The 115343-nt window shown below is 60.6% G+C and carries 98 protein-coding genes and 13 pseudogenes (2 of these 111 cut by a window edge); 75 read left to right on the plus strand and 36 right to left on the minus strand.

Features of this window, described 5'->3' with window-relative positions:
* The 4 genes from G7066_RS02215 to G7066_RS16780 all read left to right on the plus strand — a co-directional run.
* Nucleotides 1-973: the 3' portion of an aldehyde dehydrogenase family protein gene (locus G7066_RS02215; RefSeq protein ID WP_341873839.1), read on the plus strand. Its footprint begins 404 nt before the window's first position; 973 of the gene's 1377 nt are visible here — the last part of the coding sequence; its start codon lies beyond the left edge, outside the window; its stop codon occupies nucleotides 971-973.
* A gap of 216 nt (nucleotides 974-1189) precedes the next feature.
* A complete protein-coding gene (locus G7066_RS02220) occupies nucleotides 1190-2635 on the plus strand; it encodes an aspartate aminotransferase family protein (RefSeq protein ID WP_166328704.1) in 1446 nt (481 codons plus the stop codon).
* A gap of 142 nt (nucleotides 2636-2777) precedes the next feature.
* Complete coding sequence (locus G7066_RS16775) at nucleotides 2778-3638, plus strand: purine-cytosine permease family protein (protein WP_280116189.1); 861 nt, start codon at nucleotides 2778-2780, stop codon at nucleotides 3636-3638.
* Nucleotides 3639-3640: 2 nt separating this feature from the next.
* Complete coding sequence (locus G7066_RS16780; RefSeq protein WP_280116190.1) at nucleotides 3641-4231, plus strand: cytosine permease; 591 nt, start codon at nucleotides 3641-3643, stop codon at nucleotides 4229-4231.
* 85 nt (nucleotides 4232-4316) lie between these two features.
* On the opposite strand, the gene G7066_RS02230 is transcribed toward G7066_RS16780, so the two are convergent.
* The gene (locus G7066_RS02230; protein ID WP_166328706.1) at nucleotides 4317-5321 is read right to left on the minus strand and encodes a LacI family DNA-binding transcriptional regulator; all 1005 of its coding nucleotides are present in this window, start codon (nucleotides 5319-5321) and stop codon (nucleotides 4317-4319) included.
* A gap of 255 nt (nucleotides 5322-5576) precedes the next feature.
* Between G7066_RS02230 and G7066_RS02235 the strand changes: the two genes are divergently transcribed.
* From G7066_RS02235 to G7066_RS02260, 6 genes are all read left to right on the plus strand, one after another.
* Nucleotides 5577-6590 (plus strand): asparaginase, encoded by a 1014-nt coding sequence (locus G7066_RS02235; protein WP_166328708.1) that lies wholly within the window; start codon nucleotides 5577-5579, stop codon nucleotides 6588-6590.
* Between the two features lie 67 nt (nucleotides 6591-6657).
* Entirely contained in the window at nucleotides 6658-7542 is an 885-nt protein-coding gene (locus G7066_RS02240; protein ID WP_166328710.1) for a polysaccharide deacetylase family protein, read from the plus strand.
* A 35-nt stretch (nucleotides 7543-7577) separates the two neighbouring features.
* On the plus strand, nucleotides 7578-8921 hold the full coding sequence (locus G7066_RS02245; RefSeq protein WP_166328712.1) for an MFS transporter: 1344 nt from the start codon (nucleotides 7578-7580) through the stop codon (nucleotides 8919-8921).
* Entirely contained in the window at nucleotides 8918-9709 is a 792-nt protein-coding gene (locus G7066_RS02250) for an SDR family NAD(P)-dependent oxidoreductase (RefSeq protein ID WP_166328714.1), read from the plus strand. The genes G7066_RS02245 and G7066_RS02250 overlap by 4 nt, the downstream gene beginning before the upstream one ends.
* Before the next feature lie 13 nt (nucleotides 9710-9722).
* Nucleotides 9723-10481 (plus strand): SDR family NAD(P)-dependent oxidoreductase, encoded by a 759-nt coding sequence (locus G7066_RS02255; RefSeq protein WP_166328716.1) that lies wholly within the window; start codon nucleotides 9723-9725, stop codon nucleotides 10479-10481.
* Between the two features lie 46 nt (nucleotides 10482-10527).
* The gene (locus G7066_RS02260) at nucleotides 10528-10878 is read left to right on the plus strand and encodes a hypothetical protein (RefSeq protein ID WP_166328718.1); all 351 of its coding nucleotides are present in this window, start codon (nucleotides 10528-10530) and stop codon (nucleotides 10876-10878) included.
* Here G7066_RS02260 and G7066_RS15525 read toward each other — a convergent pair.
* Genes G7066_RS15525 through G7066_RS15535 form a run of 3 tightly spaced genes read right to left on the minus strand, consistent with a single transcriptional unit; the run spans nucleotide 10811 to nucleotide 12908 of the window.
* Nucleotides 10811-11242 carry a hypothetical protein gene (locus G7066_RS15525; protein WP_244303197.1) on the minus strand — a complete coding sequence of 144 codons (432 nt, stop codon included), beginning with the start codon at nucleotides 11240-11242 and terminating at the stop codon, nucleotides 10811-10813. The two genes, G7066_RS02260 and G7066_RS15525, sit on opposite strands and share 68 nt — an antisense overlap.
* Entirely contained in the window at nucleotides 11209-11829 is a 621-nt protein-coding gene (locus G7066_RS15530; protein ID WP_244303199.1) for a hypothetical protein, read from the minus strand. The genes G7066_RS15525 and G7066_RS15530 overlap by 34 nt, the downstream gene beginning before the upstream one ends.
* A complete protein-coding gene (locus G7066_RS15535) occupies nucleotides 11769-12908 on the minus strand; it encodes an FAD/NAD(P)-binding protein (protein ID WP_244303201.1) in 1140 nt (379 codons plus the stop codon). Before G7066_RS15535 ends, G7066_RS15530 begins: the two co-directional genes overlap by 61 nt.
* Nucleotides 12909-13114: 206 nt before the next feature.
* Between G7066_RS15535 and G7066_RS02270 the strand changes: the two genes are divergently transcribed.
* The 5 genes and pseudogenes from G7066_RS02270 to G7066_RS02290 all read left to right on the plus strand — a co-directional run bounded on the left by G7066_RS02270 (nucleotide 13115) and on the right by G7066_RS02290 (nucleotide 19822).
* The gene (locus G7066_RS02270) at nucleotides 13115-14746 is read left to right on the plus strand and encodes a TIGR04028 family ABC transporter substrate-binding protein (RefSeq protein WP_166328720.1); all 1632 of its coding nucleotides are present in this window, start codon (nucleotides 13115-13117) and stop codon (nucleotides 14744-14746) included.
* A gap of 10 nt (nucleotides 14747-14756) precedes the next feature.
* A pseudogene (locus G7066_RS02275) lies at nucleotides 14757-15814 on the plus strand (ABC transporter permease).
* A pseudogene (locus G7066_RS02280) lies at nucleotides 15811-16727 on the plus strand (ABC transporter permease). Before G7066_RS02275 ends, G7066_RS02280 begins: the two co-directional pseudogenes overlap by 4 nt.
* Nucleotides 16724-18462 (plus strand): annotated as a pseudogene (locus G7066_RS02285) (dipeptide ABC transporter ATP-binding protein). The pseudogenes G7066_RS02280 and G7066_RS02285 overlap by 4 nt, the downstream one beginning before the upstream one ends.
* Nucleotides 18463-18508: 46 nt before the next feature.
* Nucleotides 18509-19822: a CMD domain protein gene (locus G7066_RS02290; protein ID WP_244303203.1), complete on the plus strand. Its 1314-nt coding sequence runs from the start codon at nucleotides 18509-18511 to the stop codon at nucleotides 19820-19822.
* Between the two features lie 57 nt (nucleotides 19823-19879).
* Here G7066_RS02290 and G7066_RS16785 read toward each other — a convergent pair whose 3' ends face one another.
* From G7066_RS16785 to G7066_RS02315, 6 genes are all read right to left on the minus strand, one after another.
* Nucleotides 19880-20527 (minus strand): FAD-dependent oxidoreductase, encoded by a 648-nt coding sequence (locus G7066_RS16785; protein ID WP_280116191.1) that lies wholly within the window; start codon nucleotides 20525-20527, stop codon nucleotides 19880-19882.
* Nucleotides 20515-20985 carry an FAD-dependent oxidoreductase gene (locus G7066_RS16790; protein WP_280116192.1) on the minus strand — a complete coding sequence of 157 codons (471 nt, stop codon included), beginning with the start codon at nucleotides 20983-20985 and terminating at the stop codon, nucleotides 20515-20517. Before G7066_RS16790 ends, G7066_RS16785 begins: the two co-directional genes overlap by 13 nt.
* Before the next feature lie 133 nt (nucleotides 20986-21118).
* The gene (locus G7066_RS02300) at nucleotides 21119-22498 is read right to left on the minus strand and encodes an RNA polymerase sigma factor (protein WP_166328722.1); all 1380 of its coding nucleotides are present in this window, start codon (nucleotides 22496-22498) and stop codon (nucleotides 21119-21121) included.
* 257 nt (nucleotides 22499-22755) lie between these two features.
* Nucleotides 22756-23640, minus strand: a complete 885-nt coding sequence (locus tag G7066_RS02305; RefSeq protein ID WP_166328724.1) for an SdrD B-like domain-containing protein — start codon at nucleotides 23638-23640, stop codon at nucleotides 22756-22758.
* Nucleotides 23637-26342, minus strand: a complete 2706-nt coding sequence (locus G7066_RS02310; protein WP_166328726.1) for an SdrD B-like domain-containing protein — start codon at nucleotides 26340-26342, stop codon at nucleotides 23637-23639. The genes G7066_RS02305 and G7066_RS02310 overlap by 4 nt, the downstream gene beginning before the upstream one ends.
* 65 nt (nucleotides 26343-26407) lie before the next feature.
* On the minus strand, nucleotides 26408-26785 hold the full coding sequence (locus tag G7066_RS02315) for a hypothetical protein (RefSeq protein ID WP_166328728.1): 378 nt from the start codon (nucleotides 26783-26785) through the stop codon (nucleotides 26408-26410).
* Here G7066_RS02315 and G7066_RS02320 point away from each other — a divergent pair.
* The gene (locus G7066_RS02320) at nucleotides 26784-27014 is read left to right on the plus strand and encodes a hypothetical protein (RefSeq protein ID WP_166328730.1); all 231 of its coding nucleotides are present in this window, start codon (nucleotides 26784-26786) and stop codon (nucleotides 27012-27014) included. The two genes, G7066_RS02315 and G7066_RS02320, sit on opposite strands and share 2 nt — an antisense overlap.
* A 752-nt stretch (nucleotides 27015-27766) precedes the next feature.
* On the opposite strand, the gene G7066_RS02325 is transcribed toward G7066_RS02320, so the two are convergent.
* The gene (locus tag G7066_RS02325) at nucleotides 27767-28564 is read right to left on the minus strand and encodes an AraC family transcriptional regulator (protein WP_166328732.1); all 798 of its coding nucleotides are present in this window, start codon (nucleotides 28562-28564) and stop codon (nucleotides 27767-27769) included.
* 85 nt (nucleotides 28565-28649) lie between these two features.
* Between G7066_RS02325 and G7066_RS02330 the strand changes: the two genes are divergently transcribed.
* Nucleotides 28650-29156: a VOC family protein gene (locus G7066_RS02330; protein ID WP_166328734.1), complete on the plus strand. Its 507-nt coding sequence runs from the start codon at nucleotides 28650-28652 to the stop codon at nucleotides 29154-29156.
* Between the two features lie 3 nt (nucleotides 29157-29159).
* Here the strand turns inward: G7066_RS02330 and G7066_RS02335 are convergent, their stop codons facing one another.
* A complete protein-coding gene (locus tag G7066_RS02335) occupies nucleotides 29160-29759 on the minus strand; it encodes a helix-turn-helix domain-containing protein (protein WP_166328736.1) in 600 nt (199 codons plus the stop codon).
* A gap of 41 nt (nucleotides 29760-29800) precedes the next feature.
* On the opposite strand from G7066_RS02335, the gene G7066_RS02340 reads away from it, so the two are divergent.
* Nucleotides 29801-31390, plus strand: coding sequence for a bifunctional NAD(P)/FAD-dependent oxidoreductase/class I SAM-dependent methyltransferase (locus G7066_RS02340; RefSeq protein ID WP_166328738.1), 1590 nt, complete (start codon nucleotides 29801-29803; stop codon nucleotides 31388-31390).
* Between the two features lie 995 nt (nucleotides 31391-32385).
* Nucleotides 32386-35235, plus strand: coding sequence for a beta strand repeat-containing protein (locus G7066_RS02345; protein WP_205881502.1), 2850 nt, complete (start codon nucleotides 32386-32388; stop codon nucleotides 35233-35235).
* Between the two features lie 296 nt (nucleotides 35236-35531).
* On the opposite strand, the gene aspS is transcribed toward G7066_RS02345, so the two are convergent.
* On the minus strand, nucleotides 35532-36875 hold the full coding sequence (gene aspS / locus G7066_RS02350; RefSeq protein ID WP_166328742.1) for an aspartate--tRNA(Asn) ligase: 1344 nt from the start codon (nucleotides 36873-36875) through the stop codon (nucleotides 35532-35534).
* Between the two features lie 193 nt (nucleotides 36876-37068).
* On the opposite strand from aspS, the pseudogene G7066_RS17695 reads away from it, so the two are divergent.
* The 20 genes and pseudogenes from G7066_RS17695 to G7066_RS02440 form a co-directional block, all read left to right on the plus strand.
* A pseudogene (locus G7066_RS17695) lies at nucleotides 37069-37713 on the plus strand (RNA polymerase sigma factor); the annotation flags it as partial.
* Nucleotides 37714-37838: 125 nt separating this feature from the next.
* Nucleotides 37839-38222, plus strand: a complete 384-nt coding sequence (locus G7066_RS15540) for a hypothetical protein (RefSeq protein WP_244303207.1) — start codon at nucleotides 37839-37841, stop codon at nucleotides 38220-38222.
* Nucleotides 38219-38500 (plus strand): hypothetical protein, encoded by a 282-nt coding sequence (locus G7066_RS02360; protein ID WP_166328066.1) that lies wholly within the window; start codon nucleotides 38219-38221, stop codon nucleotides 38498-38500. Before G7066_RS15540 ends, G7066_RS02360 begins: the two co-directional genes overlap by 4 nt.
* A 243-nt stretch (nucleotides 38501-38743) precedes the next feature.
* On the plus strand, nucleotides 38744-40549 hold the full coding sequence (locus G7066_RS02365; protein WP_166328746.1) for a DUF7507 domain-containing protein: 1806 nt from the start codon (nucleotides 38744-38746) through the stop codon (nucleotides 40547-40549).
* Nucleotides 40525-41985: a DUF7507 domain-containing protein gene (locus tag G7066_RS02370; protein WP_425280748.1), complete on the plus strand. Its 1461-nt coding sequence runs from the start codon at nucleotides 40525-40527 to the stop codon at nucleotides 41983-41985. The genes G7066_RS02365 and G7066_RS02370 overlap by 25 nt, the downstream gene beginning before the upstream one ends.
* A gap of 502 nt (nucleotides 41986-42487) precedes the next feature.
* Nucleotides 42488-43156: a hypothetical protein gene (locus G7066_RS02375; protein WP_166328750.1), complete on the plus strand. Its 669-nt coding sequence runs from the start codon at nucleotides 42488-42490 to the stop codon at nucleotides 43154-43156.
* Between the two features lie 356 nt (nucleotides 43157-43512).
* A complete protein-coding gene (locus tag G7066_RS02380; RefSeq protein WP_166328752.1) occupies nucleotides 43513-47349 on the plus strand; it encodes a DUF7927 domain-containing protein in 3837 nt (1278 codons plus the stop codon).
* Nucleotides 47350-47703: 354 nt separating this feature from the next.
* Nucleotides 47704-48573 (plus strand): transporter substrate-binding domain-containing protein, encoded by an 870-nt coding sequence (locus tag G7066_RS02385; protein ID WP_166328754.1) that lies wholly within the window; start codon nucleotides 47704-47706, stop codon nucleotides 48571-48573.
* Between the two features lie 18 nt (nucleotides 48574-48591).
* Nucleotides 48592-49335 carry an amino acid ABC transporter permease gene (locus G7066_RS02390; RefSeq protein ID WP_166328756.1) on the plus strand — a complete coding sequence of 248 codons (744 nt, stop codon included), beginning with the start codon at nucleotides 48592-48594 and terminating at the stop codon, nucleotides 49333-49335.
* On the plus strand, nucleotides 49332-49652 hold the full coding sequence (locus tag G7066_RS16795; RefSeq protein WP_205881503.1) for an ATP-binding cassette domain-containing protein: 321 nt from the start codon (nucleotides 49332-49334) through the stop codon (nucleotides 49650-49652). Before G7066_RS02390 ends, G7066_RS16795 begins: the two co-directional genes overlap by 4 nt.
* Complete coding sequence (locus G7066_RS15200; RefSeq protein WP_205881504.1) at nucleotides 49649-50092, plus strand: amino acid ABC transporter ATP-binding protein; 444 nt, start codon at nucleotides 49649-49651, stop codon at nucleotides 50090-50092. The genes G7066_RS16795 and G7066_RS15200 overlap by 4 nt, the downstream gene beginning before the upstream one ends.
* 24 nt (nucleotides 50093-50116) lie before the next feature.
* Nucleotides 50117-51178, plus strand: coding sequence for an LLM class flavin-dependent oxidoreductase (locus tag G7066_RS02400; protein WP_166328758.1), 1062 nt, complete (start codon nucleotides 50117-50119; stop codon nucleotides 51176-51178).
* Nucleotides 51175-51690, plus strand: a complete 516-nt coding sequence (locus G7066_RS02405) for a GNAT family N-acetyltransferase (RefSeq protein ID WP_166328760.1) — start codon at nucleotides 51175-51177, stop codon at nucleotides 51688-51690. The genes G7066_RS02400 and G7066_RS02405 overlap by 4 nt, the downstream gene beginning before the upstream one ends.
* Nucleotides 51691-52286: 596 nt before the next feature.
* Nucleotides 52287-53303: a hypothetical protein gene (locus tag G7066_RS02410; RefSeq protein ID WP_166328762.1), complete on the plus strand. Its 1017-nt coding sequence runs from the start codon at nucleotides 52287-52289 to the stop codon at nucleotides 53301-53303.
* Nucleotides 53258-54004: an S-layer homology domain-containing protein gene (locus tag G7066_RS02415; RefSeq protein ID WP_166328764.1), complete on the plus strand. Its 747-nt coding sequence runs from the start codon at nucleotides 53258-53260 to the stop codon at nucleotides 54002-54004. Before G7066_RS02410 ends, G7066_RS02415 begins: the two co-directional genes overlap by 46 nt.
* 446 nt (nucleotides 54005-54450) lie before the next feature.
* Nucleotides 54451-55095: a histidine phosphatase family protein gene (locus tag G7066_RS02420; protein ID WP_166328766.1), complete on the plus strand. Its 645-nt coding sequence runs from the start codon at nucleotides 54451-54453 to the stop codon at nucleotides 55093-55095.
* Nucleotides 55092-55709: a TlpA family protein disulfide reductase gene (locus G7066_RS02425; RefSeq protein WP_166328768.1), complete on the plus strand. Its 618-nt coding sequence runs from the start codon at nucleotides 55092-55094 to the stop codon at nucleotides 55707-55709. The genes G7066_RS02420 and G7066_RS02425 overlap by 4 nt, the downstream gene beginning before the upstream one ends.
* Nucleotides 55710-55748: 39 nt before the next feature.
* Nucleotides 55749-56465 (plus strand): cytochrome c biogenesis CcdA family protein, encoded by a 717-nt coding sequence (locus G7066_RS02430; protein WP_166331867.1) that lies wholly within the window; start codon nucleotides 55749-55751, stop codon nucleotides 56463-56465.
* A 115-nt stretch (nucleotides 56466-56580) separates the two neighbouring features.
* A pseudogene (resB, locus tag G7066_RS02435) lies at nucleotides 56581-58123 on the plus strand (cytochrome c biogenesis protein ResB).
* Between the two features lie 235 nt (nucleotides 58124-58358).
* On the plus strand, nucleotides 58359-58925 hold the full coding sequence (locus tag G7066_RS02440; protein ID WP_166328770.1) for a CDP-archaeol synthase: 567 nt from the start codon (nucleotides 58359-58361) through the stop codon (nucleotides 58923-58925).
* 12 nt (nucleotides 58926-58937) lie between these two features.
* Here the strand turns inward: G7066_RS02440 and G7066_RS02445 are convergent, their stop codons facing one another.
* The 6 genes from G7066_RS02445 to G7066_RS02470 all read right to left on the minus strand — a co-directional run bounded on the left by G7066_RS02445 (nucleotide 58938) and on the right by G7066_RS02470 (nucleotide 65504).
* The gene (locus G7066_RS02445) at nucleotides 58938-59549 is read right to left on the minus strand and encodes a diacylglycerol/polyprenol kinase family protein (RefSeq protein WP_166328772.1); all 612 of its coding nucleotides are present in this window, start codon (nucleotides 59547-59549) and stop codon (nucleotides 58938-58940) included.
* Entirely contained in the window at nucleotides 59546-60058 is a 513-nt protein-coding gene (locus G7066_RS02450; RefSeq protein WP_166328774.1) for a hypothetical protein, read from the minus strand. The genes G7066_RS02445 and G7066_RS02450 overlap by 4 nt, the downstream gene beginning before the upstream one ends.
* Before the next feature lie 61 nt (nucleotides 60059-60119).
* Nucleotides 60120-60779, minus strand: coding sequence for a CDP-alcohol phosphatidyltransferase family protein (locus G7066_RS02455; RefSeq protein WP_166328776.1), 660 nt, complete (start codon nucleotides 60777-60779; stop codon nucleotides 60120-60122).
* Complete coding sequence (locus tag G7066_RS02460; protein WP_166328778.1) at nucleotides 60766-63207, minus strand: PEP/pyruvate-binding domain-containing protein; 2442 nt, start codon at nucleotides 63205-63207, stop codon at nucleotides 60766-60768. Before G7066_RS02460 ends, G7066_RS02455 begins: the two co-directional genes overlap by 14 nt.
* Nucleotides 63204-63857: a hypothetical protein gene (locus G7066_RS02465; RefSeq protein ID WP_166328780.1), complete on the minus strand. Its 654-nt coding sequence runs from the start codon at nucleotides 63855-63857 to the stop codon at nucleotides 63204-63206. The genes G7066_RS02460 and G7066_RS02465 overlap by 4 nt, the downstream gene beginning before the upstream one ends.
* 963 nt (nucleotides 63858-64820) lie before the next feature.
* On the minus strand, nucleotides 64821-65504 hold the full coding sequence (locus G7066_RS02470) for a flavin reductase family protein (protein WP_166328782.1): 684 nt from the start codon (nucleotides 65502-65504) through the stop codon (nucleotides 64821-64823).
* A 136-nt stretch (nucleotides 65505-65640) separates the two neighbouring features.
* On the opposite strand from G7066_RS02470, the gene G7066_RS17700 reads away from it, so the two are divergent.
* The 4 genes and pseudogenes from G7066_RS17700 (at nucleotide 65641) to G7066_RS02490 (ending at nucleotide 69811) form a co-directional block, all read left to right on the plus strand.
* On the plus strand, nucleotides 65641-66144 hold the full coding sequence (locus tag G7066_RS17700; RefSeq protein WP_425280784.1) for an ArsR/SmtB family transcription factor: 504 nt from the start codon (nucleotides 65641-65643) through the stop codon (nucleotides 66142-66144).
* A gap of 203 nt (nucleotides 66145-66347) precedes the next feature.
* Complete coding sequence (gene ubiE, locus G7066_RS02480) at nucleotides 66348-67304, plus strand: bifunctional demethylmenaquinone methyltransferase/2-methoxy-6-polyprenyl-1,4-benzoquinol methylase UbiE (RefSeq protein WP_166328784.1); 957 nt, start codon at nucleotides 66348-66350, stop codon at nucleotides 67302-67304.
* A gap of 41 nt (nucleotides 67305-67345) precedes the next feature.
* Nucleotides 67346-68358: pseudogene (locus G7066_RS02485) on the plus strand (polyprenyl synthetase family protein).
* Nucleotides 68359-68438: 80 nt separating this feature from the next.
* Nucleotides 68439-69811: pseudogene (locus tag G7066_RS02490) on the plus strand (ferredoxin--NADP reductase domain-containing protein).
* Between the two features lie 269 nt (nucleotides 69812-70080).
* Here G7066_RS02490 and G7066_RS16800 read toward each other — a convergent pair.
* From G7066_RS16800 to G7066_RS02510, 4 genes are all read right to left on the minus strand, one after another.
* On the minus strand, nucleotides 70081-70698 hold the full coding sequence (locus tag G7066_RS16800; RefSeq protein WP_341873903.1) for an acyltransferase family protein: 618 nt from the start codon (nucleotides 70696-70698) through the stop codon (nucleotides 70081-70083).
* A complete protein-coding gene (locus G7066_RS16805; protein WP_166328786.1) occupies nucleotides 70587-71072 on the minus strand; it encodes an acyltransferase family protein in 486 nt (161 codons plus the stop codon). The genes G7066_RS16800 and G7066_RS16805 overlap by 112 nt, the downstream gene beginning before the upstream one ends.
* A 102-nt stretch (nucleotides 71073-71174) precedes the next feature.
* Nucleotides 71175-71846, minus strand: a complete 672-nt coding sequence (locus G7066_RS02505; RefSeq protein ID WP_166328788.1) for a response regulator — start codon at nucleotides 71844-71846, stop codon at nucleotides 71175-71177.
* A complete protein-coding gene (locus tag G7066_RS02510) occupies nucleotides 71843-73054 on the minus strand; it encodes a sensor histidine kinase (RefSeq protein WP_166328790.1) in 1212 nt (403 codons plus the stop codon). Before G7066_RS02510 ends, G7066_RS02505 begins: the two co-directional genes overlap by 4 nt.
* Before the next feature lie 422 nt (nucleotides 73055-73476).
* On the opposite strand from G7066_RS02510, the gene G7066_RS02515 reads away from it, so the two are divergent.
* The 3 genes and pseudogenes from G7066_RS02515 to G7066_RS02525 all read left to right on the plus strand — a co-directional run bounded on the left by G7066_RS02515 (nucleotide 73477) and on the right by G7066_RS02525 (nucleotide 78112).
* Complete coding sequence (locus G7066_RS02515) at nucleotides 73477-75291, plus strand: ABC transporter ATP-binding protein (RefSeq protein WP_166328792.1); 1815 nt, start codon at nucleotides 73477-73479, stop codon at nucleotides 75289-75291.
* Nucleotides 75288-77107 (plus strand): annotated as a pseudogene (locus G7066_RS02520) (ABC transporter ATP-binding protein). Before G7066_RS02515 ends, G7066_RS02520 begins: the two are co-directional and overlap by 4 nt.
* A 381-nt stretch (nucleotides 77108-77488) precedes the next feature.
* A complete protein-coding gene (locus tag G7066_RS02525) occupies nucleotides 77489-78112 on the plus strand; it encodes a hypothetical protein (protein ID WP_166328794.1) in 624 nt (207 codons plus the stop codon).
* Between the two features lie 5 nt (nucleotides 78113-78117).
* On the opposite strand, the gene G7066_RS02530 is transcribed toward G7066_RS02525, so the two are convergent.
* From G7066_RS02530 to G7066_RS15555, 3 genes are all read right to left on the minus strand, one after another.
* Complete coding sequence (locus G7066_RS02530) at nucleotides 78118-78933, minus strand: Sir2 family NAD-dependent protein deacetylase (protein ID WP_166328796.1); 816 nt, start codon at nucleotides 78931-78933, stop codon at nucleotides 78118-78120.
* 70 nt (nucleotides 78934-79003) lie between these two features.
* Nucleotides 79004-79876, minus strand: coding sequence for a PucR family transcriptional regulator (locus G7066_RS15550; protein WP_244303209.1), 873 nt, complete (start codon nucleotides 79874-79876; stop codon nucleotides 79004-79006).
* Nucleotides 79840-80601 carry a hypothetical protein gene (locus G7066_RS15555; RefSeq protein WP_244303211.1) on the minus strand — a complete coding sequence of 254 codons (762 nt, stop codon included), beginning with the start codon at nucleotides 80599-80601 and terminating at the stop codon, nucleotides 79840-79842. The genes G7066_RS15550 and G7066_RS15555 overlap by 37 nt, the downstream gene beginning before the upstream one ends.
* 131 nt (nucleotides 80602-80732) lie before the next feature.
* Here G7066_RS15555 and lysA point away from each other — a divergent pair.
* From lysA to G7066_RS02555, 5 genes and pseudogenes are all read left to right on the plus strand, one after another.
* Nucleotides 80733-82057 (plus strand): annotated as a pseudogene (gene lysA, locus G7066_RS17705) (diaminopimelate decarboxylase).
* 38 nt (nucleotides 82058-82095) lie between these two features.
* On the plus strand, nucleotides 82096-82671 hold the full coding sequence (locus G7066_RS17280) for a transporter substrate-binding domain-containing protein (protein ID WP_341873842.1): 576 nt from the start codon (nucleotides 82096-82098) through the stop codon (nucleotides 82669-82671).
* Complete coding sequence (locus G7066_RS17285) at nucleotides 82629-82895, plus strand: hypothetical protein (protein WP_341873843.1); 267 nt, start codon at nucleotides 82629-82631, stop codon at nucleotides 82893-82895. The genes G7066_RS17280 and G7066_RS17285 overlap by 43 nt, the downstream gene beginning before the upstream one ends.
* Before the next feature lie 124 nt (nucleotides 82896-83019).
* The gene (locus G7066_RS02550; protein WP_166328798.1) at nucleotides 83020-84012 is read left to right on the plus strand and encodes an amino acid ABC transporter permease; all 993 of its coding nucleotides are present in this window, start codon (nucleotides 83020-83022) and stop codon (nucleotides 84010-84012) included.
* A pseudogene (locus G7066_RS02555) lies at nucleotides 84009-84820 on the plus strand (amino acid ABC transporter ATP-binding protein). Before G7066_RS02550 ends, G7066_RS02555 begins: the two are co-directional and overlap by 4 nt.
* Before the next feature lie 112 nt (nucleotides 84821-84932).
* On the opposite strand, the gene G7066_RS02560 reads toward G7066_RS02555, so the two are convergent.
* Together G7066_RS02560 and G7066_RS16810 are read right to left on the minus strand one after the other, a co-directional pair.
* On the minus strand, nucleotides 84933-85895 hold the full coding sequence (locus G7066_RS02560; RefSeq protein ID WP_166328800.1) for an alpha/beta hydrolase: 963 nt from the start codon (nucleotides 85893-85895) through the stop codon (nucleotides 84933-84935).
* Between the two features lie 117 nt (nucleotides 85896-86012).
* Nucleotides 86013-86135: a hypothetical protein gene (locus G7066_RS16810; protein WP_280116205.1), complete on the minus strand. Its 123-nt coding sequence runs from the start codon at nucleotides 86133-86135 to the stop codon at nucleotides 86013-86015.
* On the opposite strand from G7066_RS16810, the gene G7066_RS18085 reads away from it, so the two are divergent.
* Nucleotides 86092-86415, plus strand: a complete 324-nt coding sequence (locus G7066_RS18085; RefSeq protein ID WP_482793361.1) for an avidin-fold protein — start codon at nucleotides 86092-86094, stop codon at nucleotides 86413-86415. The genes G7066_RS16810 and G7066_RS18085 overlap by 44 nt on opposite strands.
* Here the strand turns inward: G7066_RS18085 and G7066_RS02565 are convergent.
* Nucleotides 86300-86902, minus strand: a complete 603-nt coding sequence (locus G7066_RS02565; RefSeq protein WP_166328802.1) for an Lrp/AsnC family transcriptional regulator — start codon at nucleotides 86900-86902, stop codon at nucleotides 86300-86302. The two genes, G7066_RS18085 and G7066_RS02565, sit on opposite strands and share 116 nt — an antisense overlap.
* Nucleotides 86903-87071: 169 nt before the next feature.
* On the opposite strand from G7066_RS02565, the gene G7066_RS02570 reads away from it, so the two are divergent.
* The 6 genes from G7066_RS02570 to G7066_RS02595 are packed head-to-tail and all read left to right on the plus strand — an operon-like array spanning nucleotide 87072 to nucleotide 92641.
* Complete coding sequence (locus G7066_RS02570; RefSeq protein ID WP_166328804.1) at nucleotides 87072-88646, plus strand: ABC transporter substrate-binding protein; 1575 nt, start codon at nucleotides 87072-87074, stop codon at nucleotides 88644-88646.
* Nucleotides 88630-89730, plus strand: a complete 1101-nt coding sequence (locus G7066_RS02575) for an ABC transporter permease (RefSeq protein WP_244303213.1) — start codon at nucleotides 88630-88632, stop codon at nucleotides 89728-89730. The genes G7066_RS02570 and G7066_RS02575 overlap by 17 nt, the downstream gene beginning before the upstream one ends.
* A gap of 2 nt (nucleotides 89731-89732) precedes the next feature.
* A complete protein-coding gene (locus G7066_RS02580; RefSeq protein ID WP_166331869.1) occupies nucleotides 89733-90647 on the plus strand; it encodes an ABC transporter permease in 915 nt (304 codons plus the stop codon).
* Nucleotides 90644-91549 (plus strand): ABC transporter ATP-binding protein, encoded by a 906-nt coding sequence (locus tag G7066_RS02585; RefSeq protein ID WP_244303215.1) that lies wholly within the window; start codon nucleotides 90644-90646, stop codon nucleotides 91547-91549. The genes G7066_RS02580 and G7066_RS02585 overlap by 4 nt, the downstream gene beginning before the upstream one ends.
* The gene (locus G7066_RS02590; RefSeq protein ID WP_166328806.1) at nucleotides 91542-92336 is read left to right on the plus strand and encodes an ABC transporter ATP-binding protein; all 795 of its coding nucleotides are present in this window, start codon (nucleotides 91542-91544) and stop codon (nucleotides 92334-92336) included. Before G7066_RS02585 ends, G7066_RS02590 begins: the two co-directional genes overlap by 8 nt.
* A gap of 41 nt (nucleotides 92337-92377) precedes the next feature.
* Nucleotides 92378-92641: a ribbon-helix-helix protein, CopG family gene (locus G7066_RS02595; RefSeq protein ID WP_166328808.1), complete on the plus strand. Its 264-nt coding sequence runs from the start codon at nucleotides 92378-92380 to the stop codon at nucleotides 92639-92641.
* A gap of 266 nt (nucleotides 92642-92907) precedes the next feature.
* Here the strand turns inward: G7066_RS02595 and G7066_RS02600 are convergent, their stop codons facing one another.
* Nucleotides 92908-93276 (minus strand): FCD domain-containing protein, encoded by a 369-nt coding sequence (locus tag G7066_RS02600; RefSeq protein ID WP_166328810.1) that lies wholly within the window; start codon nucleotides 93274-93276, stop codon nucleotides 92908-92910.
* Nucleotides 93237-93653: a GntR family transcriptional regulator gene (locus G7066_RS02605; protein WP_166328812.1), complete on the minus strand. Its 417-nt coding sequence runs from the start codon at nucleotides 93651-93653 to the stop codon at nucleotides 93237-93239. Before G7066_RS02605 ends, G7066_RS02600 begins: the two co-directional genes overlap by 40 nt.
* 73 nt (nucleotides 93654-93726) lie before the next feature.
* Here G7066_RS02605 and G7066_RS02610 point away from each other — a divergent pair, with 73 nt between their 5' ends.
* The 3 genes and pseudogenes from G7066_RS02610 (at nucleotide 93727) to pyrE (ending at nucleotide 96585) form a co-directional block, all read left to right on the plus strand.
* Nucleotides 93727-94650, plus strand: a complete 924-nt coding sequence (locus G7066_RS02610) for a carbon-nitrogen hydrolase family protein (RefSeq protein WP_166328814.1) — start codon at nucleotides 93727-93729, stop codon at nucleotides 94648-94650.
* Nucleotides 94651-94657: 7 nt separating this feature from the next.
* The gene (locus G7066_RS02615) at nucleotides 94658-96010 is read left to right on the plus strand and encodes an APC family permease (protein ID WP_166328816.1); all 1353 of its coding nucleotides are present in this window, start codon (nucleotides 94658-94660) and stop codon (nucleotides 96008-96010) included.
* 21 nt (nucleotides 96011-96031) lie between these two features.
* Nucleotides 96032-96585: pseudogene (pyrE, locus tag G7066_RS02620) on the plus strand (orotate phosphoribosyltransferase).
* Nucleotides 96586-96595: 10 nt separating this feature from the next.
* Here the strand turns inward: pyrE and G7066_RS02625 are convergent.
* From G7066_RS02625 to G7066_RS02635, 3 genes are read right to left on the minus strand one after another with little or no spacing between them, the layout of a single operon-like run.
* Complete coding sequence (locus G7066_RS02625; protein ID WP_166328818.1) at nucleotides 96596-97399, minus strand: amino acid ABC transporter ATP-binding protein; 804 nt, start codon at nucleotides 97397-97399, stop codon at nucleotides 96596-96598.
* Nucleotides 97396-98205, minus strand: coding sequence for an amino acid ABC transporter permease (locus G7066_RS02630; protein ID WP_166328820.1), 810 nt, complete (start codon nucleotides 98203-98205; stop codon nucleotides 97396-97398). The genes G7066_RS02625 and G7066_RS02630 overlap by 4 nt, the downstream gene beginning before the upstream one ends.
* A 29-nt stretch (nucleotides 98206-98234) precedes the next feature.
* Nucleotides 98235-99164 (minus strand): ABC transporter substrate-binding protein, encoded by a 930-nt coding sequence (locus G7066_RS02635; protein WP_166328822.1) that lies wholly within the window; start codon nucleotides 99162-99164, stop codon nucleotides 98235-98237.
* Between the two features lie 162 nt (nucleotides 99165-99326).
* Between G7066_RS02635 and G7066_RS02640 the strand changes: the two genes are divergently transcribed.
* The 3 genes from G7066_RS02640 to G7066_RS02650 are packed head-to-tail and all read left to right on the plus strand — an operon-like array spanning nucleotide 99327 to nucleotide 102424.
* On the plus strand, nucleotides 99327-100049 hold the full coding sequence (locus G7066_RS02640) for a FadR/GntR family transcriptional regulator (protein WP_166328824.1): 723 nt from the start codon (nucleotides 99327-99329) through the stop codon (nucleotides 100047-100049).
* A gap of 5 nt (nucleotides 100050-100054) precedes the next feature.
* The gene (locus G7066_RS02645) at nucleotides 100055-101596 is read left to right on the plus strand and encodes a gamma-glutamyltransferase family protein (protein ID WP_166328826.1); all 1542 of its coding nucleotides are present in this window, start codon (nucleotides 100055-100057) and stop codon (nucleotides 101594-101596) included.
* 48 nt (nucleotides 101597-101644) lie between these two features.
* Complete coding sequence (locus tag G7066_RS02650) at nucleotides 101645-102424, plus strand: sulfite exporter TauE/SafE family protein (protein WP_166328828.1); 780 nt, start codon at nucleotides 101645-101647, stop codon at nucleotides 102422-102424.
* 4 nt (nucleotides 102425-102428) lie between these two features.
* Here the strand turns inward: G7066_RS02650 and G7066_RS02655 are convergent, their stop codons facing one another.
* Nucleotides 102429-103406 carry an Lrp/AsnC ligand binding domain-containing protein gene (locus tag G7066_RS02655; protein ID WP_166328830.1) on the minus strand — a complete coding sequence of 326 codons (978 nt, stop codon included), beginning with the start codon at nucleotides 103404-103406 and terminating at the stop codon, nucleotides 102429-102431.
* Nucleotides 103407-103572: 166 nt separating this feature from the next.
* On the opposite strand from G7066_RS02655, the gene G7066_RS02660 reads away from it, so the two are divergent.
* From G7066_RS02660 to G7066_RS02680, 5 genes are all read left to right on the plus strand, one after another.
* Complete coding sequence (locus G7066_RS02660) at nucleotides 103573-104583, plus strand: ABC transporter substrate-binding protein (protein ID WP_166328832.1); 1011 nt, start codon at nucleotides 103573-103575, stop codon at nucleotides 104581-104583.
* Between the two features lie 33 nt (nucleotides 104584-104616).
* Entirely contained in the window at nucleotides 104617-105408 is a 792-nt protein-coding gene (locus tag G7066_RS02665) for an ABC transporter permease (RefSeq protein WP_244303217.1), read from the plus strand.
* Nucleotide 105409: 1 nt separating this feature from the next.
* On the plus strand, nucleotides 105410-106243 hold the full coding sequence (locus G7066_RS02670) for an ABC transporter permease (RefSeq protein WP_166328834.1): 834 nt from the start codon (nucleotides 105410-105412) through the stop codon (nucleotides 106241-106243).
* A gap of 76 nt (nucleotides 106244-106319) precedes the next feature.
* Nucleotides 106320-107141, plus strand: coding sequence for an ABC transporter ATP-binding protein (locus G7066_RS02675; RefSeq protein WP_166328836.1), 822 nt, complete (start codon nucleotides 106320-106322; stop codon nucleotides 107139-107141).
* A 13-nt stretch (nucleotides 107142-107154) separates the two neighbouring features.
* On the plus strand, nucleotides 107155-108606 hold the full coding sequence (locus G7066_RS02680) for an amidase (RefSeq protein ID WP_166328838.1): 1452 nt from the start codon (nucleotides 107155-107157) through the stop codon (nucleotides 108604-108606).
* On the opposite strand, the gene G7066_RS02685 is transcribed toward G7066_RS02680, so the two are convergent.
* Nucleotides 108607-109611, minus strand: a complete 1005-nt coding sequence (locus G7066_RS02685; protein WP_166328840.1) for an Lrp/AsnC family transcriptional regulator — start codon at nucleotides 109609-109611, stop codon at nucleotides 108607-108609.
* Nucleotides 109612-109855: 244 nt separating this feature from the next.
* Between G7066_RS02685 and G7066_RS15565 the strand changes: the two are divergent.
* The 6 genes and pseudogenes from G7066_RS15565 to G7066_RS02715 form a co-directional block, all read left to right on the plus strand.
* A pseudogene (locus G7066_RS15565) lies at nucleotides 109856-111144 on the plus strand (amidase).
* Between the two features lie 229 nt (nucleotides 111145-111373).
* Entirely contained in the window at nucleotides 111374-112360 is a 987-nt protein-coding gene (locus G7066_RS02695) for an ABC transporter ATP-binding protein (protein ID WP_166331872.1), read from the plus strand.
* Nucleotides 112357-113364: an ABC transporter permease gene (locus G7066_RS02700; protein WP_166328842.1), complete on the plus strand. Its 1008-nt coding sequence runs from the start codon at nucleotides 112357-112359 to the stop codon at nucleotides 113362-113364. The genes G7066_RS02695 and G7066_RS02700 overlap by 4 nt, the downstream gene beginning before the upstream one ends.
* Complete coding sequence (locus tag G7066_RS02705) at nucleotides 113361-114092, plus strand: ABC transporter permease (protein ID WP_205881509.1); 732 nt, start codon at nucleotides 113361-113363, stop codon at nucleotides 114090-114092. The genes G7066_RS02700 and G7066_RS02705 overlap by 4 nt, the downstream gene beginning before the upstream one ends.
* A gap of 64 nt (nucleotides 114093-114156) precedes the next feature.
* Nucleotides 114157-115278 (plus strand): ABC transporter substrate-binding protein, encoded by a 1122-nt coding sequence (locus G7066_RS02710; protein ID WP_166328844.1) that lies wholly within the window; start codon nucleotides 114157-114159, stop codon nucleotides 115276-115278.
* 60 nt (nucleotides 115279-115338) lie between these two features.
* Nucleotides 115339-115343, plus strand: a pseudogene (locus tag G7066_RS02715) (CaiB/BaiF CoA transferase family protein) (it continues 1289 nt past the right edge of the window).

Here is a 115343-nt window from a genome sequence, read left to right on the forward strand (position 1 = left end):
GACATGGAAGCTGGCACCCGCGCTTGCCGCGGGTAACGCGGTTGTGGTGAAGCCGCCGGTCGAGGCCTCGCACTCGACGCTGCTGCTCGCGGAGCTGGCGATCGAAGCGGGCATTCCGGCCGGGATTCTGAACGTGGTGACGGGGCGAGGATCGGTTGTCGGCAAAGCGCTCGCCCTGCACGACGACGTTGACATGCTGGCATTTACCGGATCTACCGAGGTTGCGAAGCAGCTGCAACAGTACGCGGGTCAGTCGAACATGAAGCGCCTCGCGCTTGAAGCAGGCGGCAAGAGTTCCAACCTCATCTTTGCGGACTGCGAGGATCTGCGGCTCGCAGCCGAGAAAGCAGCGTTTGGTAGCTTCTACAACCAGGGGGAGGTATGCTCGGCGAACTCGCGCATTTTTGTTGAGCGGCCCGTGTACGAGGAGTTTTTAGAACTGTACGCAGCGGCAGCGCGGGTGTATAAGCCAGGAGACCCGCTTGATCCTGACTCGGGCATCGGATCACTCGTGTCTGAGGCGCACGCCGAGACAGTGTGGGCAACTATCGAGAATGCCCGCCGGGACGGCCGCATCGTGGCGGGCGGTGCACGCCCAGAGATTGGCGGATCCCGGGCCTTTATCGAGCCGACGATCGTGACGAACGTGCCCGCCGACCACGAGGTGCACACCCGTGAGATCTTTGGGCCGGTCGCCGTGGTAACCCCGTTCGACACTGAAGAGGAGGCGGTCGCGCGCGCGAACGAGACCCCCTACGGGCTGGCGGCCTCACTCTGGACCGGATCGCTCGCTCGCGCCCACCGGGTGTCCGCGAGACTCGTGGCGGGGACGGTCTCGGTGAACACCGTTGACGCACTCGGCTTCACCACTCCGTTTGGTGGCTTCAAGCAATCGGGCTTCGGTCGTGACCTCTCGGTGCACGCGCTCGAAAACTACACCGACTACAAAACGACGTGGATGCAGTGGGGGTGATCCTGCTCCACCCAAATCGAGTGTGGCCATATTGCCGGTTCAGCCTAACTCAACCGGCAATGTGGCTACACCCGATTGGCTTGGTGAAAATGCTCAATCTATGGAGCAGATGCAGGCCAGAAGAATTAACTATTTTACTGATTGATTACGCGCTGACACGATGGGATCCACCGACGGGGATTCCCGAGTCAGAGCCGACTGAGAGGACACACAGCCATGACACTGCAACAGGAACTTGAGGTTGAGTTTGCGGATGCAGCGCAGGATGCCAGCGCCCCGAGCGGCCTCGCTGAGATTGCCAAACGGCACCTCGTGATGAACTTCACCCCCGCGAGCAAGTACCGCGAAGACGATCTCCCGATTTTCGTGCGCGGCGAGCACTGCTCGGTGTTCGATGAGACCGGGCGCCGCTTCTTCGATGGCCTCGCTGGGCTCTTCTGCGTGCAGCTCGGCTACACGCACGGTGCCGAGGTCGGAGACGCGGTGCGGGATCAGCTGGCCGCTCTGCCGTACCAGACCACATGGAGCGTGGCGCACCCTCCCGCGGCCCTCCTCGCGCAGAAGATCGCCCAGCTCGCCCCCGGCGACCTGAACCGCGTGTTCTTTGCCTCGGGTGGTGGCGAGTCGAACGAGGCCGCGATCAAGCTCGCACGGCAGTACCACATCACCCGGGGCGATCACGCCCGCTACAAGTTCGTTGCCAGACGGGTCGCCTACCACGGCACCAGCTTCGGGGCCATGTCGCTCAACGGCATGACCGACGTGCGGAAGATGTTCGAGCCGCTCATGAACGGTGTGCGCCACACGCACAATACCAAGCGCTACCGTCGCCCAGACGGCGAAACTCCGCAGCAGACCACCGAGTTTCTGCTCGGCGAACTCGAGTCCTTGATCGTGCAGGAGGGCGCCGACACCATCGCCGCGATCATCATGGAGCCGCTGCAGAACGCGGGTGGCAGCCTGACCCCTCCCACTCCCGAGTACTTCACCGGCGTGCGGGCCCTCTGCGACAAGTACGGAATCCTGATGATCGCCGATGAGGTCATCACCGGGTACGGGCGCCTCGGATCCTGGTTCGGATCAACCCACTACGGCTTCCAGCCCGACATGATCACCTTCGCGAAGGGCATCGCCTCGGCGTACATGCCACTCGGTGGTGTGATCGCGAGTGATCGGGTCGTTGAAACGGTGCTCGACGGGCCACTCGGCATGTTCAACCACGCCCTCACCTACGGTGGTCACCCGGTGGCGTGCGCTGCGGCGCTCAAGAACCTGGAGATTATGGAGCGCGAGGGTGTGGTCGAGAACGTGGCAGCACTCAGCCCCTACCTTGGCGACAAACTGAGTGCCGTGGCGTTAACACACGCGAAAATTGTGGGGGATCTTCGCGGCGACGGCTTCCACCGCTCGTTCGAACTCGTCACGAATCACGAGGCGAAGCGTTGGGTGCACGAGACCGTCACTGCTTACGACTTTGTGGGCCAGCACCTGAACCCGGCGCTCGCCGAGGTTGGTCTGCTCTGCCGGGTGGCCATCGACGCCGAGGGCAACCCGCTCGTGCAGGTTTCGCCGCCGCTCGTGATGACGCGCGAAGACATTGACGAACTGGCGGAGCTACTCGATCGCGCCTTCGCGGCGGCGACCCAGACGGCGGGGCTCTAACCACCTCGATTCTGCGGCTCGCCGATGGCCGTGGCCCCGCGCGAGCCGCGTTTGATGTTGCTCGGGATCAACGCGCAGTCGAACACTGCGTGACCTTTCGGGTTGGCAAGGTCGCTGATCCCACTAGCAGATGGAGAAAGTCATGAATCACGAACCACCGGTTGTGACCAAGTCGTTTGTGCGGTTCGAGCAACAGCACATCTTGCCGATCCCAGAGACGGAGCGAACCGGGACCAACTGGTCGCTCTTCGCCATCTGGTTCGGGCTAAACCTTATGCCGTTGACTGTGGTGACGGGGGCCGTGGCCAGTGGCTCATACGGGCTCCCCATTGGGTGGAGCATCGCGGCGATCCTTGTCGGCAACGTCATCGGCTCGTTTGGGTCCGCGCTTCACGCCTCGCAGGGTCCACACCTCGGGATCCCTCAGATGCTGCAGGCGCGTGCGCAATTCGGATACCTTGGCGCGAGCTTGTTTGCGGTTATCGCGTTTGTGATGTTTATGGGCTTCTTCGCGAGTATCTTGCTCGTCGCCAAAGACTCGCTGCTTGCGGTGTTCCCTGACCTCAACGCCTCGGTCGCGATCGTCGTCTTTGCGGCGATTGGAACGATACTCTGCGTGTTCGGCTACGACATGCTGCGCAAGATGATGGTGTACATCTCGATCCTTATTGCCCTCGCCGTGCTCGTCAGCATGGTGATGCTCTGGACCCGCCCTGAGGTGACCTCGCAGCGCGCCGACGCGGAGTTCACCTTCGAGGGGTTCTTTGCCATGCTCGCGATCGGCATCGTGTGGCAACTCGCGTATGCCCCCTACGTCTCTGACTACTCCCGCTATCTGCCCAAAGACACCGGCCCAAAGGCTGCCTTCTGGACCACCTATCTGGGACTCGTGGTCAGCTCGGTCTTCGTCATGACACTCGGGGTGTTGCTGGGAGCGGCGAATCCCGAAAACCCACTCGCGGCATTGGGGAGCACCTCGGCTCGATCGGTCTCCTGGTCTTGATTGTGTTTGCCGTGACCTCGGCGCTCATCAATGGCGTAGAGCTCTACTCCGCGGTGATGAACGCGCTGACCGCCATGCAGTCCGGTATGCGCGGCCTGGTGATCACCAGCCGTACACGGGTGTGGACGACCCTGGTGTGTGGAGCGGTTGCTACGCTCATTGCGCTGCTTGGTCAGGGTGACTTTATGACCATGTTCGAGAGTTTCCTCACGCTGCTGCTGTACGTGCTGATCCCGTGGTCGGCAATTAACCTGGCCGATTACTTCATTGTGCGCAAGGGTGACTACGACATTGATGCGCTGTTTGCCCGCAACGGCAAGTATGGGCGCTGGAACGCTGTTGGGCTCGGCAGTTACGGGATCGGCCTGGCGGCCCAGGTGCCGTTCATGGTGACCCCGTTGTTCACGGGGCCGTTCGCCGCGCCGCTGCAGAACATCGACATTGCGTGGCTGGTTGGGTTTGTGGTGACGGCGGTGGTGTACCTGATGCTGGTGCGGTCTGCGCGTAAGCCTGTGGTCGAAGACAGCCAGCGGCGCGAGGGAGAGGCGACTGCGGAGGGTGCCGTCGGATCCGCAGGTCTTCCGCGGCGGTAGATGTTCTCTGAGCGGGTCAATTGGGCACAGTTTCGGTACCAAAGTGCTGTGCCTAATTGACCCGATGAGGTGTGACCGGCTCTCGTTAAGCGGTATCGCGAACGATGAGTTCTGGCTGCAACTGCTCACTTTCGGTTGTGATACCGCCGAGCTGGTCAATGAGCAGGGCGAACCCGCGAGAACCGATCTCGTGCATGGGGGAGCGCACAGTCGTGAGGTTGACCCCAGCGGCGAGGGCGGTGTCGTTGTAGCCGGCGAGTGCGATGTCGTCGGGCACGCGGATCCCGCGGTTGTGCAGCACCCCAAGGGCTCCGATAGCGGCGAAGTCGTTGACCGCGAAGATCGCGTCGGTTGCTGGGTTTTCAGACAGGATTTGTTCGGCAGCCTCGCGGCCGGCTGGGGCGTCAAACCCTCCCGGTGCCAGGGTGACCTGATCCTCGGTGATGCCGAGTTCGGCCAGTGCATCAAGAAATCCGCTGGTGCGTTCGGAAGACGTTGAGGTGCCCGGCTTGCCCGCGATGACCCCGAAGACTCGCCGTCCCCGAGCCACCAGATGCTCCGCAATAAGTTGTCCGCCGCGGTAGTCGTCGCAGGTGACCGAGGTGTGCCCCGCGATCCGCCTACTGACGAGTGTGTGCGGCACGCGACGGTCACGCAACTCATCGAGGTAGCCGCGGTTGGCCTCGGCCGCGTCGCCAAAAATGAGTCCGTCGACCCGGTGATCGAGCAGCCGTTCTGCTTTGTCCCGTTGCCGCTGCGGAACATCGAGCGAGTTCGACACCATCGTGAGGTAATCCTGTGATAGCGCGGCCTCGTCGATTCCCTCGTAAATGGTGGCGAGCACGTAGTCTTGCAAACGCGGCACGATGACCCCGATGAGGTTACTGCGGTTGGTGCGCAGCGAAGCGGCGTAGGGGTTGCGTCGATAGCCTCGTGTTTCGGCGAGGGCAAAAATGCGCTGTGTTGTGTCGGGGGATGCCCACTTGCCGTCTCGGCCGAGCGGATCGCTGAGCACGCGGGAAACCGTCGAAATGTTCAGTCCGAGCTCGGAGGCCAGTTCTTTCAACGTTACGGGTCGTGCGGCCTGCATGCTGAACGGGTTCTCCTTCGAGCGCGCTGCGAAGGTGCAGTGTGCACTTCGGATGGATAGCGTCCCCTCAGTTTAGTGACGTTCTCTCACAGGATGCTTGGGGTGCGGTGTTGCGCTTGTGTCGCCGTTCTAGCGTGACTTGCCAGAGTGCAGTTTCAATGTTTATGATGTAGGCAATCGTTTGCGGCAATCGTTTGCCCTCAACAAAACGCCATTCCAGGCGGCCTCCACAGTTTGAACCCAAGGAAGTGTTACGTGCCCCAGATACGAATTCTCGGCACAGGTGGGACCATCGCGTCTACCCGCAGTGAAGTGGGGGGAGCGGTAGCCGCCGAGTCGGCTGAATCACTCGCGCAGCTGGTGCGTTCCGAGCAACACCTCAGTACCCGAGAGGTGCTCACCACCGGCAGTTATCTCATGGGCCTCGCCGAACTGCGCACCGTGTGTGAAGCGCTGATTGCCGAGACCGCTGATCCGGCAAACTGCGGCCTGGTGGTGACACACGGTACCGACACGATGGAGGAGACGGCGTTTTTGGCATCGCTCGTTGTGCCGCGAGGGATCCCGGTCGTGTTTACCGGGGCACAGTTTACCGCCGACAGCTTGTCACCAGACGGACCCTTGAATCTGCAGGATGCCATTGCTTTCGCGGGAGAACCGGCCCTCGGCAATAGCGGAACGCTCATCGCTTTTGGGGGCCGCGCACGAACCGCGCGCGGGGCTCGCAAGACTCACACAACGGCGAGAGATCCGTTCGCCGGCGGCACCGTCGTGGCACGCAGGCGTGGCAGCGAGGTGATCCAGATTGCCGCACCGACCAGCACCCACGAACCACTTCCGCTCCATGCTGCGTTTGATCACACGCGAGTTGACATCGTCTTCGCATACCCCGGAGCCGAAGTATCGCTGCTGCGCACCGCGGGTGAGAACGCCCGACGCTGGGCAGAGGCCAATAGCGGCGGTGAACCTGATCATGCACCAGCCGCTTTGGTACTCGCGGGGACGGGTGTTGGCAACGCGGGCCCCGGGTTCGCCGAAGAAGTGGCACGGCTGACAGCGCAGGGCACAAGCGTTCTACTTGCGACTCGGGTGCCCTGGGGGCCAGTCGTGCCTATTTATGGCAACGGCGGCGGAACCGATCTGGTTGCGGCGGGCGCGATCCCGACCGGGGACCTCAACCCGTTCCAGGCTCGGATCCTCGCAGCACTGCTGCTCAGCGGTCCGCACCGAGATCGTTTTGCCGAAGCCTTTACCCGCTACGCAGCGTGATGTTGCACGTAGCATTCCTCAGACCAGCAGCAGTGAGCAACACCCACACAAACACAAAGGAGTAGTTATGGCCAAGAAAATTATGGTGAGCATCGGAATCGACGTCGACGCGGTCGGCGGTTGGTTGGGGTCGTACGGCGGGCAGGATTCGCCCGGCGACATCTCCCGCGGTCTGTTCGCGGGTGAGGTGGGTGTGCCTCGCTTGCTCAAACTCGCGCAGGATCGGCAGATCCCGGTCACGTGGTTCTGGCCCGGGCATTCGATTGAGACGTTCCCTGAGCAGTTTGACGCGACAGTTGCCGCCGGGCACGAAGTCGGTGTGCACGGCTACAGTCACGAGAATCCGATCGCGATGACCCGCGAGCAAGAGACCGAGGTGCTCGACCACTGCATCGAGCTCTTCGAGACCCGCACCGGCAAGCGCCCGGTCGGCTACGTCGCGCCGTGGTGGGAGTTCTCGAAGGTGACGAACGAGATCTTGCTCGAGCGCGGCTTTCTCTACGACCACTCGCTGATGCACGACGACCACACCCCGTACTACGTGCGCGTGGGCGACTCGTGGACAAAGATCAACTATGAGGCCGCCAGCGCAAAAGAGTGGATGCACCCGCTCGTGCGAGGTGAAGAGACCGACCTCATCGAGATTCCTGCGAGCTGGTACCTCGATGACCTGCCGCCGATGATGTTCATCAAGGGCAGCCCGAACAGCCACGGCTTTGTGAGCCCGCGCGACGTTGAGCAACTCTGGAAAGACCAGTTTGATTGGGTCTACCGCGAGATGGACTACGCCGTCTTCCCGCTCACGATCCACCCCGACGTGAGCGGCCGCCCCCAGAACCTTCTCATGCTTGAGCGCCTCCTTGACCACATTTCGAGTCACGATGGCGTCGAGTTCATGTTCATGGAAGACGTAGCCCGCGACTTTTCTGCCCGCTTTCCGCGAGCGATCTAACCCTCACTACTCCGTTCAGTTAGGAACCACTGCACATGTCCGTCAACACGCGCCCAACGACGGGTGCCACTCAGGGTGTTGAGCCCTGGAACGTGCCCATTACCAAGGCCACCGTCACCAAGGTGTCCGTAGTCTGCTTCATCGCCTGGGTGGCCTCGGTGTACGACTACACGCTGTTTGGCACCCTGCTTCCGGTGATCGCCGAGGAGTTTGGCTGGTCAACCGCCGAAATGGCCGCCATCAACACCTACGCTACGATCGGCGTCTTTGTTGTGTCACTTGCTGTCGGCACGATTCTGGATCGGCTCGGCCGCAAGCGCGCGCTGATTCTGCTGATGATCGGTGGCGCCGTTGCCTCGGGCTTCACCGGCCTCGCCGCTGGCGCGGCCTCGCTCGTCATTATCCGCGCGTTCTCCGGCTTCTCTATGTCGGAGGAGGTCGTGAACGCTGTCTACCTGAACGAGATCTACCGCAACGTGAAGAGCCGCGGGCTCATGTATGCGCTTGTGCAAGGTGGATGGCCGGTTGGTGCGCTGATTTCTGCCGGCCTGAGCGCGCTGCTGCTGCCGGTGATCGGCTGGCGCTGGAGCTTTGTGGTCGCCGGTGTGCTCTCGCTTGTGGTGGTGCTCATGGCTTCGCGGCTGCCGGAATCACCGACGTTTGCCGCGATCCAAGAGGTGCGGCGACGCCAGGCCGCCGGTGACGTCGTGGGTGCCAAGGCCCTCGCGAAAGAGCACGACCTCGAGGCGGGCAGCGAGCACAAGACCGGACTCATCGACGTGTTCACACCCGCGTTGCGCCGTCACACGACCATGCTCGCGCTCGCCTGGTTCGCCAACTGGGTCGGCATCCAGATCTTCTCGGTGCTCGGTACTACCGTGTTGGTCGAGGCGAAGGGTGTCTCCTTCGATAACGCCCTGCTGATCCTGGTGCTTGCGAACGCGGTTGGCTTCGCTGGTTACATCTTCCACGGTTGGATCGGTGACAAGATCGGGCGCAAAAACACCGTTGTGATCGGCTGGTTCGCGGGTGGCGTGATCAGCCTTATCATGCTGCTCGGGCCGGGCGAGGCGTGGTTCACGATCCCGATGTATGCCCTCACCCTGTTCTTCTTGACCGGGCCGTACGCCGCTCTGCTGTACTACATGGGCGAGTCGTTCCCGGCTCACGTGCGCGGCATGGGCACGAACGTGGCGCACGTGATGGCGCCGATCGGTGGTATCACGGGGTCGGCGCTGCTCGCGATACTGCTCGGCGCTGGCGTTTCGATGGGCACCGCGGCGATACTGACCGGATCCCTGTTCATGATTCTGTCGGCGCTGTTTATGCTCGGCACTCGTAATCCCTCCACCGCGAAGCCCGCGGAGGTGTCAGCATGATCGCGCGCGACGACGAACTGGCGGGCAAGGTCGCCATTATTTCGGGCGGTGCCAGCGGGATCGGCCAGGCGCTTGCCGTAGCGTACGCTCGGGCCGGCGCCCACTCTGTGATCGGAGTGTTTCCGGGTGATCCGCACTCCGCAACCGAAACCGTCGCGCTGGTCGAGGCCGCGGGCGGGCGCTGTGTCGCCGTGCCGATGGACGTGCGTCAGTTTGACGGTGAACACGGCACCGAGGCGCTCGCGCAGGCCGCTATCGACACGTTCGGGCGGCTCGACATCGCGATTGCGGCCGCGGGAATCCTGCGTCGCAATCCCATCGAAACCATGACCGACGATGCCTGGGACGACATGATGGCGGTTGACCTTTCCGGCGTGATGCGTGTGTTCCGCTCTGCGGCCTCACGCATGCCCTCAGGCGGGGCGATGGTGGCGACGTCCTCCATTGCTGGAGGTGTGTACGGCTGGGAAGAGCACGCACACTACGCCGCAGCGAAGTCGGGGCTGCTCGGGTTGTGCCGCTCGCTCGCGGTTGAGCTTGCACCGCGCGGCATTCGTGTCAACACCGTGATCCCGGGCCTGATCGAGAGCCCGCAGTCGCTCGACAGCGTGAACTCGCTCGGCAAGGACGGGCTCGAAGCTGCGGGGTCGATCATTCCATGGGGTCGTGTGGGCAACGTTGACGAGTGCGCGCGGGCGATCCGTTTTCTCTCCTCTGCCGACGCCGGGTACATCACCGGGCAGCAGTTGATCGTGGACGGCGGACTCACCGTTCGCTGGCCGAGTTAGGGAGGACCGCGAGATGAATCAGACTGGACAACTGGCGGGCCGCGTTGCGGTGGTCACTGGTGCGGCGAGTGGCATCGGTGCGGCAATCGCCGCGCTGTATGCCCGTGAAGGAGCTGCGCTCGCATTGCTCGATCGGGATCCGGCGCGGGTTGAAACGGTCGCTGCTGGGTGCCGGGCCGCGGGCGTCGCCGTCACGACGCACGCCGCTGACGTGACCGACGAGGAGGCGATGGTTGCCGCTGTTGACGCTGCGGCCGCCACGCACGGTGGGATCGACATCCTGGTGTCGAGTGCGGGGATCCTCGACGAGACCCCGTTTCTGGAAATGGACCTCGCGACGTGGAACACGACCGTCGCGGTCGACCTGACCGGCGTGTTTCTTGCCGCGCGTGCGGTGGCACCGCACCTCGTTGCGCGCGGTGGCGGCCGGATCATCAACGTCGCCTCTCAACTCGGCATCAAAGGCGGCGTGAACCTTGCCCACTACACCGCCGCGAAAGCGGGCGTGATCGGTCTGGGTAAGGCCCTCGCGCTTGAGCTCGCTCCACACCGCATCCTGGTGAACACGATCGCCCCTGGTCCGATTGAGACGCCGCTGATCGGTGGTCTCTCAGAAGACTGGAAACACGCAAAACGGGCCGAGTTGCCGGTTGGTCGTTTTGGCACGCCCGAGGAGGTCGCTCCCACCGCGCTGCTGCTTGCGGCCTCGCCCTCGGGCGACCTCTACACGGGGCAAACGCTGGGCCCCAACAGCGGCGACGTGATGCCCTAACGGGAGTCGGAGAACTACGATGTGCGGTGCATGCCCGGGCGGTGCGGTGAGCACGAAGCTCACGCAGCTAGTTGGGGTGCTCGGGATCGGCTCCGCGTTCACAGCGCTGGTGGACGCGGAGGCGGGACCGCACACAAACGTCACCCGCTTTGGGGAGGCGTGGAACGTGCGGTCAAGCACCGGTCAGGCCTCGGTCGTGCACAGCGTTGAGGCGCTGTTGGAGGCCGTTGCGCTGCCTGCAACCCCGTGCGAACCGGCTGATCGCGAAGCGGCACGTAACTGTTTGGAGCTTTTGCTGGCTGGACCGCTCGCTGAGCCTGCGGTGCACCCTAGCGCTGCGGAACTGCTGACGGCGCTGCGTGTGGAGCGCTCTGAGAGCCCTGTCTCGCTGCCGTAACCGACACCCCGGCAATTGCGAGCGCGCTGCGGGCCACCCGGTCGGTCTCGCGCAGCATCGGGGGATCGGTGCCCGGCATCGGGCTAATGATGGTGTCGTGCAGGGTGTCATCGACCGGGATCCCCGCCACGTGGAGGGTAGGATCGAGCGTGCCGTCGGCACGAACGAGTCGTCCCGTATCACCATCAACATCAAAGGCCCTGGTTACGGCGGTCTCGCTGCCGTCTCGCTTCGCGACATTGAACGGCCGAGCTCGTTCGGCGTCAAGGAGGCTCTGCGACAGCGGATCCCGCGTCTCTGTGAGGTCGTGGAAGTGCATCCACGCGTCGATCAGCGCGGGAGCCGTGACCCGCGATCCCGCCACAGCCGGTGATGCCGCTGCGAAACCCTGATCCTCGATAGACACCGCAGCCCCGGCCCAATGAACCTCACGAGTCCCTGATCGGCAAGTGCGAGCAACTGTCGGTTGCGGAAGGCTGGCGGGCCCGATCCCACCATGCCGCCAACCGCCTGCAGCAGCGCGAATCCCGAGCGGCGCGATTCGGCGTCGAAACTGCCCAGCGTACCGATCTTGTTTGCTACCGCCCGCGCGGTGCTCACTGACCAGAGTCCTGCCTTCAGTGCGCTGTCTCGGCCCAGCTCCGCCTCGCGCAGGTCGCGTGCGACGCGATCCCGCACCCAGGCATCGAAGTCCGCTGGCTGCGCGAAGACACCGTCGACCGGTTCGATTTCAGCGGCGAGGTCGAAGCGGTCGGCAGGATCCGGCACGAACCTCGCCAGTGACTCACCGATGCGCGCGGGCGCGGCGGTGAGGTGGACGGGCACCTCATTGGCCAGCAGCAAATTGAGTGCTTCGAGAATTGCCGTGTGGATCGTGTCGGGATTCGCGGTCAGCGCCAAAGGCCGCATTCGATGCAGCGTTGCATAGTAGTCGAGATACGCGTCGGCCACGATCCGAGGCCACAGCTGTTGATCGAAGTTGATGGGGCGCGGAGCGGCCTCCCAGTCAACCCGCGCAAGAAACGCTGCGCGGGTTTCGGGGGGAGTGAATGGTAGAGCGATTTCGCCCGGAACGGTACTCCGCGCCGCGACGTCACGTGCAGGATCGGCTCGCGCCCAGACGGCGTGTAGCATAGGCCGCCGGGGGCTGCCGGATCCGGCGCGAACACGCCGCCGCGGCCCACCGTGAGCAGCGCCATTGTGTCGAAAAACCCCATGCCGAGGCCCCGCACAATCGCGTCGGATCCGGGGGCGATGCCGCTGAGATCCTGGTCGACCGGGCTCTCTGGGCGCACCCAGGTGAGCTCGGGTCGCTCTGCGACCGCGGTGGCCAATACTTGCTCTGCCGAAGTCTCGTTGCGAGGCAGCCACCCGGCGGCGATGATCACGGAGTCTGCAGTGACGTTGGTGCCGTCGGCGAGCAGGATGGTTTCGCGCGAGTCGGGGCGATCGGCGCGATTGGCCGCAACCGCGCGACTGCGATGCCGGATCACACGCACACCCTCCGGCAGTTGGGCGACAGCACGGTGATAGCACCAGCTCAGGTACTCGCCGTAGAGCGCACGACTGGGGTGGGACTCGGGCAGGATCCCCGCGAGCTCTTCGCGATACTCGGCGGCAAGGCCGTCGCGCACCGGGTACGAATGGAACGCCTCCGTGTGTGCCGGCGGAATCGTTGGCGACGGCGTCGAGGCTGGGACGTTGCTAGCGTGGCCCTGATCCTGAACCGCACCCGTATCGCGCACCAGCACGCACCACTCGTACTGCGTCGGCCCGGGGAGTACGGGCCCCGCGACCGAGCTTGACTCCTCGGTGAACAGGGTGACCGCGCCGGCAAGTGTGTTCATGCACAGCTCGCGTGTCTGATCGGTGCGCCAGATGCGGCCGGCTCCCGACTGGGCCTCGTCAATCACATGCAGGTCGAGTGCGGTCGGGCCTGTGAGCGAGGCGCCGATCCGCTCGATGAGTGACGTGCCGCGTGGCCCCGCCCCAATGATGGCGATTGAGGCGCGGGAAGGTTTCGAGGTCATGTGACCGTTATACGCGGCGCACCGGGGCGGGCGCAACCGTGTGACCGTATGTGACGGCGGGGCCCCAACATGAAGTTCTGTTACGTCGGAGATATTCAGAAAGTAATGTCACGTATAACAATAGCTTTTGTTGCATCGAACGGTGCCACTGCCCACCAACCGGCGGAACTGCCAACAACGGCCCGCCAGAACTTGAAGGAGACCTCATGAAGAAGCCTCGCATCGCCCTGGTCGGAGCACTAGCTGTAGTCGCCCTCGCGATGACCGGCTGCTCCGCGAGCGCGAGTGGGACGGATTCGGCAGGCGGCAACACGCTGACCTATCTCGAGCCGCAGACCTGGAACACGCTCTACCCACCGGCCGGCGGTTTCTACCCGAACGGTGGTGTGCTCAACCAGGTCACGGACCGGCTGCTCTACCAGGATCCCGAAACGCTCGAACTTGAGCCGTGGATCGCGGCCGAACTGCCAGAGGTCAACGCCGAGGCCACCGAGTACACCTTCAAGCTGCGCGACGGAGTGACCTACTCAGACGGCACACCCCTCGACGCGGAGAACGTCGTAAAGAACCTCGACCTCTTTGGTAAGGGCGACACGAAGCGGGCGCTCTCGGTCTCTGAAGCGATCAACAACTACGATCGCGGCGAAGTGATCGACGAGCTCACGGTCAAGTTCTTCTTCACCGCGCCGTCGCCTGGCTTTGCGCAGGCGGTCTCCACGATCAACTCGGGGCTGCTGTCGAACAAAACTCTCGACCGCACAAGCGAGGAGTTCGGGCCTGGCAACGCAGACAAGATCATCGGCAGCGGTCCGTTTGTGATCGCCGATGAGAAAGTCGGATCGGAGCTGAAGCTCACTACTCGCGGGGATTACGACTGGGCTCCCAAGGCTCGCGACCACCAGGGGGCTGCGCAGATCGATGGCATTGACATTGTGGTGGTCTCGGAAGCGAGCGTGCGTGTTGGCACTGTGGTTTCGGGCCAGGCCGATATCGCGCGGCAGATCCCCGCTCCTGACGAGGCCCAGTTCTTGGCTGACGGCCTTACCCTCGTCGCGGCCTCGACCAACGGTGTGAACAACAGTCTGAGCTTGCGCTTCAATCACCCGCTGCTGAACGATATCAAGGTGCGTCAGGCGATCATCGCGGGTGTTGACCGCGAGAAGATCGTCGACACACTCTTTACAGAGAACTACCCGCTCGCGACCGGCATTCTCGCAAAGACCGCGCTCGGTTACACCGACACCTCGAAGTACTACCAGTACGATCCCGCGAAGGCAGCGAAACTGCTCGACGAGGCCGGCTGGGTTGCCGGATCAGACGGAATCCGCGAGAAGGACGGGCAGAAGCTCAGTATCACCTTCAATGAGGCGCTGCCGCAGCCGCGCTCCAAAGAGGTCGTCACGCTGATCCAAGAGCAGCTGGCAAAGATCGGGGTCGGTGTCGAACTGTTTGCGGGTGACCAGGCCGCACAAGACGAGGCCCGCCTCGACGAAGACAAGATTCAGGTGTATCACTCAATGGTCGGCCGCGCGGACTACGACGTGCTCAAGTCGCAGTTTTACTCGACGAATCGCAATGCACTGCTGAACTTCGACACAAAAACCAAGACCGTGCACGACACAGAGCTCGACAGTCTGCTTGATCAGGTCGCCTCGGTGCCAACGACCGAAGAACGCCAGAAGGCTTCGGCCGCCGCGCAGCAACGCCTCGCCGAACAGGCATATGTGCTGCCCCTCTTCGAAGAACCACAGGTGTTTGGCCTGCGCTCATCGGTGAAGGGCTTCCACACAGAGTCCATCGGCCGGCCTTCCTTCTACGACATCACACTCGGCAAGTAAGTAGACAATAGTGACCAGCACAGCAGTTCTGCGACGCGTGGGCCAGGCCATCCTGGTCCTCGCGCTCGCCTACACCGTAGCCTACGTGCTGCTCGCGGCTCTGCCGGGCGACGCCGTCATGGCCCGCTACGGCAACCCGGATCTCGGCCTAACGCCTGAGCAACTGACCGAGATCCGGGCGTCGTACGGCTTCGATCAACCGCTCATTTTGCGCTACTTCGATTCGATCGGTGCGTTTCTGACCGGCGATCTTGGCTACTCGGTGCAGAGCGGGGCCGCGGTGTCGACACTGCTCGCCGAGGCCCTGCCGGGCACACTCACACTCGCCTCGATCGCGCTCGTGGGGGCCGTGTTTCTCGCTGGGGTAATCGCGTTCACCGCGAGCTACGGCAAGGGTCGATGGCTGCGGCGCGTCTTTCGTAACCTGCCACCACTCTTTGTGTCGCTGCCGGTGTTCTGGATTGGCATCGTGCTCATTCAGATCTTTTCGTTCCAGCTCGGGCTAATCCCCGTGATTGGTGCGAGCGAGGGGCAAGCGCTTGTATTGCCGGCGCTGACCCTCGTGATCCCTATCGCCGCCCCGCTCGCGCAGGTGTTCTTGCGCAGCATTGACGAGGTGCGCGAGCAGCCGTTCGTCACCGTGGTGCGTGCGCGGGGGCCGGCACGTCGTGGTTGCTATGGCGAAACGTCGCTCCCAATGCACTGCTGCCCGCCCTCACCATGGCCGGGTTGCTCTTTGGTGAACTGGTGGGTGGCGCGATTGTCACGGAGACGGTGTTTGGTCGGGTCGGCATCGGCAGCCTCACCGCGCAGGCCGTCGCGAACCGCGATACTCCCGTGTTGCTTGCCGTTGTGGTGATCGCGGCGACCGTGTTTGTCACCATCAACCTCGCCGTCGATCTGCTGTACCCCGTGCTCGACGCGCGGCTTCGGCAGAGTGGGCGCCGGGGTGGCAGGCGTGCACCTGCTCGCGGTTCGGGATCCGGTAGTCCGGGATCAGCGAGCGCTCCGGCACCCCTCGATCGTTCAGAGGTAGAGCTGCCAGTTTCTGCGGGAGGAGTGTCATGACCGTGACTGAGATCGTTGCCGAGACCGCAGAGGGCGCTGTGACCACGCCCGGCGCGGACCCGGACGCCGGACAGAGCACAACCCGCCTGGGCAGGCGCGCCCCGCAGAAAGCCTGGCGCAAGATCCTGACCCCTGGCACCCTGCTGCCGCTGCTCATATTGTTGGTCGCCGTAGCTTGGGCGATTGCCCCGGGTCTCTTCACCTCGGTGAGCCCAACCGAAACTGTCGCCTCTGCGCTGCAGGCACCAAGTGTTGAACACTGGTTCGGCACCGATGCGACCGGTCGCGACCTATTGAGCCGGGTCATTCACGGGGCCAGCCAGTCAATTGGCGCCGCGCTGATTGCGGTCGCCGTCGGGCTCGTGTTCGGCACACTGATCGGCGTGACCGCCGGGGCTCTCGGCAGACACTTTGATGAGGCCCTGATGCGCCTGGTTGACGTGCTGCTGGCGATCCCGACCCTGCTGCTCTCGCTCAGCATCGTGATTCTGCTCGGCTTTGGCACCGCCAACGCGGCGATCGCGGTTGGCGTGACCTCTGTCGCGGTGTTTGCAAGGCTGGCGCGTGCGCAGGTTGTGAGCGTGCGGGCGAGTGAGTACGTCGAGGCCGCGTACGGATCAGGCGGTGGGTTCTTCGGGGTGCTGTGGCGGCACGTGCTGCCGAATTCGCTGACCCCCGTCATCGCGCTCGCGGCGTTGCAATTGGGGTCCGCGATCCTGCAGATTTCTACGCTTGGATTCTTGGGGTACGGAGCCCGCCGCCGACTCCAGAGTGGGGTCTGCTGATTGCCGAGGGTCGCAACTACGTGTCGACCGCGTGGTGGCTGACGGTGTTGCCCGGCCTGGTGGTTGTGGCCGTTGTGATCGCGAGTAACCGGCTGAGCCAGGCCATCAATCGAGGGAGCGGGCGATGAGTCAGACGCTGCTGGGAACCCCAGACGCACACGCAACGCTCGTGGCCGCCGCGCCCCCGACCCCGCTGCTCAGCATTCATGACCTCGTGGTGCAGTACCGCACCGAGCGCGGCCTTGTCGACGCAGTGCGCGGCGTCAGCTTCGACGTCGCTCCTGGCAAGGTGACCGCGGTGGTTGGTGAATCGGGATCGGGCAAAAGCACCGTCGCCCAGTCGGTAATCGGCCTGCTCGCAGCCAATGGACGCATTGCAGGCGGTAGCATCACACTGAACGAGCGGCGCGAGGGGCCGACCGAACTCGTGGGCCTCTCGGAGCGGCGGTGGCGCGGGCTGCGTGGCCGCTGCATCGGGTTAATCCCGCAGGATCCCGGCAACTCCCTCAACCCGGTTGCCACGATCGGGGCGAGTGTGGCCGAGTCGCTGCGCATTCACGGGCAGAAGGATCGGCGGGCCATTCGTGGTCGCGTGCTCGAACTGCTCGACCAGGTAGGGATCGATGATCCCGTGCGGCGCGCAAAGCAGTACCCGCACGAGTTCTCGGGAGGTATGCGCCAGCGGGTGCTCATCGCGACCGCGATTGCGAACGATCCCGAGCTGCTGATCGCCGACGAACCCACGAGTGCGCTCGACGTGACCGTGCAGCGCACGGTGCTCGATCTGCTCGACCGACTGCGGCAGGAGACCGGCACGGGGCTGCTGTTCATTACGCACGATCTCGCTGTTGCCGCCGAGCGCGCCGACAGCGTTGTGGTGATGCGCGGCGGTGCTGTGCAAGAGGCTGGGCCGAGCGAGCGCGTGCTGACGCGGCCTGAATCCGAGTACACGCGCCAGCTGATGGCCGACGCCCCGGCGTTCGGCAACCCCGGGAAACGCGAGCGGATTGTCGTGGTAGACGTTGCGGAGGGGGTGGGATCCGATCCTGAACCCCTAATTTCTGTAGCCGCGCCAGCTTCACCGGTGCTGGAGGTGCGAGAACTGCGACAGGAGTTTCGGGGGCGCGCGGAGCTGCCTCGTTCGTCGCGGTCGATGATGTGTCGTTTACGGTTCCACGTGGAACGACACACGCGTTAGTGGGCGAGTCGGGATCGGGCAAGACCACCACGGGCCGCGCAATCGCGGGCTTTGCTCGACCAACCGCTGGGAGCGTTCGTGTGGGTGAGACCGAGGTGACCGAGCTGCGGGGACGCGGCCTGCGCGAGTTTCGGCGCAGCGTGCAGCTTGTCTACCAGAACCCGTATGGCTCCTTGGATCCGCGGCAGAGCATTGACCAGGTACTTATCGAGCCGCTACGCAACTTCGGTATTGGAACACGTGAGGACCGCGGTGCCAGGGTATCGCGTGCGCTAGAGCTCGTTGCTCTTCCGCCCGAGTTTGCCCATCGCAAACCTCGGGAGCTCTCGGGCGGACAGCGACAGCGTGTGGCGATAGCCCGGGCGCTGATCGTGGAGCCCGAACTGGTAGTGCTCGACGAGGCCGTCTCAGCGCTCGACGTGACGGTGCAAGCGCAGATCCTGCGTTTACTCGCGCGTCTGCAGCAGGAACTCGGACTGAGCTACGTGTTCATCTCGCATGACTTGGCGGTCGTGCGACAGATCGCCGACACCGTTTCTGTGCTGCAGCGCGGACGTCAGATCGAACACGGTCCAACGGAGCAAGTCTTTAGCTCGCCGGAGCACTCCTGCACCCGCCAGTTGCTCGAGGCCATCCCAGGCCGCGGCCCCGGTTGGGTGATCTGATGGCTCCTGACTACCGAACTTCACCCTCTACTGAATGGAACTCCTCATGACCACCACCACCGAAACCCGTATTGAGACCGACATCCTTTCGGCACTGACCGGTATCTCTTCGGGTGACGCGCGCGACCGGGCGCGCGACCGTCGCCCCGAGTCGCGCGAGCACACTCAGGGCAGCTTTGAGGCGCTCTTTATTCCGGTTGATGCCTCGCAGGTATCTCTTGTGGAGCGTGCCGCCGTCGCTCTCTTTGTTGCTAGGCTGCACCGACAGACTGCGGCCGTTGAGTTCTATGGTGCGTTGCTGCGTCACACCGGTGGTGAACGACTCGAAGCCCTGATCGTTGCCGAGGCACGCCATGCCGCGGGTGAGGGCCCCTACGGGGCTTTTCGTGCCGAGAACTCTATCGAGAGCGTGACGGGTCCCGAGTACTCGGTTGACTCGGTCGAGGCTGCCTACGCGCTGGGGGATCGCCTGGCCGCGGCGCTCGAACACGCACACCTTCTGGTGCTGCACCCCCGTGATGCCCAGCGTGCAACTCTGCAGCGCCTGCTCGATGCTGGCTGGAGTACAACCGGCATTGTGACGCTGTCGCAGTTAGTCGCGTTCCTTGCGTTCCAGCTGAGAGTTGCACAGGGGCTCGGTGAACTGCGAGTGGCCGATGGTGGCGAAACTGCCAAAGCGAGCGACCTCACTGAACTCGCTGCCCAAGTGGCCCGCATCGCCGACGAACGACGGCGGGAGGAGGTGTGGGAATCCGCGGCGGCGAATGCGACAGGCCCCGCTCGCGCAGCCGAAACCGCGGAGCAGCTGCCACCCATCCCGAAGGTTGTAGAACCGCCGCGCTTCACCCAGGACGTGCTCGGCTGGAAGCCCTGGCTCGAACCGCTGCCCGTGGCTGAGTTTACCGAGCGCCACTACGAGGCCCTGGTCGAACGTGAGCGGGTCCACATGCCGTATTTTCGCGTGTTGGCGCGTGACCCTGAAGCACTTCTTGAACGCACACTCACCGACCTCGACATCTTCACGAACACCGATGCCGGTTTGCCACGAGCGGATCGGGAGATCGCCGCGGCCGCCGCATCGCGATTCAACGGTTGCGTGTTCTGCGCTTCGGTACACGCCCGGTTCGCGACCGAGCACGGCGCGGATAGCGCGGAGGTGCAACGTCTGCTCGATGAGGGAATTGACACCGAGTTTGCGCCCCGTTGGAATGCGATCATCGGCGCGACCGTGGCGCTGACCGCGACGCCTCCCGTTTCAGCGGGGAGCATATTGCGGCCTTGCGTGGGGCAGGACTCGATGAACTCGAACTACTCGACGTCATTCAAGCTGGCGCCTTCTTCAACTGGGCGAACCGCTTGATGCTCTCCCTGGGGGAACCAACTTTGGTCTGAGTGCCCTCACCAGTCCGTATCTGGGTCACACGGACTGGTGAGCACTGAGCAGGAACGGCGCGGGAATCTGAGCACGACCCAACGCTGCGTCGGCGAGGACGCGTCCGATCGCCGGGGCGAACTTGAAGCCGTGCCCCGAGAATCCCGCACCAACGGTGATCGGCCCCACGGTGTCGAGAACAAAGTCTCCCGAATCGGTGGAGGTGTATGTGCAGCTGACCTCTGAAGCAGTTGCGGGATCGAGGCCAGGGAACCACTCCGAAACATAGTTGCGTAGCTGCGACCGCAGGTGCTCCGATGAACGGAACTCGCGCATATCAGGATCCACCTCGGGACCCACGCAGTGGAACCCGACCTTGATTCCCTCTCCGGGGCTCGGCATGCCGTACACGTCACCGCCGAACTCGGCGAGCAGCTCAGGACCGAGCAAGTGATTAAAGGACGGCCACTCCAGGTCGGTGGATCGGGGCGTAAAATGCGCGGGATGCTCCTCGGTCACGGTGAGTGTGGGCAAATCTATGACTCCGCGCAGCAGCGGTTTCGACCAAGCGCCTGCCGTGACGGTGACGTGGGAGGCGAAGAGGTCTTGGACTGGCCCTTCCACTCCCTTGGCCCCTGAGGGGTGCCTGACAGTTACGTAGGCACCGTCGGCGAGCGGGTCTATCTCAAGCACCAACACCCCCGCTGAATGACCGCCCCCGCGGCTTCTGCCGCGGAGCTGAACGCGTCGAGTGCGCGAGCAGCAAAGATGATGCCGGCCTCACGCCCAATGAGTACGTTTCCCTCAAACTTCATGCCCGCCCACCGTGCCGAAGCTTCGTCGGCGCACACAACCGAAATGTCGGCACCGCGAGCCTGTAGCGCATCGTGGGCGGCGGCGATTCGTTCGGGATCGCCGTGCGATACCAGCCCGTGAAGTCCAAGGAGCGGGGTGCCGGATCCTGCCTCAAGCTCACGCCACAGCGCCGAGGCCTCGTCGAAGAGATCGAGATAGTGGTCCTCGCGGTAGGCGTTGTTGAGGTTGCGGGTAGAGCCGTGCGAAGCACCACGGGTGTGATGCGTCTCGAACCGTTCAAGAAGCAGCACGCGCTTGCCTCGGCTGGCGAGTTGCCAGGTGGTGGCGAGGCCCATGATGCCCCGCCGACAACGATGTGGTCGTACTGCTTGGTCAAGACGCTCTCCTTGTGGATTGTTCCAGATGCACCCGTAGTACCGATGGTAGAAGAGTTAGCGTGAGAGCGCTCCCAACTAAACCAGGCAGTCGCTAACTTTCGAGAAGCTCAGGCAGGAGCCTGAAGGTGAGGGTGCGCGTTGCCGTGAGGTCTGTTTCGAAGGCGAAGGCGTAGGTGTCCGCCCGCTTCACATAGATACGCTGCACGCCATCGCCCATCTGAAAGTCTGAAATCTCAGCGCCGTTTCGTGAGGTTCGTATGTGGCATTCGCCATGTCCTTCCGCTGATTGCTCGAAGTAAGCGTTCTCTTGGCTGTCGCTCGCGGGAACAAACTTCACACCGCAGGAGCCATCACTCACTTTCTCGGTGAACACCTGAATCGGCTTTTCCGGGGAACCCTCGCGGAGAGCCTTCTCAACCGGGAAATCGAGTACCAGCGGCTTCTGACCAGGGTGTTTTGTTTCCGTAGAGCTCAGCTCTGCCGGCACGCGTCCGGTGTCAGAGGCGGCTATCTGCACGACTGTCACTGCAATGATTGATACCGCAACGACCGCTGCGATGGTCAGTATCGACTTTTTTGCGATCAGGGCTGTGCTTTGGGCGAGGCCGCTGCTGAGAGGCGCTGCGCTTGCGGGCTCAGCTGAATTCAGTGCCAGGCCACCAGCCGCAGTCCCTCCGAGGGCAGTCCCGATCAGTGCAAGCGACATGGCACGACCGAACCGATTGGTCACCTCGTGAGCCTCTACCAGGACACCCTTGCAGGCACGGCAATGCTCTAGGTGTTGCTCAAGATCGGGGTGGAGTTTCAGGGGCTTTTCAGTTCGTGACGAATGATGTTTCACGAGTTGTTGGCGTAACCGTGTGCACGATCGGGAAGAATCAGACCGCAAGACAGCTTTAAGATACTCGGCCCGAAACCCTCTGCGGGCTCGGTGGGAGAGAACTCCGACTGCGTTCTCGGCGATCCCGAGCACCTTGGCGGTTTCGCGCTGCGAGTAGCCTTCAACCTCGCGATACCAGATGACAAGCTGCCAGCGCTCAGGGAGTTGCAGAAACGCAGTCGTGACTGTGTCGTCAAGTGTTCTCTCGTTCGGCATCGAAGTCTGGAGATCGATCTGTTCCTGGATTTCATGAGGCTCCAAGGTGATCGCGTCGTACCGAGAGGAGTGGGTGATCGCGACTGATCGAACTGTGGTGAGCAGGTAGCGCCACATCGAGACGGTCGGACCCTTGCCAGAATCGATGGCTCTGATGACCTGAAAGAATGCCTCCGATGCGAAGTCTTCCGCATCCGCTGGGTTCTGCACCAGTCGGTAGGCGCGAGCAACTAGAGCCCGAAAATACCGCTCATGAAGCTTTGCGAGTGCTGACTTATCGCCAGCGCGGTAGTCGCGCAGCAAATCGGCATCACCCACCATGGTGGGTGCCGAAGGCTCGGCACCCACTCGAAGGTCAGACGTTTTAGTCTGCACTTGTAAGTCATCCCCATGACTACTTTTCTCCTAGTTTTTTCTTCGTTCGCGAGTCCGCAATCGAGCGGTCAGTAGAATTCCTGCTCCAACGAGCAGGGTTAATACCGTCAGAACAATGACTCCGCGCAGGTCGTTACCCGTCATTGCCAGTGCCGTTCCCGGTCCATCCGAAGCGGCGTTGTTTGGTTTCTTTCCCGACTTGTCGGTGATTGGATTTTCGCCCGGCCTATCTTCGGGTTTATTTGGCGTTGTAGCTTTTACAAGACCGAACTCATTATTGGCCGAGTCACCGGGGCGAGCTGTACCTCCCAGTTGCTGCCTCCCGTTGTGAGACGGTAAGACTTCGGAGCCTTGAACGAGACCTTGTAGTCACTCGCGGGCAGCTTGAGGAACGCGAATGCTCCGTCGGCCTCTGTAACAACCTTTTCTAGAGGTTTACCGCCGGGGCCCGCCAATGTGATCTCAAGATCACCGAACGGCTTCTCGCCCGCATCTCGGATACCGTTCTCGTTGAGGTCATTGAAGATGAGCCCTGTGATTGAAGCAGGAATCACCGGAACACCAGTGAGTTCGGCCCGGTTGTTTGCCAGGTTTTGCTCCGTATCGGACGGTGTGGATCCCTCAGCGCTGAAAACGAGGGTCTCTGTCGAGGTGACCGTGCCAGAAACGGTGATCTCCACGGCATCGCCCGGGGCGAAAGCCTCGGGGCCCACTGCAGTCCACGTGCCATCATCGTTTTTGGTCACCGTCCAGCCCTTGGGAGCTGAGACGGTGGGTGAAGAAACAGATTCCGGAACGGTGAAAATGATTCGCGGGCTCGTGATGTTGTTGTCTTTACCGGCATTCGAGATGCTGAATACCGCGCTGACCTCTTGCCCAACGGTGCCGACTGTAACCGAGACCCCCTCGACCTGAAGGTCTACCTCTTTGACCAGGCCAAACTCGTGAGTAGCGGTTTCTCCGGGTGCCACTGTCACGGACCATTTCGAGCCACCCGGTGTTGAGATGGTTGACCCGTCTGGTTGATCAAGTTCGACGGTGTAGTCGCCTCCGGGCAGGTTCGGGAATATGAAGGAGCCATCAGAACCGACGACAACCGAGGCCACGACTTCGCCCTTGCTGTCTCGCAACGTCACGGTCACCCTTCAACCGCGCGCTCGGTGTCTTGCCAGACACCGTCCGCGTTGAAATCGCTGAAAACTGACCCTGAGATGGTTGCAGGTTCTGGCGGCGTTGTGCTGAGCGTTGCCTCGTTGTTGTCGAGTTTTGGCTCGAAATCGTTGCTGGCAGTTCCAGTGGCCGTGAACGTGAGTTCTTCAATCACCTTCACAGTTCCAGTAATGTCGAACTCAACCTTCTCGCCCCCGGCGAAGGTATTTGGTCCCGTTGCGGTCCAGGTGCCATCACTATTGTCGACGAGAGTCCAGCCACTGGGCGCGATCACCTTGACATCGCTTAAGGAACTGGGAACGGTGAAGACAACTACGGGCTCATGAATATCGGAGCTGAGCTCGTTTGAGACCTCGAAGGTTGCGCTTGCCTGCTGGCCGATTGTTCCTGAACTTGCCTTCAGGCCTTTGACCTGCAAGTCGACTTGATCGACAAAACCGGCATGAATGTTGCGAACGTCAGTTCCCAGGGGAACTGAAACTGCTGCGGTGGCGGAGTCATCAATCAGAGACCAAACGCTCGAATCGGTGCCTACCTGCTTCTGAGTTGGCATTTTGTGCGACACCGTCTCAAAGTGAACGGTGTACTCACCGGCGAGGATCCACTCAAAGGTGTACTCACCCTTGTCGTTGGTGACAGTGCGCGCCACCTCATTGTCGGCGGCATCCTTCAGCACGGCGGTAACGCCGTCTAGACGGTTCTCATCGTCGGCCATTACGCCGTCATGATCGGCATCTTGCCATGCAACACCGCTCACCGAGGAGGAAACGATGTTGGCCACTGTGACGTTCGAGAGCAGATTTGTGGTGAAACCTCCCGCCCGCCCGCCGGCTGTGTTTGCAAGTACGTCACCTGCTTTGCCCTTGGGCAGTGCGGCAACGATGCGCATCGTAGTAGAGGTGCCCGGTCCCATCTCGCCGCCTACGAATCGCAGGCCAGTAACCTCAGCCATGTTTGACGGGCAGCCGGGGGACTTCGCAAACTCGGTCGCCTCGCACCACACGATGCTCGCCGACATGGCCTCGGGATCGAGGTCGGTTTTCAGATCGATCTTCGACTGATCGTAGGAGGTGTAGAGGATCCGGGTTTGCTGGGCCCCGGCCTCTTGCGACACGCTCGTGAGGTCGAGCTCTCCATTGAATGAAGATTCGGGGGTGCGTCCGTCGCCATCGAAAGGTAACCAGTCGATGAAGTCGGTGGAGGGAACTTCTTTCGTTGACAGGTTGGTGATGCGAACGTCGAAGCTGACGGCTTCACCGGGCTGAACAACGGGAGGCGCTGACCGCTTCGCAACAGCGAAGAGTGCAGAGTTGGTGATCGTTGCTGTGGCTTTGCTCCTTGCCGGCAAAGCGCCGTCCGCGGTTGCGAGCACGTTGTTTTCGACCTGTGTTCCCTGGAACACATCGGGGCTTGTTGTTGTCTCGTACTCGAGTTGACGCGATTCGCCTAACTTCATTTCACCCAGGTTCCAGTGCAGCGTTGTTTTTCCTGCGGAGTCCACACCAATTACAGGGTCGCTAGCTGGCTTACCGTTGATCCTGGAAGAACCTGGATGGTAGGTCAGTTCATCCGGTAGCGTGTCGGTAATCTGCGTGTTGCGAACCGTAACGCTTGGCCCGGTGTTGACCGTGGACACGTTGATCTTCCAGGCAATTTTTTCCTGCGCCTCGTACTGAGTTTTTGCAGTGTTCGACAGCGTTTTGGCGACCCTGAGTGGAATCTCGGTGATCAGAAGTGTTGCTTCTGAGCGGCTCTTGGGTCGTAGCACATCGTCTTCCCAGACTCCCTGGCGGTTGGTCGCTTCAATCCGAACCTGGTCAACGACGGGTCCGTCCAGATTGCTGACCGGTGCGTCGGGGCGTACCTGCAGAGCGACGTCGAGCCCGAGGCCCAACCAACCGGTTGCGAGAAACTCGGGGGTTGGTCCCTCAACTACGGCCCGAATCTTGGTGATCGCACCGGGGCCGCCCTCAGGAGCATTGATGCTGTCGTACCACTTGGTCGAATCATTGTCTCCACAGGTGAATTCGGACTGAGGGCTTGCTGCGCTCCAGCCAGTACCGTCCCCCGTGTCGACTCCCCCATTGCCACCAACGCCGTACTGAATCTTCACGTAGTTTGAGAGCTCCTGAAGCACTTGCTCGGGCTTATGCTCGCTGCTGGTCACTACGCTCACTGCAGCCGCGCGGTCCTGATCCTTCGCCGAGAAGGGAGTTACTGTTGTGTAGCGGTTATCGATCGCCTGGCATAACACAAGCCTGTTGTCGACCTTGCCGAGGGGAATGTAAAGGGCGACGGCACCCCTGCCCACATATTTCGTTCCGGGTAGTGCTTCAGGCAGTGCCTGGGTGAACTGTTTGTCGGAGTAGAAAGGCTTTGCGGTCAAGTCGCCCGTGGTCTCGGGATTCTGACGGAAGTTGAGCAGACGGTCCGTCTTTGCCGGTACGGAGAAGGTGCCTGCTGTAGGCCTCACCAGATCGACCGAGGCGAGGTTCTGCGTGTTGGCGCAGTACAACGGCCCTGCGAGGGTGTTGCACATCGTGGCCTTCATTTGTGTTGCTGTGTTGCCCTGGCCCGGATCCCACTCAGAACTGCGCTCAACTGCCGTGGCTGAGAGGTTACTCACCTCGGCGGTGACGGTTGCCTTGTCGTTGGTGAATAGAGTGTAGGGCACGTGGATCCGGACTCCGGCCGCTGCAATGTACTGCAGAGCGGCGTTGTTCTTGGACGTATCGGCGTTTACTCTTTTGAGTTCGGTTCCCCCAGCTGTGTGAGTTGGAAAGAAATCGGGGTGGTCGCTGTTCCGGTGAGCGTCATGTGCAGGATGGACGGATCAGTTTCGTCACGAGTGTAGCTGCAAGTGCCCGACTCCTGGACTGCATTGACCTTGGTGCCATTCCCACCTCGCTGCCCCGGTGTGGTCGCCATGCCACGGGAGCTGTCGCAGAGGCCAATGATTGTTGTTTCGGGTGACGCAAGCTGTGGAATGCGGACGTCGAAGGTGATTGGACCCTCAACGGACGACGATGCCCGGCCCACATACTTCACGTCAATCGGAAAGTAAACAGAGTAGCCCTCGCGTGTCACCCCGTTTTCCACGATAATTTCGCTTCGCATGTCCCAGGTTCCCACGGGGCGTGAACGGCGACGTCGAGCAGCGAAGGCAGAGCGGTCACCAGCGTCTCTGGGCCTCAAGCTTGGTTTCGGCGGCGATGTCGTCAGCCGTAACCCGAGCGGTGGGAGCGATGTTTGTGCCCTCGGTTACCGTACCGAGAACGCTCAAAACCGGCGTGAAACCATAGGTGCTGCCGCTTTCTCGGTGACCGAGGTCACAGCTCAGCACTGAGGGTTCGGTTCGGCCGTCTCCTGTGAGCGATGAACGGTAGTCTTCACTTGTCAGACAACCGCTTGGAAGCTCCTGCCAGCGGAATCCCAGAGGGAGTGGATCAAACGTAACCGTCAGGTGCTGATACTTGGTTTGAGTACCCTGGCTCCCGGGATTGTTTATCCCTGCCTCGACACTGTAGCCAATGCTGTCTTGAACTCGAACCCTGTCGTTCTCAGGACCCGAGTCTTGCCCGCGGGAGTCGTCGCTGTCGAACGGAGTTGTGCCGGAGTAGACCCGAAGGATGCTACCGGCTGTGGTTTCTGTGGCCTGTGCTGCTGTTGAGGGCGTTACGAAAGCCCCAGTAGCAGCGCAAGTACGGTCGAGAACGCAACGCGCACAGCAAAGTTTCTCTTTGCTCCACCACGCTGGAACAGTCCTCGTTTTTCAGACGCGGACATTCTTCCATCAGAAAACATCAATTACTCCCCATTCGGCGCACCAGTTTGCGCCTTCACGATTTGACCTGTTTGCGACAGACCTAGGGTCTGGTCCCAACTGTCCGCATCCAAAGCGCAGACCCGATAAAGACAGATTGGGATTTGTGTCGTTTCGTTACGCAAGACGAACACATGCAGAAAACTCTCAGATTTTCAGGTGTGTCTTAATGGCCAATTCCCCAAGAGTGGAAGAAGTGAGCTTGCAGCGCAGTCTCTCCAGTACAAGAATAACCCGTCGTTTCCGCTAAACCACTGTGTATATGGCGTGAGGCCTCACAGCTTTGATGTGTGTCTGCGGTAAGCACTCGGAGTCATGCCGGTCACCGCTTTAAAGTCGGTTGAGAAATGAGCGTGGTCGCTGTAACTGAGTTCGTTTGCGAGATCAGCGAGTGAGCAGGCCGGGTTTTTTCTCAGGAGTGCTGCCGCTTCTTGCAATCGCCGCCTACGAATCATGCTGTGCAGTGAGAGCCCAAAGAACCGACTGGCTAGCCGCTGGAGGCTACGCGCTGACATGGGCAGTCGATTTGGAATCTGGTCCGCGCGGGTAATGGTGGGGTCAGCAAGAATCTCTGCAAGCTCGTTGGCGAGCAGCTGTTCTGATCCGGGTGTTGACATGGGTATCCGTTCGCCGATCCAGCCTGAGAAGGTCTCGACTGCGCGACGTCGCGCCACCTGAGGATGCGAGTTGGGCGTATCCATGAGGAGCGAGATGTCTGTGTGAAGTGCCGCCTCTTCTAGGCGGCGACTGCCGTCGCGCAGTCCCTCTGGTTCGGGTACGAGTGAGGGAACCGCATAGGGCAGCAGGAGAGCACCGACAACCCAGCCGCTTCCACGTAGGATCCTCTCCGAGGCACGGGTTGGCGGACCAACGGCCGCTACTCCCTGAGGCTCCACGACAATATTGCACGCCGGGAACGGAAGTAGTTCCTGTCTTGATTCCAACCCCGGTGAGAGTTCCCACCGAGCGATCCAAAACCAACGTACCGCGTGTGTGAGCTTGGGTGGAGGCTGTAGACGATGAAACTCTGGCAAACGATCGGGGAACAGGATCCCGCGTTGATCCTGCTCCACTCTGCCTCCACCGAGTCGACCAATACGCAATGGGATTGGCGTAAATCTGCAAGCGATTCTTTCTGGCCGATCTTACGCTGAAGCCATGAATAATGCATACGAGTTTCGCGCAGCGAATGGCGCGCACACAAACAACGGCTTGCCGCACGGATTTACAACTCTGACCCCGTTCTTAGCGATCTCAAACGCGCGGAGCGCGATTGAGTTTTACCGTGAGGTATTCGGCGCAAGGGTTGTCGACATCACGGAGTTTGGTGGCATTGTTGTGCACGCCGAACTTGATCTTGGAAACGGGCGGCTGCAACTGGGCGAACCGATGCCCGACTATCATCTTGTTGCTCCGCCCGAGGGTGACAGTGACTGCTACTCAATGGGCCTGTATTGCCCCGACGTTGATGATCTCGTCAAACGTGCTGTCTTTGCTGGTGCAACGGTGCGAGAGCCGGTTGTGAACTTCGTGTCGGGTGACCGATTTGCGAGTATTCGCGATCCATTCGGGGTGCGTTGGTCGATCATGACGCGTGTTGAGGATCTATCTGAGGAGCAGAGCGCCCAGCGTGTGCGCGACTGGGCGGCGCAGCAGTCACAGTAGTCGCTATTCCGTCTGCTTGAGTTCAGCCTCCAGAGAGTGCAGGTGCAGGCGCTCGCCGAGTGAATTGAAGATGCTGATAACCTCTGCTGGGCGGGTGCCCTCTGCACTCAGGCCGTGGGGAATCCTCGTTTCGAACTCAGCGGCCTCTCCGCGGGTGAGCACGTGTTCCTGGTCGCCGAGGCGCAGGCGCAGGCGGCCGGAGAGCACGTAGAGCCACTCGTGGCCCTCGTGAGTTTTGAGTTCGCTCGGCATCGGGGCGTCGGGGTGGTAGCTGATTTTGAAAGCGCGCACCTCTGATTCCTCACGCGTCAGCGGAGCGATCGTCATGCCTTTTCGTTGCATGGCCGGGCGGCGCACGCGAGGATCCTGATCCTCGACCGTAAGAAGATCATCTATGCGTACGCCGAGTTGCCTGGTAATGGGGAGCAGGAGTTCGAGGCTGGCTTGGCGTTTGCCTGACTCGAGGCGGGAGAGCGTGCTGACCGACACCTTTGCGCGACCCGCGAGGTCCTCGAGTGTCCAGCCGCGATCCAGGCGCGTTGCTCGAAGTCGGGGCCGAGCTGATCCAGACCATCCACTGCATCCTCCTTGCCAAAACTGCAAATCTAATTGCAAGTATCGCACGGCCTGGTCATTCTGGGGGTATGACTCAAAACATCTGGGATGCAGTGATTGTTGGCGGCGGGCCCGCGGGGCTCAGCGCGGCGCAGACACTTGGACGTTCGCTGCGGCGCGTACTGGTTGTCGACGAGGGTAATCCTCGCAACCGCTTTGCCTCGCACATGCACAACATACTCGGGTTCGATGGGGTGCCACCAACTGAGCTCGCTCAGCGCGGTCGTGCTGAAGTGGAGAAATACGGCGTTGAGTTTCGCGACGACGGGGTGCGGTGGGTCACTGACGCTCAGGAGCACCTTCGCGTCGAACTCGGTGACGGCTACGTTGCGACCCGCGCGCTGATCGTGGCCACCGGTGTGACGGACGAACTCCCCGCGATCCCGGGCCTCGCCGAGCACTGGGGATCAACGGTGCTGCACTGCCCCTACTGCCATGGTTGGGAGGTGCGTGGGCAACGCCTCGCGGTGATCCCGAATCCCGACTTCGGCGTGCACCAGGCCAAGCTTGTGCGGCAGCTGAGTGAGCAGGTTGTGCTCTTCACTGACGTTCTGAGCGGGCTCGACGAGGCAACGACCCGTGCCCTGAAGCGCCGCGGAATTGAGCTTGAGGCTGAACCCATAGCGGAGATTGTGGGTGAAGCCGGGCAAGTGAGCATGGTGCGCACCGCGAGCGGCCGCGAGATCGCAGTGGATGCGATCTTCACGGCGGGAATGCTGAAGCCCCACGACGGTTTTCTCAAGGAACTCGAGCTTGAGCGCGCAGACAGTCCACTGGGCAGCTTCATCGCGGTTGACCAGACAGGTCGCACGAGCCACCCGCGGGTGTGGGCGGCGGGCAATGTGGTGACACCGACAGCGACGGTGCCACTGGCAACCGGCGCGGGTATGCTCACAGGTGCCGCCGTCAACGGAGTGCTTGTTGAAGAGGACTTTGAGCGCGCAGCGCACGGTCACTCGCACGGCTTGTCAGAGAACACCGCAAGCCCAGCCGAGTTCTGGGAGGAACTCTATAGCGGTGACGGTCCCAGATGGTCTGGCCGGGTCAACCAGGCAATTGCCGAGCTCGTGAGCGATTGGCAGCCTGGTCGGTCGTTGGATCTGGGGTGTGGCGAGGGCGGCGACGTGATGTGGCTCGCAGAACGCGGCTGGCAGGCGAGCGGCATCGACCTGTCACAAACCGCGATTGCTCGTGCTCGCGAGGCGGCTGAAGATCGGGGATTGGATCGCGCCAGCTTTGAAGTCGCAGACCTTGCCGATTGGATCGGTGCGCCCCCCGAAAACACCGAGCAGTACGACCTGATCACCGCGAGCTTTCTGCAGTCACCGGTCGAGCTGCCGCGCGCAGACGTGCTGTGCGCGGCCGTGGCGAGACTCGCCGAGGGTGGTCGCCTGGTGATTGTGGCTCATGCCGCCGCGCCCTCGTTCGCACCGGATCACCACTCCCACGCCGAGTTTCCCACCCCGGAGAATGAGGTTGCGATGCTGGGACTGGATCCCGAAGCCTACGCGATTGACGTGGCAGAGGTGCGAACCCGCGTGGGAACAGCACCGGACGGGCAGTCCGCTGAGTTCGAGGATTCTGTCGTTGTGGTGCGGCGGGTGAGCGCCGTTTCGTGAGTGCGTTGGCCCGAACCAGGAGCTTGTTTGTTTTTGTGAGAAGAATTTTTTGTAAATCTCGTCATCACATCTCGGAGAGCTCCCTCTTCATCTAAGTGGGGAGTTTTCTATATCAGAGTTCCCTTGTGTTTCATCGCGGCTGTCGGCACCCCTCAGCTCGTGACAGCCCTACTTTGACGAAAGGAATTGACATGCTCTCTCGCTCTGAGCATTCAGAGTCGAATTGGAAGAGACTGCTTTTCGCAGTGGCCGCTCTCTCTGCTTCTGGCTTCATTCACTGCGACTCCGGCTCATGCTGCAGGCGGCACACTTCTTCTTGATGAGACATTCTCCGGTGCTGTCGTTCCAGATCCCTCGCGATTGGTCTCAATTCTGCTTGCCTCACTGGTGCATCGCTTGGCACAACTCCCCGGTCGGGGCATCAAACCTGAGCGACTGTGAGGGACACACGGATGGCTCACCGACCCCAGGGGTGCAACCGGGATGGTTGCAGTTAACTGACTATGGAAGAGGGCAATCCGGGGAATGGTGTTTAATCGCGCTCTGCCCTCCAGTGCTGGATTGCGGATCGAGTTTGATCAGGTGCAATATGGCGATTCGCCGACTTTGCGGGGTGCCGATGGCATCGGGTTCTTTCTCTCTGACGGATCAAATGTGCTTACGAAAACTGGCGCTTTCGGTGGTTCGCTTGGGTACGCACAAGACGATAACAACCCTGGCGTCGTGGGTGGTTATCTCGGGGTTGGCCTAGACGGGTTCGGCAACTTCATCAACAACACCCAGAATAAGGGCGCAGGCTGCGAGACCCCTTCTCCCTACACTGGCATCGTGCCAAATTCTGTGACGCTTCGAGGACCCGGAAACGGATTCGAAGGGTACTGCTTCCTTGCGTCTACTGCTACCCCGCCTCCGGTGGCAACTACAACGCTACCGGGCTCCCTTCGGGTTCAGGCTCCAGTTAATCCGAAGACGCGAAGCGTAACGTGATTATCAGTGTGAGCCAGGGGCCTTTTCCTACGGTTCAGGTGCAGATTGACTTTACGGGAACCCGAACCAATTACACGACCGTCCTTACTTATGCGATGACTGATGAGGCACCTCCAACATACAAATTTGGTTTCTCCGCGTCTACGGGAGCCTTATACGACACCCACCTCATCCGAAACGTTAGTATTGAGACGCTCGATCAGCTCGGTGCAATCTCGTTGGTGAAGCAGCTCGATAACACGACACCACAGCCAGCAAGCTATACAGTGGGCGACACGGTTCCCTACCAGTTTGTTGTCACGAACACCGATGCTGAAACGGTCACGAACGTCGTTGTTTCTGATCCTCTCATTAGCAACGTCAGTTGCCCCTCAACAACACTGAGCCCTGCTGGAGGACCTGGTTCTTCAATGGTGTGTACCGGTTCGCTAGTGGTAACCTCCGGGCAGGCCGCCAACCCCAGCCTGGTTAATACTGCAACGGTGAACGCGCTTAGTTCAGTCGGTGTGCCTCTAAGCGATGAATCGAGTTTCACAGTAGATCTTGATCCACCGGTGCCGGGTTTGTCGCTTGAAAAGTCTGGCTCGTTGAATGACGCGAATAGTAATGGGCTTGCTGATGTTGGTGAGACGATTGCTTACTCGTTTGTGTTGACGAATACGGGCAATGTGACGTTGACGGGTGTTGGGGTGGATGATCCGAAGGCGGGTGCGGTGACGTGCCCGACGACGACGCTCGCTCCGGGTGAGAACGTGACGTGCACGGCTGATTCCCCGTACACGGTGACCGAGGGTGACGTGCTCGCCGGTGGGGTAGTGAACACCGCAACCGGGCGAGCGACGCCTCCGACTGGTGTTGATCCGATTGTGCCGCCAGAAGATACCGTGACAACACCGACAGTGTCGGCAGTGGGCGGTTTGTCGCTTGAAAAGTCGGGCTCGTTGAATGACGCGAATAGTAATGGGCTTGCTGATGTTGGTGAGACGATTGCTTACTCGTTTGTGTTGACGAATACGGGCAATGTGACGTTGACGGGTGTTGGGGTGGATGATCCGAAGGCGGGTGCGGTGACGTGCCCGACGACGACGCTCGCTCCGGGTGAGAACGTGACGTGCACGGCTGATTCCCCGTACACGGTGACCGAGGGTGACGTGCTCGCCGGTGGGGTAGTGAACACCGCAACCGGGCGAGCGACGCCTCCGACTGGTGTTGATCCGATTGTGCCGCCAGAAGATACCGTGACAACACCGACAGTGTCGGCAGTGGGCGGTTTGTCGCTTGAAAAGTCGGGCTCGTTGAATGACGCGAATAGTAATGGGCTTGCTGATGTTGGTGAGACGATTGCTTACTCGTTTGTGTTGACGAATACGGGCAATGTGACGTTGACGGGTGTTGGGGTGGATGATCCGAAGGCGGGTGCGGTGACGTGCCCGACGACGACGCTCGCACCGGGTGAGAACGTGACGTGCACGGCTGATTCCCCGTATACGGTGACCGAGGGTGACGTGCTCGCCGGTGGAGTCTTTAATACTGCAACGGGCAACGGGACAACGCCAGCCGGGGTGGAGCCAATCGTCCCACCGATCGACACCATTGTCACTCCTGCATCGGTGCCTGGCCCTAGCCTGGCCCTCCAAAAGGTTGGGTCCCTTGGCGACACGAACGGCAACGGTCTTGCCGATGCTGGGGAAACAGTTGTGTACTCGTTCTTGATGGTCAACAACGGCAATGTGACGTTGACGGGTGTTGGGGTGGATGATCCGAAGGCGGGTGCGGTGACGTGCCCGACGACGACGCTTGCACCGGGTGAGAACGTGACGTGCACGGCTGATTCCCCGTACACAGTGACCGAGGGTGACATTATTGCCGGCGGGGTAGTGAACACCGCAACAGGTAACGCGACAACACCTCAAGGTGTTGATCCGATTGTGCCACCGGAAGACACTGTGACAACCCCAACCCCCGCAGTTGCGAGTGGTCTGTCAATTAGTAAAGCAGCAACTCTGAACGACACCAATGGTAATGGTGTTGCGGATGTTGGTGAGACGATTGCTTACTCGTTTGTGTTGACGAATACGGGCAATGTGACGTTGACGGGTGTTGGGGTGGATGATCCGAAGGCGGGTGCGGTGACGTGCCCGACGACGACGCTCGCTCCGGGTGAGAACGTGACGTGCACGGCTGATTCCCCGTACACGGTGACCGAGGGTGACGTGCTCGCCGGTGGGGTAGTGAACACCGCAACCGGGCGAGCGACGCCTCCGACTGGTGTTGATCCGATTGTGCCGCCAGAAGATACCGTGACAACACCGACAGTGTCGGCAGTGGGCGGTTTGTCGCTTGAAAAGTCGGGCTCGTTGAATGACGCGAATAGTAATGGGCTTGCTGATGTTGGTGAGACGATTGCTTACTCGTTTGTGTTGACGAATACGGGCAATGTGACGTTGACGGGTGTTGGGGTGGATGATCCGAAGGCGGGTGCGGTGACGTGCCCGACGACGACGCTCGCTCCGGGTGAGAACGTGACGTGCACGGCTGATTCCCCGTACACGGTGACCGAGGGTGACGTGCTCGCCGGTGGGGTAGTGAACACCGCAACCGGGCGCGCAAAGACGCCGGAAGGCGTTGAGCCGATTGTCTCCCCCTCAGACACTGTCACCACAGCGACGGCACCCGCATCGACTAAAGTGCCGCCGACGCTTCCAGAGAAGCCTGTTTCGGGGACGCAGACCGCCGGTACGCTCTCTCTCACAGGATCGAACATGATTGGCGTCGGTGCGGTGGGTATCCTCTCGCTTGTCTTGGGAACACTCATGGTGATCAGAGTTGTGCAACGAAAGCACTCTTCGCGCGCTTAAGTTGACCCAAAACCCATGCGAGATGGGCGTGTGCTTATTGGTGCACGCCCATCTCGTTTCTGTCGGTCAGTGTGTCTTGCGTGAAAAAGAGCGCGCCAGGGTGGGGTTCATGTTTAGAAGACAGCTCGTTCGTGAAGTGAGTGCACTGTTCGTTCGATTGTTTCCCAATTTTTGACAAGCGCCAAACGTTCGAGACGTGTCATCCTTTGGTTTCCCAGGTGGTATCAGATTTGACCCTTGACCCGATCGTGCCGTTGAGTGTTCAGCACCGTTTGAGCGGCGCCAGAGGCAAGGCCCTACGGCAGCAGGCGCGTCGGCCCGCGGAAGAGGTAGGTGACCTCGCGGATCGATGACTGGCCGAGCATCAACATCAGCACGCGGTTGAGGCCCATGCCGAAGCCGCCGTGTGAGGGCACGCCATAACGGAAGAAGTCGAGGTAGAAGCCAAGTTCGGCCGGGTCCATGCCCTTGTCGCGCGCCTGAGCCTCGAGTACGTCGATGCGGTGCTCGCGCTGCGCGCCCGTCGAGATCTCGGTGCCGTTGTAAATGAGATCGTAGCTCTTGGTGAGCTCGGGGTTCTCCTCGTTGAGCATGTGGTAGAACGGGCGGATCGACGCCGCGTAGTCGGTGAGGAACACGAAGTCGTGCCCGTACTTCTCCTTGACATAGGCCGAGATCTGACGCTCGCCCTCGGGATCCATGTCGGCGTCTGCGCGGGGTACTTCGTAGCCGCGCTCCTTGACGATCTCCTTCGCTTCAGCGAGAGGAATTCGCGGAAACGGACGCTCAGGCACCTGAATCTCGACACCAAAGAGTTTCTGGATCGCCTCGCCGTGCTTCTCCTTGACCGCGGAGAGCCCCGCGACCATCAGTTCCTCGTGCAACTCCATCACGTCTTCGTGGGAGTCGATCCAGCTCATCTCGGTGTCGATCGAGGTGAACTCGGTCGCGTGGCGCGAGGTGAAGGAGTGGTCCGCACGGAAGGCAGGACCAACCTCAAAGATGCCGCCAAAGCCAGCTGCCTGCGCCATCTGCTTAAAGAACTGCGGGCTCTGCGCGAGGAACGCCTTGCCCTCGAAGTACTCGACCTCAAACAGTTCGGCGCGCGACTCCGAGGCGCTCGCCATCAGCTTCGGGGTCTGAATCTCGATGAAGTCGCGCTCGATCCATACCTGGCGCAGCGCGTTGAGGAACGTGGTCTGCACGCGGAACACGAGGTTCTGCTCGGGGCGACGCAGGTCGAGGAAGCGCCAGTCGAGGCGCACGTCGATGTTGGAGTCATCGGCAACGGGATTGTCGGGCAACGCGGCAGCCACGACCTCGATTGTCTCAATCTGTACCTCAACACCGCCAAGCTTGACGCGCTCGTTGTGCTGCAGTTCACCGGTCACAGTAATAAAGGTGCCGTGCGTCAGCTCGGAGATCGTGGTGGTGCGGGGCACCAGAATGTCGGATCGCGGGTTCTCGGGATCCGGCTCGCGCAGCACGCCGCCGTTGACCAGCTGAACCGCTCCGCTCTCGTCGCGCAGCACAACAAATTGCACGTAGCGCTGGTCGCGTACCTTCTCCACCCAACCGGAGACTCGTACGATGCCGTCTTCGTGGGCGGCGAGGTCTTTGATTAACACGCGTTCAGTCACTCAGACAGTCTATCTGGGTTGTTCAGGATCAGAGAGTGGAGAGAGAGTCTCGAAGTCAACAGGCTATATTTTTTTGGGCACCGCCGAAATTTCGTCATACCCGAAGGGATCTACACTCTTTATATAAGTTGGGAAGCTTTTGGGAGCTAAAATCTCATTGCCTTTTGTGTATACGTCGTGGTTCGGGGATCCAGTGGAACGTCAACGTTTAAATGAGGAACAGTTTTGGGAGCTGTACGCAGTTTCCCAACCTCACCTCGTTAGATTTGCTCGTCGACTGTGCTCAGACCGCATGCTTGCGGAGGATGCGGTCGCCGATGCGTTTGTATCGGTACTGAAGACCATCCGCAAAGACGGCGATTCTGGCCCGACTCGAGAGACTTTTATTTCGTATATGCGGGTGTGCGTTCGACATGAAGTTGCGAGGCTCTCTCGACGGTTGAGCGTTGAAGAAACCAACACTGATGTTGAAGCGCAGCTTGAGGGTCAGCAGCTAGTGGAGCATGTCGATGATCGCTTGAACGACGTGGAGGTGTGGGATGGCGATGTAGCAAAGCGTGCCCTCGACGCTCTCTCAGATCGGGACCGTGCATTGCTGTTGTTGACTGAGGTTGAGAAACGCCCTCTGGCTGAGGTTGCTCAGTCACAGGGCATGACGGCTCAGGCGGTTGCCGCTGCAACATACCGTGCGCGCGACGCGCTGCGCACAAATTATCTGATTGAAGCCGTCTCCGAGGAGCCCTCCTGCCCGAAGATGCGCGTTGATTTTCTCGCTGCCTTTGCGCGAGGTAAAGCACCGAGTGTGCGGCGACGCAAAATCGAGGCGCATCTCGATGAGTGCGAGCGTTGCCCAGGTCGACTGAGAAAGATGATCTCGTACCGTGTGCCCGTTGCGGCTGTCGCATTGCTTGCCTCGGTTGGGGGTGTAGTTGCTTCGGGCAACGCGTCTGCCCCGCTTCGGCCGTGGACCCCAGTGAACTCGAAACTGAGGCGACAAAGGTTCTTGGTGCGGCTCGGCTCAGAAGTGCTGCATTCGTTGGTGGCGGAGCTCTATTGCTGTTGCTCGCAGGTTTGGTGGCTTGGGTGCTGCCTGCTTCGCTTTCTGGTTCAGCGGGGCAGACGCCAGGCAGTTCGGGGTCGGGCTTGGTGGGCAAGGGCACCTCTGATGCTGGAAACGCGCCAACAAAGAAAAATCCCGACGCTTCTGACGATACGAGTTCGCCCGGCAATACTTCCAGCGACGGCTCCGACAGTGTTTCCGACGGCAACGGCGACGGAAATGACGAACAAAAGAACAACGAAAAAGACGATGGTCTTCCGCCGGGGTGCGGTCGGCGGCTTGGTTGACCCCACCCTCAAATTACGTCGCGGGCGGTCGAGATGCAAAGCTGCTGTTGGCCGTTGAATTTGACCCAGACACTGAGCCTTCCGACTATGTTGTTGAGGTGCGGGTGCCGAGTGGGGTGCGCGTGACGCGCGCTTCTGCCGGGTGTGCGATTGCCTCGGACACGGTGACGTGCACGCCAACTTCGACGATGTTGAACCTGCGGTTGTTTAACTTTCAGTTCTTTACCGATCTCAGCGCTGACGCGGCGCTGCCGGGGGTGTCGGTGAGGGTGCAGTAGCTGAAGGGTGGGTGTCGCCAGGCTACAAACGTGCATGGTTCGGGCGAGGTGAGACTAAATTTCAAAATTACGTCATGGATCGTATCGCTGTGCCTCTTTACAAGAGGCGAGTACGTGTGTCTCGTGTACGCGCGACTCTAGCTGTCGTTGAACGCACCATTTGGGGGAAGCTTTGCTGCAAAGAGATATCAAGGTATCGACCAGGGGCGGTATCGCCCTTCTTCTTCGACTCGCGTCGGCGCCATGCGTCGGCAACTGCTGGCCGGGTTTGCTGCCGTCGCGATACTTTCAGCATCAGTCGCTGGACTTGGTCAGGCAACACCGGCAGCTGCGGCGGGTGGTTCGCTCCTTCTTGATGAAAGCTTTAGCGGTGCCTCGGTAGCCGATCCTCGTGCAAAGGCTTTGAACGATGCTTGTCTTACCGCGGCAACTGGCCCCGGTCCCGGGGGTTCCTCAAATCTGGCACAGTGTACTCGCACTGTTGGTAGTCCGACCGTTGGTGTATCGCCGGGCTATTTGCAGCTCACCGATGACACGGGGGGCCGAACAGGAGGCATGGTCTTTGACCGCGCTTTGCCTTCTTCTGCCGGTGTTCAGGTCGAATTTGATCAGTACCAGTACGGCACTGATCCAAACGGTGCTGATGGTATTTCTTTCTTTCTTTCCGATGGCTCACGGAACCTGACAGATACCGGTGCGTTCGGCGGTGCGCTCGGGTACGCGCAAGGTCCTGCCGTCGGCGCGGTTGGGGGAACTGCCCCGTCAATTCCGGGCGTTGCCGGAGGGTATCTTGGCGTAGGCCTCGACTACTACGGCAACTTTCTTCGTGACCTTGGCGCAGTCGGGCACGGTTGCCCGACACAGTCCCCTTATCTTGGATCGAAGCGCAACACTGTTACGTTGCGCGGCCCGGGTGATGGCTTTGACGGATACTGCATGTTAGCCACGACTGTTGCTAACGACAATTCGACCCTCCCTGGGTCGCTTGCGGGTACTGATCTTGCCACAGCGACACGCAACGTCCGCGTTTTGGTGAGCCCTGGCGACTTTCCAACCGTGACAGTTGAGATCGATTTTTCGGGAACGCGAACGAACTATCAGACTGTGTTGAGCTACGTGATGACGGACAAAGCTCCCGCAACATACAAGTTCGGGTTTGGTGCGTCCACAGGTGGAAACCGCAACGTTCATCTTGTGCGTAACGTCGCTATTCGGTCGGTTGAAGACCTGGGTGAAATATCGCTGGTGAAGCAGGTGGATAACACAAACCCTCAGCCCGCAAGTTATGCGGAGGGGGACACGATTCCCTATCAGTTTGTGGTGACGAACACTGGTGAGGAACCAATCACAGATGTCGTGGTGTCGGATCCGCTGATCGCAAATGTTGTGTGTCCCGTCACCGTTCTCGGTGCTGCTGGTAGTCCTGATTCCTCTATGGTGTGCACGGGGTCGTTGGTAGTGTCGCCAACACAGGCTTTGTCGCAGTCGTTGGTGAACACTGCGACTGTGACCGCGCTGGACTCGACCGCACAACCGTTGACTGATACTTCGACCGCGACGGTAGATATAGAGCCACCTGCTCCCAGTCTGACGATTGAGAAGTCAGGTGTGGTTGATGATGTCAATGGAAGTGGGGCCGCGGATGCGGGCGAATCGATCGATTATTCGTTTGTGCTGACCAACACGGGGAACATCACCCTCACAGACGTGGGAGTGGATGACCCTAAAGCCGGATCGGTGTCTTGCCCGCAGACAACGCTTGCGCCTGGTACGAGCGTGACCTGTACTGCTGACGCGTCGTACATCGTGACGGAACAAGACGTGATTGATGGCGAGGTTGTAAATACAGCGACAGGTCTTGCTACGGTGCCAGCAGGGGTCGATCCGATTGTGCGGCCGACTGACACGTTGACGACACCTACGGCGAGTGCTGTTGGAAGTCTTGCGATCGATAAAGCTGGGGCCCTGAACGATGGGAACGGCAACGGGCTGGCTGATCTAGGGAGACAATTGATTATTCGTTTGTGCTCACTAACACTGGAAATGTAACTCTTACCGCTGTCGGGGTGAACGATCCCAAAATTGGTTCAGTATCTTGCCCACAGATGACTCTCGCTCCCGGGACGAATGTGACGTGTACTGCGGATGCGCCTTACGTGGTGACAGAAGAGGATGTGCTCGCGCGTGGTGTGATCAACACTGCGACCGGTAACGCGGCAACACCTGCTGGGGTTGAACCGATTGTGCCTCCGACTGACACGATTGTGACGCCGGCTGCGGTGCCGGGCTCGAGTCTGGCTCTGCAGAAGTCCGCGGTTCTTGACGATACGAACAGCAACGCGCTGGCGGATGCAGGGGAGACGATTACATACTCTTTCCGGGTGGTGAACAACGGTAACGTTACGCTCACGGACGTGAGTGTTGACGATCCAAAGGCGGGGTCGGTGACGTGTCCGCAGACAACGTTGCTTCCCGGCGAGTGGACCACTTGCGCAGCAGATAACCCGTACACGGTTACGGAGCAGGACGTCATCGCCGGTGGTGTTGTGAATACTGCGACTGGGAACGCGACATCGCCGGAAGGTGTAGACCCGATTGTTCCTCCCACTGATACGGTGACGACCCCGACCCCGCTTGCGGTGGGAAGCCTGTCGATCACAAAATCTGCGGAATTAGAAGACACGTTGGGCAACGGTGTTGCAGATACCGGCGAGAAGATCAGTTACTCGTTCACTCTCACGAATACGGGGAACGTGGCACTCTCAGATGTGGGGGTGGACGATCCAAAAGCAGGACCCGTGTCGTGCCCGAGAACAAACCTTGCTCCGGGGGAAACGCTCGTCTGCACGGCTGATGCCACGTATGTGGTTACGGAGCAGGATGTGATCGACGGTGGTGTCGTAAATACTGCGACCGCGAACGCGGTCACCCCTGACGGAGTAGATCCGATTGTTCCTCCCACTGATACGGTGACGACGCCGACTGCGGCGGCAGCGGCAGCGATGACGCTTTCAAAACATGCCGTCTTGGACGACACGAATGGGAATGGCGTAGCTGATGTAGGTGAACTCATCGACTACTCGTTCACGCTTGTGAATACCGGGAATGTGACGTTGACCGGCGTGGGAGTTGATGATCCAAAAGCTGGGTCGGTGAGCTGTCCGCAAACGATCCTCGCTCCGGGCGAAACGATCACTTGTGTTGCTGATGCCGCATACAAGGTCACTAAGCAAGATCTGATCGCTGGCGGGGTGTTGAACATCGCGACAGGGCACGCAACCACCCCGGAAGGGGTGGATGCGATCGTGCCACCCACTGATACGGTGACCACAGCGACAGCGCAGTTGGAGCAGAAGCCTGGAGGTGGACTCGCTCATACTGGTACGAATCCGCTGAGCCTGCTGTCTGCCGGATCGGTGATTATCGTGATTGGTGCCGGTGCTGTGTTGTTGGGCAGAAATAGGCGAGCGTCACGTCTCTTCTAGCCACAACTAGATAGTTTTGGGCAGGGGTGTTTGCAGAGCACCCCTGCCCAAAACTGTATTCTGACTGGTGTTGAGCTGGCGCTGTGTTGGCTTCTAAAGGAGTTTGCTCGTCGGCGGGATCTTTTCAGGAGTGTGTTCGAACCCTCAGCCTGCTGATTTCCTCATTTCCAGGTGACTGTTGGGTATTTCACGGAACGTGTGCAGATAGTGCGGCTTTACTTAATGATGTCTATTGCATCTGAGGTCGCTAGTTGGCTTGATTCCGACCCGCGTCCCGCTCGCAAATGGAAAATCTCGTCATAACTCCCGAACCGCCTCCTCTCTATGTTATGGAGGGGTTTGCTGGGGGGCTTTTCACGCTGAGTGTCTTCCCGCGATTTTTTCTCTGACATTGGCCAAGGACGGTGGTTAGACCGAACTGGCCGAGCGGGGCATTGCCCAAGGAATATTCTCCTGCGGGGAAAGTGTAAAAGATTCATGGACGAAGGGTCTAGGAGAACTGTTGTTGAAAGTAAGAGAAAAGGATTCACGGTTGCGTAAATCTAGACGGAGTCTTGCTCTGGGCGTGGCTGTCGGGCTGCTTGCGGGAATGTTTGCTGTTTCCCCTGCGAATGCGGTGCCCGATGGGTTGACGGCCTCGGTTGGTTCCGAAATTGTGGTTCGTAATTCTGATTCGGACGCGGGATTCCCGCTTCAGGTGACGGATAGCAATGACTCGGGTGCATCATTTGATAACTATCTACTCGGAGGGGTTCCTGCTGATTGGGAAGTGAAAAATGGGGCGACTCTGGTTGCGCCCACTTCTCCTGACCCCGTGCTTTACTCTCTTCCCAAGGACGACGTGCTTTCGGGACAGATTTCACTCTTGCCTCCGGTCGGCTACGTCGGAACTGTCTCAGGTCTGTCGCTTTCCAGAGAAACGCGTTCGCCGAACCTGGTGACTGACTTTGATGGTGGCACGTTCGACTACATCGGGACGGCCAAGCCAATCCTCCCGCTCAGCAATACAAACTATCAGTGGGATGATCCAACTGTTGGTGAGCCTGGGATTGTAACCCAGCTGGACAGTATGGTCCCTGCGATGGTCAGTACACGATCTGGCCATCCGCGGCAATTAATGGCCCGAGAGAAGGCCACTACAACAACCTTTGGGCGGATTTGCGCAGCGTGAGCAATCCCATGCCACTCGCGCCGGTCACTTCATCTTCGTTGTGTGATGCGCCTTGGAACACAGGGATTGCTGAGAGTGATTCAGCTCCGGCCGGGAAAATCATGATCGTTAACGGTTCCTCGAGCATGCCGGTTCCCAATGATCTGCTCACGACAACAATCACGGGTCTTCAACCTAATACGTACTACTCATTCTCTGGATATATCGCGAATGTTAGCTACAACAAGAGCGGAAACGTTGCGCCTGTTCGCAGTGCCTTCTTTGCAGGAGGAAGCCTCATCGGGTCGAGCCAGCCGTCGCCGGTTCAGTCTTCCTGTGCCAATTCAGGTACAGCCTGGGTTCATTCAACTTCACTCGTGAATACTGGTGCTTCGACGTCCCTGACACTCGGCGTGAGGAACTACGGATCCGGAAGCTTCGGTAATGACCTTGCTATTGACAACATCAGCCTGTTCCCAATGGCATCCGTTTCATTTGACGCCACTGTTAACGCGGACCCGGTTCCGGGCCTGAAGGTGTCGAAGTCTGCTGACCCAGCTACCGGTACGACGGTGAAGCGTGGCGACACGGTGACGTATTCGGTGGTGGCTGAGAACACGGGCGAGACTGCGCTTGAGAACGTGAAGGTCACTGATGACCTCTCAGACGTGTTCGATGATGCTGATCTGGTTGCGGGTTCGTTGACTGCTTCTGCGGGTGCGGCACCGTCGGTGTCGGGCAACACGCTGAGCTGGAGTGGTGATCTTGCCCAGGGGCAGAAGGTGACTCTCACGTACCAGGTGAAGGTGAAGACGGATTCGATTGCTGCGGCAACTCTGCTGAACCATGTGGTTGGTGCGGGTGAGGTTCCTGGTGGTCCTGAGGTGCCGTCGAACTGTGTTGATGGTACGGAGCCTGGTTGCACGACGACGCATCCGGTTGATCCGTTGACTCCTGGGTTGAAGGTGTCGAAGTCTGCTGACCCGGTGTCGGGTACCGCGGTGAAGCGTGGTGACACGGTCACGTATTCGGTGGTGGCTGAGAACACGGGCGAGACTGCGCTTGAGAACGTGAAGGTCACTGATGACCTCTCAGACGTGTTCGATGATGCTGATATCGTGTCGGGTTCGTTGACTGCTTCTGCGGGTGCGGCACCGTCGGTGTCGGGGAATACGCTGTTGTGGAGTGGTGATCTTGCTCAGGGTGCGAAGGTGACTCTCACGTACCAGGTGAAGGTGAAGACGGATTCGATTGCTGCGGCAACTCTGCTGAACCATGTGGTTGGTGCGGGTGAGGTTCCTGGTGGTCCTGAGGTGCCGTCGAACTGTGTTGATGGTACGGAGCCTGGTTGCACGACGACGCATCCGGTTGATCCGTTGACGCCGGGCCTGAAGGTGTCGAAGTCTGCTGACCCAGCTACCGGTACGACGGTGAAGCGTGGCGACACGGTGACGTATTCGGTGGTGGCTGAGAACACCGGTGATGCGGCGCTGACGGGTGTTCAGGTCACGGATGATCTCGCAGACGTGTTCGATGATGCTGATCTGGTTGCGGGTTCGTTGACTGCTTCTACGGGTGCGGCACCGACGGTATCGGGGAACACGCTGACCTGGAACGGTGATCTCGCGGTAGGTGCGAAGGTGACTCTCACGTATCAGGTGAAGGTGCATGACAACGCTGCTGGTGGTGCGACGCTGCTCAATAAGGTGATTGGTGCGGGTGAAGGCCCTGGTGGTGTTGAGGTGCCGTCGAATTGTGTTGATGGTACGGAGCCTGAGTGCACGACGACGCATCCTTTGACGCCGACATCGGTGAAGATTGAGAAGACTGACGGTAAGACCGTGGTTGGTGCCGGTGAAGCGCTCACGTATGACGTGAAGGTGACGAACACGGGTGCGGATCGTGTGACCGGGGTTACGGCTACTGATGTGTTGCCTGCGGGCGTGGCGTTTGTGTCGGCGTCTGATGGTGGTGTGTACGATCCTGTGTTGCGTCGTGTGGTTTGGAACATTGGGTCGCTTGATGCGGGTGCTTCCAAGACTGTGCGGGTCGCGGTGATGGTGGATGCTGATGTTGCGCCGGGTCAGGAGATCCGGAACGTTGCCGTGGTGGATACGGAGCAGGGTTGTGTTGATGATCCTGCAACGAGCGAGAACGAGTGTGAATCAATCGACATCGACCACACGCCCGCCATCCAGATTGTGAAGGATGACGGTAAAGAGACCGTGGTTCCAGGTGAAGCACTCACCTACACGATGACTGTGACGAACTCCGGCAAGGTCGCAGCTGAAGACATCACGGTGTCTGACGTTTTGCCTGCCGAGCTTGAATTTGTGTCTGCTGGTCAGGGTGGCACATACGATTCCGCGAACAGAGAACTGTCTTGGACGATCTCGTCGCTTGCGGCTGGTGCCTCTACGACAGTTACTGTGACAGTAAATGTTGCTGATTCGGTGGTTCCGGGAACTGATCTGAAGAACATTGCGACAGTAGATCTGCCGCAGGGTTGCATTGATGATCCGGCAACGAACGAGAATGAGTGTGAGTCGACTGATATCGATCACACGCCTGCGATCTCGATCGTGAAGGATGACAAGAAGACTGTGGTCAAGCCGGGTGAAGAGCTCGCGTATGACCTGCTGGTGAAGAACTCGTCGAAGTATGAGGCGAAAGAGGTGACCGTTTCGGACGTGTTGCCTGCGAACCTTGTGTTTGTGTCGGCAACTGATGGCGGCGTGTATGACTCGGCTACTCACTCTGTGGCGTGGGATCTGGGTGCAATGGATGCCGACAGCGAGCGGACAATTCAGGTCGTGACCACGGTTGCGGCTACGGTGCTCGGCAACGAGACGGTGAGTAACACAGCTCGAGTGTTCACTGAGCAGTTGTGCGTTGATGATCCTGAAACCGAGGTCAATGAGTGTGAGAGCACTGATATTGACCGGGTGCCTGCGGTATCCATCACGAAGGATGACGGGAAGACCGTTGTTCGTTCAGGTGAGACGCTCGATTACGTATTGACGGCGAAGAACATCGGTGATGTTGATGCTCCTGACGTTGTCGTGACCGATGTGCTGCCGAAGAACGTTGACTTCGTGAAGTCCTCGATCCCTGGCACTCAGTCAGTTGACGACGCGTCAGCGTTTGAATGGAACCTTGGCACGCTTGCGCCGGGTGAGTCTCGTGAGATCGTTGTGACGGTGAAGGTGCACGAGAAACTTGCTCCCGATACTGACATTGTGAACACTGCGACAATCACCACGAACGGGGTCTGCATTGATGATCCTGCAACCGAGGCGAACGAGTGTGAAGCAACAGACATTGACGTGACACCGTCTGATGTATGGATCTTGAAGGACGACCACAAAACCGAGGTCGCTGCCGGTGAGGAACTCACCTATGACCTCACGGTTGGCAACAACTCGAAGTCGAAGACGATCACTGACGCGGTAGTAACTGACACGCTGCCTGAGAATGCGGTGTTTGTGTCTGCGACTGACGGTGGTGCGGTGTCGGCTGACAACAAGAGCGTGACGTGGAAGCTTGCTGAGCTTGCGCCGGGCGCGACGGTCACCGTGAAAGTGACGGTGAAAGTTGCGGCCTCTGCGAAGGCGGGCGACGAGGTGATCAACACGGCGAGTGTCGATATTCCTGGTGGCTGTATTCAGGAGGATGCCTGCAAGACAACTGATCGTGATGTGTTGCCGAAGCTTGAGATTGTGAAGACGGATCACCAGGAGACCACGAAGCCTGGCGAGAAGTTGACGTATGACGTGACGGTTACGAACAAGACCAATGTTGATGCGTCTGAAGTGATCATTACTGACACGCTTCCAGCAAATGTTGCGTATGTGTCGTCATCTGACAATGGCAGCTACGACGAGGCAACGCACTCGGTGACGTGGTCGCTGGGAACACTTGCCGGGAACGCTGTGAAGACCGTGAAGGTGACTGTTACGGTGAACGCGGATGCGACTGTTGGTGTTACGAATGTCGCGTCGGTGAAGTCTGAGAAGGCGTGTACCGAAAACGGTGAGTGTGAGGCGACTGATGAGACGCTGATTGACCCGCCGTTGGAACTGTCGCCGTTTGCTCCGCTCGCGGTGACTGGTGGTGAGGCGCTTGGGATCTGGTCTGGTCTCGCTGTACTGCTGATGTTGCTGGGCGGTGCTGGTGTGACGGTTGCGCAGCAGCGCAAGCGCGCAAGAGCCTAGGTGCTGATGCGTCGCTCATGTTTGTGTGAGTAGCGCGACAAAAGAAGGGCCTCAGGGACATGAATCCATGTCTCTGGGGCCCTTCTTGCATGCCCCCAGAAAAGTTCGATCATGCTGTTGTGATAACACGAACCGATGGCCTCCATCGACGGCAGTGCCCCCGCAGCCGATTCCATTTTGGGCTCCCCTCTTGCGTGTCATATTTCGCCTGACTTCGCTGAGTTGCGGTACGGTCTAGCCGGGATGTCGATACATTAGTGGTAATAATAGTACACATAACTTGATGTGAAGTGTTGGTGTTTCTAAGCTGACCGAGAAGCGCGGCACCCGGTCGCCTCCTCGAAAGGACTCACCATGAAACGCACTGCTCGCACACCCGCCATATTCGGCATCCTCGCCGTCACTGCAATGGGCCTTACCGCGTGCGCAAGCACTGCTGACGCCGCGGATTCCGCTGGTGAGACCGGCTCGAAAGGTGGTGTACAGACCGTGCTCGTTGCGACCGGCGCCTCCCCGAAGCCGTACACATTTCTCGACAAAAACGATGAACTCACCGGCTACGACATCGAGATTCTCAAGCAGATCGACAAAAAGCTGCCCGACATCGAGTTTAAGTACGAGGTCGCAGATTTCCCGGCACTGTTTGCGGGCCTCGACTCGGGCCGCTTTAACGTCGTCGCCAATAACCTGTCGGCCACCGATGAGCGCCGCGAAAAGTACGACTTCAGCGATCCGTACACAGAGGCGCAGTTTGGCGTGATTTTGAAAGACGGCGCGAAGGGAACCGACTCGCTCGACGAGCTCGCCGGAAAGCGCACCTATGGCGAACCCGGCCTGAACTTCACGCGTGTACTCGAGGCCTACAATGAGCAGCACCCGGACAAGACGATCAATATCGAATACACCGAACTCGATCTGCAGTCGCAGTACAACAACCTGGCGGCGGGTGGGGTCGACTTCCTCTTTAACGAACGTGTGGTCTACAACGGTTACGGTGGCAAGGCCAACCTGGGTCTTGAGTTCTACCCGCTTGACGGCAAATACCTGACGGAGAACTTCGGCACGAATCTCTTCTCGGCCTACGCCTTCTCGAAGCAGAGGCCCAAAGTCGCCGATGTGGTGAAGCAGGTCAACGGCGCACTCGCGGAGCTTAAAGAAAGCGGTAGCCTCAAGAAACTGAGCGAGAAGTTTTTCGACGGCGTCGACGTCACTCCCAAGAACTAAGAGCGGGTCGGCTCGCACGTGAACATTATCGATTTCGGGGCAATCGGCGAGTACACACTCGACCTGATCCCCTACATTCCGATCACGCTGGCGCTCAGTGTTGCAGCAACCGTGTTGGGCACGGCGCTGGGACTCGTGATGGCCCTCATCAAGCTGTCGCGAGTGCCGGTGCTGAGCCAACTCAATGCCCTCCTGGTGTCGTATCTGCGGGGCACACCACCCATCGTTCAGCTGCTGCTCAACGTCAATGCGGTGCCGATCGCGATCCTCTACATCAACCACCAGTTCGGCACGAAGTGGGACGCGATGGGGCTCTCACCCTTTATTGTGGCGGCCTTTACCTTCGCGCTAACCGAGGCGGCGTACAGCTCGGAGACAATCCGAGCCGCGCTGCTATCCGTAGATCGGAGAGAGATCGAGGCTGCGCACGCCCTCGGCATGACGCCGTGGCAAACGCTGCGTCGGGTCACGATCCCGAACGCCGCAGTTGTCGCGTTCCCGACGCTCGTGAACCACTTCATCGGCATGCTAAAACAATCGTCGCTCGCTTTTGTGGTGTCCGTCATCGAGATCACCGCCTACGCGAAGATCCTCGGCGGCCGCGACTACCGCTTCTTCGAGGCCTACCTTGCCACCGCAATTGTGTACTGGGCACTGACGGTGGTTATTGAGCAGGTCGCACGGGTTGTCGAGCGGAAGATGCAGAAGCCGCCGCTATCGGGTCGTTCGCGAGCGCTAGAGATAGAGGAGGCGAGAGTGTGATTGCCTTAGAACACCTGAGTAAGTCGTTCGGATCGCGCAAGATCCTCGACGATCTGTCGCTTGAACTGGCGGAGGGGCAGGTGACGGCGATTGTCGGACCCTCGGGTGCCGGTAAATCGACGCTGCTGCGCTCCATTGACTTTCTTGAGCGACCCGATGCGGGCCGTGTGGTGATCTATGACCTTGCGGTGGACGCACGGACCGCAACGAAGGCCCAGATCCTGAGCTTGCGCCGCAGTACCGCCATGGTGTTTCAGCAGTTTCAACTTTTCTCGCGTAAGACCGCCATCGAAAATGTGGCCGAGGGCTGCGAGTGATCCGGGGCTTGGATCGGCGCACGGCAGAAACCGAGGCAGCAGCCCAACTCGACCGTGTTGGACTCGCGTCTCACGCGCACCACTACCCGGCCCAGCTCTCGGGCGGGCAACAGCAGCGGGTCGGGATCGCACGAGCGCTCGCGATGCAGCCGCGTGTATTGCTGCTCGATGAGCCGACGAGCGCGCTGGATCCGGAGCTTGTGGGGGAGGTGCTCGCTACGATCCGCAGTATTGCGGCCGATGGCCAGACCATGGCCATTGTGTCGCACGAGATGAACTTTGTGCGCCAGCTCGCGGCTCGCATCGTGTTTCTTGAGGGCGGGCGGATCATCGACGACGCGACCCCCAACGACTTCTTTGGAGCGCACACGAACGAGCGGACTCGCAGCTTTCTGCGCGAGTACCACCTCGCTCTCGGCACACCCGAATACCAAATTTAAGAACAGAACATTAAGGAGAGAATCATGACTCAATCGACCGCCAATAGTAGCCGTCCGCTCAAGCATCTTGGCTTCATTCACCTGGTGCCTTTTTCACGGGACAACCCCGCGCAAGGGCTCGCCGACGGCCTCGAACTGTTCCGCTATGCGGAGGAGCTCGGTCTCGATAGCGGCTGGGTGCGTACCCGGCACTTGCAGAACGGGCTCCCCTCGCCGGCCACATTCTTTGCAGCGGCGGCCCAGCACACCGAGCACATCGGGCTCGGCTCGGCCGTGATCCCGGTGGGCTACGAGAACCCCTTCAGACTCGCGGAGGATCTCGGAACCGCCGATGTGCTGTCTGGCGGGCGGGTGCTCGGTGGGCTCAGTGTGCACGGCCCCGGGTATGCCGACGACGCCGTGAACGACACCGTCTACGACACTGGCTGGCGTGAAGAGGACTACGGTTACGGACGCATCGAGCGCCTACGTGGGCTGCTCGCGGGTGACCCCGTTCGTGAGGTGCCGCCGTACAACGGGATCGGAGGTGACATCGATTCCGAGCGCGTTGAGCCACACAGTCCGGGCCTCTCCGAGCGTCTCTGGTACGGTGGCGGTTCGTTGCGTTCGGCAGAGTGGGCGGGGCAGGCCGGTTTCAACTGGCTCGTGAGTAACATCAGCTCGTCGGAGAACGGGATCACTGACTTCTCGATCGCGCAGCGTGCGCAGATTGACACGTTCCGTGCTGCGCATCCTGCCGGGGAGGATGCGCGGGTGAGCGTTGCGCGTGTGATTGTGCCGACGGATGGTGCGACGCCGGAGCAGCAGCAAAAGTACAGCGAATACGCGGAGGGGCGCACACCTCGAACACGAAAGATCCACGGCAAGAACACGATCATTGCACCTGACGTGCTCGGGTCTCTCGACGAGATTGTCGAATTTATTCAGCAGGATGTCGCGTTCCAAGGAGCCGATGACTACCTCTTTGAGTTGCCCTTTGAATTCGAGCTTGAAGACTGGAAGCAGATCCTGCATCAGCTCGCAACGCGGATCGGGCCGGCGCTCGGTTGGCAACCTTCCGCGCAGCGACGTTTGGTGCTGGTGTGAACGAAGAGACCCTCATCCGAACCGCGCACCCCCGTGAGTTCAAAGCAATTGACGCGTTGATTGAGGCTGCCTACGCGCATGATTACGGACCCTCGACCGGCGACAGTGACCTGATTCACCTTGCTGCGGCGAGAGCTAAGCGGTTTGACGTGTGGGTCGCACACGACGCGGCTGGTTTGCTGCTGGGCAGCGTGACCACGCGTCGTGCAGGTGGCCCACCGTTGCACGAGGACGTGCGAGAAGGGGAGCTTGATCTGCGGTTGCTCGGAGTGGCGCTCGAGGCTCGTCGGCGTGGAGTTGCCTCTGAACTCATGAGGTTTGTAGGTGAACACGCGGCAGCTTCCGGGTTCAGTGCTGTGGTGCTGAAAACTGCTCCGAACATGACCGGTGCTCATCGGTTATATGAGGCGATTGGCTTTGCCCGAGACGCCGGGCGCGATGGTTTGTGGATCGATGGTGAATGGCAATTTGATCTCTTGACATACGTCTACGAACCCGTAGATGTCGGATGATCTGAGGATGCTTGCAGGCAGCTGTGGATGGCGCCTGTTTGGGGTGCTGATTTCTGCGCAATTTCGGTGGGCTGACCGGGTGTTTCCTAGCGTTCATAAATCACCTTTGATCTGCGATTTTCCACCAATGAACCAGCCTCTAGAAGGAATGTAGAAAATTCTTTTCATAAATGCGTCATTTTTTGGGGGATAAGCCGTCTTATTATGTGAAGGCAGTTAGGGCCCACCCCCCTATTAGGGTCCTCTAGTCCTTCTCCGGCCGCTCATGAGCCGCCGGATCCTCTAGCGAGGCGGGGGGAGTGCTGTTCCAGAACCCGGCACTCCCCTCATTCCCCTAGCGCCTCATCTTTAAATGTCGTAGACACATTGGCTTTTAGGCCCGGATGCTGACCAGTGTCATGGATTGATTTCAGTGGGAAGGTTGCACTCACTTCATCTATCCTCGGATTGTGGCTGACCCTTTGAGGCGGCTTTGTTCGCAAGGCCGGGTCGCAGTCTCGGCAGATATGCGGGAATCCCCGGGCAATTGGCAGGGGCGAAATCTACCATTAATAGTGCAAGAACAACAAATTGCACCTCACACAATTGGAGATTTTTTGACTGGCGTTCTTTCTCGACGTTCTCGCCTTGTAACAGTTTCAGCTACCGCTGTCGCTTTTGGGGCATCGCTCGCATTTGGTGGAGCAACCGCCGTATTTGCCGAGGAACCACAACCGATCATTGATGTTGTGTATGTTGCAACAAACGTGGATACTTCACAGTTTGATACCGGAACGATCGCGGTGACCTACAGTCCCTCGTACGATGCGACGCACCCGGTGCCCGATCTTTCCCTGTATGGAGGTGTGGGCGAGCCGCAGCCCATGACGATCAACTACACCGTTGCTCCTCAGGCACCGGCCGCTGGCACTACGTCGGTCGTCACCGCTCCGGTATCGGGCTGGCCTGTTGTGAAGACAAGCACAAGCGCTGGCACTACAGGTGGAATTGTTGGTGCCACGGCATCGTATCTGTCGTTTAGCGCCGTTGCCGGTGCTGGTAGCACCAGCAATATACCTGCGGCACAAGCCTCCTGGACGACACACTGGGCGGATGTGTTGTCTGGAAAATATCAACCTACGTCGACCATTGAGGTCAAGCGACAAAGTTCTCCTTTACTCCCAGCCGGATTCGGTGCGATGACCCAGCCTGTCTATGCGATGTCAACGTCAGCTTCGAACGGTGTGTCCGGACCCGCGGGCGCAAATATTCCTGTATTTGCCACCGCATCTGGCATGGACGGTGTGGCCAGGGCCACCTACACAACACCGTTCCCGATCGTTTCAGACACGGACTCGCACACCGTTGATATTCTCCGCGGAGCGGGCGATGGTGACCTCTCAAAGACACAGACGGTGAACCTCAATATGTCGTTTGGGTCGTTTGTGCTGACCACGACTGATGGCACCACACCGGTGGATCCTGATGTTAAGCCCGCGATCACCTCGAAGGCCCCGCGAATGGGCTGGTCGGTGTCGCGTACACTCACCAGCTCGCGAGCACGGGTTCGCCGGCTGCCACGTATCGGGTGTCTGCAGGCAAATTGCCTGACGGGCTCACTCTTGATGGTGTGACGGGAAAGATCACGGGTAAGCCGACCAAGAGTGCTTCGTTCTCGTTTACGGTTGAAGCGAGGAACACGGCTGGAGTTGCGACCGCGAACTACACGCTCAAGGTCACCGCAGCAGGCACAACACCTTCGTGCACGGTTCCGCGTAAGGTGCCTGTGTTTACCGATGTGGCTGTGAAGCAGAAGTTCTATGCAGAGATTGACTGGATGCACTGCATGAAGCTCTCGACTGGTTACGCTGACAAGACGTACCGCCCGAAGACCGAACTGTCGCGTGAGGCGATGGCCGCGTTTATGTACCGTCTCGAGGCCCCCAAGGGTTACAAAGCTCCTGCGAAGTCTCCGTTCTCTGATGTGCCTACGACCCACAAGTTCTACAAGGAGATCGCGTGGATGAAGGAATCGAAGCTGTCGACTGGGTACGCTGATGGCACGTATCGTCCGAAGGATGATCTGTCGCGTGAGGCGATGGCCGCGTTCATCTACCGCCTGGAAGCGAGCGACACGAAGAGTTACCAGGCTCCTGCCAAGGCAGTGTTTGCGGATGTCGCGATGGGGCAGAAGTTCTCCAAGGAGATTGCGTGGATGAAGGAATCGAAGCTGTCGACTGGTTACGCCGATGGCAGCTACCGTCCCAAGGACGACCTGTCGCGTGAGGCGATGGCCGCGTTCATCTACCGACTCGAAACGGCCTACCGCAGCTAGAGGTCAACGCGAGCACCCAATGCGCGGGTGTGGCCCGGAGGATATTTCCTCACGGGCCACACCCGTTTCTATAGATCAGGTGGCATGTTGCAACGGCGAGAGATCGATCATGTAAGACTTGCCGCTGGGAGCGGAACGGCTATGCCGCCCGCTGGGTGTTGGAAGGACGGATCCCTAAAGCTCCGTCAAGGCGGGGAGACCATCAATCTCGCTCTCTATCAATTTTCAAACTGCGTAATATTTTAGAGATTTTAAGCTCTTTATCTATAGAGGCTCCCGCACAGCTCCCCACCCCCAAATATCGCTTTGAGGGAGTCTCCCGGCTGTTCCCAAGACAGCCATCCCCTAGGTGAGGGAACGTTACCTCTGAGCGTGACGTTTCCCTCACGGTGGCTGTCGCGCGAACTCACAGAGTCCCGCTTGACTCCGACCATAGAATGGGCTGCGTGAGCGACAAACTGCTGCATTTGGTGCGCCACGGCGAGGTAGACAACCCCGACCGTGTGCTATACGGACGCCTGCCCGGTTTTTATCTTTCGGAGCGAGGGCAGGGCATGGCTGAGGCCGCGGCTCTCGAACTTGCCGGAAACGACCGCCAGGTCGCCAAGCTATACGCTTCGCCGCTCGAACGCACGCGCCAGTCTGCGCAGCCGATTGCGAGCGCGCTGGGCCTTGAGATTTTACTTGAGGATCGCATTATTGAGCCCACCAACTCGTTTGAGGGCATGGTGAATTCAGGATCAGATGCGGCGTTCAAGAAGCCACGCTACTGGCACCGCTACTGGAACCCGTTTCGGCCGAGCTGGGGCGAGCCCTACCGTCAGATTGCGGATCGCATGCGTCACGCAATGGACGATGCTTGGAACTCGACGCGCGGTGGAGATATTGTGATGGTGTCGCACCAGAATCCCATCTGGGTCACGCACCTTGATGTGGCCGGGAAGCCGCTCTTCCATAACCCCGCGAGTCGCCGCTGCGACCTGTCAAGCATCACGACGTTTGAGCGTCGCGGAGAGCGCTGGTTTGAGGTTGACTACCGCACGCCCGCACAGGGCCTGCTTGAAGACGCCGTAGACGTGGGAGCCGTATGAACCGCCGCACGACCGCCGCACTTGCCGTCGCGCTTCTCACTTCTCTCACACTTGCCGGTTGCAGCAGCGAGGGCAGTGACCTCTCTCAGCAGTGGCAGGAATCGAGCGACAAGGGATACGTCTCTGGTGACGGTAGCTCCGAGAGTTTTCCGAAAAACGAGCGCACCGACCCCGTCGAGTTTTCGGGCGAGACCGATCAGAACAATATCTACGGTTCTGCCGACACCCTCGGCTCCGTCACCGTGGTGAACTTCTGGTACGCGGGCTGCGCACCGTGCCGTGCTGAGGCCCCCGACCTTGAGGCCGCCTACGCCGAGTTTTCCGATAAGGGCGTCAAATTTTTGGGTGTAAACACCCGAGATCAGGTTGCCCAAGCGCAGCAGTTCGCCGAGCAGTTCAAGATCGAGTACCCCTCGATCATGGACAACGCAGGCGGCCGTGCGGTGCAGCGGGCCTTTGCGGGTCAGGTGCCACTGAACGCGGTGCCGACCACGCTGATTCTCGATGCGGAGGGGCGCGTTGCGCACCGCGTCATCGGTCAGCTCGCGGGTGAGTCCCAGCTGCGCACACTGATTGACGAGACGCTCGCCGAGTCGAGCAAGAGCGACTCGTAGCCGAAAGTGGATTTGCAGGGAATTGTCGCTGACGGGCAAATGCTCGTTGCTTCGCTGATTGCGCTTGCGGCCGGACTGGTGTCTTTTTTGTCGCCGTGTGTGCTGCCGCTTGTGCCGGGATACCTGGCCTACGTTGGGGCTAGCGCGGGGTCCGAATCTGGATCAGGTGACAAGCCCGCTCGACGCCGCCTGATCGCCGGGGCAGCCCTGTTTGTGGCCGGGTTTACAGCAGTGCTCGTTGCATTGATGGCTGCTGCCGGAACAGTCGGCGTCTGGCTCGTCGAATGGGAGAGCGTGATCACCCGCATTATGGGTGTCGTTGTGATTCTCATGGGGCTGGTCTTTATCGGTCTCTTCGGCAGAATGCAATACACGAAGAAGTTCGGTATGAAACCGCGGGTGGGCCTAGTCGGGGCTCCCCTGCTCGGCATCGTGTTTGCGGTCGGCTGGACCCCGTGCCTCGGGCCAACACTCGCTACGATCATGACCTTGAGCGTGCAGCAAGCATCCGTTGGCCGTTCGGTGATACTCGCACTCGCGTTCTGTCTGGGGCTCGGGATCCCCTTCGTGTTGGCAGCGTTCGGCTTCGGCTGGATGACGCAAACCATGACATTCTTTAAACGGCATATACGCACCGTCAACCTGATCGGCGGCGGTCTGCTGATCCTTATCGGTCTGCTGATGGTGACCGGAGTTTGGAGCCAAATGATGTATGAACTGCAGGCGGTGATTGGCGGATATGTCACGCCCCTCTGACGTCGGCGGCAGGCCGCGCGACTACGATGACGGCAGCGGGGCCGCTGCGCGCGTAGATTCGCCCGATCTTGGCTTCCGCGGCTGGCTGCGCTGGTTCTGGCGTCAACTCACGAGCATGCGAGTCGCACTGATTCTGTTGCTGCTTTTGGCGGTTGCAGCGATCCCTGGGTCGCTCGTGCCGCAGCGCAGCGCCGACCCGAACGGTGTGCTGCAATATCAGCAGGAGCACCCGAAGCTCTTTCCGATCCTTGACGCTTTCCCGATCCAGGCCTTCGACGTCTACGGCTCCGTGTGGTTTTCTGCCATCTATCTGTTGCTGTTTATCTCGCTGATCGGCTGTGTGATCCCGCGCATCACACACCACTGGCGTGCGTGGCGTGGGCAGCCGCCGAAGACTCCCGCTCGGCTGCAGCGTATGGCGGGCTACTCCGAGGTACGAGTTTCGAACCCCGACGCGAGTGATGAAGAACGCGCGGCTTTCGCTGAGCAGGCGATTGCCGAGGCCGCTGCGATTCTGAAAAAGCAGCGCTACCGAGTAAAAGTTCAGCAGGTAGTTAGGCGCGGAGTGCCTGAGGTGTCGGTGTCTGCTGAACGCGGCTATCTGCGCGAGACCGGCAACCTGCTGTTCCACTCGGCCCTGGTTGGTGTACTGATCAGTGTTGGTATCGGCGGCCTCTTCACTTTCAACGGTCAGAAGGTTGTGGTCGAGGGGAGACCATGATCAACCAGCTCATCGACTACGACACGGTTAATTCAGGGCGTGCCTTCGACACCTCAAGCCTGGAGCCGTTTGGCCTTCGCTTGGATTCCCTTGACGTGACATATGTCACGCCCGACGACGGCAATGTTGACGCGATCGGTCAGGTACGCGATTACACGGCAAACGTGAAGCTCATCGACGCGGACGGATCCGAATCGAAGAAGACTATTCGTGTGAATCACCCACTGCGCGTGCACGGATCGCCGATCTACCTGATCGCCAACGGTTACGCGCCGACGATCACTGTGAAGGACGCGAAAGGGAAGGTGCGGTATCACGAGTCTGTGCCCTTTATTCCCCAGGATATGAACCTCACCTCGCTCGGCGTGATCAAGGTGCCATACGGCCTGACTGACAGCAAAGGCAAGGAGACCCAGCTGGGTCTTCGCGGATTCTTCTATCCCACGAAGGCCGAATTGGAATCGGGTGCCTTCACCTCGAACTACCCCGACCTCGAGAACCCCGTGCTGACACTCGATGTGTTTATGGGCGATTTGGGCTTGATAACGGTGTACCGCAGTCCGTCTATGCTCTTGACACGACAAAGATGCAACAGATTGCGGGTCGCAATCTCGACACGAAGTCGCTTCAGCTCGCTCCGGGCAAGACTGTGGAGTTGCCAAACGGGCTCGGCACAGTCACGCTCGATGCTGTGCCGCGCTACGCTTCGTTCGACGTGATGCGCAATCCCGCGCAGGAGTGGGTGCTTGTGTTTGCGCTGCTCTCATTAGGTGGCCTAATGTGGTCGCTGTTTGTGCCGCGCCGACGCATGTGGGTGAAAGCGTTGCCCGACGAGGATGGGGTGGTGCTGCAGTACGCCGCACTTGCCCGCGGTGACGATCCGACGCTTGAACGCGCCGTGAACGACCTGCGTGATCGCCACCGCGAGCGGCTCTAGGGTCTCTTAGTGGAGGGTGGTCGCTGAACGCTGTCGAGTGCCGTCGACTAACCAGATTGCAGATGAGTGCCCAGATTGCCGACGAACGACCAGGTTAAGTACGTGCGGGAACGCTGGACGCTCGTCGGTAAGCTTGACGCTCGCGGTGCGAGGAGCCCGCGGGTCCATTTGTAAGGTCCACGGCTATCCTCCAACGTTGCGCTACGCGCATTAGCTTTTCGGATAAGGGTTTCATTTGATCTTCACTCAATCACTGACGATACTGTCGACGATCCTGATCCCCGGTCTGTTATTCATTCTTATGCTCAAACGCGGCTGGCTGCCAGCGCTACGAACTCCGATCGACAGGGGAACCCTGCTCGGTGGCAAGGCAGTCTTCGGGCCAACGAAGACCTGGCTCGGGGTGGTGGTCTACACACTGGGAGCCGGCATTGTGGGTGCACTGTGGGGAATCTTGTTTGCGGCAGGATGGTCCGGCTGGAGTGGTGGCCTGGCCCCCGTGTTTGAATCACCTCTTGCTGTTCTCAACGGCGCAACCATCGGGCTTTGGTACGCGGCGGCGGAACTGCTCAATAGTTTTGTCAAAAGACGACTAGGAATAGCCCCGAGTGCAGAGACAATCGGGGCTGGGCGGATACTGCAGCGTGCCATCGACCTGGGCGATGGCATTCTGGCCGTGGCGATCCTCTTACTCATTTGGCGGGTCGACCCGGTGCTCATTGCGCTTACAGCTGTACTCGGTTTCGCTGTTCACGCTCTCACCGATGTGCTCATGTACCGGTTGCGCCTCAAACACCGTTGATGCCGCTGCGAATCAGCCCAGCAGCACGAGCAACCCCGCGGTCACAAGGGGGATCGTTAGGTTGTCTGTTCCGCGCGGTGAGTAACGCTCCGTCGCAGCGGCGAGGATCGCGACGACCCCGATCGAAACCGCTCCGAAGCCGCAGGCCGCAACCACCACCGCGGTGACACCTACGAACACCACCGATCCCCACCAGGTCTTGGAACTGGAGCGGAGCAAATCGCCGGTGAGTCCCGCGGCTACGTCACCCAGGCCGAGTGTGAGCGCGGCAGCCACGAAGATCTCAAATCGATCGCCAGCGATACAGGCTCCGATAGCTAGGCCCAGCGGCAAATAGACATCGCCGAGCGACCGACGACGCACCTTATGAATCGAGGTGAATACCTGAAAATGCCGAGACAAAAGCATCAGCGCAGAGAAGCCGAGAGCCAGCGTCACGAACAACCACACGGGCATCAGCTGGTGCACTGCCACGGCGAACAGACAGGCTGCGACGTGAGCGACTCTGCGGGTTAACTCGGTCGGCGCACCGCGCTTGCGCACGAGGTACTCGAGCACCACGAAGGCCGTGAGGAGCACCAGCGTTGCTCCAAGAAAAACGGCTACCTCGGAAGCGGGGATCACGAGCGCCCCTCGTGCACGAGATACAGCGGTCGTGCTTTCGAAGTGTGTGCTCGAACAGCTCTGATACGCGCCGGCATCATACGTCTGGCCAGAAAAGCTCCACGGGTGAGCCAGATCACCTCTGCGAGGCTCGATTCTCGGAAACCAAACGTCCGCTGCGCCCACAGAGCGAATCCCGGCTGAAACGTCACCGCGACCGCGGGTAGGTCGTCGGTGAGCAATAGATCGAGCATGCTGCGAAACAACTCTCCGTTGCGGTGCTCACGCACGACAAAGAGGAAGCCGAGCTCTGGCACGCCAGACGCCCGACCCTCTGCCAAGAACCAGCCGACGACCCGGTCGTCGTCGAGAGCTACGACGAGGCGACCTTTCGCGAGTGACCTCCGCAGTTGCCGATCTGATCTCGGCGATATCGACGGTTCAGTCTTCACCAGGGCTTGGATCTGTTCGATGATCCCATCCCGGGCGCCCTCAACGACGTCAGTCGTCACATGAATAGTCTCGGTCACCCCCACAACCCACTATCAAAGGAGCGATCCTCGCTCAGAATCAACTCGTTCAGCAAACGGTTCATGCCAGAAACAGGATCGCGCCGGCAGCAAGGGGAACCACCAGGGCCGCCCAAAGCGCTTGGCGGCCGGTCTTGCGAATCTTGATGAGTGTGAGCTGCAGAATCGAGAGAACAATCAACACAACCGAGCCGAGAATAGCCACCCACAGTGCGCCCTGAAAGATCTGATCGAAGAGCAGAAACACAATAGCGGCGAGCGAGAGGTGGCACACCACAATGCCGCGGTAGTACTTGATGGGCTCATCGTCGGTGAAGCCCTCAATGTTGAACCTGATCAATCGGAGAATACCGGTCGCCACAATCACAAATCCGACCGACCATCCCAAGATTCCGGGTGCAATGTAGAAGCTGCTCAAAACAGCGGCGTACACCGAGTAGTTGATCACGTCGATGAAGCTATCGAGCTGCCGCCCAAACTCGCTCGAAACGCCAAGGCGCCTCGCCACAAACCCATCGAGCATGTCGAGCAGAAACGCTCCGAGCGCACACAGCACACTCGCGCGAAGGCTGCCGACGACGGCAAGGCCGATGGCGGTCCAGGCGACCAGAAGACTCAGGAGTGAGACGGCCCCTGCCGGGCCGATGGCCTGGATCCAGTATTGGATCCCGGTGGTCGCCGGTGCTTCGCGTCGCTCTGCGGTGTTCTCAGGCCGCTTCATCGATGTCTCCCGTTGTTCCGTTGATGGTGATGATCTGTCCGGTACGAAGCACTTCCGTTGCTCCCATGGCGGCGACGACGGCTGGCATCCCTAGTTCCCGAGAGATGATTGAGACGTGGGAGAGCGCGTTCCCTCGCTCGGTCACAACCCCGGCCGCTTGAACAAAGAGCAGGGTCCAGCCCGGGTCGATATGGCTCGTCACGAGGATCTTTCCTCGAACATCGATGGTCGGATCGAACTCACCAACCACGATGACCTCCGCAGTGAGTACGCCGGGAGAAACCCCCATGCCCTTTGCCATGCCGTCTCCGGAACGCTGGTCATCCGCGAGTAAAGAGCGCGGTGCTATCAGGCCAAAACCGACCATCCGCCTGGCGAGGGTCGCCGACTCGTACTCAGCAAATTCTGCTTTCCGCCTGGCGACCACGCCCCTCAAGTCTCGATCCCAGCCGTGCCCGTACACCGTTTGGTCGAGTTCGTCTTCTGTCACCCAGAACACATCGCTGGCGGTATCGAGCACGTTTGCCTGCACCAGGCGCTCTCCCAACGCGGAATAAGCCGTTCTCGCGAGTCCATACACCTGCGCCCGGTTGAACCGGAACCGCTCACGCCAATCGATTGCCTGCCTGGTGTGTTTGCCGGTCCAGGCCGTGCCGAATCTTCCTCTGGCCACGCGAGGCCCGGCATCCCGAGCGGGCTTTCCAGCCGGATCAGTGCCCAGCGCCAGCGAAACGATCACGCTGTAGTCGTCACCGAGCCTCGGGTTCTCGAGCTGGAGTTCGTCGGGTGCTCTGCCGCCGAAACGGTCGAGGTACTCGTCTACCAACCCCTTAAGCTGTGGCCATTTCGGAGAGTCGAGTACTTCTTGCACAGAGACAGTGGGCCGGGTGAGGGATCTCAACTCGTTACCCAGCTGACCTAGAGCGCTGAGCGGTGCGATACTGGCTCGATCACTCAACCCGTGTAGATAGCCGAGATAGTCGGCGTGCTGCTCGGGTGTGAAACAGTACGTCTTGAGCAGGCCGTGAAAGATCATCACCCGCAGATCATTGAACACCGGCACAGCCCACATGGTGAGTAGCTCGGAACGCATCCGCTCAATCTCGACCAAAATCGCATCAGCTTGGAGCCTCGTCCAATCGAGAGCCTCGTAGCGACGCAGCTTCAATCCGAATTGGCGTTTGAACCGTTCCGACATCGAATTCGATCGCAGCAGGAGCCAGCCCATTCTCGCGATCAGCGGAGCCATCGCTAACCCGCCCGCGAAGCCAAGCTTCTTTTGAGTCTCGACCCCCGGCGTACGCGACGGTTGCAGCATCGCCTGGAAAAAATCTTGATTACGGTTCGGCCCCGGGAGCAGCTTGATCATCTCGTACCAGTTGTCGATCTGGTAGTAGACTCGCCCGCCGAGATAGCCGAGTGTGTTTCGAAAGACGCTTTGTTTTTCTTCGAGAGCGGCCCTCGACACACCGATCAGGCGGAAGAAAGCAGGGTAGACCCGCGAGTAGAGACCACGAATGAACGAGTAGGTGAGCGGAAGTGTGATGCCGGGGTAGTTCTCCGCAATATTGCTGCAGTCCCAGGCGAGATCGTAGTCGAGCTGAAGGGTCGTCTGCGGCCGTACCTGCAATAGGGCGAGAGTGTTTCCCTTTGCGGCCCACTCAATATCTACCGGGTGACCAAGCCATCGTTCGCAGTCGAGTGCAATGTCAAGCAGCGCTGCTGGGGCGGGCAGCCGTCGCGGCCACTCCGTCAACTTCGATACCAGCAGGTGCTGCGCATTCTCACCATCGACGGTTGTGTTGCGCGATCCCTCGGACCAAGCGAGCGTGATCTCGCCTCGGCCGCTCTCGCTGAGGAGAACTCCGGTTCTTGAACCGTGAAACATTCGCTGGACAACGATGGAGCCGCCAACTTCCAGGGACGTAAGGCCCCTGGACTTCGCGTAGCTCACGATTCCGATCGAGGTGAGTTCACCCAGGCAGGCACGAATCTCGGCCTCGATCCGATCGGGATCGGCGGGGCAGTTAAGTGCTGTTCGGTACTGACCGGCAAAACTGCTGTCGGCTCCGTCTTCGGCAAGTGCGGAGGTGCGAACGCTCACGCTGCCCCACTCACTCGCCCCTGCGCGGTCAAGCATTTTGGCTATCACTGTGGAATCAGTTTGCACTGCAGCCTTGTTGTTATCAGACCACTGTTCGAATTCAGCTGTGCTCGATTCGCCGGAGAGGTACGTAGTGATCGCGGCCTCTGCCCGCGCGCGGTGAGTCGACCAGTCGATCACGATCTCTGAAATCGGCAGGATGATGAACTCGGGGACGAGACCTGGATATCGCTGGGCGAGTTCACGGAGCCCGTCGGCTTTGTTGCCGACGCCGCCGACTAACTCTGACGGGGCAACGGTTTGACCGAGGGGTGTGTTGGTCACAGAAATACCACCAATGCGAGAAGAGGGAGATGGATGGCCGCAATCACGGTCACCCAGGAGTCGCTGGCTCGTCGCACAAGCGCGAGCAGAACTAGCGCGGCAGAGACCCCGGGGGCGATTGGCGACGCGCCGGCAACGAAAGCGAGCGCCCCTGAGGCAATCATCAATAACAGCAAAATTGTGAGGGTGATCGGCCGCCCCCACACCGCGCTGTAGGTGTCAGGCACCACTGCGCCAGAGGGGTCGAATCGCGGACTGAACTTGCGGGTCAACTCGATTGACACGAACAGCAATGCGAGTGAGACTACACCGGCTACGGTCGCACCAGAAAATGGAGCGCCGAGCACAATCGCGACCCAGGTGAAGAACGGCAGGTAAAGAAACTCATGGATCAGGAACGATGCGGTGAAATGCCTGGCCATCCAGTCCCTCGAAAAGAATTCCACCGCGGTGAGTAGGGAGTATAGAACGATTGGAATGTACAGCACGAACCCCAGCCAGCCGCCGAGAAGACCAACACAGGTGAACTCCACGACAGTTGCACCCAGCCCGAGCATTGCCAGAGAGAATGGGGTAACCGCACCCCTCTGCACAGGGCGGTCGGGGTACACGGCTGAGTCGTGAGCGAAGTCTTTCCACTCATCGGTCACCCGATATCTCAGCAACAGAGCCAGGTACAGAAGAAACAGCCACAGGAGCAATAGGGGGATGGGCCAGTTGTGGGCAGCAGCCTGCCAATGATCGGCGGGCGCCCGTCCATTGAAACCCACTCGGAATAGGCCAACTGAGCCGAGCGCGAAAGCCGCCGAGAGCAAAGCGACTAGCGGAAGGGGAACCGTTCCCGCAGATAAAGCGCGAGGCCTCTCACCTCGCGTTCACGATGCTGTTTGTCTCGATCATTGCTCTTTTATCCTGATGTGTTGGGGTCAGTACCGCGATGCAGCCACCGGCAAGTGAGGCTCGCATTCGAGGGCGAACAAGAGCCTTTCCTTGGTTTTGTGTTGCACTTTTGGAAACATTGTTCTTGAAGTTCTCTATTGTATCCGTTTAAGAAGGCGCGAAATTAATTGTTCAGGTGTGCTGTTTGTGAGTGGGATTGCCTAGCTCGTGGTGATGATCTGGCGCTTGAGCGCGCCGTTACTGATCTGCGTGACCACCACCGCGAATGCCTGTAGGAATTAGACGCAGGCCTCTTCTCCGACCGGATCCGCGACGATGTTGTCGGAGGCCGCGGGGAAGTTTTCGATCTCACTACGCATACAGACCTGGCGGTATTCAAGAGTTCGTGTGAGCTCACATTTCTTTCCGTGTCAACAACCGCGTCGATGGTTGTTGCTCTGAGCGCCCCTGCGCCACCTGCGCGAATTGTTACCGATACTTTGAGTCCCGGCACAAAGTAAGGGTTTGGGCGCATGAACCCCGATTCCAAGAATGCACTGATCATGCCCAGGCCCGAGAAAGTAGCGTCGATACTGGCCTGGCCTGCGGCTGGATTGGGGCCCGCCGAACATGCACCCGTTTATGCCCAATGCGCCAGTTGTCCCCCTTCGAGAGAGACGCTTGGTAGTAAAAGGGGTGCAACCACGGAGGAGAAGCTTCGTTTTGCCTAGTGGCTAACGAACCTCGGCGTGACTCGCGAGGCCCAGACGATTCCCGAGCCCGAAGTAGTGCCTGAAATTGTAGATCAGCGGACGCCAGAGCCCTGGGTTGATGTGGGAGGTTCGATCGATCGTTAGCTCGTCAGCTGCATGGACCTGGGTGCAGCGAGCATGCACAACCGAGAGGCCACCAGCTTCGTCGTGGATTGACGTGACTTTGGCTTCCAAATGCACGGGTAGCTCCACAACCCGGTGCGGAGTGACCGTGTCGGCTTGAATCGGATGCCACCCGACCACTTCAAATTTATCGGCGACGAAGTGGGTGCCCTTTCGTTTGGAGGGTGGAACCGGATCAGCCCCGGTTGTGTCGCCGAGTTGTTCCATTTTCTGCCAGCTCGTTTCATCGGCAAGATTCAAGACGAGTTCGGGGTGGAGCTTCAGATTGGCAAGGGTGTGGCTGTCGGAGCCGAGCCCGAGAACGAGAAGGTTATCGAGGGCCCAATAGGAGGATATGGGGGCAAGGTTCGTGGTGCCATCAGTGTTCATTGAGGAGACCACGGCCACCGGGGTGCCAAAGTAAAGGACGGACGGCTTGATCGGTCGATGCGTGCTGTGAGGAATTGAGTTCTGGGCAGGCACGGTTTGCTGTAGTTCTTCGGTGCTGCCGCGAACAGGTGTGAAAATCGATGATTTGTTCATGCAACTATCCTCTGACGAACTTACTTCGGTCGTCGTCGAACTGTGCGTGCGAGAGAATCGAAGGATGGATGATCGTGCAGACGGTGCAGCCCTGGCGAAAGTAGCGAGCGTCATCGCTGACACTAGTCGGGCGACGATGTTGATTGGATTGCTCGACGGTAGAGCATGGACTGCAACAGAGTTGGCAAGGTATGCCGGAGTAGCGAACTCAACTGCCTCGGAGCATCTTCATGTGCTTGTGGGTAGTGGGCTCTTGGAAGAGCGGCGTGCCGGTCGACATCGTTACTTGCGTCTGAAAGATCCGAGTGTCTCTGAGCTGCTCGAGAAGTTATCGCTCCTGACTGTGCCAACAGCACCAAGATCTTCGTTGAGCGCCGTATCAAGAAATCACGAAATGCGTGCAGCAAGAACTTGTTATGATCACTTGGCCGGGGAACTCGGTGTGTTGCTTTTGGCTGCTTTGAGAGCACGTCGATTTCTCACTGCGGAGTTCCTCACTCGGGAAGGGGCTGAATGGTGTGCGTCAATAGGTGTTGACGTCGAGGCGGTTCGCGGCTCTCGTCGCCCGATTGTTCGCTACTGTCTCGACTGGACAGAAAGACTGGACCACCTTGCCGGTGGGTTGGGGCCGTGCTACTGAAACGGTTCCTCACGCTTGACTGGTTAGTAGAGGGAAGTTCTCCCCGTGTGCTTCGAGTAACAGAGCTTGGTTACAGAGAGCTGGAAAAACAACTGGGCATACACGCACCGGGAAAGTGAGTTACGCGTGTCATCGGTCGGACACGGCGTGCCAAGGGTGAAGACCCAAGGATGCTCGGAGGCTGGACGGGCTAGCATATAGGGGTGACTCGTCCCGACACTGAAACCAAACGTGCAGCCGAAGTTTCGGCGATGTTCGATGAGGTTTCCCCTCGCTATGACCTCATTAACGATGTGCTCACGGTTGGCAGTGACCGGCTCTGGCGCATCGCCGCGACGAAGGCTATCGGACCGCGCAAGGGAATGCGGATCCTTGACCTGGCCGCGGGCACTGGAACCTCGTCGGCCGCGCTTGCCGCACACGGTGCAGAGGTCGTGGCCGCAGATTTCTCCGAGGGTATGCTCGCAGAGGGGCGCAAGCGTCACGCTGGCAATCCACTGATTGAGTTTGTGTGGGCTGACGCAACTGATCTTCCCTTCGAGGACGACAGCTTCGATGCCGTCACAATTTCGTATGGGCTGCGCAACGTCAATGACCCAAAGAAGGCGCTTGCCGAGATGTACCGTGTGGTGAAGCCGGGCGGTCGTGTTGTGGTCGCGGAGTTTTCGACGCCGCCGTCATCGCTGATCCGCGCTCCCTACGGTGTCTACTCACGCCACGTTCTTCCCAGGATCGCGGGAGCCATTAACAAGAATGCTGCTGAAGCGTATCGCTACCTCAACGAGTCGATCGAAGCTTGGCCCGCTCAAGAAGAGCTTGCGGCATGGCTGCGCGATGCGGGATTCGAGCGTGTCGCCTATCGCAACCTGACCTTTGGTGTGGTCGCATTGCACCGTGGATTTGTGCCGCGTGAGGCACCGAAGCCTGTTGCGGCTGCGCCGGCTGCGAAACCAAAAACTGCCTCGAAGCCTAAGGCGGCGTCCGCGAAACCAAAGGCCGCAACCACAAAGCCCAAGTCCACCGCCGCAAAGCCAAAAGCAGCCACTGCGAAACCTGCTGCGGCAAAGCCCAAGACCACGAAACCAGATGCTGCAGCCAAGCCAGCCGCGCCCAAAGCAAAACCAGCACCCACGAAGCCGAGTGATGGAGAGAAGAAGTGAACCGTCACATCGCTGAGGACACCGCAACTCAGGCGCTCCCCATGAATCTTTTCAGAGGGGTGCAGGATCGTCGCCATGCGAAGGCGCTGCAGGCCGAACTTGAACTTGTTGAAGCTGGGCTGCTCGAAAACCTCACGTTTGCCTCGCCCGTTGCCGATGTTCCGGCGCGCTACCTGCTGAACGCCGGTGGCAAGCGCATCCGACCGATGCTGACACTTCTCGCGAGTGAGCTGGGTAATGGCCCGAACGAACTGGTGCGCCGCGCTGCGCAGGCCGTTGAAATTACCCACCTTGCTTCGCTGTACCACGACGACGTGATGGATGACGCGAAGCTGCGTCGTGGAGTCCCGGCCGCGCAGACCGTGTGGTCGAACTCGATCGCGATCCTCGCCGGAGATCTGCTGTTTGCTCGCGCCTCGACACTTGTCTCGGGCATGGGTGAAGAAGCCATCCTGCTGCAGGCGCGCACCTTTGAGCGGCTCTGTCTCGGGCAGCTGCACGAAACGGTTGGACCGCAGCCGGGTGATGAGCCGATCCCGCACTACCTGCAGGTGCTGGCTGACAAGACCGGTGCGTTGATCGCGTGCGCGGCGCGTATGGGGTCATGTTTGGTGAGGCACCAATCGAATATGCCGATCCTGTTATGGAATACGGCGAGCGGATCGGCGTGGCCTTCCAGCTCATTGACGATGTGATTGATCTTTCGCCTAAGAAGGAACAGACTGGCAAGCGGGCAGGCACCGATCTGCGTGCGGGCGTTGCCACCCTGCCGCTCTTGCTGCTTCGCGACAGCGCGGCCGCGGGCAACGGAGCGGATGCCGAGTTACTGGCGAGCATCGACGCGGGAGTCGACGCGATTGCCGCCGGCGCAGACCCTGCTTTGCTGGACCCCGAGGTGACAGCGCTGCGGGAGCACGATGTTACACGTGAAACTGAGGCGGCTGCTCGCCGCTGGGCTGAGGAAGCGGTTGGTGCGCTTGACGTGCTGCCAAAGTCATCCGTGAAGCGCGCGCTCGAGCGGATGGCAGAGTCCATAGTGACTCGCGAGGGCTAGCGTACACCGCTCAAGAATACGCAGAAATCAGTGACACTTCCCCACGGAGAATACCGCTTGTGGGAACGGAAGGAACAGTAATGAGCAAGATGCGACTCGCAATTGTAGGCGCGGGCCCGGCCGGTATCTACGCGGCTGATCTGCTGCTGAAGGCGGAGCGTGACTTTGAGGTTGAAATCGACCTGTTCGAGCAGCTTCCTGCCCCTACGGTCTCGTGCGCTATGGGGTTTCTCCTGACCACCCGCGCATCAAGGGCATCATCACCGCACTGCGCGACGTATTAGACAGTGGCCAGATTCGCTACTTCGGAAACGTGCGCTACGGCCAAGACATTACGCTCGCAGACCTGAAGACCCACTACCACGCGGTGATCTTTTCGACCGGTGCGATTCGTGATGCTGCGCTCACAATCCCCGGTATTGAAGCGGACGGATCCTACGGTGCCGCCGATTTCGTGAGCTGGTTCGACGGTCACCCTGACGTGCCGCGCACCTGGCCTCTCGAAGCGGCCGAGGTCGGCGTGATCGGCAACGGCAACGTTGCGCTCGACATCTCGCGCATGCTCATCAAACACGCCGACGATCTTCTGCCCACTGAGATCCCCGACAACGTCTACCAGGGTCTGAAAGCGAACCCGATCCAGGATCTGCACCTCTTCGGTCGCCGCGGCCCGAAGTACGTGAAGTTCACACCGCTCGAGCTGCGCGAGCTCGGCGAGGTGCGCGACGTCGACATGGTGCTCGACGAGCGCGACTTCGCCCACGACGACGCCTACGCCGACGAGACTCTTGCCAAGAACAAGCAGGTGCTGGTCATGACGCGGGTCATGGACAAGTGGCTGCAGGATCAGCGCGAGCGCGAGGAAAGTGGCAAGCACGCTTCGCGCCGTCTGCACATGCACTTCTGGTCGAAACCAATCGAGGTTGTGGTCGAAGACGGCCGAGTTGCCGGGCTCAAGATCGAGCGCACCGCGCCCGACGGCGACGGCGGTGTGATCGACACCGGTGAGTTCGAGGTTATTCCTATGCAGGCGCTTTACCGCGCGATCGGATACTTTGGATCACCGCTCGACGAGATCCCGTTTGATGAGACGGCGGGCGTGATCCCGAACAGTCAAGGTCGCGTGCTCGACCTTGAGGGTCATCAGATTCCAGGCGTGTACGCGACCGGCTGGATCAAGCGTGGCCCGGTTGGCCTGATTGGCCATACGAAGTCGGACGCGATGGAGACCCTCGAGTGCCTGCTTGAAGACCGTGCGCAGTGGTGGGAACCTGAAGCGACTGAGACCGATGCGATGCCCGCGCTGTTGCGCTCGCGCGAGGTGCCTTACACGACGATTGAGGGCTGGCATCGCCTTGACGCGCACGAGCTTGGTCTTGGCGAGGCTGAGGGGCGCACCCGCATTAAGGTGGTTCCGCGAGACGACATGACGAGGATCGCGCGCGGCGAGTAACCCGCAGGCCATCAACGCGGCGCCGCCGGCCCAGGCCCAGAGTGAGCCGGTGGTGGCGAGGATCAGTAGTACCCCGCCGGCTCCGGCCACGACACTGAGTGTTGCACGCTTGACGGAAATCGTGGTCGACGCGGCACCGGGTGCGGTCGGTCGACTCGCCTGAGTCGCCTGACTGCGCGAGGGCTTCTTCGGCCCGTGCTCGATCCTGCCCGCAACCGCGACGACCGCGGCAACCGCAACCCCGGACGCAATGAGCCACACGGGCCTGCTCAGCCACCACTCCGAGCTGAGCGGGATCGGCAGCGCCTCTCCAGCCACAAGTAGCACCCCGCGAGCAGCACAACGACCGGCATGTGCCAGGAGTAGATGGTCATCGCGTGGCCGTTCAGGGCATCTGAGAGGCGACGCACAGCGGGCTGTTCGGCCCATCCCGCAAGCTTCGGGCGCAGTGCCGCAAACAGTGCGAACTGCACGACTCCGAGCAGCGCGAGCGCCGCCGTGGGCGGGTTGAGCGCCTCGAACAGGTTTGCGGGGGAAGCTCCAAAAGCAATCAGGGCAATGATGCCCGCGACTGCGAGCCAGGTGGTGCGGCGGCTCGGGGTGCGACCGTCGGCCAGCCAGAACCCAAGCTGCTGAACCGCGAGCCACACGAACAACAGGTTTGCAAAACCGATGGCGTCGATGCCTGTTGCGAGGCGCAGGGCGTCAACGCTCGCGATCCCGAACCCCAGACCCAGGAGCGTGAGGCGCGGTGCCCGCTCGTGCAGCTTGACCATCAGTGGCACGAACGCCGAGCAGAGAATGTAGACGCCAAGGAACCAGAGGGGTTGGCTGATCCGCCACCCCGCCGTCGCGACGATGTCACCACCCGCCCCCGAGAGCGCCAGCCCAGACAATGCCAGCACGGTGGCCCGGCCGCAGCGAGTGGCGCCGGCAGTAGGCGGCACAGTCGAGTGGCCACGTACGCCGAGGGGGTGACGCCGCGTGCCCGAACCCGTCGATAGTGCGTGGCAGAGGCGAAGCCGCCGAGGATGAAGAACAGCGGCATCATCTGGGCGAACCACGAAAACTCCGTGAAACCAGACCATGATTCGAGGGCGTTCTCTAGCACCGGGATGCCACCCTGAACGCTCACCCCAACCATGAGCGCGTGCACCCCAACCACCGCGAGCAGGCAGGCCGCGCGCACGAGGTCGACGGAGCGCTCGCGGGTCGTGGTGCTGCGTGAAGCCGGAACAGAAACGGGGGCTGCGAGAGTCATGCGGGGGTCCTTCCATCAAGCATGGAAGAACCATCTCGCGCTGCAACACCTGTGCGCTTCACTCTGCGGAGCCAAATGCACCCCCTACTGGGGTGCTACCCGCTACTGTTCGGGCTTTACCAGCCCGGCGTCGTAGGCGAGAATGACAGCCTGCACCCGATCCCGTAGCTGCAGTTTCGAGAAGATGCGAGTGATGTGCGTCTTCACTGTCTGCTCGGCAATAAACAGCTCCGCGGCGATCTCTGCGTTCGACAGGCCACGACCAATTCCCACAAGAATCTCGTGTTCGCGCTCGGTGAGGTCGGCGAGCCGCAGCCGATGCCGGTCACTCGGTGGGCGGTGCGCGGCGAAGCGATCCAGCAGTCGACGGGTCACACTTGGCGCAAGCAGCGCTTCGCCCGCGGCAACAACGCGCACCGCCTGCACGAGATCCGCTGGAGGCGCATCCTTGAGCAGGAAGCCACTGGCACCTGCTGCGAGGGCGTCGTGCACATACTCATCAATATCGAAGGTCGTCAAGATGATGACCCGCGGGCGGTACTCGTAGCGCGGGGGAGGATCCATCAACTGTTTTGTTGCCTCAAGGCCGTTCATTTCGGGCATACGCACGTCCATCAGCACGATGTCGGGGCGCAGCTTGCGCGACAGCTCAACGGCGACCGCACCATCTTCCGCCTGCGCGACAACTTCAAAATCGGGCTGGGCGTCGAGGATCGCGGCGAAGCCCGCCCGCACCATCCCCTGGTCGTCGGCGATGAGGATCGAAACGGTCATGCTGTGGTTGCCTCCAGATTGAGAGGGATGATTGCGAGCACGGCAAAACCGCCGTCGGCGGTGGGTGCGGTGCTGAGTGCGCCGCCGAGGGCCGCCACTCGCTCTTGCATGCCGCGGATGCCGTGGCCGCTCGTGTCGATCTCGTGTGTGGTGACCTCTGAGGGTTTTGAGTTGCGAATCCCGATGAGTAGGCGACCACTCTGCCCCGGTGCGCTCTCGTAGTTGATCTCAACCTCAGCTTCGGTGCCGGGGGCGTGGCGCACGATGTTGCTGAGGGACTCCTGCACCACTCGGTAAATGGTGAGACCCATCACGGGGCTCATGCGCTGTCGTACGTCCTCGGGAAGATTATCGATCAGCACGGAGTCAAGCAGCGTCGAGCGCGCCCCCGCCACTAGATCAGGCAACTCGGCGAGCCCCGGCTGAGGTGCCTGTTCGGCGTCATCGTCTGCGCGAAGCACCCCGAGCAGCGCGCGCATTTCTGCGAGTGCGGTGCGTGCGGTCGCCGCGAGCTCGTCAAACTCGGCGGCCACCTCGATGCCGATATCGGGGTAGCGATAGGGTGCGCTCGCCGCCTGCACCTGAATCACCGACATGCCGTGCGCGACCACGTCGTGCATCTCGCGTGCGATGCGCGTGCGTTCTTCAACAATCTCGCGGCGCGCGAGCGCAACTTCAGACACCTCACGGGCTTCGCGTAGCTCACCGCGGGTCAGGATCGCGGTGCGCAGCACTACGCCGCCCAGCACCGCCGCGGCAGCGAGTGACAGGAACACTGTAATGTTCGCGACGATTGGGCCTGGCGGCATTGTGGCACCAACGTCTGTAGCCACGCTCGTTGATGCGATCGCAACGACCGCGCCCGCCACCGTTGCGGTGAGCCATCGGCCACGAGTGGTGCCGATCCCGAGGGTTACTACCATCGCGATGACGGACGTGACCGGGATCGGCCAGGGAGCCTCCGGTGGGATTGTGCTGCTGAGGGCGACCATGAGGGTGGTGGCCACCGTGGCGGTCAGGATACCCCAACGAGGATAGCGGTTGACCAGTACAATTCCAGCGACCTGCAAAGCCGAGAGTCCAAGGCTGTGGGCAACTGGAGAACTGTATACGGTGGCACCGAGCGTGGAGCTGACCGCAAACAGGGTGATGGCGACCGCCGACACCGCTACCCAGACCCACGGCACTTGCCGCAACTGCACCTTCATGCGGCAAGGGTATCGCGCGTGGCGTGTGTCTGCCCTGCTCCGCTCCCTCCCCCTCCGCCAGAACGTCCCAATTGCAGCAAACTCCATCGATTTATAGATGCGGCTGGGGGATTCTGGTTATTGACGGAGTTCTGGCACGGGGGCGCGAGATCGGGGCGAAACCGATCCTCGAAAACTCAAGCTTGCGCATCAGGGAAGCGTATAGATATGCTTACCCAGGTATCCCAACAGCCGGAAAGGAGTGGATCATGGCATCAATTAACTTGCCTCTACCAATCGCATTCACTCTTCCGGGCAGTGTCCTGCTCGGCAGCATTTAGGTACACAGCGACTATCTGTCGCTTCCTTCTGCCGAACTCTCGCGCTTAGTCGCCACCACACATCGACACTCGCGCCCGCGTGCGCACGCTCTATCAGGGATCATGACTTCTTCACACCTGGCCTCCGCGGCCCACAAAAATTCCAAACGCCAGCTGACCCTTAAGGCTCTCGCAAGGCTACTTCCGTTCGCCAAGCCCGCCCTGCCCCGTCTCATCGGCGGCCTGATTGTTGGCCTCGGCGCGGCCTTGGCAAGCCTCGCCATCCCACTCGTGCTGCAGTGGGTCATTGACGGCCCACTCAGCAGTGGCGACCGCTCACTCATCGTGTGGGCGACGCTCGCCGTGCTCGGCCTTGGCATCGCAGAGGCCGCGCTCGTCTACTTCAGGCGGGTGCTTGTACTCGCACCGGCGACCGAGGTCGAGTACGCGGTGCGTCAGAGCTTTACCGAGCGTCTGTTGCGCCTGCCCGTCGCGTTCCACGACCGCTGGCAGTCGGGCCAGCTGCTGAGCCGCATGATGCAAGACATCAGCATGATCCGGCGCTGGCTCGCGTTTGGTTCAATCTTGCTGCTCATCAACCTGGCCACGATTGTTGTTGGTACGGCGCTGCTGTTCCGCTGGCACTGGTCGCTCGGTGTGGTGTTTGTGGTGTGCTCGATCCCGATTTGGGTGGTGGGGTTCCGGTTCGAACAGCGCTACGGCACGCTGTCGCGCAGCAGCCAGGATCAGGCCGGCGACCTCGCTACCTCCGTTGAAGAGAGTGTGCACGGCATCAGGGTGTTGAAAGCATTCGGTCGTGGCAGCCACGCGCTCAATAAGTTCGTGAAGCAGGCCGAAACCCTGCGCGACACCGAACTCAAAAAGGGCTACGAGGTTGGCTTGCTGTGGTTCTGGTACGACCTGGTTCCGGTGCTCGCGCTGGGGCTGAGCCTGATCACCGGCATCTGGTTGGTGAGCCACAGCGAACTCACCGTGGGTGAGCTGTTTGCGTTTTTTGCGATGGCGACGGCACTGCGCTGGCCGATGGGGTCGCTCGGCTTCCTGTTCTCCTTCCTGATCGACACGCGCACGGCGACGGACCGTGTGTTTGAGGTGTTCGATTCACGGGTGGTCATTCGGGATCCCGCCGACCCCAAGACGATCGAAGACCCGAGTGGGGAACTCGCGTTTCGGGACGTGCACTTCCACTACCCGGACGCGCGTGACGGCGACACCGACATCATCAATGGTTTTGACCTTGTGGTGCGCCCGGGAGAGACGATGGCTCTGGTCGGTGTGACTGGCTCTGGCAAAACAACGCTGACGACACTTCCGACGCGGCTCTACGACGTCACCGCCGGCGCCGTCGAGATCGATGGAGTCGACGTGCGTCAGCTGCGCCTAGAGGAACTGCGCAGCCTCATCGGTGTCGCGTTCGAGGAGCCGGTGCTGTTTTCGTCGACCGTGCGCGAAAACGTGCTGCTCGGGCGCGACGACTTCGAACTGCACAGCGCCGAAGCGGACACGGTTCTGCGAGAGGCACTCGAAGTTGCCCAGGCGAGTTTTGTGTTTGACTTGCCCGACGGTCTCGATACCGCGGTTGGTGAGGAAGGGCTGAGCCTCTCCGGTGGACAACGGCAGCGCCTCGCCCTCGCGCGAGTGGTGGCGGCGAAACCCGCGATCCTCGTGCTTGATGATCCGCTTTCAGCGCTCGACGTCGACACGGAAGCTCTCGTCGAGGTGGCCCTAAGGCGGGTGCTCGCTAATACGACGGCGCTGATCGTTGCACACCGGCCCTCAACCGTCGCCCTGGCCGACCGCGTTGCGGTCATGCGTGAGGGTCGCATTGAAGCCGTCGGAACCCACGCGGAGTTGCTGCGCACGAGCGCGCACTACCGCCACCTGACCGTCAGTATTGCAACGGAGGACCGGCCATGAGCCCGGAAAGCGTGCGCGGCACGAGCGGCGAAGACCGCGAACACTACACGAAAGCGGAGAGTCGGGCGATCCGGCGCCGCTCACTGCACCTGCTTGGCTCGATCCTGAAGCCGCTGCGTAAGCTGATCCTGCTGACGGCCTTTGTGGTGGTGGCGTCGACCGGATTGCGAGTGATCGGACCGATGCTGATCGCGACGGGCATTGACGACGCGCTTCCGCGCGCAATCAACCAGGGCGATTGGGTACCAGCTGTTGGTATCACACTCGCGTTTCTGCTGTCGGGTGTCGTCGCAGCGGGCCTCGTCGGCTGGTACGTGGTGCTGATCGCCCGCCTCACCCAGGCAGTGATGCTCGAGATGCGCATGCGTATTTTTCGCCACACGCAGCGGCTCAGCCTCGAATTTCACGAGGGCTACACCTCTGGGCGTATCATCTCGCGCCAGACCAGCGACCTCGAGTCGATTCAGGAGCTGCTTGATGGCAGCCTGAACGAGCTGATCGACGCGGTGCTGATTGGCACCTTCACGGTGATCGCGCTCTGCCTGCTTGACTGGCAGAGTGGGCTGCTGCTGATCTGCATGGGAATCCCGCTCGCTATTTTGATGCGCTGGTTTGTGATCGAGTCGCAGAAGGGGTTTCGCGGTACCCGGGTCGCGAGCGCGCGCTTGATTGTGCAGTTTGTCGAGATGATGACCGGGATTCGCGCCGTGCAGGCATTCCGCACCGAACGACGCAATGCAAAAGCGTTTGCCGAGGTCTCTGACGAGTATCGTCGCACGAACCTGCGTGTGATTCGTTTGTACGGGGTGCTTGATCCTGGCCTGATTTTGCTTGCGAACGTAACGATCGCGGTTGTGCTTCTGTGGGGCGCCCTGCGCGTCAGCTCGGGCACTCTGGCGCTCGGGGTGCTACTGGCGGCTGTGCTGTACGTGCGCAACTTCTTTGGGCCGCTCGAAGAGGTCGCCATGTTTTTGAACTCGTATCAGTCGGCCGCCGCGGCACTCGAAAAAGTGTCGGGTGTGCTGGAGGAGGAACCGACGGTTCCGGATCCCGCGCAGCCCGTTGCGCTACCGCGCGCCCGGGGTTCGCTCGTGTTTGATCGTGTTGAGTTCGGCTACGGCGGCGGGCGCACGGTGCTGTCGGAGTGCTCGCTCGAATTGCCAGCCGGGCAGACGGTGGCGCTCGTTGGCACAACCGGTGCGGGCAAGTCGACGCTCGCGAAGCTGGTGGCGCGGTTCTACGATCCGACCTCGGGTGAGGTGCGGCTTGACGGTGTTGACCTGCGCTCGCTCGCCACCGAGGATCTGCGCCGGGCCATCGTGATGGTGACCCAGGAGGCGTACCTGTTCAGCGGCACCGTGGCGGAGAACATTGCGCTCGGAAAGCCCATCGCGACGGCTGCCGAGATTCGTGCGGCGGCCCGCACCGTTGGCGCCGAGGCGTTTATCGACGCGCTGCCAGACGGCTTCGACACCGACGTGAACAAGCGCGGGGGCAGAGTGTCGGCGGGGCAGCGCCAGCTGATCTCGTTTGCCAGGGCGTTTCTCGCGGATCCGGCCGTGCTGATCCTCGACGAGGCGACCGCTTCGCTCGACCTGCCCAGTGAGCGCCTGGTGCAGGAGGCGCTGCAGCGGCTGCTCGCTGATCGCACGGCGATTATCATCGCGCATCGCCTGTCGACGGTGGCGATCGCCGACCGCGTTCTCGTGATGGAGCACGGCCGTGTGATCGAGGATGGCACCCCGAGGCTCTGGTGGCGAGTGGCGGCCGTTTCGCGAAGCTGCACGCCGAGTGGCAGAGCACCCTGGCGGGTTAGTTCGTCGAGCCCTTGGTCATCTCGATCCGGGTCAGTTTGACATCGTGTATTTGGCTAAATACCGTCAGCCAAACTGACCCTGAGCGGTTGGCCCATCGCTATTGTTGTGTGCATGAGTGGCTGGCGTGAGGTGTACCTATGACCGACAGCTTTCGAGCTAACTTCGTACGGAAAATCGTCCGTGCCAATTATCGGGCTAACGACCCGCTTTACGGTGGAATCAATGACACAAACACGAGCGATGAAAGCGCAAAAAGCTACTTAAGGGCCAGCGCTGAGGGGCGAAGCAGATACATCTCTCGAAGAGTGACCTCCCTCATTTGGACTGGCCAGGGGGCACTCGTCCTGAGCCTTCTTACTTTCGCCGGGACAATGATGATCGTGGAGGGGAATCAGATCACGGGCGGCGTGGTGGGAGATCTCATCTTTACTCTCATTTGCGCTCTGGTTGGGTTCGGATTCTTTTGGTCCGTGCTGAAGACGCAATCCCAGCTTCGGTGGATGGTGCGCAACTGGAACGCGGCAACGCTTGAGACAGCGAAAACAGGGTGGTTGAAGGAAAAGCGTCGACGACTCGGGAAGTTGGCTTCCGATTGGGAAGCACCCGATGTTGAAACAGCGAGGGCCGACGCTTTCGTCCTATTTGATATCGCCCGAGTGTGGTTCTGGAGTCAGTTCGTTCGTGTATACATCAAGGCCGACTACCGGATAGGTGACAGCCTTATCGTCGGGCAGAGCGTGGGAGGAATCATCAAGTGGCATCCCGCAGAGTACGTCACCATTGGCAAGGCGGGCCGGATCATGATGATCGTCTCAACTCTCATGCCCCTGGGTCTAGGGCTTGCACTGCTCAACGTTTCTCGCGTGACAAAGCTCTCGGGTGTCATGGAAGACCCCGTGGGCTTTTACGCGTGGGCCGTGATGACTATTCTCAGCGGATGGTTCGTCCTCGGCTCGCAGGCATTTCTCCGATGGATGCTCCGTAACTGGAACACGAAAATGTAAGACGGCTAGCGGAGCCGGGCCACCAACTCCGTCAAAATCTCGGTAGTGCCGCCCTCTAGGCGCACGTCGGCGCGGGTATCGGCGGCGGTCGGGCCTCGGTTGATGACGGCGACCGGGATCCCGCGCCGCTCAGCACGGTGCACGAGTCGCACGCCGGTGTTCACAGCGAGAGAGGTACCGACGAGGATCAGCGCGCTGGCCCCATTGAGGAGTACCTCGGCGGCGGCGAAAACCTTCGTTGGCACGGTCTCGCCGAAGTAGACGACGTCGGGTCGCAGCATCCCGCCGCACACCGGGCAGACTGGCACCTCGACCGAGTCGATCTCGTCGACCGCCGCGTCACCGTCGGGAGCGATCTGCGCCCCCGCGTGCCGCTCGGCGTAGCCCGGGTTGAGGGCGTCGAACCAGCCCAGCACCTCGTCGCGGTTACCCCGGAAATCGCAGTTCGTGCAGCGAATCGTGCCGCCACTGCCGTGCAGTTCGACAACGGTGCGGGATCCTGCGCGCCGGTGCAGGCCATCCACATTTTGGGTGATGACCCCGTTGCTGCGCCCCGCTGCTTCGAGGTGCGCGAGGGCGATGTGCCCTGCGTTGGGCTTGACGCTTGAAAACCGGGAAGACCCAACGCGCGCCCCCGCCCAGAAGCGGCGGCGGTACTGCGGATCCATTGTGAACTGCGAGATGCTCATGGGGTTGCGGGGTGGGGATCCCTCACCTCGATAGTCCGGGATACCGGAGTCGGTGCTGATCCCTGCGCCCGTGAGTACCGCGACAGGGCCGGCCTCGAACAGTGAGGCGAGTTCAGTGATGCTGTGGCCCATTGTGTGGTCTCCTCTTTAGCTGCACATGATGCAACGTTAGACGACGAAATAGCTTCCCGAGCCGAGCCAATTATCGAGAAGCCCGCAACTGCAACCATGTTGCGAGCAAAAAGTCGGGGTCGGTGAGGTCAACCCCGTACTTTTCTCTTGCGCGACGAAGGCGATACCGCGCAGTATTTTCGTGGATGCCGAGCGCGCGAGCCGTTTGCGCGATATTGCCGAAGCTGCCGCACCAGACGCGCAGGGTTTCGGCTAGCTGGGGTTCTTCGTTGAGCATGCGGTCGAGCTCCCGCGAGCGCAGTTCGGGGCTTTCAGCAAACACTGCTGCGGCCCGCTCAAACACGAGCAAGGGCCGCAGGGACTCGACGGTGAGTATCCGGTCCGCGATCCCGGTACTAAGCATGGCACCTCGTGCAGCCGTGTCGAACAGCCGGTCAGCCAGGTCGCGAAGCGGCGCAACCTCGGCGGATCGATGCGCAACACCGGGAGCCGTCACCAGCACCCCCGGGCCAATGAGCCGGTCAAGAATGGGGATGAGTGGTTCTGCAAGCGACGTTGCGACGGTGGTGGGGTCGTTGGCAACGAGCGCATACACTCGCCCGCCGCGCACGACCGACACGGCCTCAGGACGGTACAGCTCAAGGTGGCGCTGCACGGTCGACCGCAGCTGCGCTGGCACCGTGGGTAATTCGGCCTGCGGGTGCGAAAAAGCGAGCAGCGTGGCCCCGCGCTCCTCGGTCATGCCGAGCTCGGCGAGCTCCGATCCCATCACGTTGGTGCCGTCGAGCAGTGTGCGGAGGCGATCCTCGCGCGGGATCTGCGTCGCCTTTCGCACCCGAAAGTCATCGAGCATGTGCGACGCGGCTACCACCGCCGCGGCTCTGATGCGCCGCGCTTGTTCGTCCGTCAGAGGAGCGTCGCCCGAGGCGTCGATCGCCCACACGGTGCCGAGTGGCAGCGCCCCGCGCGGATGGCGATGGTGACGCGGGGTTCCTCGTCGTCGATGCGGGGGTACTTGATGGGGTCATCTGAGCGCAACACGGTGCGGTACTGGTCGTCGTTGAGCGGTGAATCGGGCACGCGCCGCGTCAGGATCCCCTGAGTGCGGTGCGTATCGATGAGTTGGCCGGGCACTGACGAGTAGGCGATGATCCTGCGCCCCAGATCCTCAATGGTGACGGACCCGCCAAAAAACTCGGCGAGCTCGTTAGTGAGCGCAAAGAGCGGCTCTGCTCCGCGATCCCTGTGGGTGTCTTCGCTGTGGTGCTGCTCACCCAACAGCTGGGCAATGTAGGCGTCGAACAGACGCCAGCTGAGACGCTCGCTCACTCGCAGGATCGGCACACCACTCGACTCGGCAATCGCAGCATAGGTGGTGGCGTCGCTCTCGTGGCACTTCACCGCGATGGCTGAGTAGCGCAGCTTGGCGGCTTGCTCCGCAAGAGTCGCGATGTGCGCGGACGGCATCTCGGCGGCAGAGGGGGCGAGCAGCAGGGTATCGGGATCCTCGCGAAGCTCTTCGACGGCATCGTAGAAATCGGTGCCGCGCACTGTGAGCTTTGTGTCGCCGCGTCCCAGCAGTGTGACCGTGTCGGGGCCGAGCGCGAGCAGCAACTCACCGAGTGTGACATTCTCAGCTGGCTCAACTAGAGAAATAGCTGCACTCATGGAGCAAATATATCTAAAAAATACAAAAAACTTCGACCGAAAGGCTCGTAGGGTTATCTCGCGACGGTGCAAATAGCGCTTCCGCGCGTGCTCATTGCGATCGCGCCGCCCACCCGCGAACGGAGAACATGATGTCGACATCGGCCCAGGTAAATCAGCCCAGCCTCGAGGGCACGAGGCTCGGCGAACTGTGGAGCATCTTGCCAGAGGAAGCAGGCTGCGACGCAGCGGGCAGCTTGACCGTCGGCGGCGTCTCCGTGACCGAGCTCGCTGAGCGCTACGGCACCCCGCTGCACATCATCGACGAGACGGGGCTGCGCCGCCAGGCCCGCCGCTTCGTAGAGGGGATGCGTGAACGCTGGCCAAACTCAGAGGTGCTGTTTGCCTCGAAATCCCTGCCGGTCGTCGGCATGTACCGGCTGGCGCAGGAGGAGGGTCTCTCCGTTGATGTCGCTGGCGGCGGCGAACTGAAGCTCGCGCTCGCCGCGGGAGTTGACCCCAAGCGCCTGCACTTTCACGGCAATGCTAAGACCGACGCCGAACTGCAGGACGCGCTTGACGCACGCATTGGCGCGATCATTGTCGACAACGAAGACGAGATCGATCGTCTCGAGCGGCTGCTCACGAGGCCCAGCGTCTCCTGCTGCGCGTGATCCCCGGCGTGGACGCCGTGACGCACGCTTCGCAGGCGACCGGTGGCGACAACTCGAAGTTCGGGTTGCCAATGGATCAGGCGCTGCGCGCGATCGAGCGCATGCGGGCGCACCCGCTGATGGATTTCGAGGGTGTGCACCTGCACATCGGTTCGCAGATTCTCGGCACCGAGCAGTTCGCCGAGGCCGTCGAAAAGCTTTCCACAGCGGGGCACTTCAACACCTACGACGTTGGCGGTGGCCTCGGTGTGAAGTACACCTACGAGGAGCAGGCTCCCTCGGTTGAGGAGTATCTTGATGCGATAGTGGAAGCGGCAAAGAAGCACCTGCCCGCTGACGCTAAGCTGATGATCGAGCCCGGCCGATCCCTCGTTGCGCGCTCCGGGGTGACGCTGTACCGGGTCGTCACCGTGAAACACACGGGTCGTGTGTTCGTCGCGGTTGACGGCGGCATGGCTGACCAACTCGACATCGCCCTGACCGGGCAGCGTTACGAGGCGGTGCTCGCGAACCGGCTGACGGAGCCGTGGACGGAGACCGTACAGCTGGTCGGGCGGCAGTGCGAATCGGGGGACCTGCTGATTGATGGGGCTCCGTTGCCCGCGGCGAAACCCGACGACCTCGTTGCTATGCCGGTCACCGGCGCCTACGCCTACACCCTCGCAAACAACTACAACGGTGCCCTGCGGCCCGCGATCGTCTTCGTCGCCGACGGCGAGTCGAGGCTTGTTGCACGCCGCGAAACCTACGAAGACCTCTTGGCCCTGCACGAGCCGGTATTTGCCGCCGAGCTCGCTCGCTAGCGGCGCTCGATCCTCAACCCAACACTGAAGGACACACAATGAAACTGTCAAAGAAGACATCGTTCGCGCTGGTTGCAGCGGGGGCCGCACTCGCCCTCCTGCTGAGCGGTTGTTCAGGATCAGGCGGCGGCGATACGGCTAAAGCCGCCGGGGCTAACCTGCCGACCGGCGACGAAATCAGCACCACCGCTGACCCCGCGCTCACCAAGCTTCTCCCCGAGAACATCGTGAAGGCGGGCAAAATCAACATCGCGGTCGACATTCCATTCCCGCCCATGGCGATGTACGACGACAACAACCGCGAGATTGGGTTTGACCCCGAGCTTGGTCGCTTGATCGGGCAGAAACTCGGGATCGACGTTTCGCTCAACAAACAGGCCTTCGACTCGGTGATCCCGTCACTACAGGCCAAGAAAAATGACATCATCATGAGCGGCATGAACGATACGCCGGAGCGGCAGGCGACACTCTCCTTTGTTGATTACACCCACGGTGGGTTTGCCATCGCGGTGAAAAAGGGCAACCCGAGAAGGTCAAGACGCAGAAGGACCTGTGCGGCAAGACCGTTTCGGTGCAGAAGGCGACCGTGCAGGGCGACCTGCTGCGCGCCATGAACTGTGACATCAACGTGATGGAACTGCCAAACGACCTCGACGCGCAGACCGCCCTGCGGGCAGGCAAGAGCCAGGCCTACGCCGCCGACGCGGTGGTTACCGAGTACGTGGTTTCCACGACCGACAACGGCAACGCGTTTGAGATCGTGCGTGATCCCGAAAACCCCGCGGGCTTCAACCCGTCTACAGCGGCATCGGCATACTCAAGGATGAGACCAAACTGATCGAAGCAGTGCGCCAGGCTATGCAAGCCCTCATCGACGAGGGCACCTACCAGAAGGTGCTTGAGCGCAACAATATCGAGGCTTACGCGGTTGACTCGGCCGAGGTCAACCAGGGTAAGGAATCATGAGTGGGCAGGCAGGATCAGCCCTCGCTGTGAGCGCTGCGCCGATCCCGAACTTAACAACCGACGACGACGTTGACGCGATACCGCTGCGGCGACCGTGGCGCTGGGTGAGTGCCGTGGCGGTACTCGCGCTGGTTGTGAGCTTTGTGATTGTGATTGCAACCAACCCGAACCTTGACTTCGACACTGTCGGTGAGTTTCTGTTCGACCCGCGCATTCTTGAGGGTGTGTGGCTCACGATCCTGATCACCGTGATCTCGATGGTGGTGTCGACTCTGCTGGCAATTGTGATTGCGGCGATGCGACTCGCGTCAAACCCCGTGCTGACGACCGTCGCGTGGTTCTATGTGTGGGCATTTCGCGGCACGCCAGTGCTCGTGCAGATCGTGCTGTGGGGCTACCTTGGGTTGCTGTTTGATCGGGTGACGCTCGGGGTTCCGCTGACCGACGTGGTGTTCTGGCAGATGGACACGAACGCTCTGGTGACGCCGTTTGTTGCCGGTCTTTTGGCGCTAACCTTGAACCAGGCGGCGTACTCTTCGGAGATTGTGCGCGCTGGCATGATGTCGGTTGATGAGGGACAGCGCGAGGCCGCCTACTCGCTCGGCATGTCGCCGCTCTACACATTCCGGCGCGTGCTGCTGCCGCAGGCGATGCGCGTCATCATTCCACCAATGGGCAACGAGCTGATCTCGATGCTGAAGAACACCTCGCTGCTCTCGGTCATCGCCGTGCTGGAGCTGTACACACAGGCCTCGATGATCTCGTCATCGAACCTCAAACAGGTTGAGCTGCTGATCGTTGTCAGCCTGTGGTACCTGTTTATGACGAGTGTGCTGTCGGTGCCGCAGTATTACCTGGAGCGTCGTTTCGGTCGTGGCAGTAGCCGCAACCTTCCGCCCACGCCGCTGCAGCGCGTGCGAGCTGCACTTGCGCGTCGGCAACCCGGACCAGAGCCCGCACCCGAAACGCAGATTGTGAGTGTGCCATGAGTGCTGTAGATATTGTTGGCCCTGTCGACGCTGGTGTCGTGCCGGTCGGCCAGTCGCTGGTTGAAATTCGGCGGGTTCGCAAGAGCTTCGGGCCCACCAGGTGCTGCGTGACGTGTCGCTCGCTGTGCTCTCGGGAACGGTGACGGTGCTGCTCGGGCCTTCGGGATCAGGCAAGTCAACACTGCTTCGGTGTATTAACCACCTGGAGAGTATTGATGGGGGCCGGATCATTGTCGACGGTGAGCTGATCGGATACCGCCAGGCCGGCGCGAAGATCCACGAGATGACACCCCGCCAGATCGCGAAGCAGCGGCAGGGGATCGGCATGGTGTTTCAACGCTTCAACCTTTTCCCGCACATGACCGCTCTCGAAAACGTGTGTGAGGCACCGGTTGGTGTTGTGCGGCGGAGTCGCTCGGCTGCTCGTGCGCAGGGCCTCGCTTTGCTGGATCGAGTGGGGCTGGCCGACTTCGCCGGACACTACCCGGCGCAACTCTCGGGCGGGCAGCAGCAGCGCGTGGCGATTGCGCGGGCGCTCGCGATGGAGCCCAAGCTCATGCTGTTCGACGAGCCGACCTCGGCGCTTGACCCAGAACTCGTCGGAGACGTGCTCGACGTGATGCGCGAACTCGCCCGCGACGGGATGACGATGATCGTGGTCACCCACGAGATCGGTTTCGCTCGCGGGGTTGCCGATCAGGTGGTGTTTATGGACGGAGGGGTCGTTGTTGAAGCCGGGCCACCCGAGGAGGTGCTCGATAATCCGCAGCGTCAGCGGACGCAGAACTTTCTGGAGAGTGTGAAATAGGGGAGCCGTCAATCCTGTTTGGGGTCGGTCATCTGGTAGTGCTGCCGGGCTTAGGAACAGTGTTTTTCAAAATTACTGCTCCTAAGCGGCCCGGCGAGTTAGCTCTACTTACTCAGCGAGCCGACGAATCGGACGGAGGCGTCTGAGATTTGTTTGCGGGCGTAGTCGTTGCTGATGGTGGGGGTGTTATCGCCGCGCTGGGGACCGTAGCTGCCGAACTGAGCGTGGGAGGCCCATTGATCGTTGTGAAGACAGTGTCCGTGGAGAGGTTGGCCTTCGAAGCCCTGACTTTCTTCGGAGTTGCGAGTCCGTCGCGGGTGCCCGAAATGGACTCGACTGGAACTGCCACTGTGCCGCTGATGTCATTTGCTGGGTAGGAAGCATAGAACAGGACGCCAGCAACAGGGGGGCTCTTCTCGGTGGACTCCAAAGCCGCGACTGTTCCGCCGAGCGAGTGGCCCGCCACGACCCAGCGAGAGACTTCAGGGTTTGAGGCCCTCGCATTGTCAAAGGCGGGCAAGGCCAGGAATGCAATCCCCAGAGGCTGCTTTGCAATGATGACCGTGTGGCCGCTCTCGGCGAGCGGTCGCAGCACCGCGGCGTAAGCGCGGGCGTCGACCAAGGCACCAGGTTGGAAGAAAACGCCGGTGGTGTCGACCGAATTGGTGGGTCGTAGTTTGATGTCGGTGGGTGATTCCGTGACGGTCACTGCGGAGTCGGACTGCATCGCCGCCAGGGCGGGTTCGACCGCGACGTATGGCCTTAGCCAGACAAGGAGCGCGATCCAAATCACCCCTAGCAAGATGAGGAGAATGCGCCAGATAACTCCCCAGACACCGATGCGTTTGGAATTGTGGCCCGCGCGAATGTGGCGGATCTTGCGCTGAGAGAACCAGCCAAGAAGCATCGCACCGAGCGCTGATACAGAGAGAACAATCACGTAAGCCGGATGACCGTGAAGCACGGCACCCCAGGCGGTCAGACAGGCCCAGATCACCACCGCGAGGCCCGCGATTGCCAGCAATAGACGTGCCCAGGTAAGCCAAACAATAGAGCGGGAAAATCGTGCCGTCACACCCTCAATGTACAGGAGCCATCTCGCGGTGGCGCCGGAAGGATAGCTGTGCGGTGTCAAAGCGATAGGGTCGAACCCGGCACAGCGCCGCAAACACCAGCAAAGGAGCCCCGTGATTCAGGCCAGCATTCCCGTAGATCCGTCCGCAGTCGATGGTGAGCGCGTCGACGCCTCGCTCGATGGAGTGTGCTTCGAGATGCTGTCGTCGACCACCAGCAGCGTCGACGCAGTCAGCCCCACGCGTTTCAATTATCACGAGGCCGATGGTGTGTTGTGGGGCGAATACACAGGAGACACGGTCGTTGAAGGAAGATTCGCGGGAGTAAGAGAGGGCGACACCGTTCGGCTGTCGTACAACCACCGCTCAGTTAACGGCAACCTCGTGCACGGCAATGCCGTGACCATCATTTCGCGGGTGCCTGGCGAGGGGCTCCGCCTGACGGAGTTCTACGCCTCGAGCGACGGATCACCAGCCCTGAGCTTCTGCCGCGAGGTCGAACAGGTCGGCAGTCAAGCCTGATCCTGCTCGAAGGGCCGCCGAGCAACCCGTCCGGCAAGCCCCGCCCGAGGCTGACACGGTCCCACTGCTCGTCCATGAGAAAGATAGTTTCGGTGTCTTTGATGCACGGCCACTGCGCGAGGGTCGATGTTACTAGCTCGTGAATCGCGGCGACATCGGCGGCCCGCACGAGCAACATGCCGTCGTGGGGGCCCGCGGTGACGGCGAAGTACTCCAATTCGGGTACCGAGGGCAGCAATTCGCGGAACTCAGCCCAGCGCTGTTGCTCGATTGACACAAAGACCAGTGCCGCCACCCCGAAGCCCGCCGCGTGAAAATCGAGGGTCGCGGTAAAACCCGTAATGACCCCTGATTCGATGAGCCAGTCGTAACGCTGGTAGGCGTTGGATCTTGAGATGTCGAGTTTCTCCGCAAGTGCGGCAATCGACAGACGTCCGTTCTCACGGAGCAGGTCGATCATGCGGATGTGCGTGTCGTCGAGTTGCATTCTGTCTCCGTTGATCGAGTTTTGCTCGTAAATTTAGGACAAATCGTTTGCATGCGCTGAAACAAATGGACATAAAGTGCGTATTTCGGGAAGAGTTGACACAATAATTGCGGATAACGTAGTTTCTGTAAAGAGTTATCCAACGACGGCTGACGCCGAGGAGTCCCCAATGAAGATTTCGACGAAACGCTTTTCTGCCTTCGCCGCTCTGGCCACGGCGTCCGTGCTTCTGCTTTCTGGCTGTTCAAACGCGCCTCAGAACGGTGGCGGGGGAGGCGCGGCATCCTCAATCGTCGTAGACGCATCCTTCGACCTGAAGACCGCCGACCCAAACCGCGAGTACGAGACGACGGGGTCGATCCTGGCCCACGCGCTCTACCAGACGCTCCTCACCTTTGACGGTAGCGATGTGACCAAGCCCGTTGACGGGCTGGCCAGCTACAAGATGAACGACGACAACACCGTTCTCACTCTCACGATGAAACCGGGTGCGAAGTTCTCCGATGGGTCCGACCTGACCGTTGACGACGCTGTCTTCTCGCTGAAGCGCGTGCAGGGCATCAAGGGCAACCCCTCGTTCTTGCTCGACGGAGTGACTATCGAGAAGACCGGTGACGACACCCTCACCTTGACCTCGGTTGAAGCGAACCCTGCATTGCCCTTCATTCTGCCGAACCCAGCCTTGAGTGTCGTGAACCAAAAGGTTGTCGAAGCAAACGGCGGCTCGGCCGACGACAAAGATGCTGCCGAATCTTTTCTCAACAAAACCTCGGCGGGATCCGGCCCCTACACGCTCGAGTCGTTTGACGCTGCGGCGCAGGTCGTGCTGAAGGCCAACCCTGAGTACACAGGCGAGAAGCCCGCGCACGACCGTATTGTGCTGCGCAACGTTGAGGGCCCCACCCAGAAGCTGAACGTTGAGAAGGGCGAGTCGCAGGTTGCGCTCGACCTGAACCCCGACCAAGTCGCAGAACTCGCAAACGCAGACGTCACGGTGACTAACAACCCCTCGCGCTACATGATCTTCCTGCTGCTGAACCAGAGCCCCGAAGTCAGTGAAATCACCAGCAACGCCGAATTCGACAAGGCCGTCAAGCTAGGGCTCGACTACGACAAGATCGTTGACCTGGCTGGCAAGGGATCCGTGCGCCCCGGTGGCCCGATCCCCTCGATCTTTGTTGGTGCGCTCGACGCAGCGCAGGGCAACCAGCGAGACGTCGCGGCAGCGAAGAAAGCGCTCTCAGCCTCAGGGTACTCCGGCGAGAAGGTCACGCTGAGCTACCCAAACGACATTACTGTGCAGGGGCTCTCGCTGCAGAACGTCGCTGAGGCTGTGCAGGCGCAGCTCAATGAGGTCGGGATCACCGTCACCCTCGCACCAGCGCCCGTTGCCACGGAGCTCGACTCGTACCGCAACGGCAAAGAAGAAATGGGCCTGTGGTACTGGGGCCCCGATTTTCCGGACCCCTCCAACTACCTCGTGTTTACCCCGGGTGAGCTTGTGGGCCTTCGCGCTGGCTGGGCGGCCGGTGCCGACCCGAAGGTCACCGAGCTAGCTGGCGCGGCCAAGGCCGCAACCGGTGACGGACGCGCGGCAGCCTACGAGGCCCTGCAGAAGCAGCTCAACGCGAGTGGTCCGTTCGTACCGCTGCTGCAGCCTGCCCAGAACGTCGTGACGTCGCCGCAGATCAAGTCCGTGGTGACGAACCCCGTGTGGACAGTGGATCTTGCCCTCATCAAGTAGCGGCACCGCAATAGATAGCACTGTCGCGGTTCGGACGGCTGAGCGCAGCGAACGGCGGGGGATCCCGCCGTTCGCTCGCTACGTCGGCATCCGGCTCGCGCTCACGGTGCTGCTGATGTTCGGGGTGACGCTCGTCACCTTCACGCTGACCAACCTCGTGCCGGCAGATCCCGTACAGGCCGCGCTTGGCGAGCAGGCGGCGGCGGATCCCGAAATCGTTGCGAAGTTCCGCGCCGAAAACGGCCTCGACCAGCCGCTCGTGGCGCAGTACTTCACCTATCTCGGCAATGTGCTGCAGGGGGATCTTGGCGTCTCAACGCAGACCCGCGCTCCCGTTGCTGATGAACTCGCCGCTGCCTTCCCGGCAACGATCGAGTTGGCGCTCTCGGCGATCCTATTCTCTGCCCTGATCGGAATCGGGCTCGGGCTCTGGGCAGCCCTCAAACGCCGCACCCTGGTCGACCAGATCATTCGAGTTGTCAGCCTGATCGGTCTGTCGTGGCCAACGTTCTGGCTGGCGCTCGTGGTGTACTACGTGTTTTTCTTTCAGCTCGGGATATTCCCCGGCTCCGGCAGGCTCTCGCCCACTGCGGTGGCGCCGCCGCACGTGACGGGCCTCTACACGGTCGACTCGCTGCTCTCGGGGCAGTTCGCCACCTTCTGGGACGCGATCTATCACCTCGTGCTTCCCGCCTCGGTGCTCGCGCTGTTTACGATCGGCTTGCTGACACGCTTTGCGCGCTCGGCGGTGCTTGAGGTGCTCGACATGGACTATGTGAAGGCCGCGACCGCGAAAGGGCTACCCCGACGCACCGTCGTGTTCGGCTACGTGCTACGCGCCGCGATGGTGCCCATCATCACTGTTCTCGGGCTTGCGTTTGGCTCGCTGTTGTCGGGGACTGTTTTGGTGGAAAAGGTGTACTCGTGGCACGGTCTTGGTGAGTACTCGTTTGCCGCCGCGACCAAACTCGACCTTCCCGCGATCATGGGTGTTGGCCTGATTGTTGGCGTCGTCTACATCGGACTCAACTTTCTCGTTGACGTGCTGTACGGGGTTATCGACCCGAGAGTGAGGGCCGCGTGAGCATGACAGCAAAACTTGAAACGCGCGCACCAGAGGGTGCCGACATCCTGCGCACCCAAGCGAAGAGGTGTCGCTGGTTGCGTGTCTCGCCAGCGTTCAAGACCCCGCTCGCCATTACAGGGCTCGGGATCGCGCTTGTGTGGATGCTCATCGCGGTTTTTGCGGGTGTGATCGCTCCGTTTGACCCGCTTGAGCAGGCCTTCGACCGGCTGCAGCCGCCGAGTTCCGAGCACCTGTTTGGTACGGACCAGGTGGGTCGCGACGTGCTCTCCCGAGTGGTCTTTGGTGCGCAGATTTCCCTGCCTCTGGCGCTCGCGCTCGTGGTGGCCTCGATGATTGTGGGCGGCACGCTTGGCGCGATCGCTGGGTACTTTGGCAAGGCCGTTGATGAGGTCATCATGCGTGTCGCCGACCTCGTGTTCGCGTTTCCGACCATCATTCTCGCAATGGTCATTACCGCCGCGCTTGGCCCGAGCCTCACCAACGCCGTTATCGCGATGCTGATCGTGTCGTGGCCAGCGTACGCCCGAGTGACCCGCTCGCTGGTGCTCTCCGCGCGCGGCCAGGAGTACGTGATCGCGGGTCGCCTGCTCGGCAACAGCCCGTTCACCTCACTGCGCAGAGACATTCTGCCGAACGTGCTCTCGCCGGTGTTTGTGCTCGCGATGCTCGATGTCGGCACCGCGATCCTGCTGCTCGCGGGCCTCAGCTTTCTCGGCCTGGGTGCGACGCCACCCACTCCCGACTGGGGCGCGATGGTGTCTGACGGTGTGCAGCAGTTCTCGGCGTGGTGGATCGCCGCGTTCCCAGGGCTCGCGATTTTCACCGTGGTGATGGCCTTCAACTTTATTGGTGATTCGCTGCGCGACTCCCTCGATCCGCGCGCTCAGGACGCCGTGCAGGGGAGGGCAATGTGACGCACTCGGAAACCACCCCGTTTGACGGTGCAAAGACGGTGTCAGCCGAAGAGGGTCTCGCGATCCGGAATCTCACCGTGCGCATTGGCGAGCGCAAGATTTTGCACGGTATCGACCTCGACCTCATTCCGGGGCAGATCGCCGGTCTCGCTGGTGAGTCGGGCTCGGGCAAGTCGATTACGGGTCTTGCAATGCTGGGGCTACTGCCCAAAAACGCCCGCACCGACGGTGAAATTCACTTTCGAGAGCGCAACTTGCTGACCCTCACCGAGGGCGAACTGGGCAAGATTCGCGGCCTGCAGGTTGGCATGGTCTTTCAGGATCCGACGGCGAGTCTGCACCCGATGCTGACCATTGAGCGGCAGCTGACCGACCACCTGCGTGCGCACACCGGCGTTTCCAAGAGGGTCGCTCGGGATCGCGCGCTCGAGGCTCTGCGTAAAGTGCAGGTGCCACAGCCCGAGACGGCACTGAAGAAGTACCCCCATCAATTCTCGGGAGGGCAGCTGCAGCGCATCGCCATTGCGATCGCCATCATCTGCGAGCCGAGTATTCTGATCGCCGACGAGCCGACCACCGCGCTCGACGTGACGGTGCAGGCCGGGGTGCTGCGGCTGCTGCGGCAGCTCTGTGACGAACTCGGGCTTGCCGTGCTGCTGATTACCCACGACCTCGGGGTTATGTCGAGTCTCGCCGACCGCATTTCGGTGCTGCGTCAGGGAGAGATTGTGGAAGAGGGCACGCGTTATGACGTGCTGCGCGATCCTCAGCACGAATACACGCGTGCACTGATCGACGCGCTGCCCAGTCATGAGGGTGCCTGGCACGGGCCGGAATCGCACGGGCTCAATTCGCACGGCCCCGATGCGCAAACTGGCGAGAAGGAGGCCAGCGATGACTGAGACGCTGCTGCAACTTAAAGACTTGACCGTCAAGTACCGGCTGCCGGGCAAGGGCACCCTGACCGCGGTGAACGAGGTGAGTCTCAACCTGGAATCGAGCCAGGTGCTGGGCCTCGTGGGGGAGTCAGGCTGCGGAAAGTCGACGCTCGCCCGGGCCATCTGCGGTCTGGAAGCGATTCACTCGGGCTCGATCCTGTTTGAGGGTGCCCCTGTGCGTCGGCTTGGGATGCGCACCCGCCCGCGCGACCTGCTGCGCATTCAGATGGTGTTTCAGAACCCGTATGCTTCGCTGAACCCGCGGCGCACGGTGGGCGCCCAGATTGCTGACGGGCTGCGAATCAACCCGCAGTCCACAAGCTGGTCGGTGGCCGGGCTGCTCGAAGAGGTTGAGCTGTCCTCCGACGTCGCGAATCGTTTTCCGCACCAGTTTTCTGGTGGGCAGCGGCAGCGGATCGCGATCGCTCGGGCGATCGCCACGGGACCGTCACTGCTGATCGGCGACGAGCCGATCGCTTCGCTCGATGCGAGCCTGCAAGCGAAGGTGGCGGGGCTCATGCGGCGTCTCGCGCTCGAGTCGGGTGCGTCGATGCTTTTCATTACGCACGACCTCGCGGTTGTGCGCACGATCGCCGATGAGGTCGCGGTGATGAACCGTGGTGAGATCGTTGAGCGCGGCCCGGTCGAGCGGGTCTGGGGTCAGCCCGAGAATCCCTATACCCAGCGTTTGCTGGCCGCGATCCCCGCGGTTGATGGACTGGGGAAGCTGCCGGGGCTGGTTGACGCGTAGATAAGGTTCACAAACCAACATTTTCGTATTGCGATAGTTTCATGAGCCGTAAAATGCAGGGTCGTGAGATATCTGAGGCCGAGGTGGGTGCGTGGGTAGCAGAAGCCGAGGCTGGCTATGACGTTGAAGAACTGCGAAAGCGAACCATTGGGCGTCCCGCAAGAGGTGCCGAGGCGTCACAGGTAGTGCTAGTGCGGCTGACAGCTGATGAGCTGAATGCTCTGATGGAGCGTGCAGTGCGTGAGCACCTCAATCGATCTGAGGCGATACGTGCTGCGCTTGCTGAGTGGTCAAAAGCTGCATGAGGGTACGCGCGTCGGCGCTGAAACGCGGTATCTCTGAACGGGACAGTATCGAAGCTGCCACTCGGCCCGTGCTTGCATTTGGTCTCCATGACGAGAACCCTCAGCGCGTCATGTGACTTGGCTTTGACTCGCACGGCCGTTTGCTCGAGGTGGTCGTGTTGCTTTGGGACGATGGCGCAGAGGAGCTCATTCATTCGATGAAGGCCCGGCCGCAGTATGTCGAGCTTTTGCCTTGAATGTGAGTGACGAGCGTGGGGTGTCTGGCACTAGCGCGGCAGCGCCATAAACATGTCGCGGCGCAGGGAGCCGACGTGGTTGCGGCTAATGGCGGCGGCTCGGGATCCGTCAGCCGCTCGGAGCGCGTCAACTATTGCGCGATGCTCTTGGTGTGAACCGCCCAGGCGGTCGAGCGGGTATGGCAAGAAGTAGCGCGCCAGCATCTCGTAGGTGGTCTGGTAACTCGTCGCCTCCACGAGACCGCTGAGCTCCGCGCAGCGGCGGTGAAAGTGGCGATCTGCGCTGTGAAACTCGGCCCAGGTGGTGGCCCGCTCAGCAGCGTCGACAATCCGCTCAAGCTCGTCGCACTCCGATGCGCTCACCCGCAATGCGGCCGCCGCCACAAGCGCACTCTCCATGAGGCACCTCTGGTCAATGAGCAGCCGGATTGCCGCCTCGTCTGCACGAAACACGTTGACGGCAGAGTCCTGAATCTGCGGAGGAACCTCGGCGACGAAGGTGCCACCCCGCGCCCACGGCGACGAATGAGCACACCGTCTTCGACGAGCGTCTCAAGCGCCCGGCGGGCCGTGATTGGCGCAACGTCGAGTCCCTCAGCGAGAGCCTCAAGCGGTGGCAACTGCTCTCCCGGCGCATACAGCCTGTGCTCGATCGCAAGCAAAATACGCGCCCGAACAGCGTCGATGGCCGAGAGGCGTGTGATCGTTTCGGCCCCGGGGGCAGCGTGCAACGCCTCAGCAATCTCCTCAAGCGCGGGATCACGAAGCGGGCTCATGTTGCGATTCTAGCCCGATATGTTTTATATTGATCAAAATGATCTCTTTAATGCCGAGGAGTTGGCTACGCTCATGAGCGACCTGCGGATTGGTGTGGCCCAGCGGTCACCACTGCCCTGTGATGACCCGGCGGGCGCGCTGCGCGCGTTCCGCGAAGATGTGGCAGCGACCCTGCGCAAGCACCCAGATATTCAAATGCTTGTCTTCCCCGAGATGCACCTCAACGGCACCGAGCACCTGCCCGAGGCGGATCGCCCCGCTACCCTCAAGAGTGCCGCGGTCACCCTCAACTCGGCGTTTGTCAACGCTCTCGGCAGTATCGCGTCCGAGCACGGTATCTGGCTCTGCCCTGGCAGCCTCGGCGAACTCGCCGAGGCAAGTGAGAAACACCCCCAGGGCGATTTCTTCAACACACAGTTGCTGTTTGATCCCGCCGGCACACTGAGGGCGAGCTACCGCAAGATGTTCCCGTGGCGGCCGTTTGAACCGCACACCCCCGGCACCGAGTTTGTGGTCGCCGAGCTCGACGGCACTGGTGTTGCCGGAATGTCGATCTGCTACGACGCTTGGTTCCCTGAGCACAGCCGCCAAACCGCGTGGCTCGGCGCCGACGTGATTCTCAACATCGTCAAGACCACGAGCCCCGACCGCGAGCAAGAACTTGTGCTCGCGCGCGCCAACGCGATCGTCAACCAAGTCACCGTCGTCAGCGTGAACTGCGCGGGTCCGGTCGGTCGAGGCCGCAGCATCGTCGTGGACGCCGAGGGCTTCGTGATGGCGGAGGCTGGTATCGGCGAGGAGACCCTGGTGGTGACCATCGATCCTGACCACACTGCCGAGGTGCGCGGGCGCGGCACCATGTTCACAAACCGCATGTGGAATCAGCTGCAGCCCGGCGACGCCGAAATTCCACTACCCATGTACAACGGCACAATTTCACCGGCCCGCTGGGCCCCAAGACGGACGCAGGCGTCCGACATAACCGAGACGGAGTAACTACCCCATGACCGAAATCACGTTGAAGCGAACCCTGCGACTGCCGTCGCTGGTTATATTTGGGCTCGCCTACCTCACCCCGCTGATTGTGCTGGGCATCTTTGGTGTGATCGCCTCAGAAACCGGCGGTGCTAGCGCGAGCGCCTACCTGATCGCTCTCGTTGCGATGCTGTTCACGGCCAACAGTTACGGTCGCATGGCGCGGGCTTATCCCGTTGCAGGATCGGCCTACACCTACGTTCGCCGCACGATTGACGGCCGCATCGGCTTTCTCGTCGGTTGGGCCACCATGCTCGACTATCTGTTTTTGCCAATGGTGATCTGGTTGATCGGGGGATCCTACTTGCAGGCGCAGTTCCCGGGTGTGCCGATGCCTGTCTGGATCCTCGGCTTCATTCTCATTACGACCACGCTCAATGTGATCGGGATCAAGGTCGCCGACCGCACAAACCTTGTACTTATGAGCTTTCAGATTCTCGTGATTGTCTTCTTTGTGGTGCTGGCTCTGGCGAACGTCGCGAGCACCGACGGTGCCGGTGGGCTCTTTAGCTCAGCTCCGTTTGTGGGCACCGATGCGGGGCTCGCTGGGATCGCGGGTGGCGCGGCCATTGCGGCCTATTCCTTTCTCGGTTTCGACGCGGTGACAACGCTGACCGAAGAAACCATCGAACCGAAGCGCACTGTGCCGAAGGCGATCATGCTCGTCGCGCTCATCGGCGGCGGTATCTTTGTGGTCGTCGCATACGCGGGCCAGTTGGTGCACCCCGGTGGGGTGTTCGACAATGCCGACACTGCCGCGTTTGAGATCGCACACCGCATTGGCGGTGCCTTCTTCGGTGCCGTGTTCCTTGCCGCGCTGGTGATCGCGCAGTTCACTTCGGGCATCGCGGCGCAGGCCGCCGGTAGTCGACTGCTCTACGCGATGGGGCGCGACGGTGTGCTGCCGAAGCGGATCTTCGGGGCGCTCAACGCCCGGTTCCAGACTCCCGTGTTCAGCCTGGTCGCGATCGCGCTTGTTGGCCTGATTGCAATGGTGATGGACGTCGCGACTTCAACCTCGTTCATCAACTTTGGCGCGTTCATCGCCTTCATCATGGTGAACGTCTCGGTGATTGTGTACTGGGCTCGCCAGCGTCGTCTGGGCAACCGCCTGAATGCTCTGCTCTACGTGGTTGCACCGACCATCGGCGTGATCGTCATCGCGATCCTGCTGACCCAGCTCGATGTTCACGCCATCACACTCGGACTGATCTGGCTCGGTGTTGGTGCCGTTATTCTCGGGGTAACGACGCGCGGCTTCCGCCGCCAGCCCCCGGAGCTCGCGGTAGACGAGGTGGAGACAGTCGAGGTGGAGGCTTAACGAGCCAGTAAGATCGAAGCCATGACCAGCGCGCGCGAACAGCTCATCGAACTCATCAAGTCAGACGCCGTGTTTCACGGTGACTTCACTCTCACGAGCGGCAAGAAGGCGAGTTACTACGTCGACATGCGCAAGCTCAGCCTCGACCACCGCGCAGCCCCGCTGATCGGCCAGGTGATGCTTGACCTGATTGACGATATTGACGGCGTTGTTGCGGTTGGCGGGCTGACGATGGGTGCGGACCCGATTGCGTCCGCGATCCTGCACCAGGGTGTTGCACGCGGCAAAACCTACGACGCGTTTGTTGTGCGCAAGGAACCGAAGGATCACGGCCGCGGCCGCCAGGTCGAGGGTCCCGATCTGAACGGCAAGCGCGTGATCGTCGTGGAGGACACCTCGACGACGGGTGGCTCGCCGCTGCAGGCAATCGAGGCACTCAAGAAGGTCGGTGCGATTATCGCGGGCGTTGCCGTGGTTGTGGATCGCCAGGCCCCGCCAAGGCCCGTATCGAGGGCGAGGGCTACGAGTACCGCTACGCGATCGGCCTCGATGATCTCGGGCTCGAGGCGCAGTAACCCCCTTGCGTTAGAGGATCTTCGATAGGAACTGTCTGGTGCGGTCGTGGCTGGGAGCGGTGAACACCAGCTCAGGGTCTCCCTGCTCGATGATGGTTCCGGCGTCCATGACGATCACACGATCAGCGACCTCACGCGTGAACCCCATTTCGTGACTGACGATGATCATGGTCATGCCAGCTCCGGCCAGGTCTTTCATCACCTGAAGAACCTCGCCCACCATTTCGGGGTCCAGTGCGCTCGTCGGCTCGTCGAACAGCATGAGGGCTGGTCGCATGGCGAGCGCGCGGGCGATTGCAACACGCTGCTGCTGACCACCCGAGAGCGAGCGGGGGCGCACATCGGCTTTGTCGGAAAGGCCAACACGATCCAGCAACTCGCGCGCATAGGCCACTGCCTCGCTTTTCTTCTCTCCTTTGACCCTGACCGGTGAGTGCCAGATGTTTTCGAGCACCGTCATGTGCGGGAAGAGGTTGAAATGCTGAAACACAAAGCCAATGTTCGAGCGCTGCCTCGCGAGGCTCTTCTCCGAGATCTCTGAGACCTTGCCGCCTTCGCGCTCTCGTTCGCCGATCCTCTCCCCATTGACATGGATCTCGCCGCTTTCAATCGCCTCTAGCCGGTTAAGTGTTCGGAGGAACGTGGTTTTGCCGGCCCCCGATGGCCCAACCAGCACAACAACCTCTCCGCGTTCAACCTCGATCGACACGTTGGTCAAAATGTGCCTGTCGCCAAACCACTTGTTGACGTCAACCGTGCGAACGATTGGACCGTCCGTAATGGAGATTGGTGTGGTGTATTCGGTGCCGTTCATGCCTGGGCTCCTTCTAACTCAGCAAGGGGATTCTTCGGGGCGATCTGGTCGCGTTTACTGCGCATGCCGAACAGGCGCTTCCAGATTGATTCGGCCTTCGGCAGGCCCGCTTTGGTGTTGAGCCAGTTTTCGATTGAGGTTTGGATCACCGTCCAGATCGTTGTGAGCAGCAGGTAATACAGCGCCACCACAATGTAGATTTCAAAGGCCTTAAACGTGGAGGAGGCCATCGTTCCGCCGATCTGAAACATCTCCGCAACACCAATAATGGAGAGCACCGATGTGCTCTTCATGAGTCCGTTAAACGAGTTGCCGAGTGGTGGCACCATCACCCTGATCGCCTGGGGCACGATGATCCAGCGCATCGCACTCAGAGAGGTCATTCCGAGAGAGAGTGCAGCCTCGGTTTGACCTTTTTCGATAGATTCGAGCCCTCCGCGCACGATCTCCGAGATGTAGGCGCTCTCGTTAAGCATGAGCCCGATAATCGCTGCTTGCACGGCACCCTTTACGAGAAAGCCGATCGAGAAGTCTTCGAATCGAAAAAGGTTTGCCGCGGCGAAGCCGGTGTAAAGAATCACGAGCTGGACGAGTAGCGGAGTGCCGCGAATGATCCAGATGTAGATGCTCGCAATGATGCGAAGCGGGAGGAACCGGCTTCTGCCCATGAGCGCGATAACGAGCCCGAGTATCAGGGCGAGCGCCATCGCGACGACGGAGATTGTGACGGTAAGTGCGAGGCCATTGAGAAAGCTGGAGTTCGGGGTGAGTAGGCTCGCCCAAAAGTAGTCCCAGTCGAATGTCATGAATTGTGTCCTTCTCGTCCTATTCGGGGCTACTCAGCTGATGTAATGTCGTTAGCTTCCATATTCCACTTCTTGAGAATTGAGGCATAGCTTCCGTCGTCAACGGTGGTTGCAAAAGCCTCATCAAGGGCCTTGTTGAGGTCGGTATTCGCCTTGAGTGTCGCGGCGCCGATGCGAATCTTGCCGCTTGGCTCACCGATCATCTTGAATGCGCCCTCAGATTCCTTCTCGTAGAAAGCCATGATTTCGGACGTGTCAACAAACGCGTCCGCTTGGCCAGCGATGACTTGTTGCACGGCGCTTGTGCTCTCGTCGACAAGTGTGATTTCGATGGTCTTTTTGCCCGCTGCCGCGCATCCTTTTGAGAGTTCTTCGGTCGCGGCTCCGCCAGTAGCTCCCGTGATGCCGATGACATTTGTGCCGCAGAGGCTGTCATCGAAGCCGGTGATCTTTTTCGGGTTTGCCTTGCTCACTCCTGCACCGGTTCCTGAATAGAGGTACGGAACAAAGTTCGCGATCTCTTCGCGCTCGGGCTTGATGTAGAGCGATCCCATAATCACGTCACACTGCTTCGCCTGGAGTGCCGGGATAAGGCCGGAGAACGCATACTCTTCGAAGGCCGCTGTGAGGCCGAGTCCCTTTGCGAGCGAGTGTGCGATATCGATTTCAACACCCTGAAGCTCGTTGTTCTCGTCGTAGAAGATGTTGGGTGGGGTATCACCCGTGCAAACGGTGAGTTTGTCGGCTTTGATAACCGTGGGTGGTGTTACCTTGGCGGCCTTGCCGCTTGAATGAGCCTCGGAAGTCTGGGGAGTCTCAGTGCTGCAAGCGGTGAGTGAGACAGCTAGCCCTGCGGTGAAAAGTAGGGCGGCTATGCGTGTACCAGACGAGATGGATGGGGGAAAGCCACGGTGATTTCTCCTTTGTAATCGTGAAAGCTCTTGTCGGCCGCCACACAATCAGGTGTATGATCGATCAACAGTTGGTAGGACCAACTAGGGAACTGAGAGGACAATACCCCGGATCAGGCATCGCCGTCAACACATGCGATTTCTGTGGCAAGGGTCCGGGGTGACGATCCGGCTTCGGCTACTATCGCGATAGGTAAAGAGGAGAATCGAATGGATTGGACCGCAATTGGTCGCGCGACGACGCTGTCACTGCCGGATCGGCTCTCCGTCGATCTGGAACGTTTGATTTTAGAGGGAGAACTCGCTCCTGGTGAAAAACTCCCTGCCGAGCGCGAACTCGCCGAGCACTTGGGTGTCTCACGCGTCTCAATTCGTGAGGCTCTTCGAGAACTGGAAAACCGCGGCCTTATTGACCGCAGGCCAGGCCGGGGCACCATCGTATTGAAGCCCGGTGAGCGCGCGCGCATTTCTGAAGACGTGATCGGCACAATTGAGTCCCTACGACCCGGTCTCGCCGACATTATGGAATTGCGTTCTATTGTGGAGCCGCCAATTGCCCGCATCACCGCCGAACGTGCGACTCCGCGCGATCTGGCTCAGTTAAGTGAGCTAGTTGAGGCAATGGAAGCCGACGTGAGTAAAGAACGCTACGCGGAACTCGACCGCGCCTTCCATCAGGCCATCGCCCAATACGCTCACAACCCCCTGCTTGAACTCATCAATGAGCAGATTGCCACCCAGATTGCGCCGAGCCGGGCTAACAGGTACCAGACCCGCGAGCGCCGCGCCGCTTCGAGTGCCGCGCACCGACGCATCTACGAGGCCATTGCCGAGGGCAATGGTGAATTAGCCGAGCAAGAAGCTCGGGCCCACGTGCTCGACATCAGCAAACAAATCGACCGTGTGGTGAAAAAGGCCGGGAGGACCCCTTGAACTCGATGACCGCAACGCCCACGCCTCGCGGAGCTATCTCCACCTCTCACTATCTCGCGACCGAGGCAGGGGCCGCCGCGATTGAGGCAGGTGGCAACGCCATCGACGCTGCGCTCGCCGCCGCAGCGACACTCTGTGTGGTGTACCCGAACAACGTGGCCCTCGGTGGCGACCTCGTGGCGCTCGTGCGCAGCCCCGACGGGCGGGTGCGGTTTCTCAACGCGACGGGAACCGCGCCGAGCGAGCAGACGCTCGAAGCCCTCAGACAGAAGCACGGCGACAGACTCCCTCTGCGCGGTCTCGACGCCATCACGGTTCCCGGGGGCGTTCGCGGTTGGGAAGCGCTGCACAGCTACGGGGCGACCCGAAGCTGGGCTGACCATCTCGATACCGCGACCAGGCTCGCCGAAGACGGCTTTCCAAACTCACACTCGGTTGCCGTTGCTCTGGTCAAGGCACAAGACTCGCTCGGCAAGGATCCCGGCGCGAGTGCCGTGTTCTATCCGGACGGCAAACCCATCGCAGAGGGTGAGACGTTGCGACAGCCCGCGCTCGCGGCCTCACTGCGCCGCCTGGCTGAGGGTGGAGCCGACGAGTTCTACGAGGGTGAGCTTGCTTCGAAGTGGGTCACCGGTTTAGCGCAGCGCGGATCCCGAATCTCCCTGAAAGACGCGGCGGACTACAGGCCGGTGTGGGCTGATCCTCTCGACGGATCCTTCGCGGGACTGCGTGTGCTCACCAGCCCGCCCAACACCTCCGGGTTTATGCTGTTGCGCGCGCTCAATGCGGTGGCTGCCGGCATCGACGATCCGCTTGGAGATGGTGCGGGCAAGCTCGCTGCGGCCTTCTGCGACAGCAACACGGTGCGGGCCGCAGCTCTCGCCGATCCCGCGTTTGGTGGCGCGTCGGGTGAGGATCTCGTGCGCATGGACGCGCCGGAGCTGGCAGTTGCGGGAGACCCCAAAGCAAACGGAGACACCGTTGGTCTCAGCGCGATCAGCGCGGACGGCTGGGCGGTGTCGCTCATCAACTCGGTGTACTGGGATTTCGGGGCGCACATTCTGGAGCCAGAGACCGGCATCATCTTTCAAAATCGGGGTACCTCGTTCTCGCTTGATCCCGAATCACCGAACGCATTTGCGCCGGGCAAACGCCCGCGCCACACCCTCATGCCGGTGATGGTTCTTGATGGTGAAGAGGTGGCCTGGGTGCCCGCGACCATGGGGGGATCAGCGCAGCCGCAAATTCACGCGCAGCTTCTCCTGCGCTCGCTCGCCGGGGCAACGCCCCACGAGGCGACCCACGCTCCGCGGTGGATCGTGAACGAACCGGAGGCTGACGGCAGCGTCACCGTGACCATTGAGGCCGACGCCCCGCAGGCGGTTCGCGACGCGATCGAGTCCGCAGGGTTTACACTTCACACTGTGCCCTCACGCACCGAAAAACTCGGGCACTCGAACCTGATTCGAGTCGATAACGAGGGATTCTCGGCCGCGAGCGATCCGCGCTCTGATGGTTCTGCCATCGTTGTTGTGGGCACCGCCTGACTACAGCCAACAGCACAGCCTTTCAATCAGCACAGAGAAACGACTTTGATGGATCACACTTCCCGCCCAGCTATTCTTCCGCTCGCCCTGCTCGGTGCGCTCACCGGTATGCTTTCGGGACTCTTCGGCATCGGCGGAGGCGTTATCCTCGTGCCAATGCTTGTGATGTTCCTCGGCTTCCAGCAGAGGCTCGCCGCGGGTACCTCGGTGGCGGCGATCCTGCCGGCTGCGGTGGTCGGCGGTATTGGTTACGCGGTGCAGGGCAACGTGGACTGGATCGCCGCGGTGGCGCTCGCCGCTGGCGTGATCGGTGGCGCGCAGCTCGGCAGTTTTTTGCTGTCGCGAGTACCCACGGGGTTCTTGCGCTGGATGTTTATGGGGTTTCTTGCGGTCGTAGTAGTGAGCCTGTGGTTCGTTGTGCCTCAGCGCGGTGACGAGATCTCGATGTCGGTGCTGAACGCGATCCTGCTTGTTGTTACCGGGTTTATTACCGGTGTGCTCTCCGGGCTGCTCGGCGTGGGTGGCGGAGTTGTGGTTGTGCCAGTGCTCATGTTCTTTTTTGGGGCGAGCGACCTCGTGGCCAAGGGAACCTCGCTCATTATGCTGATTCCAGGATCGATCTCGGGAACGATCGGCAATGCTCGCCGACGTAATGTTGATCTGCGTGCGGCTGCGGTGCTCGGCATCGCGGCAAGCCTGATGTCTCCAATTGGATCGGTCGTAGCGACTCACATCCCACCGTTCTGGTCTAACGTTGCGTTCTCTGCCCTGCTCGCGTTCATCCTGGTGCAGATGCTATTGACGACGCTGCGTAAGCGCGGCAAATAGCCGGCTAGTTATCCAACCGCACCCCACTGCGTTTCAGAGCGTGCAGCACGATCGCGGTGTCGACCTCCACGGCGTCCTCGGTCCAGTCAGCGCGCATCAAGAAATTGGCGAGTGCGGCGTGGTCTGTGCAAGCGATGTCAACGAACAACTGGTGGCGACCCGTGGTAAACGCCAGGTAGCGCACCTCGGGTACCCTGGTGAGGCGTTTTGCCACGGACTCTGTGCGTCCTGGAAACGTGCGGATGCGCAGAATGGCTTCCACTGGGAAGCCGAGAATTGCTGGTTCAACCACCGCGCGGTCGAACATGCGACCACTCTCTTGCAGGTGGGCGAGCCTGCGGCGGGCCGACGCAGGGGAGAGCGCAGTTGCGCGGGCGATCTCCTCGATCGTTGCGCGGCCATCCGCAGCGAGAATTCGTGCAATCTCCTGTTCTTCACGGCGCAGCGGTGCGAGCTCAACCGCACCGGTTGGCTCCCAAGCCTGTTCCTTGTCGCGGAGCGCGGCAACCTGGTCGGGGCTGAGGATGCCGGGGAGCCACTGATGGGTGCCCTTGTATAGCTTGAGGACGGTTGACGTCTCGATACCCACCGCTCCCGGTAGCCCTGGAATCTCGTCAAGGATCACTGACAGAGATCGAGCCCGCTCGTTCATCAACTCAAACACGCAGTCGGCGTCACCCGTCGTGAGGTAGGTGAACACGGAGGTGGGGCGCTCTGCCGCGGCCGTCGCCGTGAGACGATTCATGCCAGAAGCGCAGCGGGCGTGAACAACCGTGCTGTCTAAGACGCCTCCTTGAGGCAGCACCGTGAAGTACGTGGTTCTGACCTGGCGGCTGCGCAGAAGCTCGGCTCCGCGTGAGGCTACCGTCCGTTCGGGGGCGTCGAGCACGGTCGCGATCCGTCGCCAGCCCGCGCGGCCATTTACCTGCAGGGCGGCGACGATTCCACGATCGATTGGCGTGAGTGCGCGAGTGACGTTCATGGCAAGATTATCTGCTGAAATCGCCAACTAGGCAATGGTTCGTTTCTATATTGGTCATTTCAACGTAAGGTTATGGCTGATTCAACCAGTGCCGGTTGTGGTCGCGACCGCGAGGCAATCGGCTTTTGAATCCTCATCCCTCCGTCAAAAGAAAAGGTTGCTATCAATGAAGATTCGCAAACTGGGACTCGTGGGTATTGCAGCCACAAGTGTCATCGTGCTTGCCGCTTGCTCAGCTGGAACACCGTCGGGTGGTACAGATGGCACGTCAGGCGGCGAAGCCATTAAGTTGCGCGTGCAGGCGCACGCGTCGATCGCGGCCGAACCTCTCTACACGGGTATCGAACAGGGCTTCTTTGAAGACGAGGGGCTCGACATTGAGGTCGTGGAGATGCCGGATCTCTCTTCGGCCACCGCGGCGCTGCAGGCGAACAAACTCGATCTTGCCTTCGTGCCGACCATCTCGGCGCTTCAAATGACCCGTAAGAACTTGCCGATTACCCTTGTGGCTCCCTCTGACGGCATCAACCCCGAGGCTGCTGAGGCACCTCGAGAGAAGCAGCGTGATTACACCTCGGTGGGGGTCTACACAAGTAAGGCAAGCGGGATCACGGACCTTAAAGGGCTCGCCGGCGCGACCATCGCGGCTCCCGAGTTGAAGGGGCAACCTGACGGCACAATCACCTCGGTGCTTCAAGAAGCGGGGGTTGCCACAGACGGCGTTGAATGGCTCAGCCTGGGGTTTGTTCCTGCCTTGGAAGCGCTCAAGAACGACCAGGTCGATGCGGCGTTTCTGGTGAGCCCCTTCTCGATTGAAGCGGACGACGCGGGCCTCACGCGCGTCATGAACCCGAGTGTTGAGTTCTTCCCACCCGGCACAGCGACCTCGTCGTGGGCCGCTTCTGCGAACTGGGCAAAGGAGAACACTGAAGCCGTGGCACGGTTCCAGCGCGCCAGCGCGAAGTCGTCTGAGTGGGCAAATAAGAACCTCGAAAAGGTGCAGCAGCACGCGATTGACCGCGCCGGTCTCAAGCTGTCCGTTGCAGACATGCCGAAGTCGTTCTGGCCAGAGACGATCGACGCCAAGAAGTACCAAACGGTCGATCAGAAACTCGTCGATATTGGCTTCTTTGACGACCCAATTGACGTCAAGACAATCCTGTACTCAAAGAACTAACCCCGCCTCACGATTGAAAGGAGCAGGGCGCTCATGCAGGCAAGTGAACTGACGCTGCAAAAGGTTGCGTCTCCCATGCTCTATGGGATCGTTGGTGTTGTACTGCTGCTCGTTGCGTGGCAGTGGGGCTCTGCCGCGGTGGGCTCAGAGACGGCACTGCCGTCGGTGCCGTCCGTCGTGTTGGCTCTCGGGACCCTGGCGCTTGAGACTACTTTCTGGGGCGAGGTGGCAGTAACGTTCGGTATCGCACTGCTCGGCTGGGGTATCGCTGCGATTGTTGGGGTGCTGCTCGGTGTGTTTGTTGGCACCTCGGTGACGGTTCGTGCCGCGACACGGGTGGTGCTCGAGTTCTTGCGGCCGATCCCCGCCATTGTGATTCTGCCGCTGGTGATGCTGATACTCGGACCGACCCCCGAAATGAGCGTGTTTCTGATTGTCTTCGGGGTGACGCTGCCTATCGCGGCGCAGACCGCAGCGGGGGTCGAATCGGTCGACCCCGTAATGCGCAATACCGCACGCTCTTTTGGCATGCGGCCAGCCGAGGTGCTGTGGAGTGTGGTCTTGCCCGGCGCCTCACCCTACATTGGCACGGCCATGCGCGTGGCCGCCCCGATTACCCTGATTCTTACGGTCGTGGCGGGCATGCTGGGTGGTGCTCCCGGCATCGGAAGTTCGCTCTCAATCGCCCAGTTGGCAGGCCGCACCGAAGACATCTTTGCGTACGTGCTGGTGCTGGGCATGATGGGCCTGCTGCTGCAAGCGGCGGCCGTAAGAACCGAGCGCCGACTGCTGCACTGGCACAGCTCCTACCGAAAGGGGGAGTGACATGAGTGCCATCACCACCACAACCGTTATCCGCACCGCTCACAGGGCGCGGAAGGCAAAAAGCCGCAGGCCGTTTCTACTCGCCCTTGAAATAGGCGTACCGATTCTGTTGCTTGTGGCCTGGTGGTTCGGATCTGAGAACTCGACGGACCCCTTCTTTCCACCACTGCGAGAGATTCTGCTTGAGTTTCAGCGTCTGTGGCTCTTTGACCACTTCGCGAGCGACATCCTGCCGAGCATCGGCAACTTTGTTGTGGCCTACTTGATTGCGTGCCTCGTTGGTGTCGTATTGGGGATCCTGCTGGGGCTTGTGAAACCGCTGTTCTGGATACTCGACCCCATCGTGCAACTCGTGCGCTCGATACCGGCGGTGGCGCTGCTGCCGATTTTTGTGGCAACGATGGGCTTCGGCAACGAGGTGCGTGTCTTCGCAATTGCGCTCGCCTCGCTCTTTCCGATTCTCATTTCAACGGTTGACGGTGTGCGGGCGACCGAGCCGCTTCTGCTTGAAACCGCGCGGGTGTATCGACTAAGCAACTGGGAAACACTGAGGAGTGTGTATATTCCGGCTAGCTCGCCGCAGATTTTTTCGGGGGCACTGGTGAGCCTTCAGGTCGCCTTCATCGTCATGATCACGAGTGAGATGCTGGGAGCCGCGCGCGGTATCGGTGCGATGACGATGCTCGCGCAAAAGAGCTTCGACGTGACGGGCATGTGGGCGGGGATCCTGCTGCTCGGCATTCTGGGGTACCTTGCCAATCTCGTTTTCACACTCGTGCGACGACGCGCGCTTGCCTGGTATCTCGGCTCCCAGCGGGCAGCATCGGCGGATTAGCGGTCACCGACCCGACACGGAGCTCGATTGCGGCGGGAGCCAGCTTCCGCCCTGGTTTACACACAAAGGACACATCATGAATCACACTCAGCTCAGCGTTGAGCACCTCGCCAAGTCCTATTCAGTCGGCGGTAAGGAGGTGCAGATTATTGCCGACCTGACGTTCTCGGTGAGTGCGGGCGAAATTGTCGCGATTGTCGGGCCCTCCGGGATTGGGAAAACAACCCTGCTGAAGTGCCTGACGGGACTGCAAAGCATCACCTCGGGTTCCGCCCGCATCGACGGGAAACCAATTGACGGTCCGCCCGAAGAGATGGCCCTGGTGTTTCAGGAGTACACGCGATCCCTGATGCCCTGGCTCACCGTCGAAAAGAACGTGCGGCTTCCGCTGAAGCACCTGCGGCTGCCCAAAAACGAAGCGGATCAGCGGGTGCGCGAGGCGCTGCTGTCTGTGGGGCTGGATCAGGCGCATGAGCGGTACCCCTGGCAGCTCTCGGGCGGCATGCAGCAGCGGGTCGCGATCGCTCGCGCGCTCACGTATCGGCCCGAGGTGCTGGTCATGGACGAGCCCTTTGCCTCGGTTGACGCGCAGACTCGTTTTGAGCTTGAAGACCTCTGCCTGAAGATTCGGGACGAGTTCGGCATGACCATTCTGCTCGTGACGCACGACATAGACGAGGCTGTGTACCTGTCTGACCGGGTGGTTGTGCTGGGACATCGACCCGCGATCGTGACGCGCAGTGTTGACATCGAGCTCCCCTCGCCGCGCGACCAGATCACAACGCGGGCGCGGCAGGAGTTCGCCGAACTGCGCACCGAGATCTTTGAGCTTATTCGCGATGGTGCTGTGACAACACCACCGCAGGCCGCTGCTTTTCCGGCTGCCCGAGCGAGTTAAAGGGATGAACAGCATGCACGATGAAACACTGAGATGGATCTCAGCTACGGAGCAGGCCGCCCTGATTCGCGCGGGTGAGCTTTCGGCTCGCGAGGCACTCCAGGCCCACTGGAGTCGCATCGACGCGTTCAACCCGGCACTGAACGCGGTCATTTTTGAAGACCGTGAGGTTGCCTGGAGTGAAGCGAAGACCGCGGACGCGCGGCAGGCGGCGGGAGAGCCCCTGGGACCCTTGCACGGGGTACCTATGACGAACAAAGACACGAACGAGACCCGGGGAATGCCCAACACCTGGGGATCGCCGCTGCTGTGGCATGTTGTGCCAGAGCAAGACGGACTCATCGTAGGGAGACTACGTGCCGCCGGAGCGATCATGACGGGAAAGAACAATGTGCCGGAGTTCGCGGCGGGCGCGCACACTTTCAACGAGGTGTTTGGAGTGACCTCGAACCCCTACGATCCTTCGCGCAGTGCGGGTGGTTCGAGCGGTGGTGCCGCCGCGGCTATCGCTGCAGGGATGCAGGCCGTGGGTGATGGCTCAGACATGGGTGGGTCGCTGCGCACACCGGCGTCATTCTGTAACATTCTCGGGCTACGCCCGTCGCGCGGGCGGATTCCCCTGCCGAGCGACAACTCCTGGATGTGGCTCGGGCGTACCGGTCCGATGGCGCGGGAGGTGCTGGATCTCGCACTGATGATGAACGTGTTGTCGGGCCCGGATCCTCGTGTGCCCCTCTCGATAAACGAGGCTGGCCTTGACTTTCGCGTTGGGCTCCGAACAGGCATTGATGGCATCCGCATCGGCTGGTCACCCGATGTGGGACTTGGGTTGCCCGTCGAACCCGAGATCGTGCGAGTCTGCGAGCAGGCCCTCGGTGTATTTGCCGAGGCCGGAGCAATTGTAGAAGTGGCCGCCCCAAACATAACCGAGGCGGACATGGTCTTTCGGCAAACCCGGGCCAACGACTTTGAGTCCAGCTGGGGTGAACTGGTGCGTGAGAATTCGGCTCTCGTGAAGCCTGAGGTGCTTGAGAACGTGGCGCTTGGTCAGCGTCAGAGCGCGGCTGACTTGAGGGAGCTTGCGCGCGCACGCACACGACTCGAGGGGCACGTGCGCGATTACTTTGACCGCTACGATTTGTGGATCACGCCAACCGTGCAGACCCTGCCATTCCCAGCAGAACAGCGCTGGCCAGGTATGGTCGCTGGCCAAGTAATGGGTGATTACCTCGATTGGATGCGTTCTGTCTGCGTTGTGTCTGCCATGGACGTGCCCGCGCTCTCGGTGCCCGCTGGATTCTCGGCAGGGGGTCTGCCGATCGGCATGCAGTTTGTGGCTGCCCATGGAAAGGAACACCTACTGTTGCGTGCGGCGCACGCGTTCGAGCAGCGTACGCGCTGGTCGCGAGTGCGCCCCGGTCTCACACCGAGCCTAAGCAAAGGGGTGGAGGTGGTGTCTATGTAATTACGACTCGGCTTGAGCGTCACCGGGTGCTGCGGGCGGCAGCAGAATGTCGCTTCGTTTGTACATGGTCAGCAGGGGTTCAACCGTCACACGCGGATCCTCGTCTGTAAGGTGCATCGCGAGAGTGTTGAGCATTGAGGGTACGTCATCACGATCAGCAAACGCCAGTAACGCGTAGACGGAGCCATCGACCGAGGTCTCGGCAACCCAGCGGCTCCTCCTGTCTGCAGCGAGAAGCGTAGTAACGGCAGCGGAGCCGCCGAAGCGCGGACGAACCGACACAAAAACTTCATACGGATACCCGAGAATCGCCGGATCGAGTACCGCTCGAATGCTCACCCGATCAGACTGTTGCAGCAGCGAAATGTGCTTGCGCACGGTTGCTTTTGCTGTTCCCAGTTTGCTGGATATTGCCTCGATACTCATTCGCCCATCTTGCTCAAGCAGTGACACGATCTGCTGGTCAACAGGGTCGAGCTCAACGGGGTGGTTCGAAGCGGCAGTGAGTGCGGAGGACTCGTCTTCTCCGATGTGGGCGAGCTGTTCCGCATCTAAAATCTCTGGTTGCCAACCTCGCACAGTCCTGCCGTAGTGGTGAATAGGAGCAAACGAGAAATCTTGGATTGGGAGGTCTTTGAGATCCTGTTCGATGAAGCTGGTGCGATTGCCCTGGTGAAGAAAGAATTCGCCGACCACCGCGCTGCTGGTCATGAGCGTGGTGACCCAGAGTGACTCCGGACGATGGGCGAGCCACTGGGCGATCTGAGATAGGTGCTCGGGGCTGCAGGTGATTCGGGCAAGGAAGGCGTCGCCCCGGCCCGCTAAAAACGGGTTTGCGAGCGCCGTGACGCGCACGAGTCCTTGCTCAAAAAGACGGGTCGCGCGGCGGGCTACCGTGCGCTCCTGTAGCCCGGTTGCCTGCGCGATCAGCCGCCAAGAGGCGCGACCGTTGCGCAGCAGTGCAGCACAGATATCGCGGTCGGTTGGGTCGAGTAACTCTGGCATTCACTTCTCCTTCACCGCGACCGTCAAATGCTGACATCGTCTCTGGCCAAGTGTAACTTTCTGGCCAACAGTAACGGTTTGGGTTGACAAAATAGACATTTAGGGTGACTATATCTTCTTAAAAGGCCAACAGGATTGCTTCTGCTTTCTGTTTTTCTCATTCGAGGAGGAATGAGTGATCGAAATCGACATCAAGAGTGACGCTGGCTTGTGCCGGTGGAGCGCAGAGGATCAGCTCGCAGCTATGCGAAGAGGAGAAATTTCAGCGCGCGAACTGCTGCACGAAACCCTCTCTCTCTTCAAGCGTGTGAACGGTGAGATCAATGCGCTCGTCACAACGGACTTTCAGGCTGCCGAGGTGGCCGCGGCTGCGTCGGATGCACGCAGACATGCCGGCGAACCTGAGCGTCTGCTTGAGGGGCTGCCGATCGCGGTGAAAGATCTCGAAGACACGGCGGACATGCGCACCACCTACGGATCCCTGCTGCACGCAGAACACGTGCCGAGCCGCGACACCCTCGTGGTTGAGCGGCTGCGCCGGGCCGGGGCCGTGATCTACGGCAAAACCAACACCCCGAGTTTGGCACCGGATCCCACACCTACAACCGCGTGTTTGGTGAGACACGGAACCCCTACGATTTGGGCAGAAGCGCCGGGGGCTCTAGCGGCGGTGCTGCCGCTGCACTTGCAGCCGGACTTGTCTCTGTGGCAGACGGGTCCGACATGGGAGGTTCGCTGCGCAACCCGGCAGCGTTCTGCAACGTGGTGGGGTTGCGGCCCTCGGTCGGGCGCGTGCCGAACTGGCCCGCGGCAGACCACTGGGAGTCGATCGCCACCTGCGGACCAATGGCGCGCACCGTTGGTGACACCGCGCGGTTGCTTTCGGCTATGTCTGGCGGAGACGCACGATCCCCGCTGGCGTTCCCCGAGCCGTTCACAGCGCAACGAGATGTAGACCTCGGTTCGCTTCGTATTGGGTGGAGTCGAACGCTCGGTGGCCTCGACATTCAGACGGCGGTCACGGAGGTGCTCGATGCGGATGGCCTGCCGACGCTGCGAGGACTGGGCCACAGGGTGCACGACGTGGAACCGCAGCTAGACGAGGCCGATACTGCCTTCCGAACACTTCGTGCCATCAACTACGCGCGCAACTTTGGTGCGCTGCTTGAGACGAACCGTGGTGACCTCGGACCAGAACTTGTTGCCAACACCGAAGCAGGCCTCCGTTTGACTCTGGAGGACTACCTTGCGGCGCGAGAACAGCGAGCCCGCGTGTACGACCGGATGGTCGCGCTCTTCGAAGGAATTGACGTGCTTGCCGCACCCGTAACGGCGGTGGTGCCGTTCTCGAACAAGGAGACCTGGCCGCGCGAGATTAACGGGGTTGCCCAGCACGATTACCTCGAGTGGATGCGGGCAAGCTGGCGGATCTCACTGACCGGGTTCACCGCGATCAGTCTGCCGTGTGGTTTCACCCCGAGGGACTTCCAGTCGGGCTGCAACTCATCGCTCCGCCACGCGGTGAAGCGCTAATCCTCGCCCTCGCCGCGCAGTTCGAGCGAGAGCGGCCGGTGTGGAAACGAAGCCCCGCCGTGCTGTCGGCCACGCCCACCCCCGTCACGTTCTCAGACCCCGCAACGACCAATAGATAAGGAGCCCTCCCTATGAGCATGGAATCCCGCAACGAAGCGAGGCTATCCATCCGCAACCTCACAAAGGAGTTTGTCACCCCGAAGGAACCACGTTCACTGCTCTCGACGGCATCGATCTCGAGATTCTCCCCGCAGAGTTTTTTGTGCTGCTCGGGCCTTCGGGCTGCGGGAAAACCACGCTTCTGCGATCCATCGCGGGTCTTGAGCAACCCACTAACGGCGAAATCTGGCTTGGCGAGCAGCGAATCGACCAGATGCCGCCGTATCGGCGGCGAGTCAACACGGTGTTTCAGGCCTACGCCCTGTTTCCGTACCTCACCGTGCGGCAGAACATTGCCTTTGGCCTCGAGATGGAGGGCAAAAAGCCCCGCTCTCCCGAGGTGACCAGCCGAGTCGATGAGATGCTCGAGCTAGTTGGCCTCACTGACTTTGGATCGCGCAAACCCGGCCAGCTTTCAGGCGGGCAACAGCAGCGTGTCGCGCTCGCACGGGCACTAGCAAAGAACCCCGACGTCCTACTCCTCGACGAACCACTCTCGGCGCTTGACCTCAAGCTGCGGCGAGAGATGCAAACGGAACTCAAGCGGATCCAGGTCGAATCCGGGATCACGTTTGTGTTTGTGACCCACGACCAAGAAGAGGCGATGAGTATGGGGGATCGTATCGCCGTGTTCAATCGGGGCAGGATCGCCCAACTGGGCGAACCGCGTGAGCTCTACGGCTCACCCGCGAATCGATTCGTTGCCGAGTTCATAGGCGAAATGAACTTTTTGACGGTGTCGGCGCAGCCGGGTGGTGTGCGCACGGCCGACGGTGCGCACCTGCACGATGGCCTGCTTTCGGAGCCGGTCACGGGGTCAGCCCCCGTCACAATCGGCATTCGGCCAGAGCACCTTCGGGTGGCAGAGGGAGGCGAGCTCTCGGGTGAGGTCGTCGCGTCACAGTTCATCGGAACCGACCTGCGTCTTTGCGTGAGCATTGGCCCGACCGAGTCCGTCTGGGCGCGAGTTGACGCCGGCTACCACGGACCGAGCGCGGTGGGGAGCGAACTCTCGCTCACCCCCGACCCCGGTAAAGCTCAGGTGGTGCGATCATGACGGCTCCACACCCACCCGCGCCGCGCGCAACGGTACCCCGTGAAATCGTGGCCCACGCAACCGTGCCAGTAGACGTGGTCGCTGCCGAGCAATTTCGCAAGACCCGGTGGCGCCGCCCCGGCACGGCGACCCCGTGGCTCGCGTTGCCCGCCATTCTTATCGGAGTGCTGTTTGTCGGTGTTCCCGTGCTGCTTGTGATCGCCTACTCGTTCATGAGTAAAGCTCCAGGCGGAGTGGGCGTTGCTGGCCCCGTGAACCTCGACAGCTGGCAGCGGCTTCTCTTTGAAGAAGACTTCAGCGGCAACGTCAGCTTTAACCCGCAGTACCTGCTGGTGCTGTGGCGGTCGGTGTGGATGGCCGCGCTCACCACACTGCTGGCAATGGTGATCGCGGTTCCAACGGCGGTTTGGATCGCAACCCGGACGCCTCGGGTCAGAAACCTGCTTGTGCTCGCCGTCACGATCCCATTCTGGACGAACACACTCATTCGCACCTACGCGTGGATGATCCTGCTCAACGACAACGGCCTCGTCAACGCGGGCGTGAAAGCGTTTGGTTTCGACGCACTCCCGCTGTACCCCAGTATGTTCGCCACGGTTGTGGGGCTCGTCTACGTGTTCGTTCCGTTTATGATTCTGCCGATCTACACGAGCGCGGCGAAGTTCAACTTCAGTCTCGCCGAGGCAGCGTACGACCTGGGCGCGACCAGGTGGCGAGTGGTCACTCGTGTGCTTCTGCCGAGCCTGCGTTCGGGAATCTTGGCGGGCAGCATCCTGGTGTTCATCCCGGCGCTCGGTGCCTTCATCCAACCGATGCTGCTCGGTGGCGCAAAACTCGACTTGATCGGCACCATCATTCAGCGCCAGTTTAAAGAGTCGATGAACTGGCCGTTCGGGGCCGCCATTTCGGTCGCTCTGCTGATCCTGACCCTTCTTGCACTTCTTGTTTTTGCCCTCGGGGCAAAACGACTGGCGGCGCAGGGCGAGAAAGCGAGACTGCTATGAAAGCCCGCGCGCTCAAGGCGCTGAACGCATTTCCCGGGTTTGCCGGGGTTGGTGTTGCCCTGCTGCTGTTTTTGTACGTGCCACTGCTCGTCATCATCGCCTACGCGTTTAACGCGAACAACATCGCGATGGTGTGGAGCGGGTTCAGTTTTCACTGGTTTGGTGAGGTGTTGGCCTCTGACCCGATCAGGCAGGCGTTCGTCAACTCCCTCGTCATTGCCTGCTGGTCAACCGTCATTGTGCTGATCGTTGCACTGTTTGGTGCGGTGGGTCTTGTCGGCATGAAACGACGCAACTCGGCGTTTGCGAGCGGGCTGATTGCGGCTCCGCTGATCCTGCCCGAGATTGTGCTCGCAATTGCGTTGCTCAGCCTCTTTGCGCTCTTTAGGGTGCCGCTCGGTGTCCCCGCGATGATTCTGGGGCACGTTGTTGTTGGCCTGCCGTTTGCGGTGCTGCCAATCCGGGCGAGACTTGCTGACGCGGATTGGAGTCAGTTCGAGGCTGCTGCCGATCTCGGTGCCGGTGAGCGGCAGATTTTGAAGCGCATCACCCTGCCCATGCTGGTCCCCGCGCTCATCTCAGGAGGCATGCTCAGCTTCATCGTTTCGATGGACAACTTCATCATGTCGTTCTTCACCGCTGGTCCGGGCTCAACAACCCTTCCCTCTACATCTGGGGGTCGCTGCGAGTTGGCCTCACCCCAGAAATCAACGCACTTTCGACGATGATCCTGCTCGCCTCGATCCTCGTTCTTGTGCTCTCCCAAGTAGTGATCCGAAAGAAAGGCTAATCATGCGAACCACCCCCACAACCGCGCCGATGCGGTTGACACTCACGGCGATCCTCGGATCTGCCCTGCTCTTTGGAGCAGCCGCCTGCAGCGCTGCACCCGGCACCGACAATTCTGCTGAGGGCACGACGGACGCTTTTCCTGAGAAAGGGTCGGGCGTCGTAAACCTCTTCAACTTCACCAACTTCATTAACCCGGAGGCCCTCAAGAAATTCACAAAAGATACGGGCATTGAGGTGAAGGTCGACACGTTCTCGTCCGCCGAAGAGATGGTCGCGAAGGTGAAGACAGGCTCCGCGACCTACGACGTTGTTGCCGTTTCCGACTACGTTGCCGAAGACCTCATCGCGAGTGGGCAGCTGCTGCAGATCGACGCCACCACCTGGCCAAACGGCGGCAACATCGAGGATGAGTTTGCCGACATCTACTTCGACAAGGGGCGAAAGTTCACCACCCCGTACGCTGTGATTTACGACGGCATCGGGGTGAACACCTCCGTGGTGAAAGAACCCATCAAGTCTTGGGCTGACTATTTCGCGGCACCCGCTGATGCCGTCGGCAAGATCGGTCTCCACGACGATCAAACGTTTGTGATTAACGCGGCGCTGTTCGCGACAGGATCTGAGCCGTGTACAACAGACGGCAAAGCCTACGAGAAGGCACTTGACCTTCTGAACGGGTTCAAGCCCAGTGTGAAGATCATCAGCTCTGACGGCACGATTGATCGTCTTGCCGGGGGTGAGACCACCCTCTCCACCATGTGGAACGGGTCGTTCGCCAGGGCGCAGGCGCAGAACAAGGATCTCAAGTACGTGCTTCCCGAGGAGGGGTTCATGATCGGGGGAGACAGCCTCGCGATCCTGAAAAATGCCGCGAACACCGACAACGCGAAGATCTTTATGAACTGGCTCATGGACCCGGCGAACGCGGCGGTCAACGCGAACTGGATCAAGTACTCAGTACCGCTCAAGGGAATCGACGAGGAACTGGCGAAACTCGATAACGGCGGTGCCGCGGTTGTTGTGCCCACCGCTGAGGAGGCAAAGCGAGGAGTTATGAACAAACCCTGCTCTGCCGACGTGAAAGAGCAGTACGACAAACTCTGGACGATGTTCAAGGGCTAAGCCGACGCGGTTCGGGTGGGCCGCGGTGGCCCGCCCGAACCCTCAGACAAAGGAGTCACAGTGAA

Source organism: Leucobacter coleopterorum, from assembly GCF_011382985.1.
Taxonomy (GTDB): Bacteria; Actinomycetota; Actinomycetes; order Actinomycetales; family Microbacteriaceae; genus Leucobacter; species Leucobacter coleopterorum.

What these genes read in the sequence shown, in the direction of transcription:
- G7066_RS02220 (WP_166328704.1), top strand. Translation starts at nt 1,190, where the DNA reads ATGACACTGCAACAGGAACTTGAGGTTGAGTTTGCGGATGCAGCGCAG.
- G7066_RS16775 (WP_280116189.1), top strand. Translation starts at nt 2,778, where the DNA reads ATGAATCACGAACCACCGGTTGTGACCAAGTCGTTTGTGCGGTTCGAG.
- G7066_RS02230 (WP_166328706.1), bottom strand. Translation starts at nt 5,321, where the DNA reads ATGCAGGCCGCACGACCCGTAACGTTGAAAGAACTGGCCTCCGAGCTC.
- G7066_RS02240 (WP_166328710.1), top strand. Translation starts at nt 6,658, where the DNA reads ATGGCCAAGAAAATTATGGTGAGCATCGGAATCGACGTCGACGCGGTC.
- G7066_RS02245 (WP_166328712.1), top strand. Translation starts at nt 7,578, where the DNA reads ATGTCCGTCAACACGCGCCCAACGACGGGTGCCACTCAGGGTGTTGAG.
- G7066_RS02250 (WP_166328714.1), top strand. Translation starts at nt 8,918, where the DNA reads ATGATCGCGCGCGACGACGAACTGGCGGGCAAGGTCGCCATTATTTCG.
- G7066_RS02255 (WP_166328716.1), top strand. Translation starts at nt 9,723, where the DNA reads ATGAATCAGACTGGACAACTGGCGGGCCGCGTTGCGGTGGTCACTGGT.
- G7066_RS15535 (WP_244303201.1), bottom strand. Translation starts at nt 12,908, where the DNA reads ATGACCTCGAAACCTTCCCGCGCCTCAATCGCCATCATTGGGGCGGGG.
- G7066_RS02270 (WP_166328720.1), top strand. Translation starts at nt 13,115, where the DNA reads ATGAAGAAGCCTCGCATCGCCCTGGTCGGAGCACTAGCTGTAGTCGCC.
- G7066_RS02290 (WP_244303203.1), top strand. Translation starts at nt 18,509, where the DNA reads ATGACCACCACCACCGAAACCCGTATTGAGACCGACATCCTTTCGGCA.
- G7066_RS16790 (WP_280116192.1), bottom strand. Translation starts at nt 20,985, where the DNA reads ATGGGCCTCGCCACCACCTGGCAACTCGCCAGCCGAGGCAAGCGCGTG.
- G7066_RS02320 (WP_166328730.1), top strand. Translation starts at nt 26,784, where the DNA reads ATGTCCCAGGTTCCCACGGGGCGTGAACGGCGACGTCGAGCAGCGAAG.
- G7066_RS02315 (WP_166328728.1), bottom strand. Translation starts at nt 26,785, where the DNA reads ATGCGAAGCGAAATTATCGTGGAAAACGGGGTGACACGCGAGGGCTAC.
- G7066_RS02330 (WP_166328734.1), top strand. Translation starts at nt 28,650, where the DNA reads ATGAATAATGCATACGAGTTTCGCGCAGCGAATGGCGCGCACACAAAC.
- G7066_RS02340 (WP_166328738.1), top strand. Translation starts at nt 29,801, where the DNA reads ATGACTCAAAACATCTGGGATGCAGTGATTGTTGGCGGCGGGCCCGCG.
- G7066_RS02365 (WP_166328746.1), top strand. Translation starts at nt 38,744, where the DNA reads ATGCGTCGGCAACTGCTGGCCGGGTTTGCTGCCGTCGCGATACTTTCA.
- G7066_RS02385 (WP_166328754.1), top strand. Translation starts at nt 47,704, where the DNA reads ATGAAACGCACTGCTCGCACACCCGCCATATTCGGCATCCTCGCCGTC.
- G7066_RS02400 (WP_166328758.1), top strand. Translation starts at nt 50,117, where the DNA reads ATGACTCAATCGACCGCCAATAGTAGCCGTCCGCTCAAGCATCTTGGC.
- G7066_RS02425 (WP_166328768.1), top strand. Translation starts at nt 55,092, where the DNA reads ATGAACCGCCGCACGACCGCCGCACTTGCCGTCGCGCTTCTCACTTCT.
- G7066_RS02430 (WP_166331867.1), top strand. Translation starts at nt 55,749, where the DNA reads ATGCTCGTTGCTTCGCTGATTGCGCTTGCGGCCGGACTGGTGTCTTTT.
- G7066_RS02455 (WP_166328776.1), bottom strand. Translation starts at nt 60,779, where the DNA reads ATGAAGCGGCCTGAGAACACCGCAGAGCGACGCGAAGCACCGGCGACC.
- G7066_RS02470 (WP_166328782.1), bottom strand. Translation starts at nt 65,504, where the DNA reads ATGAACAAATCATCGATTTTCACACCTGTTCGCGGCAGCACCGAAGAA.
- G7066_RS17700 (WP_425280784.1), top strand. Translation starts at nt 65,641, where the DNA reads ATGTTGATTGGATTGCTCGACGGTAGAGCATGGACTGCAACAGAGTTG.
- G7066_RS16805 (WP_166328786.1), bottom strand. Translation starts at nt 71,072, where the DNA reads ATGACTCTCGCAGCCCCCGTTTCTGTTCCGGCTTCACGCAGCACCACG.
- G7066_RS02505 (WP_166328788.1), bottom strand. Translation starts at nt 71,846, where the DNA reads ATGACCGTTTCGATCCTCATCGCCGACGACCAGGGGATGGTGCGGGCG.
- G7066_RS02510 (WP_166328790.1), bottom strand. Translation starts at nt 73,054, where the DNA reads ATGAAGGTGCAGTTGCGGCAAGTGCCGTGGGTCTGGGTAGCGGTGTCG.
- G7066_RS02515 (WP_166328792.1), top strand. Translation starts at nt 73,477, where the DNA reads ATGACTTCTTCACACCTGGCCTCCGCGGCCCACAAAAATTCCAAACGC.
- G7066_RS02530 (WP_166328796.1), bottom strand. Translation starts at nt 78,933, where the DNA reads ATGGGCCACAGCATCACTGAACTCGCCTCACTGTTCGAGGCCGGCCCT.
- G7066_RS15555 (WP_244303211.1), bottom strand. Translation starts at nt 80,601, where the DNA reads ATGAGTGCAGCTATTTCTCTAGTTGAGCCAGCTGAGAATGTCACACTC.
- G7066_RS17280 (WP_341873842.1), top strand. Translation starts at nt 82,096, where the DNA reads ATGAAACTGTCAAAGAAGACATCGTTCGCGCTGGTTGCAGCGGGGGCC.
- G7066_RS02550 (WP_166328798.1), top strand. Translation starts at nt 83,020, where the DNA reads ATGAGTGGGCAGGCAGGATCAGCCCTCGCTGTGAGCGCTGCGCCGATC.
- G7066_RS18085 (WP_482793361.1), top strand. Translation starts at nt 86,092, where the DNA reads ATGCTGTCGTCGACCACCAGCAGCGTCGACGCAGTCAGCCCCACGCGT.
- G7066_RS02565 (WP_166328802.1), bottom strand. Translation starts at nt 86,902, where the DNA reads ATGCAACTCGACGACACGCACATCCGCATGATCGACCTGCTCCGTGAG.
- G7066_RS02570 (WP_166328804.1), top strand. Translation starts at nt 87,072, where the DNA reads ATGAAGATTTCGACGAAACGCTTTTCTGCCTTCGCCGCTCTGGCCACG.
- G7066_RS02580 (WP_166331869.1), top strand. Translation starts at nt 89,733, where the DNA reads ATGACAGCAAAACTTGAAACGCGCGCACCAGAGGGTGCCGACATCCTG.
- G7066_RS02590 (WP_166328806.1), top strand. Translation starts at nt 91,542, where the DNA reads ATGACTGAGACGCTGCTGCAACTTAAAGACTTGACCGTCAAGTACCGG.
- G7066_RS02595 (WP_166328808.1), top strand. Translation starts at nt 92,378, where the DNA reads ATGAGCCGTAAAATGCAGGGTCGTGAGATATCTGAGGCCGAGGTGGGT.
- G7066_RS02600 (WP_166328810.1), bottom strand. Translation starts at nt 93,276, where the DNA reads ATGGAGAGTGCGCTTGTGGCGGCGGCCGCATTGCGGGTGAGCGCATCG.
- G7066_RS02605 (WP_166328812.1), bottom strand. Translation starts at nt 93,653, where the DNA reads ATGAGCCCGCTTCGTGATCCCGCGCTTGAGGAGATTGCTGAGGCGTTG.
- G7066_RS02610 (WP_166328814.1), top strand. Translation starts at nt 93,727, where the DNA reads ATGAGCGACCTGCGGATTGGTGTGGCCCAGCGGTCACCACTGCCCTGT.
- G7066_RS02615 (WP_166328816.1), top strand. Translation starts at nt 94,658, where the DNA reads ATGACCGAAATCACGTTGAAGCGAACCCTGCGACTGCCGTCGCTGGTT.
- G7066_RS02625 (WP_166328818.1), bottom strand. Translation starts at nt 97,399, where the DNA reads ATGAACGGCACCGAATACACCACACCAATCTCCATTACGGACGGTCCA.
- G7066_RS02630 (WP_166328820.1), bottom strand. Translation starts at nt 98,205, where the DNA reads ATGACATTCGACTGGGACTACTTTTGGGCGAGCCTACTCACCCCGAAC.
- G7066_RS02640 (WP_166328824.1), top strand. Translation starts at nt 99,327, where the DNA reads ATGGATTGGACCGCAATTGGTCGCGCGACGACGCTGTCACTGCCGGAT.
- G7066_RS02645 (WP_166328826.1), top strand. Translation starts at nt 100,055, where the DNA reads ATGACCGCAACGCCCACGCCTCGCGGAGCTATCTCCACCTCTCACTAT.
- G7066_RS02650 (WP_166328828.1), top strand. Translation starts at nt 101,645, where the DNA reads ATGGATCACACTTCCCGCCCAGCTATTCTTCCGCTCGCCCTGCTCGGT.
- G7066_RS02655 (WP_166328830.1), bottom strand. Translation starts at nt 103,406, where the DNA reads ATGAACGTCACTCGCGCACTCACGCCAATCGATCGTGGAATCGTCGCC.
- G7066_RS02660 (WP_166328832.1), top strand. Translation starts at nt 103,573, where the DNA reads ATGAAGATTCGCAAACTGGGACTCGTGGGTATTGCAGCCACAAGTGTC.
- G7066_RS02665 (WP_244303217.1), top strand. Translation starts at nt 104,617, where the DNA reads ATGCAGGCAAGTGAACTGACGCTGCAAAAGGTTGCGTCTCCCATGCTC.
- G7066_RS02670 (WP_166328834.1), top strand. Translation starts at nt 105,410, where the DNA reads ATGAGTGCCATCACCACCACAACCGTTATCCGCACCGCTCACAGGGCG.
- G7066_RS02675 (WP_166328836.1), top strand. Translation starts at nt 106,320, where the DNA reads ATGAATCACACTCAGCTCAGCGTTGAGCACCTCGCCAAGTCCTATTCA.
- G7066_RS02680 (WP_166328838.1), top strand. Translation starts at nt 107,155, where the DNA reads ATGCACGATGAAACACTGAGATGGATCTCAGCTACGGAGCAGGCCGCC.
- G7066_RS02685 (WP_166328840.1), bottom strand. Translation starts at nt 109,611, where the DNA reads ATGCCAGAGTTACTCGACCCAACCGACCGCGATATCTGTGCTGCACTG.
- G7066_RS02700 (WP_166328842.1), top strand. Translation starts at nt 112,357, where the DNA reads ATGACGGCTCCACACCCACCCGCGCCGCGCGCAACGGTACCCCGTGAA.
- G7066_RS02705 (WP_205881509.1), top strand. Translation starts at nt 113,361, where the DNA reads ATGAAAGCCCGCGCGCTCAAGGCGCTGAACGCATTTCCCGGGTTTGCC.
- G7066_RS02710 (WP_166328844.1), top strand. Translation starts at nt 114,157, where the DNA reads ATGCGAACCACCCCCACAACCGCGCCGATGCGGTTGACACTCACGGCG.